The 115,343-nt window shown below is 39.4% G+C and carries 108 protein-coding genes, 1 pseudogene and 1 other annotated feature (1 of these 110 cut by a window edge); of the genes and pseudogenes, 93 read left to right on the top strand and 16 right to left on the bottom strand.

All coding sequences use genetic code 11. The features are described from left to right. Window positions 1-49 precede the first annotated feature (49 nt). Window positions 50-973 carry a heme A synthase gene (locus MHB51_RS07450; protein ID WP_082799092.1) on the bottom strand — a complete coding sequence of 308 codons (924 nt, stop codon included), beginning with the start codon at window positions 971-973 and terminating at the stop codon, window positions 50-52. 798 nt (window positions 974-1,771) lie between these two features. Between MHB51_RS07450 and coxB the strand changes: the two genes are divergently transcribed. The 5 genes from coxB (at window position 1,772) to ctaG (ending at window position 6,888) form a co-directional block, all read left to right on the top strand. Continuing rightward, window positions 1,772-2,839 (top strand): cytochrome c oxidase subunit II, encoded by a 1,068-nt coding sequence (gene coxB, locus MHB51_RS07445; RefSeq protein WP_066169657.1) that lies wholly within the window; start codon window positions 1,772-1,774, stop codon window positions 2,837-2,839. Between the two features lie 36 nt (window positions 2,840-2,875). Further along, window positions 2,876-4,816: a cytochrome c oxidase subunit I gene (locus MHB51_RS07440; protein ID WP_066169660.1), complete on the top strand. Its 1,941-nt coding sequence runs from the start codon at window positions 2,876-2,878 to the stop codon at window positions 4,814-4,816. Next, window positions 4,816-5,451 (top strand): cytochrome (ubi)quinol oxidase subunit III, encoded by a 636-nt coding sequence (locus MHB51_RS07435; RefSeq protein ID WP_066169663.1) that lies wholly within the window; start codon window positions 4,816-4,818, stop codon window positions 5,449-5,451. Before MHB51_RS07440 ends, MHB51_RS07435 begins: the two co-directional genes overlap by 1 nt. 1 nt (window position 5,452) lies before the next feature. Next, window positions 5,453-5,794: a cytochrome C oxidase subunit IV family protein gene (locus MHB51_RS07430; protein ID WP_066169666.1), complete on the top strand. Its 342-nt coding sequence runs from the start codon at window positions 5,453-5,455 to the stop codon at window positions 5,792-5,794. A gap of 179 nt (window positions 5,795-5,973) precedes the next feature. After that, window positions 5,974-6,888, top strand: coding sequence for a cytochrome c oxidase assembly factor CtaG (gene ctaG / locus MHB51_RS07425; RefSeq protein ID WP_066169671.1), 915 nt, complete (start codon window positions 5,974-5,976; stop codon window positions 6,886-6,888). 239 nt (window positions 6,889-7,127) lie between these two features. Here ctaG and MHB51_RS07420 read toward each other — a convergent pair whose 3' ends face one another. Next, a complete protein-coding gene (locus tag MHB51_RS07420) occupies window positions 7,128-7,607 on the bottom strand; it encodes an Lrp/AsnC family transcriptional regulator (protein ID WP_066169673.1) in 480 nt (159 codons plus the stop codon). A 227-nt stretch (window positions 7,608-7,834) separates the two neighbouring features. Between MHB51_RS07420 and MHB51_RS07415 the strand changes: the two genes are divergently transcribed. Next, a complete protein-coding gene (locus MHB51_RS07415; RefSeq protein WP_342559299.1) occupies window positions 7,835-8,758 on the top strand; it encodes a DMT family transporter in 924 nt (307 codons plus the stop codon). 140 nt (window positions 8,759-8,898) lie between these two features. On the opposite strand, the gene MHB51_RS07410 is transcribed toward MHB51_RS07415, so the two are convergent. Further along, a complete protein-coding gene (locus MHB51_RS07410; RefSeq protein WP_066169678.1) occupies window positions 8,899-9,255 on the bottom strand; it encodes a YugN family protein in 357 nt (118 codons plus the stop codon). A 380-nt stretch (window positions 9,256-9,635) separates the two neighbouring features. Between MHB51_RS07410 and MHB51_RS07405 the strand changes: the two genes are divergently transcribed. The 4 genes from MHB51_RS07405 to MHB51_RS07390 all read left to right on the top strand — a co-directional run bounded on the left by MHB51_RS07405 (window position 9,636) and on the right by MHB51_RS07390 (window position 13,913). Beyond that, on the top strand, window positions 9,636-10,712 hold the full coding sequence (locus MHB51_RS07405) for a CAP-associated domain-containing protein (RefSeq protein WP_342559298.1): 1,077 nt from the start codon (window positions 9,636-9,638) through the stop codon (window positions 10,710-10,712). Between the two features lie 26 nt (window positions 10,713-10,738). Then, on the top strand, window positions 10,739-12,217 hold the full coding sequence (locus MHB51_RS07400) for a UDP-N-acetylmuramoyl-L-alanyl-D-glutamate--2,6-diaminopimelate ligase (RefSeq protein ID WP_342559297.1): 1,479 nt from the start codon (window positions 10,739-10,741) through the stop codon (window positions 12,215-12,217). 210 nt (window positions 12,218-12,427) lie between these two features. Then, a complete protein-coding gene (locus tag MHB51_RS07395; RefSeq protein WP_107942227.1) occupies window positions 12,428-13,390 on the top strand; it encodes a D-glycerate dehydrogenase in 963 nt (320 codons plus the stop codon). Between the two features lie 76 nt (window positions 13,391-13,466). After that, on the top strand, window positions 13,467-13,913 hold the full coding sequence (locus tag MHB51_RS07390) for a YlbF family regulator (protein WP_066169689.1): 447 nt from the start codon (window positions 13,467-13,469) through the stop codon (window positions 13,911-13,913). 284 nt (window positions 13,914-14,197) lie between these two features. On the opposite strand, the gene MHB51_RS07385 is transcribed toward MHB51_RS07390, so the two are convergent. Continuing rightward, on the bottom strand, window positions 14,198-15,103 hold the full coding sequence (locus tag MHB51_RS07385) for a glycerophosphodiester phosphodiesterase family protein (protein WP_342559296.1): 906 nt from the start codon (window positions 15,101-15,103) through the stop codon (window positions 14,198-14,200). Window positions 15,104-15,490: 387 nt separating this feature from the next. Here MHB51_RS07385 and MHB51_RS07380 point away from each other — a divergent pair, with 387 nt between their 5' ends. Then, entirely contained in the window at window positions 15,491-15,763 is a 273-nt protein-coding gene (locus tag MHB51_RS07380) for a YlbG family protein (protein ID WP_066169696.1), read from the top strand. Here MHB51_RS07380 and MHB51_RS07375 read toward each other — a convergent pair. Continuing rightward, on the bottom strand, window positions 15,758-16,153 hold the full coding sequence (locus tag MHB51_RS07375) for a methylthioribose kinase (RefSeq protein WP_066169699.1): 396 nt from the start codon (window positions 16,151-16,153) through the stop codon (window positions 15,758-15,760). The two genes, MHB51_RS07380 and MHB51_RS07375, sit on opposite strands and share 6 nt — an antisense overlap. Before the next feature lie 55 nt (window positions 16,154-16,208). Between MHB51_RS07375 and MHB51_RS07370 the strand changes: the two genes are divergently transcribed. Genes MHB51_RS07370 through coaD form a run of 3 tightly spaced genes read left to right on the top strand, consistent with a single transcriptional unit; the run spans window position 16,209 to window position 18,750 of the window. Further along, window positions 16,209-17,636, top strand: a complete 1,428-nt coding sequence (locus MHB51_RS07370; protein WP_342559295.1) for an RNA polymerase II — start codon at window positions 16,209-16,211, stop codon at window positions 17,634-17,636. A 57-nt stretch (window positions 17,637-17,693) separates the two neighbouring features. Beyond that, window positions 17,694-18,269, top strand: a complete 576-nt coding sequence (rsmD, locus tag MHB51_RS07365) for a 16S rRNA (guanine(966)-N(2))-methyltransferase RsmD (protein ID WP_342559294.1) — start codon at window positions 17,694-17,696, stop codon at window positions 18,267-18,269. Beyond that, window positions 18,265-18,750, top strand: coding sequence for a pantetheine-phosphate adenylyltransferase (coaD, locus tag MHB51_RS07360; RefSeq protein WP_342559476.1), 486 nt, complete (start codon window positions 18,265-18,267; stop codon window positions 18,748-18,750). The genes rsmD and coaD overlap by 5 nt, the downstream gene beginning before the upstream one ends. Before the next feature lie 598 nt (window positions 18,751-19,348). Here coaD and MHB51_RS07355 read toward each other — a convergent pair. Continuing rightward, window positions 19,349-20,293 (bottom strand): hypothetical protein, encoded by a 945-nt coding sequence (locus MHB51_RS07355; protein WP_066169715.1) that lies wholly within the window; start codon window positions 20,291-20,293, stop codon window positions 19,349-19,351. A 42-nt stretch (window positions 20,294-20,335) separates the two neighbouring features. Between MHB51_RS07355 and MHB51_RS07350 the strand changes: the two genes are divergently transcribed. Continuing rightward, the gene (locus tag MHB51_RS07350; protein ID WP_342472905.1) at window positions 20,336-21,373 is read left to right on the top strand and encodes a SepM family pheromone-processing serine protease; all 1,038 of its coding nucleotides are present in this window, start codon (window positions 20,336-20,338) and stop codon (window positions 21,371-21,373) included. Between the two features lie 228 nt (window positions 21,374-21,601). Here the strand turns inward: MHB51_RS07350 and MHB51_RS07345 are convergent, their stop codons facing one another. Next, entirely contained in the window at window positions 21,602-22,801 is a 1,200-nt protein-coding gene (locus MHB51_RS07345; RefSeq protein WP_342559293.1) for a nucleotidyltransferase, read from the bottom strand. Window positions 22,802-23,008: 207 nt separating this feature from the next. Between MHB51_RS07345 and MHB51_RS07340 the strand changes: the two genes are divergently transcribed. From MHB51_RS07340 to MHB51_RS07170, 35 genes are all read left to right on the top strand, one after another. Beyond that, window positions 23,009-23,542, top strand: coding sequence for a YceD family protein (locus tag MHB51_RS07340; protein WP_107942233.1), 534 nt, complete (start codon window positions 23,009-23,011; stop codon window positions 23,540-23,542). A 23-nt stretch (window positions 23,543-23,565) separates the two neighbouring features. Beyond that, window positions 23,566-23,739: a 50S ribosomal protein L32 gene (gene rpmF, locus MHB51_RS07335; RefSeq protein WP_066169728.1), complete on the top strand. Its 174-nt coding sequence runs from the start codon at window positions 23,566-23,568 to the stop codon at window positions 23,737-23,739. A gap of 149 nt (window positions 23,740-23,888) precedes the next feature. Next, entirely contained in the window at window positions 23,889-24,653 is a 765-nt protein-coding gene (locus MHB51_RS07330) for an enoyl-CoA hydratase/isomerase family protein (RefSeq protein WP_066169731.1), read from the top strand. Window positions 24,654-25,124: 471 nt separating this feature from the next. Then, complete coding sequence (locus MHB51_RS07325; protein WP_066169734.1) at window positions 25,125-25,502, top strand: transcriptional regulator; 378 nt, start codon at window positions 25,125-25,127, stop codon at window positions 25,500-25,502. 250 nt (window positions 25,503-25,752) lie between these two features. Beyond that, the gene (locus MHB51_RS07320) at window positions 25,753-25,965 is read left to right on the top strand and encodes an acetyl-CoA carboxylase biotin carboxyl carrier protein subunit (protein WP_066169737.1); all 213 of its coding nucleotides are present in this window, start codon (window positions 25,753-25,755) and stop codon (window positions 25,963-25,965) included. A gap of 21 nt (window positions 25,966-25,986) precedes the next feature. Beyond that, window positions 25,987-27,522, top strand: coding sequence for an acyl-CoA carboxylase subunit beta (locus MHB51_RS07315; RefSeq protein WP_066169740.1), 1,536 nt, complete (start codon window positions 25,987-25,989; stop codon window positions 27,520-27,522). Between the two features lie 93 nt (window positions 27,523-27,615). Next, window positions 27,616-28,521, top strand: a complete 906-nt coding sequence (locus MHB51_RS07310; RefSeq protein WP_342559292.1) for a 2-dehydropantoate 2-reductase — start codon at window positions 27,616-27,618, stop codon at window positions 28,519-28,521. Beyond that, entirely contained in the window at window positions 28,518-28,907 is a 390-nt protein-coding gene (locus MHB51_RS07305; RefSeq protein ID WP_066169750.1) for a DUF3397 family protein, read from the top strand. Before MHB51_RS07310 ends, MHB51_RS07305 begins: the two co-directional genes overlap by 4 nt. 190 nt (window positions 28,908-29,097) lie before the next feature. Continuing rightward, window positions 29,098-30,714 (top strand): bacillithiol biosynthesis cysteine-adding enzyme BshC, encoded by a 1,617-nt coding sequence (gene bshC / locus MHB51_RS07300; protein WP_342559291.1) that lies wholly within the window; start codon window positions 29,098-29,100, stop codon window positions 30,712-30,714. Between the two features lie 176 nt (window positions 30,715-30,890). Then, window positions 30,891-31,322: a division/cell wall cluster transcriptional repressor MraZ gene (gene mraZ, locus MHB51_RS07295; protein WP_066169755.1), complete on the top strand. Its 432-nt coding sequence runs from the start codon at window positions 30,891-30,893 to the stop codon at window positions 31,320-31,322. A gap of 21 nt (window positions 31,323-31,343) precedes the next feature. Then, window positions 31,344-32,282, top strand: coding sequence for a 16S rRNA (cytosine(1402)-N(4))-methyltransferase RsmH (gene rsmH / locus MHB51_RS07290; protein WP_107942237.1), 939 nt, complete (start codon window positions 31,344-31,346; stop codon window positions 32,280-32,282). A 15-nt stretch (window positions 32,283-32,297) separates the two neighbouring features. Beyond that, entirely contained in the window at window positions 32,298-32,684 is a 387-nt protein-coding gene (gene ftsL, locus MHB51_RS07285) for a cell division protein FtsL (RefSeq protein WP_066169761.1), read from the top strand. After that, window positions 32,681-34,888, top strand: coding sequence for a penicillin-binding protein (locus MHB51_RS07280; protein ID WP_342559290.1), 2,208 nt, complete (start codon window positions 32,681-32,683; stop codon window positions 34,886-34,888). The genes ftsL and MHB51_RS07280 overlap by 4 nt, the downstream gene beginning before the upstream one ends. 85 nt (window positions 34,889-34,973) lie before the next feature. Further along, window positions 34,974-36,902, top strand: a complete 1,929-nt coding sequence (locus MHB51_RS07275) for a stage V sporulation protein D (RefSeq protein WP_066169766.1) — start codon at window positions 34,974-34,976, stop codon at window positions 36,900-36,902. A gap of 21 nt (window positions 36,903-36,923) precedes the next feature. Next, a complete protein-coding gene (gene mraY / locus MHB51_RS07270; protein WP_066169769.1) occupies window positions 36,924-37,898 on the top strand; it encodes a phospho-N-acetylmuramoyl-pentapeptide-transferase in 975 nt (324 codons plus the stop codon). Then, window positions 37,895-39,247 carry a UDP-N-acetylmuramoyl-L-alanine--D-glutamate ligase gene (gene murD / locus MHB51_RS07265; RefSeq protein ID WP_342559289.1) on the top strand — a complete coding sequence of 451 codons (1,353 nt, stop codon included), beginning with the start codon at window positions 37,895-37,897 and terminating at the stop codon, window positions 39,245-39,247. Before mraY ends, murD begins: the two co-directional genes overlap by 4 nt. 17 nt (window positions 39,248-39,264) lie before the next feature. Next, window positions 39,265-40,365 (top strand): putative lipid II flippase FtsW, encoded by a 1,101-nt coding sequence (gene ftsW / locus MHB51_RS07260; protein WP_066169777.1) that lies wholly within the window; start codon window positions 39,265-39,267, stop codon window positions 40,363-40,365. Then, window positions 40,362-41,183, top strand: a complete 822-nt coding sequence (locus tag MHB51_RS07255; protein WP_066169782.1) for an FtsQ-type POTRA domain-containing protein — start codon at window positions 40,362-40,364, stop codon at window positions 41,181-41,183. Before ftsW ends, MHB51_RS07255 begins: the two co-directional genes overlap by 4 nt. After that, the gene (locus MHB51_RS07250; protein WP_066169784.1) at window positions 41,161-41,889 is read left to right on the top strand and encodes a DUF881 domain-containing protein; all 729 of its coding nucleotides are present in this window, start codon (window positions 41,161-41,163) and stop codon (window positions 41,887-41,889) included. The genes MHB51_RS07255 and MHB51_RS07250 overlap by 23 nt, the downstream gene beginning before the upstream one ends. 12 nt (window positions 41,890-41,901) lie before the next feature. Next, window positions 41,902-42,621 carry a DUF881 domain-containing protein gene (locus tag MHB51_RS07245; protein WP_066169786.1) on the top strand — a complete coding sequence of 240 codons (720 nt, stop codon included), beginning with the start codon at window positions 41,902-41,904 and terminating at the stop codon, window positions 42,619-42,621. A gap of 3 nt (window positions 42,622-42,624) precedes the next feature. After that, window positions 42,625-43,002: a small basic family protein gene (locus tag MHB51_RS07240; RefSeq protein WP_066169788.1), complete on the top strand. Its 378-nt coding sequence runs from the start codon at window positions 42,625-42,627 to the stop codon at window positions 43,000-43,002. A gap of 89 nt (window positions 43,003-43,091) precedes the next feature. Then, entirely contained in the window at window positions 43,092-44,384 is a 1,293-nt protein-coding gene (gene ftsA, locus MHB51_RS07235) for a cell division protein FtsA (protein ID WP_066169791.1), read from the top strand. An 87-nt stretch (window positions 44,385-44,471) separates the two neighbouring features. After that, a complete protein-coding gene (gene ftsZ / locus MHB51_RS07230) occupies window positions 44,472-45,608 on the top strand; it encodes a cell division protein FtsZ (RefSeq protein WP_066169794.1) in 1,137 nt (378 codons plus the stop codon). Between the two features lie 484 nt (window positions 45,609-46,092). Next, window positions 46,093-46,917, top strand: coding sequence for a sigma-E processing peptidase SpoIIGA (locus MHB51_RS07225; RefSeq protein ID WP_342559288.1), 825 nt, complete (start codon window positions 46,093-46,095; stop codon window positions 46,915-46,917). A gap of 16 nt (window positions 46,918-46,933) precedes the next feature. Beyond that, on the top strand, window positions 46,934-47,638 hold the full coding sequence (gene sigE / locus MHB51_RS07220; protein ID WP_066170302.1) for an RNA polymerase sporulation sigma factor SigE: 705 nt from the start codon (window positions 46,934-46,936) through the stop codon (window positions 47,636-47,638). A 91-nt stretch (window positions 47,639-47,729) separates the two neighbouring features. Further along, window positions 47,730-48,506 carry an RNA polymerase sporulation sigma factor SigG gene (gene sigG / locus MHB51_RS07215; protein ID WP_066169800.1) on the top strand — a complete coding sequence of 259 codons (777 nt, stop codon included), beginning with the start codon at window positions 47,730-47,732 and terminating at the stop codon, window positions 48,504-48,506. 195 nt (window positions 48,507-48,701) lie between these two features. Continuing rightward, window positions 48,702-48,941, top strand: coding sequence for a sporulation protein (locus MHB51_RS07210; protein ID WP_066169803.1), 240 nt, complete (start codon window positions 48,702-48,704; stop codon window positions 48,939-48,941). Between the two features lie 308 nt (window positions 48,942-49,249). Then, on the top strand, window positions 49,250-49,918 hold the full coding sequence (locus MHB51_RS07205; RefSeq protein WP_066169806.1) for a YggS family pyridoxal phosphate-dependent enzyme: 669 nt from the start codon (window positions 49,250-49,252) through the stop codon (window positions 49,916-49,918). A gap of 16 nt (window positions 49,919-49,934) precedes the next feature. Then, window positions 49,935-50,429, top strand: a complete 495-nt coding sequence (locus MHB51_RS07200) for a cell division protein SepF (RefSeq protein ID WP_066169811.1) — start codon at window positions 49,935-49,937, stop codon at window positions 50,427-50,429. Window positions 50,430-50,448: 19 nt separating this feature from the next. Next, on the top strand, window positions 50,449-50,709 hold the full coding sequence (locus MHB51_RS07195; RefSeq protein ID WP_066169813.1) for a YggT family protein: 261 nt from the start codon (window positions 50,449-50,451) through the stop codon (window positions 50,707-50,709). A 416-nt stretch (window positions 50,710-51,125) separates the two neighbouring features. After that, entirely contained in the window at window positions 51,126-51,914 is a 789-nt protein-coding gene (locus MHB51_RS07190; RefSeq protein WP_066170305.1) for an RNA-binding protein, read from the top strand. Window positions 51,915-52,006: 92 nt separating this feature from the next. Beyond that, window positions 52,007-52,528, top strand: coding sequence for a DivIVA domain-containing protein (locus MHB51_RS07185; RefSeq protein WP_066169815.1), 522 nt, complete (start codon window positions 52,007-52,009; stop codon window positions 52,526-52,528). Between the two features lie 175 nt (window positions 52,529-52,703). Further along, window positions 52,704-52,928 (top strand) — a binding site (T-box leader). Between the two features lie 46 nt (window positions 52,929-52,974). Further along, window positions 52,975-55,734: an isoleucine--tRNA ligase gene (gene ileS, locus MHB51_RS07180; RefSeq protein ID WP_342559287.1), complete on the top strand. Its 2,760-nt coding sequence runs from the start codon at window positions 52,975-52,977 to the stop codon at window positions 55,732-55,734. 358 nt (window positions 55,735-56,092) lie between these two features. Continuing rightward, window positions 56,093-57,322, top strand: coding sequence for an HDOD domain-containing protein (locus MHB51_RS07175; protein ID WP_342559286.1), 1,230 nt, complete (start codon window positions 56,093-56,095; stop codon window positions 57,320-57,322). 367 nt (window positions 57,323-57,689) lie between these two features. Continuing rightward, on the top strand, window positions 57,690-58,919 hold the full coding sequence (locus MHB51_RS07170; RefSeq protein WP_066169824.1) for an HDOD domain-containing protein: 1,230 nt from the start codon (window positions 57,690-57,692) through the stop codon (window positions 58,917-58,919). A 173-nt stretch (window positions 58,920-59,092) separates the two neighbouring features. On the opposite strand, the gene MHB51_RS07165 is transcribed toward MHB51_RS07170, so the two are convergent. Then, window positions 59,093-59,620 (bottom strand): isoprenylcysteine carboxylmethyltransferase family protein, encoded by a 528-nt coding sequence (locus MHB51_RS07165; protein WP_342559475.1) that lies wholly within the window; start codon window positions 59,618-59,620, stop codon window positions 59,093-59,095. Then, on the bottom strand, window positions 59,617-60,699 hold the full coding sequence (locus tag MHB51_RS07160) for a 3-oxoacyl-[acyl-carrier-protein] synthase III C-terminal domain-containing protein (protein ID WP_342559285.1): 1,083 nt from the start codon (window positions 60,697-60,699) through the stop codon (window positions 59,617-59,619). The genes MHB51_RS07165 and MHB51_RS07160 overlap by 4 nt, the downstream gene beginning before the upstream one ends. Window positions 60,700-61,222: 523 nt before the next feature. Here MHB51_RS07160 and lspA point away from each other — a divergent pair. The 12 genes from lspA to pyrE all read left to right on the top strand — a co-directional run bounded on the left by lspA (window position 61,223) and on the right by pyrE (window position 74,280). Further along, window positions 61,223-61,702: a signal peptidase II gene (gene lspA, locus MHB51_RS07155; RefSeq protein ID WP_066169831.1), complete on the top strand. Its 480-nt coding sequence runs from the start codon at window positions 61,223-61,225 to the stop codon at window positions 61,700-61,702. Further along, complete coding sequence (locus MHB51_RS07150) at window positions 61,699-62,604, top strand: RluA family pseudouridine synthase (protein ID WP_066169833.1); 906 nt, start codon at window positions 61,699-61,701, stop codon at window positions 62,602-62,604. Before lspA ends, MHB51_RS07150 begins: the two co-directional genes overlap by 4 nt. 218 nt (window positions 62,605-62,822) lie before the next feature. Further along, window positions 62,823-63,365: a bifunctional pyr operon transcriptional regulator/uracil phosphoribosyltransferase PyrR gene (gene pyrR / locus MHB51_RS07145; protein ID WP_066169837.1), complete on the top strand. Its 543-nt coding sequence runs from the start codon at window positions 62,823-62,825 to the stop codon at window positions 63,363-63,365. Between the two features lie 19 nt (window positions 63,366-63,384). Next, window positions 63,385-64,719: a solute carrier family 23 protein gene (locus tag MHB51_RS07140; protein ID WP_342559284.1), complete on the top strand. Its 1,335-nt coding sequence runs from the start codon at window positions 63,385-63,387 to the stop codon at window positions 64,717-64,719. A gap of 100 nt (window positions 64,720-64,819) precedes the next feature. Beyond that, the gene (locus MHB51_RS07135; RefSeq protein WP_107942253.1) at window positions 64,820-65,698 is read left to right on the top strand and encodes an aspartate carbamoyltransferase catalytic subunit; all 879 of its coding nucleotides are present in this window, start codon (window positions 64,820-64,822) and stop codon (window positions 65,696-65,698) included. 1 nt (window position 65,699) lies between these two features. Continuing rightward, on the top strand, window positions 65,700-66,974 hold the full coding sequence (locus MHB51_RS07130) for a dihydroorotase (RefSeq protein ID WP_066169844.1): 1,275 nt from the start codon (window positions 65,700-65,702) through the stop codon (window positions 66,972-66,974). 2 nt (window positions 66,975-66,976) lie between these two features. Continuing rightward, window positions 66,977-68,071 carry a carbamoyl phosphate synthase small subunit gene (locus tag MHB51_RS07125; protein ID WP_342559283.1) on the top strand — a complete coding sequence of 365 codons (1,095 nt, stop codon included), beginning with the start codon at window positions 66,977-66,979 and terminating at the stop codon, window positions 68,069-68,071. After that, entirely contained in the window at window positions 68,064-71,258 is a 3,195-nt protein-coding gene (gene carB, locus MHB51_RS07120; RefSeq protein WP_107942256.1) for a carbamoyl-phosphate synthase large subunit, read from the top strand. The genes MHB51_RS07125 and carB overlap by 8 nt, the downstream gene beginning before the upstream one ends. Window positions 71,259-71,260: 2 nt before the next feature. After that, window positions 71,261-72,034 carry a dihydroorotate dehydrogenase electron transfer subunit gene (locus tag MHB51_RS07115; protein WP_342559282.1) on the top strand — a complete coding sequence of 258 codons (774 nt, stop codon included), beginning with the start codon at window positions 71,261-71,263 and terminating at the stop codon, window positions 72,032-72,034. Continuing rightward, on the top strand, window positions 72,031-72,942 hold the full coding sequence (locus MHB51_RS07110; RefSeq protein WP_342559281.1) for a dihydroorotate dehydrogenase: 912 nt from the start codon (window positions 72,031-72,033) through the stop codon (window positions 72,940-72,942). Before MHB51_RS07115 ends, MHB51_RS07110 begins: the two co-directional genes overlap by 4 nt. Continuing rightward, the gene (pyrF, locus tag MHB51_RS07105; RefSeq protein ID WP_342559280.1) at window positions 72,942-73,649 is read left to right on the top strand and encodes an orotidine-5'-phosphate decarboxylase; all 708 of its coding nucleotides are present in this window, start codon (window positions 72,942-72,944) and stop codon (window positions 73,647-73,649) included. Before MHB51_RS07110 ends, pyrF begins: the two co-directional genes overlap by 1 nt. 1 nt (window position 73,650) lies before the next feature. Then, on the top strand, window positions 73,651-74,280 hold the full coding sequence (gene pyrE / locus MHB51_RS07100; protein WP_066169862.1) for an orotate phosphoribosyltransferase: 630 nt from the start codon (window positions 73,651-73,653) through the stop codon (window positions 74,278-74,280). Window positions 74,281-75,010: 730 nt separating this feature from the next. Here pyrE and MHB51_RS07095 read toward each other — a convergent pair. Together MHB51_RS07095 and MHB51_RS07090 are read right to left on the bottom strand one after the other, a co-directional pair. Then, the gene (locus MHB51_RS07095) at window positions 75,011-75,151 is read right to left on the bottom strand and encodes a hypothetical protein (protein WP_161956376.1); all 141 of its coding nucleotides are present in this window, start codon (window positions 75,149-75,151) and stop codon (window positions 75,011-75,013) included. A gap of 268 nt (window positions 75,152-75,419) precedes the next feature. Further along, entirely contained in the window at window positions 75,420-77,093 is a 1,674-nt protein-coding gene (locus MHB51_RS07090; protein WP_342559279.1) for an NFACT RNA binding domain-containing protein, read from the bottom strand. Window positions 77,094-77,248: 155 nt separating this feature from the next. Between MHB51_RS07090 and MHB51_RS07085 the strand changes: the two genes are divergently transcribed. The 14 genes and pseudogenes from MHB51_RS07085 to MHB51_RS07020 all read left to right on the top strand — a co-directional run bounded on the left by MHB51_RS07085 (window position 77,249) and on the right by MHB51_RS07020 (window position 91,245). Then, window positions 77,249-78,124 carry a YicC/YloC family endoribonuclease gene (locus MHB51_RS07085; protein ID WP_066169871.1) on the top strand — a complete coding sequence of 292 codons (876 nt, stop codon included), beginning with the start codon at window positions 77,249-77,251 and terminating at the stop codon, window positions 78,122-78,124. Window positions 78,125-78,146: 22 nt separating this feature from the next. Further along, window positions 78,147-78,764, top strand: coding sequence for a guanylate kinase (gene gmk / locus MHB51_RS07080; protein ID WP_066169875.1), 618 nt, complete (start codon window positions 78,147-78,149; stop codon window positions 78,762-78,764). A gap of 3 nt (window positions 78,765-78,767) precedes the next feature. Beyond that, a complete protein-coding gene (gene rpoZ, locus MHB51_RS07075; protein ID WP_066169878.1) occupies window positions 78,768-78,992 on the top strand; it encodes a DNA-directed RNA polymerase subunit omega in 225 nt (74 codons plus the stop codon). A 76-nt stretch (window positions 78,993-79,068) separates the two neighbouring features. Next, window positions 79,069-79,605, top strand: a pseudogene (coaBC, locus tag MHB51_RS07070) (bifunctional phosphopantothenoylcysteine decarboxylase/phosphopantothenate--cysteine ligase CoaBC); the annotation flags it as partial. A gap of 26 nt (window positions 79,606-79,631) precedes the next feature. Next, the gene (priA, locus tag MHB51_RS07065; RefSeq protein ID WP_342559278.1) at window positions 79,632-82,046 is read left to right on the top strand and encodes a primosomal protein N'; all 2,415 of its coding nucleotides are present in this window, start codon (window positions 79,632-79,634) and stop codon (window positions 82,044-82,046) included. A 17-nt stretch (window positions 82,047-82,063) separates the two neighbouring features. Beyond that, on the top strand, window positions 82,064-82,558 hold the full coding sequence (def, locus tag MHB51_RS07060) for a peptide deformylase (RefSeq protein WP_066169884.1): 495 nt from the start codon (window positions 82,064-82,066) through the stop codon (window positions 82,556-82,558). Between the two features lies 1 nt (window position 82,559). Then, window positions 82,560-83,501, top strand: a complete 942-nt coding sequence (gene fmt, locus MHB51_RS07055) for a methionyl-tRNA formyltransferase (RefSeq protein WP_066169887.1) — start codon at window positions 82,560-82,562, stop codon at window positions 83,499-83,501. Then, window positions 83,498-84,856 carry a 16S rRNA (cytosine(967)-C(5))-methyltransferase RsmB gene (rsmB, locus tag MHB51_RS07050; protein WP_342559277.1) on the top strand — a complete coding sequence of 453 codons (1,359 nt, stop codon included), beginning with the start codon at window positions 83,498-83,500 and terminating at the stop codon, window positions 84,854-84,856. The genes fmt and rsmB overlap by 4 nt, the downstream gene beginning before the upstream one ends. A 5-nt stretch (window positions 84,857-84,861) precedes the next feature. Further along, window positions 84,862-86,001 carry a 23S rRNA (adenine(2503)-C(2))-methyltransferase RlmN gene (gene rlmN, locus MHB51_RS07045; protein WP_066169897.1) on the top strand — a complete coding sequence of 380 codons (1,140 nt, stop codon included), beginning with the start codon at window positions 84,862-84,864 and terminating at the stop codon, window positions 85,999-86,001. Between the two features lie 9 nt (window positions 86,002-86,010). Continuing rightward, entirely contained in the window at window positions 86,011-86,760 is a 750-nt protein-coding gene (locus MHB51_RS07040; RefSeq protein WP_066170309.1) for a Stp1/IreP family PP2C-type Ser/Thr phosphatase, read from the top strand. A 3-nt stretch (window positions 86,761-86,763) separates the two neighbouring features. After that, window positions 86,764-88,725 carry a Stk1 family PASTA domain-containing Ser/Thr kinase gene (gene pknB / locus MHB51_RS07035; protein ID WP_342559276.1) on the top strand — a complete coding sequence of 654 codons (1,962 nt, stop codon included), beginning with the start codon at window positions 86,764-86,766 and terminating at the stop codon, window positions 88,723-88,725. Window positions 88,726-89,048: 323 nt separating this feature from the next. Next, window positions 89,049-89,930, top strand: a complete 882-nt coding sequence (gene rsgA / locus MHB51_RS07030) for a ribosome small subunit-dependent GTPase A (protein ID WP_342559275.1) — start codon at window positions 89,049-89,051, stop codon at window positions 89,928-89,930. A gap of 2 nt (window positions 89,931-89,932) precedes the next feature. Then, complete coding sequence (gene rpe, locus MHB51_RS07025; RefSeq protein ID WP_342472877.1) at window positions 89,933-90,601, top strand: ribulose-phosphate 3-epimerase; 669 nt, start codon at window positions 89,933-89,935, stop codon at window positions 90,599-90,601. Further along, complete coding sequence (locus MHB51_RS07020) at window positions 90,598-91,245, top strand: thiamine diphosphokinase (protein WP_066169909.1); 648 nt, start codon at window positions 90,598-90,600, stop codon at window positions 91,243-91,245. The genes rpe and MHB51_RS07020 overlap by 4 nt, the downstream gene beginning before the upstream one ends. A 214-nt stretch (window positions 91,246-91,459) precedes the next feature. Here the strand turns inward: MHB51_RS07020 and rpmB are convergent, their stop codons facing one another. Next, window positions 91,460-91,648, bottom strand: a complete 189-nt coding sequence (gene rpmB / locus MHB51_RS07015) for a 50S ribosomal protein L28 (protein ID WP_004227417.1) — start codon at window positions 91,646-91,648, stop codon at window positions 91,460-91,462. A gap of 327 nt (window positions 91,649-91,975) precedes the next feature. On the opposite strand from rpmB, the gene MHB51_RS07010 reads away from it, so the two are divergent. Both MHB51_RS07010 and MHB51_RS07005 read left to right on the top strand, forming a co-directional pair. Continuing rightward, complete coding sequence (locus tag MHB51_RS07010) at window positions 91,976-92,338, top strand: Asp23/Gls24 family envelope stress response protein (RefSeq protein ID WP_066169912.1); 363 nt, start codon at window positions 91,976-91,978, stop codon at window positions 92,336-92,338. A gap of 18 nt (window positions 92,339-92,356) precedes the next feature. Further along, window positions 92,357-94,000 carry a DAK2 domain-containing protein gene (locus tag MHB51_RS07005; protein WP_342559274.1) on the top strand — a complete coding sequence of 548 codons (1,644 nt, stop codon included), beginning with the start codon at window positions 92,357-92,359 and terminating at the stop codon, window positions 93,998-94,000. A gap of 227 nt (window positions 94,001-94,227) precedes the next feature. Here the strand turns inward: MHB51_RS07005 and MHB51_RS07000 are convergent, their stop codons facing one another. From MHB51_RS07000 to istA, 3 genes are all read right to left on the bottom strand, one after another. Continuing rightward, the gene (locus MHB51_RS07000; protein WP_342559273.1) at window positions 94,228-95,076 is read right to left on the bottom strand and encodes a helix-turn-helix transcriptional regulator; all 849 of its coding nucleotides are present in this window, start codon (window positions 95,074-95,076) and stop codon (window positions 94,228-94,230) included. Window positions 95,077-95,376: 300 nt separating this feature from the next. Next, window positions 95,377-96,129: an IS21-like element helper ATPase IstB gene (gene istB / locus MHB51_RS06995; RefSeq protein ID WP_342558621.1), complete on the bottom strand. Its 753-nt coding sequence runs from the start codon at window positions 96,127-96,129 to the stop codon at window positions 95,377-95,379. Beyond that, on the bottom strand, window positions 96,122-97,651 hold the full coding sequence (istA, locus tag MHB51_RS06990; RefSeq protein ID WP_342559474.1) for an IS21 family transposase: 1,530 nt from the start codon (window positions 97,649-97,651) through the stop codon (window positions 96,122-96,124). The genes istB and istA overlap by 8 nt, the downstream gene beginning before the upstream one ends. 140 nt (window positions 97,652-97,791) lie before the next feature. On the opposite strand from istA, the gene MHB51_RS06985 reads away from it, so the two are divergent. From MHB51_RS06985 to sdaAA, 6 genes are all read left to right on the top strand, one after another. Further along, window positions 97,792-98,505: a M23 family metallopeptidase gene (locus MHB51_RS06985; protein WP_293921376.1), complete on the top strand. Its 714-nt coding sequence runs from the start codon at window positions 97,792-97,794 to the stop codon at window positions 98,503-98,505. A 178-nt stretch (window positions 98,506-98,683) separates the two neighbouring features. Then, window positions 98,684-99,880 carry an IS256 family transposase gene (locus MHB51_RS06980; RefSeq protein ID WP_342558243.1) on the top strand — a complete coding sequence of 399 codons (1,197 nt, stop codon included), beginning with the start codon at window positions 98,684-98,686 and terminating at the stop codon, window positions 99,878-99,880. Window positions 99,881-100,175: 295 nt separating this feature from the next. Further along, window positions 100,176-100,673: a sigma-70 family RNA polymerase sigma factor gene (locus tag MHB51_RS06975; RefSeq protein WP_107837928.1), complete on the top strand. Its 498-nt coding sequence runs from the start codon at window positions 100,176-100,178 to the stop codon at window positions 100,671-100,673. Beyond that, window positions 100,666-101,295, top strand: coding sequence for a hypothetical protein (locus tag MHB51_RS06970; protein ID WP_342559272.1), 630 nt, complete (start codon window positions 100,666-100,668; stop codon window positions 101,293-101,295). The genes MHB51_RS06975 and MHB51_RS06970 overlap by 8 nt, the downstream gene beginning before the upstream one ends. 238 nt (window positions 101,296-101,533) lie before the next feature. After that, window positions 101,534-102,196, top strand: coding sequence for an L-serine ammonia-lyase, iron-sulfur-dependent subunit beta (gene sdaAB / locus MHB51_RS06965; protein WP_293921374.1), 663 nt, complete (start codon window positions 101,534-101,536; stop codon window positions 102,194-102,196). A gap of 12 nt (window positions 102,197-102,208) precedes the next feature. Next, the gene (sdaAA, locus tag MHB51_RS06960) at window positions 102,209-103,105 is read left to right on the top strand and encodes an L-serine ammonia-lyase, iron-sulfur-dependent, subunit alpha (RefSeq protein WP_319836839.1); all 897 of its coding nucleotides are present in this window, start codon (window positions 102,209-102,211) and stop codon (window positions 103,103-103,105) included. A gap of 59 nt (window positions 103,106-103,164) precedes the next feature. Here the strand turns inward: sdaAA and MHB51_RS06955 are convergent, their stop codons facing one another. Further along, window positions 103,165-104,103, bottom strand: a complete 939-nt coding sequence (locus tag MHB51_RS06955; RefSeq protein ID WP_342559271.1) for a phosphotransferase — start codon at window positions 104,101-104,103, stop codon at window positions 103,165-103,167. Between the two features lie 438 nt (window positions 104,104-104,541). On the opposite strand from MHB51_RS06955, the gene recG reads away from it, so the two are divergent. The 9 genes from recG to ftsY form a co-directional block, all read left to right on the top strand. Continuing rightward, window positions 104,542-106,584, top strand: a complete 2,043-nt coding sequence (gene recG, locus MHB51_RS06950; protein ID WP_342559270.1) for an ATP-dependent DNA helicase RecG — start codon at window positions 104,542-104,544, stop codon at window positions 106,582-106,584. Between the two features lie 82 nt (window positions 106,585-106,666). Further along, entirely contained in the window at window positions 106,667-107,245 is a 579-nt protein-coding gene (gene fapR, locus MHB51_RS06945; protein ID WP_066169932.1) for a transcription factor FapR, read from the top strand. Continuing rightward, the gene (plsX, locus tag MHB51_RS06940; protein WP_107942273.1) at window positions 107,242-108,246 is read left to right on the top strand and encodes a phosphate acyltransferase PlsX; all 1,005 of its coding nucleotides are present in this window, start codon (window positions 107,242-107,244) and stop codon (window positions 108,244-108,246) included. The genes fapR and plsX overlap by 4 nt, the downstream gene beginning before the upstream one ends. After that, on the top strand, window positions 108,246-109,190 hold the full coding sequence (gene fabD, locus MHB51_RS06935) for an ACP S-malonyltransferase (protein WP_342559269.1): 945 nt from the start codon (window positions 108,246-108,248) through the stop codon (window positions 109,188-109,190). The genes plsX and fabD overlap by 1 nt, the downstream gene beginning before the upstream one ends. Further along, the gene (fabG, locus tag MHB51_RS06930; protein ID WP_107942275.1) at window positions 109,190-109,933 is read left to right on the top strand and encodes a 3-oxoacyl-[acyl-carrier-protein] reductase; all 744 of its coding nucleotides are present in this window, start codon (window positions 109,190-109,192) and stop codon (window positions 109,931-109,933) included. The genes fabD and fabG overlap by 1 nt, the downstream gene beginning before the upstream one ends. A 136-nt stretch (window positions 109,934-110,069) precedes the next feature. Then, entirely contained in the window at window positions 110,070-110,306 is a 237-nt protein-coding gene (acpP, locus tag MHB51_RS06925) for an acyl carrier protein (RefSeq protein WP_042471856.1), read from the top strand. Window positions 110,307-110,461: 155 nt separating this feature from the next. Then, entirely contained in the window at window positions 110,462-111,223 is a 762-nt protein-coding gene (rnc, locus tag MHB51_RS06920; RefSeq protein ID WP_066169944.1) for a ribonuclease III, read from the top strand. Between the two features lies 1 nt (window position 111,224). After that, the gene (gene smc / locus MHB51_RS06915; protein WP_342559268.1) at window positions 111,225-114,797 is read left to right on the top strand and encodes a chromosome segregation protein SMC; all 3,573 of its coding nucleotides are present in this window, start codon (window positions 111,225-111,227) and stop codon (window positions 114,795-114,797) included. Window positions 114,798-114,799: 2 nt separating this feature from the next. Then, window positions 114,800-115,343 carry the 5' end (the start) of a signal recognition particle-docking protein FtsY gene (gene ftsY / locus MHB51_RS06910; protein ID WP_066169950.1) on the top strand. 668 nt of this gene lie beyond the right edge of the window, so only the first 544 of its 1,212 coding nucleotides appear in the window; the start codon lies at window positions 114,800-114,802; the stop codon falls past the right edge of the window.

The raw sequence follows: 115,343 nt of genomic DNA, 5'->3' as shown, positions 1-115,343 counted from the left end.
CCGATTTCAAATAAAGCGTCGAGAAAGCTAGCTTTCTCGACGCCTCAAATCAATTTGTTTTTTGGTTAAAATTGCTGCGTAATACAAGTAAAATCATATAGCAAAACAGTCCGAACAATAAAGAAATAAATAGAGAGTGAAGCAATGACATAAATAAGTTAAGGTGTGTGAAAATAACGAGCATACCTGCTAAGGATTGTAAAATGACAAGGACAGATGCTAAAATCCAACCCCAATAGATTGTCTTTTGATTTTTATATTCTTTAATAACATGCCATGTAATGTATGCTATCCAAACTGCGATTGATACTGCGGCAACGCGATGCCCCATTTGTACCCATTCATACATATTGATTGGTAATGCGGCAGGATTATTGTTATTACAAAATGGCCAATCAGGACAAACGAGACTTGAGTTTGTATGTCGTACTAATGCACCTGTATATACTACAACGTATGAATAAATAGTAATCGCAATTGTATGTTTTTTTAGCTTACTGTTAATGCGGACTTTATCTGCATCAAATTTGCGGTCGACTTCAAAGACGATGAGTGCCAATAGTAAGACGGCTGCGAAAGAAATGAGGGAAATACCGAAATGCAACGCTAAAATAAAGTCACCTTGTCCCCAAAGTACTTGTGCTGCACCAATTAAGGCTTGTGCGACTAAGAAGAAAATAGCGAGTATACCTAAAAATTTAACTTCGCGTATATGGCCAAGTGAGCGCCATGTCCATACGACTAAAAGAACGATAAGAATTGATACTGAGCCAGTTACTGCACGATGTGAGAATTCAATTAATACTTCTGCTGTAATCTCTTTCGGAATAAGTGAACCGTTACAATCTGGCCAGTTTCGACCACAGCCTAAACCACTATCTGTTTTCGTAACGAGTGCACCGCCGAGTAAAATAAGGAGCATACCAACTGTTGCTGCTACTGCGAGCGCTTTTAAATATTTGCTATGTTTCAATTATAATACACCTACTTTTACATCATTATCGCCTTCAAAAAGCGTTTATCATTTTAGATAATAGCGGATTATATTATAAAAGACAACTTCAATCAGGATAAGTATTTTAATATAAAAAGCTCTTCACAAATTGTTCATAAATTCGTGCCAATCCTTTCACAAAACACATTGTAAAATAGCTTAGTATAGAATATGGTATTTCTATATTCCTAGTAGTTGTGGACCTTTCACGCATTCTTCATTGAAATTTCACCAAACGTCTAGAAATTAATCGGAAATTTCGCTATAGTTATATTAGCGGAATATGCTTACAAAAATGAAAGGCAGTTTTCAATTATGTTGCAATTGTAGATAAAAAACTTAAAACGTTTTCAATCGTTTCACGCATTTATTTAGACTGGTTCTTAGCGTTTAAATAAATAACTGCACAGCAAGAGAGAAAAATGTGATAGTCATTTATTATGAAAAGTTTTAAGGATATAACAAATGTAACATTATTAAAGTTGTTAATTCGATGTAAGCGAAATTTTGTAATTATAGCATTTAATAGTGCTGACATGTGATGGAATATGAGGATTAAGTTGATAGTCGTTCAGGTGCTATAGTTAAAGAATATTTTGACTTATACGAGTTGCGTATTTAGGGCACACTTGAAGAAGGTGTTTGTATAATTAAAATGTGCGATAAAGAGATGTTATCGTCACACTAAGCAACTAGCTAAGAATTCTTTTTCTATGGAGAATCGCAGTCCGAGTTACACATGGAAATACAATAAAGAAAGAGGGGTTTAATTAGGCTATGATAAAAGGGCTTAAAAAATGGCGTCTATTTTCACTTTTAGCAGTAATGACAGTATTCCTTGCCGCTTGTGGTGAAGAGCATCTTTCCACTTTGAGACCAGCTGGCTCTGTCGGAAGAGAACAATTCAATCTTTTAATGCTCACAACAATTATTATGACAATCGTAGTCGTTGTTGTGTCGATAATTTACTTACTTGCATTCTTCAGATTCCGTCGTTCAAGAGTCGGTGAAAATGTAATGCCGAAACAAGTAGAAGGTAGTCACACATTAGAAGTGATTTGGGCAGTTATTCCGATTATTTTATTAATCATTATCGCTATTCCTGTAATTTCTGCTACTTATAAATTTGCGGATGTTTCAGCAATGGAAGATGTAAATGAAAATGGTGAGAAAACAGCTTTAACTGTGAATGTTACAGCAAAGTTATATTGGTGGGAGTTTGAATATCCTAACCAAGGAATCGTAACAGCACAGGAGCTTGTAGTACCGACTGGCGAAAGAGTTTACTTTAACTTAATGGCGGCAGATGTAAAACACTCATTCTGGATTCCTGCTGTAGGTGGGAAAATGGATACGAACGTTGAGAACTTAAACAAATTCTATTTAGATTTTGAAAAGGAATCTAAGGACCTTGAAGAGGGTGTATTCTTCGGAAAATGTGCGGAGCTTTGCGGACCATCACATGCTTTAATGGACTTTAAAGTAAAAACTCTAAGCCCTGAGGCATTTGATGCATGGGTAGCTTCTATGAAGGCTACTGAGGGCAATACAGCTTCTGCTGAATCAACAGATTTAGGTGAAGCAACGTTTGCAAATAGCTGCCTAGGCTGTCACGCTGTTTCAGGTGTTGGTGTAGCAGGTGCATTCGGACCGAACTTAACAACATTTGGAGACCGTAACCGTGTAGCTGGCTTCATGGACCACACTGTTGAAAAAACAACAGATTGGATTATGGACCCAGAGTACTACAAGCCAGGTAACTTAATGACTGACAAGTATAGCGTTACAGAAGAAGAAGCTCAAGCTATCGCTGAGTATTTAATGACACTATCTGTAGAAAAATAATAACAAGAGATAGAAACTTTGAAGGAGGTTAAAGTTGTGAGCTCTGTTGCACAGAAAAAAAGCTTTGGCGCACAAGTATGGGACTTTTTAACGACAGTTGACCATAAAAAAATTGCCATTTTGTATTTAGCTGCCGGTACATTATTCTTTGCGATTGCCGGACTTGAAGCGTTATTTATGCGTTTCCAACTTATGTTCCCTGAAAGTACTTTCATGTCGGCGGGTACTTTTAACGAACTATTAACGATGCATGGTACAACGATGTTATTCTTAGCAGCAACACCGTTGCTATTTGCCTTTATGAATGCCATTGTACCTTTGCAAATAGGTGCGCGTGACGTAGCATTCCCATTTTTAAACTCATTAGGATTTTGGCTGTTCTTCTTAGGGGCAGTGTTTCTTCACCTATCATTCTTCTTAGGTGGGGCACCTGATGCAGGATGGACTTCTTACGCATCATTATCTTTATATTCACCAGGTCATGGTATTGATTTCTATATACTAGGCTTACAAATTTCTGGTGCTGGTACATTAATTTCAGGTATTAACTTTATCGTAACAATTATTACGATGCGTGCACCTGGTATGACATTTATGCGTATGCCACTATTTACGTGGACTACATTAGTATCAAGTACATTAATTTTATTCGCTTTCCCTCCACTTACTGTAAGTTTATTCTTATTATTAGTGGATCGTATGTTCGGAGCTAACTTCTTCGATCATTTGATGGGTGGTAATACAATTATTTGGGAGCATTTATTCTGGATTTTTGGTCACCCTGAAGTTTATATTTTAGTATTACCTGCGTTCGGATTATTCTCAGAAATTATTCCGGTATTTGCTCGTAAACGATTATTCGGATATTCTTCAATGGTATTCGCAACAATTTTAATCGGATTTTTAGGGTTCATGGTATGGGCTCACCACATGTTTACAGTAGGTCTTGGTGCAACAGCGAATGCGATTTTCGCCGTAGCAACAATGACAATTGCCGTACCAACTGGTATGAAAGTATTTAACTGGATTTTAACAATTTGGGGCGGTTCAATTAAAGTAACGGTTCCAATGCTTTATGCATTAGGCTTTATCCCGTCATTCGTAGCGGGTGGGGTAACAGGTGTTATGATGGCTGCTGCGCCACTTGATTACCAATTACATGATTCTTACTTTATCGTAGCCCACTTCCACTACGTAATCGTAGGTGGTATCGTAACGGCTTTATTCGGAGCGGCTCATTTCTACTGGCCAATTATGTTTAACCGTGTATTAAGTGAGAAACTAGGAGTTATAACATTCTGGATATTCTTTATTGGATTCCATTTAACATTCTTCTTACAGCATTTCTTAGGTTTAATGGGTATGCCACGTCGCGTATTTACATTTATGCCTAATCAAGGTTGGGATTTATTCAACTTAATCTCAACTATCGGTGCGATTATGATGGGTATCGGCGTTATTTTATTAGTGCTTAACGTTCTATTATCAATCAAGTCAGAGCCAGTAAACCGTCGTGACTATTGGGGCGATGGACGTTCTTTAGAATGGGCATTAGAAACACCACTACCATTCTATAACTTTAAACAAACGCCACTTGTACGTGGTTATGACCCATACTGGATTGAGAAACATGAAGGTAATAAAGAGGGGATGGTATATGCAGAGCCACTAGGCGATATTCATATGCCGAACAACTCAATTTTACCGTTAGTTATGTCAATCGGAATGTTTATTGCTGGATTTGGTGCATTGTATAGCCCTTGGGGTGACCAAGTAATTGCAGGCACAGCAAAGGGTATATCACCAGCATTATCTGTAGGTTTATTAATATTTGGTATTGGTATGACGGTTGTAGCAATGATTACACGTTCTGCAAAAGATGACCTAGGTTATTACGTAACAAAAGCAGAAGTTGAAGCAACAGAAAAAGATTTAGCACATTACCGTGCAACAGGTAAAAAAGGGGGTAATAAATAATGGATTTAAATACTAAATTCACTCCTCAAAACTGGCCTGCGCATGCTGAACAAGCAACGATGGAAGGGAAAAACAAAGTCGTAGGCTTCTGGATTTTCCTTGCCTGTGAAGTAGTTTTATTTGCAAGTCTTTTCGCAACATATTTGGCGTTGAAAAACTCTGGTCCTGCTAGCATGGATTTAGCAAAGTATTCAACACAAGCGTTGTATGAATTACCTTTAGCATTCGCAATGACAATGATTCTTTTAACATCTTCGTTAACATCGGTTTATGCGATGTACCATATGAAAAACTTTAATTTCAAGGGTGTACAAACGTGGATGGGAATTACCGTTATTTTAGGTTTAAGCTTCTTATGTCTAGAGATTTATGAGTTCTATCACTATGTACATCTGGGCTTTAGCTATTCACATTCAGCGTTCTCTTCTGCATTCTTTACGCTTGTAGGAACGCACGGTGTTCACGTAGTTATCGGATTACTTTGGATTTCAAGCTTAATTTTCCGTAATATGAAGCGTGGATTAAACTTATATAACGCACCAAAGTACTTTATAGCTTCTTTATACTGGCACTTTATTGACGTTGTATGGGTATTTATCTTTACAGTAGTTTACTTGATGGGAGTGTTAGGATAATATGGCACACGATACACATTTCGAAGCTCGTTCTCACGTTCAGCAAGAGTATTATCGTAAAGAAAATGCTGCGAAAATGCGTCAACAAGTAACGCAATTCGCAATAATGATTTTATTAACATTTGTAGCATTTGCTTCAGCAATAGCTGACTTTGCTCCAAACTTTGTTAAACCGGTTGTACTTTTACTTGCAGGTGTGCAAGTAGTACAACAACTATATTCATTCATGCATATGGAAGATAAAAATACTCACCATATTGGAATAGTTTCATTCTACATGTGGGGCGGTGCATTCATCGCATTTACATTCTTCCTTTGCTTCCTAACAATTATTTGGTGGTAATTAAGAAATTGTAAGTAAAATAAAACTCGAACAAGTTGCTATCTTTTCGGATAGCTCCGTTGTTCGAGTTTTTTATACATCTAATTAATAATTACTGTAATTGTCATAGTTCATCTATTGATGTAATAGCTAGCGACACTTTATAATAGAAGTATTGAAGCTAAAGGAGTGCGGTAGCTATGCCATTAAGTATTTTTGGATTTCAAGCATTATGGAGTCCTTATTTTATAGGTGTTTTAGTATTTTTAACGATTGTATATTTTTTAGTAACTGTCACATGGCGTAAGGATTTTAAGGTAAGTGAGCCTTTAAAAAAAAGCGAGGCTATTTATTTTATATTAGCGATGATTGTACTTTATATCATCAAAGGTTCACCGCTTGATTTGTTAGGGCATATTATGTTTACAGTGCATATGACACAAATGGCATTTTTACTACTATTGGCGCCAATATTACTAATTAAAGGTATTCCATGGTGGATATGGCGCGTCGTAGTGAATGCACCTGTTATTAAACCGATTGTAAAAGTAGTAACGAAACCTGTCGTTGCCATTTTCATTTTCATTGGGCTATTTTCGGTATATCATATTCCACTTGTTTTCGATGGAATTAAGCTTGATGAAACAACACACGGTTTATTTACATTTATTTTATTTTTAGCAGCTCTTTTTATGTATTGGCCAGTATTCAACAATGTAGAAGGGCAGCACCAGTTAAAACCGCTTTATAAAATTGCTTATATTATCGGTAACGCTATATTAATCACACCTGCCTGTGGGTTAATTATTTTTGCATCAGCACCGTTATATGCAACGTATACAGATGGTGAAGCGTGGTTGAGGGCGATGGAGTTATGTGTGCCGAAATCAACTTTATCAGGTTTATCATTATCAGGACCTGAGCTGTTTACATCAATGACACCTGTTGGCGATCAACAGCTTGGCGGTGTATTAATGAAAATTATCCAGGAAGTTATTTTTGCGTTTATTTTAGTGAGTGTTTTCCGAAAGTGGTGGAATAGTGAACGTAAAAATTCAGATGAAATTACAGCGAATGCTTTAAAAGAATTCCAACAAAAGGTGAAATATGAATAATAGAGGAATTTGTTTGGCATTGTTAGTATTTTAGCAGGTTTAACAGCAAGCATAAATTAATAAAATAAGTAAATCCCTTTAGCAAAATGTTAGTTAAAATTATGCTAGAGGGATTTTTTATTTTTATCCTACATTAACAGGCAGAAAGACCCCACTTCAAGAGTTGAGTGAAAATATGCTAAGGAGAAGTGGGAGATGAGGAAAAAATCCCTACTAATTAAAGTATCATTTTATAAAAATTAATTATTTCCTATTGGTAATATAGTTGAATTTTTAACTTCTCTTAATGATAAATTTGTTTGGATTCTTGATATACCGAGCTTATTTAATTTTCTTATGAAATAATCTAATTCTTTTCTATCACGAATGACGACCTTTAATAAATAATCATGTTCACCAGTTAAGCAGTGGCATTCCAATATTTCAGACATTGTGGCTAAAGCATTCTCGATTTTTTCCAATAGCTCTGATTGATGAATATTTGTGCTAATAAAAATATAGCAAAGTAAATCAAATCCGAGCTTTTCTTGATTTAAAATTGCCACTTGTCGTTCAATAAAGCCTTCGCTCTCTAGTCGCTTGATTCTTGCATGTGTAGCTGGTGATGATAAATTAACGCGCCTCGCTAATTCAGCATTACTAATTTGCGATTCTTTTTGAAGTAAGTCTAAAATTTCAATATCAATTGCATCTAATACTTTGCTGATAGCTGATTCCATCCTATTGCCCCCTTAATAATCGTTCGTAATATGCTATGTATCCAGTATATATTTTGAATGATATATCATCAATATCATATTTTGTTTAATTTTATTTTGTTTTTATTGATTATGAAAGAATGTTATTTTGTGTTATGTATAAATCAATTATAATAATTAGTGTCAACACTTGCCAGACCGATACAATATGATTATTTTCAGCGTTGAAAAGAAAGGGGCTAAATACTATGCCTAAACGCTATGTAGTGTTATTGCTCATTACAAGCTTATTTTGGGGAGGGAATTTTGTTGTTAGCAAATCACTTATAGCGCATGCTTCTCCGTTAACTTTGACAAGTTTAAGATGGCTAATTGCTGTTATATGTCTTCTTCCTATCGTCTGGTGGAAAGAAAAAAGGTTATTTCCTCCACGACAAGCATTATTGCCCTTATTTATAATGGGCATTACTGGTGTCGTGTTATTTAATATCTTTCAGTTTATAGCTTTAGAGCATACAACTTCAACAAATGTTGGGTTAATTTCTACATTGAATACGATATCAATTGCAATTTTTTCATTTCTCTTTTTAAAAGAAAGAATAAACTTTCTACAAATACTTTCCATCTTACTTTCGTTTTTCGGTGTTATTTTAGTGCTTTCGCAAGGGAAAATTGAACTGTTGCTCTCTCTCAATTTTAACTCGGGAGATTTGTGGATGATTGTTGCAGTATGTGTATGGGGCGTATACTCTATTTGTAGTAAATGGGCAATGCAAACAGCTTCGCCATTAATATGTACGCTGTATGCCGGTATTTTTGGGCTTATGATTTTATTGCCGTTTAATATTTCAAGTTTTTCTGTTACAAATATCAATATGTCTTTTATTCAGGCATTGCTTTATACAGGAATCGTTTCAACAGTTATTTGCATGCTGCTATGGAATATTGGTGTACAAAAACTAGGAGCTACAACTGCAGGCGTTTTTCTAAATTTTAACCCTATCTTTACGACTATTTTGGCTTTTCTATTTTTAGGTGAGCAATTAACATGGCTACAAGGAATCGGGGGGCTTCTCGTTATAGGAGGCTGCTATTTATTTTCTCGCTTTCAAAGCAAGATTTCTTTACAAAATAGTTGTCACTTTAAAAAGTTGCAGCCACACCATAAATGAGCATGGCTGTCAGAAAGGGGCTGTTTGAAGAGGTATACCTTTTCAAACAGCCCCTGTTTTTATGTTAGATATTTGTGTACCAAAAGCGAAGCGACTGGTACAGAAAGTAAGTGCTCCTGCGATTACTCACCGCAAAAAAATTAAATACCAAATTCAGCTAAATCTTTGCGCACGTCTGCTAAGATTTTTTCGCAATCCTTTACTAAATGAGCAGGGAATACTTCATCTGTGTATTCTACACCATGTGGGTAGTAATATTTACCAATTGCAGGTTTGTGTAATTTTAAAGTTGCATCGTATGCGCCTACATCGCCTGAAATAGCGCTGCAGAATAAACGTAAATAATAGCGTCCTTCACGTACATCAAAGCGACGATCGAAAGTCATGCGGTCATAATCCCAAGCACCGTGGCATTCTAAGCCGTGTTTTTCTAAAACTCTTGTCAACACTTGTTGATCAACTACTACGTCTTCAAGGTTTGTGTTTTCAAAATGCATTGTATAATCCTCCTCTAAAAAAATCGTACATACTTATATATGCTCCATTTTATAATAGAGCAAATTTAGCTTTGTTGCAATGACAACATTGTGTCAAGCTTGCTTTAACTTCTTTCAGCCAGTGTTTGGACATTCGCTGAAAAATAGGAATTTAGGCTAAAACATCGCATACTAAGATAACAACATCGTTTTGGCCTCCGGGGATGTCATAATTTTTGAAGAGAAATCCGTGTGATACAGGTTAGTTAACCGTTGTCTTAGAACGTGAAAGTTTTAGGCTGACTTCCGCCAAACAGCTCGAAAAAATCTGGACGAGAGTTAGTCGAGGCGTAATTGATTTGCTATAATGATGAATAAGAATTGAAGATGAGGAGGTAGAAATGGAAGCCCTTTTCCGTATTTTAATTATCATCGCTTTTTTAGGCATTATCTATTACTATGCAGGTCCTAATGCGAAGCAGCATGATCCACTTGAAGGGCCAAACATAGTGCAACAACCAATTTTAGAGGAAAATGCCATTGTAGATAACGGCGATGCTTTAACGCGTCCTATTGAAGGCTTATCGACACATATAGGCGAAACAAGTAAGACGATATTATCTACATACGGACGTCCTACGCGCATTGATAAAACACCGTTTCATTATAAATGGTGGATTTATAATAATAAAGATGGATTTAAAATGTTTGGTATAGCTGATGATAAAGTCGTACAAGTTTATACAAATAGTTTGAATATGAATGTTGCTCCTTATGAAATTGGACAAATGCTAGGAGATATTTATCGTATGACAATTATCGAGTCTGAAGTGACAGCAAATATTGGAGATAACACTTATATGTTTGCGATGAATGATTATGATTTGCACAGTCGGATATTAGTGAAGTTCGAGGATATTTTTTCCCAGCTATATATTGATACAAATACCGAAGAATTAATAGGTATTCGATTTTTAGACAAGGAAACGCTTGTTACACATAAGCCTTATGAAATGCAATTTATAGGGGAAATCATTCATATGCCAGCTCCTTCCTCCTATAATCAGCTGTATATTCATCAAGCAAATGCAGCACAGCTTGCGGATTTAACGAATGTTTTCAGGGAACGTTACGGCTTATTAACACTTGTTAATGACTCAGCGCTTAATAGTTTAGCTATGGAAAATAGCGAAAATTTATTTTTACAAAGTATGACTACACAGCAAACTGAGAATACAGATATTTCATTGAAGGACCGCTTGGGCGCTTTAGATATTCAATTTAAGTCAGCAAGTGAAATTATCGCTACAACTTATATCGACGTCATTGAGGTGATGCATGGTTGGTTAAACTCTAAGGAGCACCGAAAAGTATTGCTTGATGAGAGCTTTACACATATAGGAAGTGGCGCATATATGGACTATTACACGCAAATATTAATAACCAAAAATAGTCGAGATGTAACTGGCATGCAGTAGCATTTATAGCTTCTTTTCATACAGTAATGAAAAGGAGTGAACTAAGTGTGCAGCTAGCTGAATTGTTAAAAGATTGGCCATGTATCGTGAAAGGCTCAATTCGAGTGCAAGTAACAGGTATAGAGGATTATGCTCAAAATATTCAGCAAGGTTATATTTACGTGCTGCGAAAGGGAAAGAAATTTAATGGCAAGTCGTTTTTACAGCAAGCAATTAATAATGGGGCGAGTGCTGTCGTTGTTGAAGATGATACATTACTCGATTTAAAGCTTACTGTTCCGATTGTATGGGTACCAAATAGCTTGCAATTTTTATCGTTTGCAAGTGCGAAATTGCGGAATTTCCCAGCGGAAGCTTTAACTGTTATTGCGATTACTGGAACGAATGGCAAAACGACAGTGAGTCATTTTATTAGTCAAATGCTACAAATACAAGGGAAAAGCTGCATCGTCATTGGGACGAACGGGGTTTTTTTAAATGGCGAACGTTGGTTGACCTCCTATGAATCATTAACGACATTGCAAGCAAAGCAATTGCAGGAAATCTTTCAAATGGCGGTACGGCAAGGTGTGGGATATGCAATTTTAGAGGCATCCTCAATGGGGTTAGCACACCATCGATTAGATGATTGTGCGATTGATATCGGCATTTTTTTAAATTTATCAGCTGAGCATATTGAAGACCATGGCTCATTAGAAAATTATAAAAAAGCGAAGCAGCGACTTGCCGTTTTGGCGAAAAATGTCGTTTTAAATGGAGATGATCCATTCAGCCGCTCTGTTGGAATCAATTTAAAGAAAAAAACAATGCTATTCGGCTCAAAGGGACGAGTTGATATGCAATGGCAACTACTAACTGAAAGTGAAGGGCATAGCACATGCTGTCTACAATACAAAGGAGAGGAACATATACTAATATTACCCTTTGTAGGCGAATTTCAAATTCAAAATATAATGGCTGCATTTGCCGCATTGTATGTCTTAAATTTTGATATAGCCCAACTTATTCCGGGATGCCTACATTTGAGGCTACCGGAGGGACGCATGCAGGAAGTAGAGAATGACCAAGGTTTGCGCATTATCATTGATTATGCGCATACACCCGCAGCCTTAAAGGCGGTGCTTCAAGCATTAAAGCAAGAAAGGGTGCGCCTAGTCTTTAGCTGCGGTGGTGAAAGAGATAAGGATAAAAGGCGTAAAATGGGGACAATTGCCTCTACGTATGCCTATAAAATTTATTTGACGACAGATAATGCAAGAAGTGAGAAGCCAGCAGAAATCAATGCTCAAATAAAGGCGGGCTTTTATAGCGAGCAGTTGTATGAGGAAATAGAGGATAGGGCACAGGCAATTGAAAAGGCGATACGCGAGGCGAGGCAGGGAGATGTTGTGCTAATTGCAGGGAAGGGTCATGAGCAAACGCAAACCATTGGCTCTACAACCATTCCATTCTCAGATAAAGCGTGTGCAGAAAACGCCTTGCAAATCAAAGGCACTGCGGAATAATGAAAAAAAGTACAATTACTTCTTTTTGTAATTGATTATAGAAGCTAGGGCTGTCTGAAATAGGTATATCTTTTCGGGGAGCCCTTTCTGAATCTATTAAATAAAGAAAAGCAAAGGAAATATCTTATCGGGAAATATCTAAATATTCAGAGTATCTTTGCTTGTTTTTAATTTCTGCTCTAATATGTGCTTAATGGGGAGGTTTTTTATTTGAAAAAGAAATTATTAATTACGCGCAAATTACCCGCTCATATTGTTGAGCCGTTAGGCGTTTATTATGATATTGCCGAATGGCGTGAGGAGGAAGCTAGCATGCCGCGCCAAAAGCTATTGGCGTCTGTTAAGGATTGTGAGGCTTTGTGGGTGACATTAGCTGATAAAGTGGATGCAGAGCTTTTAGCACATGCACCGAATTTAAAAATAGTAAGCACATTATCAGTGGGCTTTAATAATATTGATATAAACGCGCTGCGCGGTCGAGGTATTATTGCAACTAATACACCAGATGTTCTAACGGAAACAACTGCTGATTTAGTGTTTGCTTTGCTGTTAGCAACTGCTAGAAGAATTCCAGAGGCAGAGCGTTATTTGCGGGAAGGACAGTGGGAAGGCTGGTATCCTTTACAGCTTGTTGGTAAAGATGTAGGAGGGGCGACGATTGGTATTATCGGCTTAGGACGCATCGGACAAGCTGTAGCGCAAAGAGCATTAGGCTTTAATATGAAAGTGTTATATTATAATCGCAGTCGAAAAATAGCTGTTGAAGAGCAATACGGTTTTCATTATAGGGTATTTGAGGATGTATTAAAGGAAGCTGATTTCATCGTGCTAATGACACCCTATAGCGAGGCAACAAAAGGGCTGATTGGGGAACGGGAGCTAGCATTAATGAAGGATGATGCTGTACTAATTAATGCGGCTCGTGGAGGCATTATTGATGAAGTAGCTCTTTATCATGCATTAAAAAATGGAAAGCTATGGGCAGCAGGTCTAGATGTTTTTGAACAAGAGCCAGTCGATTTACAGCATCCCCTGTTAACATTGCCGAATGTTGTGGCCTTACCGCATATCGGCAGTGCCTCCTTGCAAACGAGAACAGCAATGATGAACTTAAATGTTCAAGCGCTATGTGCATATGCACGGGGAGAACAGGTGTTGAATAGAATCAATTAATTCGGATTGAAAAATCATTCCAATTCCATACAATCTATATTTCTGTTATGATAATGACAGACTGGAGGAAAAAAGAATGTTAATGACTTCTGAATGGGCATTTATTTTAGATGAAGCGGATGAGCTAAGTGCAATGATTCTTTCCTCAGACCCAGTAAAAAGGCTGAAGGATGCATATACAGCCGTTTATACAGATGGCAAGCTAGCTAGTCAAATTCAAGCATTTGGGCGAATGAAGGAGCATTATGAGGATGTGCAGCGCTTCGGTAAGTATCACCCAGATTATCATACAATTATGAAGAAAATACGAGAACAAAAGCGTGCACTTGATCTTGATGATCGTATTGCGGCTTTAAAGCTTGCTGAAAATGATGTGCAGGATTTATTAGACGAAGTTAGTTTAATAATAGGACGCTCGGTTTCTGAAGCAGTGAAGGTGCCAGTTAGCAATCCGTTCTTTAATAGTGGTAGTAGCTGTGGCGCAGGCTGCGGCACGGGCGGAAGCTGCTCTTGCTCGGCATAAAACAACCTATCCGTGGGGGATTTTTCACCCTACGGTTTTTTTTATTTAATTTTTTAGTGTACTTGCTGTAACCATAGATTCAAAGAGGCTATTTCAAAAGTCGAACTTCTTCGTGGTGCAGTGAAAATGCAGCTTTACATTTTAATTTAAAAAAAGCTACTAAACCTAGTGTTTATCCCATTTTCTAAGAAATTACTTGCTATTTTATCTAGTGACTCCTTTGCTGAAACATTACCGAAAACGTCCCAAAAGCAGGCTATGCACGGTTTTTGGGACGCTTTTTTCTACTCTTTATATTTCAATAAAATCGGCTCTGCTAAATCTGGACGGTCCGTAACAATGCCTTGTGCACCTGTGCGTACTAGGCGGCTCATTGTAACTAAATCATTTACTTCCTTAAAGAAAATAGCAACATTTAGTCCGTTTAAAAATTGCATAAATCTTGTTGAATCAAACGGAATGAGTGCTGATTTTGTTGGGACAGTAAAAACATCCACCTTTGGGTTGAATAAATGTCCAAATTGGCTTGTAAAAGATGTATAAGCTTTTGTCGCTTCTCCTTCGCCCGCCCCTAAGACAATTTGGTTTTGCGCATACAAATTAAAGCGTTCAATTTGTTCATTATAGGCACTTGTTACGATAACTTGTGAAGCAAGGTCAAATTCTTCAATAATGCGCCATAGCTTTGAAGGAATTAAACTACCTTCATATGTGTCTGGGCTATCTTGAATATTTAAAATTAATTTTTTATCTTGATATTTTTCTAATACTTGCTGTAATGTCACAACTGAAATATGCTCATTAGCAAATCGCTTATGACCTTCTAAATCCTCAAATTTTTCGCCGAAATTAATTTCTTGAAGCTCAGCTAGTGTAAAATCTTTCACGAAGCCAATAGCAGTAGATGTGCGCTCTAATGTTTCGTCAGTAAAAACGATAATTTCCTCGTCCTTCGTCAAGCGCAAATCAATATAAAAGCCATCCACACCGAGTTCAGCAGCCCTATCGAATGCAGCTAATGAATGCTCTGGTGCTAAATGTGCGCCTCCGCGATGAGCAAAAATTAGTGGCCTTCCTTGTAATAAATCTTTCGTTTGACGTTTTCGTGGTTTTACAACTGCTTTAGAGCCAGCCCAAATTGCTGCGCTCGCTGCCGCAATTGCAATGGCAACTTTCGCTTTTTTCCCCATATGTCTTCTTCCTCCTCAGATTTTTACCTTAATCATTGTGAACTGAAAACAAATAAGCTGTATAGAAAATATTTTATCAAAATAAGCCTATTAATGCTTATTATAGCTGAAAATGCTACCTACTGTCTAAACTCTGTTGCTATCAAATAAGACATTTGGTATGCTTTTATCATGATTTAGCTTTTAAATGCTTACCTCTATAAGTGGTGGGATAAAAGCTTTATTGGTGCTTCATTCAGCGTATGTATAAACATTTGCTGATAGTGTAAAATAGCACACTGAATAACGACAGCGTGACCAAGACCAGACTTGCGGCGGATGTCACACACTTAAAAATCTAAGTTAAATTTTATCGCAGTATAATCGATAAAGAAAAGAGGGGAATTTATGAACGAAAGGCAAGGGCTCATTGTGTATGTTAATCAATTGAAGCATGCTAAATCTTTACGTAAATACGGTCATGTTCATTATATCTCTAGAAGATTAAAATATGTCGTGATGTATTGTCAGCGCGAGGATATTGAGCTAGTTAAAAATAAATTACAACGCCTTCCATTTGTGAAAGACGTTGTTGAATCCTTCCGTCCGTTTTTGAAAACGGAATTTGAAAATGCTAAGCCTGATAAAGCGAAGGAATATGATTATAAATCAGGTTTATAGTGCGTGCATTGCAGGAATGTAATGATTTAAGCGCAAAATACCAATTAAATATTGGTAAAATAAAGTTGTTTCGGTAAAGCTAGAAGAATGCTTTACTTCAAGATAGTGTATTTGCTGATTTGCTTGCGCGGAAGCCTGTTTAAAAATTTCTAGACGTTGCGCTAGCTTTTCTTCATTGTAAGGAATACCTTCGCGACATATATATATCGGCATGAATTTACTCTCTTGCGCTGGCTGTAATGCAACGGCAAGCGAGGCGTACATTTTCCCTTCCTTCTTTGAAGTAAATATAAATGTACGGTGGATACGTGCTTTATTTGTATTTAATAGCTCACAAAGCTCAAATACATCGCCATAGCCTTGTCCTAATTCGATAAATTGTTGAATCATTGTAAGTCACACCCTTTCCACACATAATAGTATCATGATGCAGGAGGATGAGCACATGAAATTTGCCATTGCTTTTTTTGTTGTTTTAGTAGGCACAATCAGTGCATTGCTTTTTATGCAATTCCAAGTTTATTCAGATCATCTTGATTTGGAGGAGCAAACATTTAGCTATTCACAGGAAATTGAAATTGTTTATCGCGGCGAAAGCTTAGATATTCGTCATCATTTTAAAAATTTACCGAATGAGGAAATAGCAATTAGCTGGCCGAGCAAGGCTGAAAATCCAAATTGTTTTATCGAAACAGAGTATAGCTGTGCGCGTTTAAGTGAAGATTTAACAGCTTTTCATAGCGGTGAAAATCGCACACAATCACTATCATACATAATCCCTTTAGCGGGGGGACTGAAATCTAATCACCTGATGGAGGACTTATTTATTAAATTGAAAAATGGGGCTGTTAAGTTTTCAACAGTACATATTTCAACTGATAGTGATATTGGTGGGCAGTGGGTAACTGGATTACCGTTAATCGGTCAACAATCATTATCACTTGTCAATTATTCCATGTTTAGTGGAGAGGGTGAAGTGCAGGACCTTTATTGGAAGGCAAATAATTTGGCATTACAGCATGTGACAGAGACGATTTCTGTTTACGCGAAAGATCCAACCTCTACAGCCTTTAATGACAATTTAGCAAAGTTAGAATTTTTAAATGATGAGCATATTGCCGTTGTAGAGGGGGAAAATAACTCAGATTCACAAGGCAAGCGCATTTTATTTTTGCCGCAGATAACAACGCAGCAAATTCAGCAGCATGTCATATTTGCACAATTAAATGCGATGTATGACTTTGTTGACACACCAAGGTGGCTGAAGGAAGTTATGGCAAGTTATTTAACAGGTAATACCTTTGGCGGCGAGCGCGCAACAACAATTGTTCAAACATTGACAAATCAAATGTCGGACGAGCAACTGAAAAATTGGTTGCATCAGTTGCAAGCATTGCAAGGTCAGCAAGTATCGCCAAATGTACTAGATGAAGCATTATCTACGGTATTTGGCATTCATACATCCTACTTCTCATTAAATGTGGATTCTAAGGAAATATTCCCATTTTTATTCAATGATAAGCGGGTTATTTATTTAGATGGAGAGCAATTAGACGCAGTGGATGTTATTTTTAAAGATGGGCTTGTATTATACTCAGCACAAAGCTTGCTGAACGGGCTAGGCTATAGTGCGGAAAAAGGTCAAAGAGGTTTTTATGTTGAAAGTGCAACACGCGCTTTCAGATTCCCAAATGAGCCAGGCTTCTACGTATTTAATGAGCGACGTTATAATACAGTTTCAGAGCCTATTGTACAGGTGGCTGGGCAATATTATATTGAGGAATCGTGGCTACAGCGCCTGTTTTTAGTAGAAATTCAGAAAACAGAGCAAAATATTAATTTGCTTTCTGTTGGGTTACAGTCGAGTGAATAAGTGATGTTCCAATTTAGGCACAATATCGTTAATAAGGAATAAAGGTTTGGTGAAAATATGCGCGTCGTAGCAGGACAACGAAAAGGGATGCCATTAAAGGCGATAGACGGTACAACAACAAGACCGACAACAGATAAAGTAAAGGAATCTATTTTTAATATAATCGGACCATATTTTAATGGTGGTATTGCGCTAGATTTATTTGCTGGTAGTGGGGGTCTAGGGATAGAGGCGCTTAGTCGAGGCGTAGACCAAGCCATTTTTGTTGAGAAAGATGGAAGAGCTTTTCAAGTATTACAGGAAAATATAAAAAAATGCCGCTACGAGAACAATACGGAGCTTTTTCGAACAGATGCGATACGCGCAGTAAAAGGCTTATTAAAGCGAGAGATTGTGCTCGATTATGTATTTGTAGATCCACCTTACCATAAAGATGTATATTATGATTTAGTGATGCAGCTTGTGGAAAACGGAAAGATAACAAAGTCAGGTATCATCGTCTGTGAGCATGCCAAAGAGGTAGCACTGCCTGAAAATTATGGCCCATTTCAATTAATAAGACAAGAAACATATGGGGCAGCGGTTGTATCAATTTATCGTTATGTGCAGGAAGAGGGAGAAACAATTGATTGAAAAAATTGCAGTAGTACCTGGTAGCTTTGACCCGATAACGAACGGGCACTTAGATATTATTAATCGGGCAGCAGATGTTTTTGATATCGTGTATGTAGGGGTGCTCAATAATTCATCAAAAAATCCGTTATTTACGATTGATGAGCGAATTCAGTTAATTAAGGAAATAACGAGGGAGCGACCCAATATTCGCGTGGAAAGCTCCTCAGGCTTATTGGTTGATTATGCGAAAGAAAAAGGGGCGCAGGCAATCGTACGAGGCTTGCGTGCGGTATCGGATTTTGAATATGAAATGCAAATTACATCGATGAACCGTGTGCTTGATGAAAATATCGAAACATTTTTTATTATGACAAAAAATCAATATTCCTTCTTAAGCTCAAGCATTGTGAAGGAAGTAGCGAAATACGGGGGCGATATTGGAGAGCTTGTGCCACCAATTGTCGAGCAGGCACTAAAAGAAAAATTTAGCGGAAAATAAATAAGGCTGTCCAAAAAGCTGTGCATAGCCGGCATTTTGGACAGTAGCGATAATATTTGGAAAAATGCTGACTTAACTAAACAGAGAAGGCATCTTTTAAAAGCAAAATGAACACTGGCTTTAACAGTGTTCACCCTCAGTAAAAGTGGAGCGCTGAAAACTTTTATTTTAATGTGCTGTCAAAACAAAATAGACTTTTCGGATATACCTAAAGCCAATGTTTATCAAACTTTCAAAGAAAGCCCCCTTATCCAATAGGCCACTGGAAAACTTATAAGTGAATATAATGTTAAAAAGGAGTTGATTCGTTAAAATTTGAACGAATCAACTCCTTTTTCAGTGGTATTTCTTACTCTGCTTCCTTCATTAAGGTTATAATTCTTTTGAGATTCACGGCGAATATGGTTGTTGCTCCTTGTATTTGCATACCAAATAGACCCGCGGAAAGCGTGCGCTCGGAACGGAAATCAACCGTTTTAGCGTAATACCGATTCATGGGGACTTTTTCAGTGGCCTATTATCCAAAGCCTTCATTTTATAAAAACACCAACACTAGCATCTAAAATGCGGGCACCCGCACGGCATTTTAGACGCCCCTTCACCATAAAAAAATCAACCAATACAATGCAGGAACAATGGCTATATAAAGAAGACGCATATATATATATGGACGAAAGGCAATCGCATTTGACTTAGCAATTACGAGTACTTGCATATGGATGCTTAAGCTTTGTGCGGTTAACCCTGTTACGAGTGCTAATAAAAGTAGTTTGCCTTGATAATTTTGCTGCATTAATTGCAAACCATTTGTCATTTCAAGTAAGGACGCAAAGAAAATTTGTAAATTGTTATTCAATGTGAATAAATGATTCATACTATGCAATAAAACAGCATAAATCGTTGTGAAAAAAACAATGGTTGCACAGACGACTAATACAGTTGGCACACTATCTTTAATACTGTGCGCAAAAGCATGACGCGCGGTAACGGAATGTGCTGATTGCCGATTTTTTTGATGTGGCAAAAAGAAATAAACGATGCAAAGTAGTATGAGTGAGAAAATATGTAGCACAATTAAATATTGCCATCCAATTGTGACGTCATGGATTAAATCTAAACTGACAAAGCCTATGACAAAGAGAGGGCTTGGACAGTGGCAAATACCGAGTAAAATAGCCGCCTCCTTTTGCGATAGCTCCTGTGATTTAGCGAGCTGAGCAATGGCTGCCGCACCTGTTGGAAAGCCGCCTAAAGCACTAATCACATATGTTTTTATATATAATAAAAAAGGGTGTGTTGTATATTTTCCTGTAATGCGTATAAGCCAGCTTGTTAAAATTAAATACGGTAATAAATATGGAAACAAAGCTTCCATAAATAAATGCACACCTAAATCTGCTCCTTCATGTGCGACACCAGGAAAAAGAAGGAGTAAAATAATTAATGTAAAACAAATAAAAATAGCAAAAAAATGTGTAATAACATCAACTCTTTTCAATATTTTGTGAAGTTTTGCCGCAAGTGTTACACTAACTATATGCATTTAGGCTATTTAATAGTCGTAGGTAAAAGGAGTCGGGGCGTCATGAAAAAGAGATTAGCCATTATTGTAGCGGCTTTTGTCGTGTTTAGTTTTTTAATGTTTTATAAGCTTGATTCATACATTATGAGCCCTGGAAGCGCATATGATGTCAGCGAATTTGTAAAAGTTCAAAACGGCGATACAGAGGATGAGGGAACGTTTAATTTAATGACTGTATCCATGATGAGGGCGACACCTATTTTGTATGCAATTGCTTTTTTTAAAGAGCATCAGGAAATTATGCAACTAAATACAGTACGCCAAAATGAGGAAGATGATGAAGAATATAATATTCGTCAATTGAAGCTAATGACGGATTCACAATTTAATGCGCTTTATGTAGCTTTTTCAAAAGCTGGACTAGACTATCAGATTACGTTGAAAGGGGTCTATGTATTAAATGTTTTAGCAGGGGGCGCTGCTGATGGCATTATAAAAGCAGGCGATGAAATTGTGGAAGTCGATGGTCAGCGTATTCAAAGACAATCTGAGCTAATAGAAATGATTAGCAAAGCACAAAAGGATGACCTTGTGGAGCTTGTGATTAATCGCAACAATGAATTACTAACAAAAAATGTACAATTAAAAGAGATTCCCGAATCGGAAGGTCGCATAGGGCTAGGAATTACGTTTACAGAAAGTAAATCAATCAAAACAGACCCGAAAGTGAATATCGATGCCGAAGATATTGGTGGACCATCTGCTGGTTTAATGTTTACATTAGAAATTTTAAATCAATTGCTGGATGAGGATTTGACAAAAGGCTATGCGGTTGCTGGCACAGGTGAGATGTATGAGGACGGCACTGTCGGGCGTATTGGTGGCATCGAGCGTAAAGTAGTTGCGGCTGACCGTGATGGTATGGAAATTTTCTTTGCGCCTGATGATGAGATTACGGAAGCAATGCTACAATATAATCCGAAAATCGAATCAAACTACGAAGCCGCAGTTAAAACAGCTAAGGATATTGGGACAAAAATGAAAATTGTCCCAGTAAAAACAATTGATGATGCATTAGCTTATTTACAAGCTTTGGAGTAGGGAGATGGCGTCCAAAAAACCGTGCAGTTGCCGGTGTTTTGGACGCTTTTGTTGGTGTTTTGGGAAAATGATTGATGATGAAAATAGAGTGCTTTCCTTGATTAGGAGAAAAACATGGGCTTTAACGGCGTTTCTCTTAAGTAAAAGAGGAGAGATGCAAATAATGCATTACTGAAATAATATGGGTCCCTTAAAGAGAATAGCGTTGGAAATGTGATAAGTCACGCTTTACAGTCGGATAGGCGGTATATTATAGTCATCGCCTATGCCCCGGCTTGTAAGGCCTTGCTGATAGATTGTCGTCGCTCGTATATCAAGCGTTAACATATCGTTTTGCATAGCGGCAACTCGGCTGACAAGAGGCAATATCATGTGCTTTTTATGCATGGATAAATAATGTTGACCACTTTCTGTCATACCAAGTAAACGGATATAGGATGGCTCTGTATAGGCATGTAGCTGTTGCTTCGTAATACCTGTATAAATATGCGTTAACATTCTTTGCAAACGTGTCCAAGTATAGCGTTTCGATTTTATTTTATTCATAAAATCGCTAAATGAGGCTGCGCCTTTTGCATGTTTAATTAGTGCATACTCAATTCCCTCGGACACATCTGCGAACGTAGTGAGCTGCTCTGGTGTGTAGCGTAAAATAGTGAAGCGCAATAAGGGCCAAAATGTACTCCAGCTAGCAAACGCCGCATATGTTTGCTGCCAATCCTCTAGCAATGTGTATGTAGAGGATGGGACAAATTGCTCGACATCCTGTAAAGCTCGCTTGTTAAATAATGCTTGCCGTATTCCTGTAGCACTGGCGATTTGGCTATGCTCATCAATCACATCATGATAGCCTGCGCCTATGCGTGTAATGGTAAAAGGTTGTATTTCATTTTTCAGTAGGCTCACCGCCTCAATATAGTGGAAGCCCAAAATGTTATTTGGTTTTGCTAAATCAATGTAAGTGCCGGGAAAGCGTTGCTGCAAAGTTGTATAAGCTTCCTGCAAAGCCTTTGGATAGCTAATGCCTGTCGAGATTAAATCTTTAATAAGCGCATCATAAAGCGCTTGATTTTGTTGAATAAGTGTAAAGCTATCAAGGAATGGTTGAAGCCTCCCATCCTCACTACCGAAAGCAAATGTTTGACAGCCTACTGCACGAAGTAAAGAAATCGCACCATAGGCAAATTGCTTTGCTGGTGCAGTACTGAAAACATAAGGAAGTTCAATAACAAGGTCAATGCCATTTGCGAGAGCCATTTTCGTACGAGCCCATTTATCAACAAGGGCAGGTTCTCCTCGTTGTAAAAACTGCCCACTCATTACAGCGACAACTATATCGGCTCCTGTTAGTTTTTTTGCTTGCTGAACATGATAGGCATGTCCATTATGAAAAGGGTTGTATTCCACAACAACACCTACAGCTTTCATATCCTTCCACCTCACAATCAATAGAATTTAGCTGCTAATTGTATAATATACACATTATAAGTGGTAAAATGAAATTGATAAAGTAAACCTTCAAATTAGGGCCTTTATTCAGTATTAATGGATTTTCATAGAGTGACAAGAAATTATCTTGACATCTAATTTAGAAATCTATATAATCAACATTGTTGTCTAAGAGGTGATTAATGAATGAAATGGTCAATTCATCAACTGTCGAAATATCGTCAAGACGGACTTCCGCTTGATGCCCAAATTCAATTGGACGAAGTGAAGACACGTAACAAAGATATTCGAGCAATCTCACCCGCACATGTAAAAGGGCTATGCACATTCGGTGCATCGCAAATGACTTGTCAATTTACATTAAGTGCGACATTAACTCTTCCTTGTGCAAGAACATGGGAAGATGTTGAATTTCCGATTGAAATTGATGCAGTTGAAGTATTTAGCTGGATTGATGAAGATAAGCGTGGCGATTTAGACGGAGATATACATTATATCGATGGTGAAGTAATCGACATGAAGCCAGTATTAGAGGAATTAATTCTTCTTGAAATACCGATGCAAGTATTTAAAGAAAATACCGAAGGACAAGTGCACGGTGGTAAAAGCTGGACTTATACAACGGATGAAGATGTAGCTCTTAGTCGTAAAGATGACGAACCAAAGGTGGATCCAAGACTGGCTGATTTAGCTAAGTATTTTGATCAAACAGATGAATAACTATCTGTAAGGAGGTGCCAATAATGGCTGTACCATTTAGAAGAACTTCTAAAACTGCAAAAAGAAAGCGTCGTACGCATTTCAAATTATCTGTACCTGGTATGGTAGCTTGCCCAAACTGTGGTGAACATAAATTAGCTCACCGTATTTGTAAAGCTTGCGGACACTATAAAGGTAAAGAAGTAGTAGCGAAATAATTCAGTATTCCGCTATATGAAGGCGAATGAAGAGGCCATGGCTCTTCATTCGCCTTTTTTCATTTGTTATCATCCGTTGTCAAATGAAGGAATATTCGCTACGATACAATTAATGGGTAAGATGTATAAGTAGACTGGGGGAAGGGATAATGTCATATTTATTTGAAAATAAAGACGGGATTGCAACATTTACAATCAATCGTGAAGAAAAAAGGAATGCTGTGAATGATGAGGTGATGGATGGCCTACAAGAAGCAATTACATATATAGAGCAAAGGAAGGATGTACGCTTTTTCGTTATTACTGGAGCTGGTGAAAAATCATTTTGCTCAGGTGGGGATTTATCCGTTTTTCATGCATTAGAAACGGAGGACGAGGCTTTCGGAATGCTTAGCAAAATGGCAAAAATATTGTATAAGCTTGCTACATTATCTGTGCCAACGATTGCCTTAATAAATGGAACAGCAGTAGGTGGCGGCTGTGAAATCGCTACAGCCTGTGATTTCCGTTTGATTGCTCGTCATGCAAAGGCGGGCTTTATTCAAGGGACACTTGCGATTACGAGTGGCTGGGGTGGCGGTACATATTTGTTTGAAAGAGGATTGCGCCATGACCGTGCGTTAAAAATGCTTGTCGATGCACAGGCCTACGAAGCACAAAAGCTCTATGAGATTGGCTGGGCTATGCGAGTTTTTGAAGGAACGAAGCAAGAGGCATTGGCAGATTTTATAGAAGATATGCGTAAAATTCATCCTGCCGTGCATCAAGCATATAAAGAAATTGAGCTACGTAAATGGCGAGAGCGCAATATGTATGAGCGTGTAATGGAAGAAGTACGCACTTGCGCGAAGCTATGGGAAAGCGAAGCACATCACCAAGCGGTAAATAGCTTCCTAACAAAATCGAAAAAGTAAATGAAGGAGTCGTCTACAAAGCTATTTTGAGACGGCTCTTTTTTTGACGGAGAGTATATGCAGGAGGCGATGGTTTTAGCGAATATTTAACTTCTTTCAGGAGTTGTCCGAAAAGTCCATTTTTTTGACACCGCATTGAAATCAATGTTTTCATCGCTTCCCCTTTACTAAAGGATAACGCTGCTAAAACTAATGTTCATCCCATTTTTAAAAGAGGCGTTTTCTGTTTAAATGAATCAACATTTTGTGAAAAATCATCGCTCCTGTCCAAAATGCCGGCTATGCACGGCTTTTTGGACTGCCCCGTCCTAAAAGAGTTAGCTAAGTTGTAATTAATAAGGTGCAAACGATAGGAAGGTATCGAGGAGTATGAAAATATGGAAAGGCTTGTCGTTTGATATTTTCGATAGAATTAAGATTCTATTTCCTCATCTGCTGCATATAGTAGTAAAAAAATAAGAGGTGATAGAGATGGAAGCAAAAAGAAGAAAAGACCAATGGACAATTGCTGATGATGAAAAATTAGCGGAAATTGTTATTCAATTTGTGCAAAATGGAAAAACACAGCTTGAGGCGTTTGAGGAAGCGGCAACCGTGTTAAATCGCACGAAGCAGGCATGTGGTTTTCGTTGGAATAAAACATTGCGAGCGCAATATGGGCAAATGCTTGGCAATGTAAAGAAGAGACCGAAGCAGTTAATGCGTAGTCATTTAAAGCTTGCTTTAACGAGCTTTGAGGAGCTTACCGAAGCTTATGGGCAGCTAGAATTAAAATATCATGAGTTACAAACAGAGCATGAGCGCCTTCTTAAATGGTTAAAACAAGGCGTGCAGTTTACTCAAAAATAACTGCTAGCACAGCCTGTTTTAATAGAAAATAGAGTGCTTGCTATCAATGAAGCTTATGCATGATAGCCTCGCAAAGCTTGCGCAAGAAAATCTCTGCAATCCACTACAAGTCTATTTTCATTTTATAAAAGCTTTAAGGTTATATGAAATGAATCTAAAGAAAAAATGAAAAATAGTTGGAATCAATTATACGAGTGGCGTACAATAAAGAGGAACAGCTTTGTTCAATTACACAAAGGGGGATTTTCAAATGACACAAGTAAAGGCACCAATGGCAGGTACAGTTTTCGAGGTAAGTGTAAAAGAAGGAGATGCTGTAACTGTTGGACAAACATTAATCATCTTAGAATCGATGAAAATGGAGATTCCATGTGAAGCAGAAGTTGCGGGTACTGTAAAGAAAATACTTGTAGCAGAGGGCGATTTTATTGATGAAGAGGCGGTCCTTGTAGAGCTAGAATAGTGCTGCGAAGAGGTGAAAAAAATGACAAAACAATATAATGAACAGCTACAGCAAAAAATTGATGCAATTTATGCTGGTGGCGCGCAAAAATATCACGATAAACTAGTGGAAACAAATAAATTATTTGTACGCGAGCGTTTGGCTTTGTTATTCGATGATGGGCAATATGAAGAAGATGGTCGCTTTGCCAATTGTGAAGCAGGGGACTTACCTGCGGACGGCGTTGTGTGCGCTATCGGGAAAATAAACAATGAAACAGTTTGCGTTATGGCGAATGACTCAACAATTAAAGCAGGCTCATGGGGCTCACGCACAGTTGAAAAAATTATTCGCATTCAGGAAACGGCGGAAAAACTACAAGTGCCGATGTTATATTTAGTCGATTCAGCAGGAGCACGTATTACCGACCAGCTTGAAATGTTCCCAGGACGACGTGGGGCAGGGAAAATATTCCACAATCAAGTGAAAATGAGCGGTTTTGTTCCGCAAATCTGTATTTTATTTGGTCCTTCCGCAGCAGGTGGCGCTTATATTCCGGCGTTTTGCGATATCGTCATTATGGTTGAAGGTAATGCCTCTATGTATTTAGGTTCACCACGTATGGCGGAAAAGGTTATTGGTGAGAAGGTAACATTAGAGGAAATGGGCGGAGCGCATATGCATTGCTCAGTAAGTGGCTGCGGGGATGTTTTAGCCACATCTGAACAAGAGGCAATCGGGCTAGCGAGACAGTATATTAGTTATTTCCCAAGTAATTTTGCGCAATTGCCACCTCTACAAGAGGCGATTCAGCCTGTTGCGGGACGAACATTGGAGGAAATTATTCCAGAAAACCAAAATGCGCCGTTTGATATGTATGAATGCATTGACCAATTAATTGATGAAAATAGCTTCTTTGAAATTAAAAAGCTGTTTGCACCTGAATTAATTACAGGCTTAGCAAGAATTGACGGGCAAGTCGTCGGCATTATTGCGAATCAGCCAAAAGTAAAAGGTGGCGTGCTATTTGTCGATTCGGCAGATAAAGCTGCGAAATTTATAACATTATGTGATGCGTTTTCGATTCCGCTACTGTTTTTAGCAGATGTACCAGGCTTTATGATTGGTACAAAAGTAGAGCGAGCGGGTATTATAAGACATGGGGCTAAGCTAATTTCAGCGATGAGCTCTGCAACAGTGCCTAAAATTTCTGTTATTGTGCGCAAAGCATATGGTGCAGGTCTTTATGCAATGTGTGGACCAGCATTCGAGCCGGATGTATGTATCGCACTTCCGACAGCACAAATTGCTGTAATGGGTCCTGAGGCAGCCGTAAATGCGGTATATTCAAATAAAATTGAAGCAATTGAAGACCCGAAAGAGCGTATGCAATTTGTAAAAGAAAAAATCGAAGAATACAAACGAGAAATCGATTTATATAAGCTGGCTTCGGAGCTTGTTATCGATGATATTATTGCGCCGGGGGATTTACGCGACACATTAGTGAAGCGCTTACATTATTACGGTTCAAAGCAAGTGTTACCACCGTACCGTAAGCATCCTGTTTATCCAGTTTAATAGTGCAATGTAAAGCTGCTCTGAAAGTAGGAGCAGCTTTTTAGGTGCCAGGCACGCAAACAATTCTGACAATTTGAGATGGAGGGTGAGTGGATGAGATGTGTTTATGTAATTGGTGCGGGTGCGGTGGGCTTGTTAATGGCAAGCTTTTTACGTAAGGCGGGTTATGCGGTAACGGTTGTGACAAGGCGGGAGGAGCAGGCGGCAGAAATTCGTACATATGGGGTTACGCTTTTTCAGATGGATGGGCAGCAGCGGAATTTTGAGGTTGATGCTGTGACGGAGCGACAGTTAGTTGTTGAGGAAGGAGCGATGGTTATTGTTGCGACTAAGTATGATGCTTTGCAGGCTCTTTTACCAACATTGACGACGTTACCGGATGTTCCGCTATTATTTATGCAAAATGGCTTGCTGCATTATGAGCAAGCGCTAGCGCTGAAGCAGCAGCATATAATGTTTGGGTCCGCACAATTTGGCGCGGAGAAAGTTGGTGAGACAACGGTTTATCATCGTGGGATAGGCGTTTTGAAATTAGCAGTTGGGCGAGGAAATGATGACTTTATTCGGATTTTTGAGGCTGCTTGTAATGAGGCATTTTTCATAGAACAATTGCAAGATGCTGAGCAAATGCTGTTAGAAAAAGCGCTGCTCAATTGTTTTGTAAATCCGTTAACGGCACTTTTGCAAGTGAGAAACGGGCAATTAATTCATAATGAGTATGCGTATCATCTATTGCAGCAATTGTATACGGAGTTAATGCAGGCATTTCCATATATGCAGCAGAAATTTCCGTTTCAGACCGTTTATCAACTATGTGAACGTACTGCAAATAATATATCGTCGATGCTAGCAGATAGACAAGCAGGACGCAAATCGGAAATTGAAACGATTGTTGGTGCCATTATGAAAAAAGCTGAGAAAATGGGTGCAGATGTGCCAACGCTTAGCGTGTTATACTATTTATTATTAGCGATAGAGGAGAGCGGTGAAAAAATGTGAAGTTTTTGGCTTTTTTAATAGCAATAATTATTATTTGCCCTTTAATTGCACTTATTATCACTTATTTTATATGTCGAAAGCTGCGTTTTAGCAATGTAAAAGCATTTGGTTTAGCTGCAGATATTGCTACATTATTGTTATTTTTCTCAGTTCCAATAGCTGTCGCAAGCATTTGGAGTGTTTCGATTGTTATTCCACTTATTATCATTGCTATTTTTATAGCAATTACCTTTACATACATTGATTGGCGAACGAAAAAAGAAATTGTCGTGCCGCAATTACTAAAAAAAATATGGCGTGTTTATTTTATACTGCTAAGTATAAGTTATTTTTTGGTGTTCATTGCTGGATTAACATTAAATATATTGGAGTATGTCGCTGTGTAAGCAAATTCTTTTTCGAAATGCCACAGAACGTATACAATGTAGTAAGTTATCTTATGCAAAAAATGCTTTTGCCGAAGATTGATACAGAAGAGGCCTGTCAATAGAGATGGTGAGATGAATATTTTGAATAGCTTTCATAGTAAGAGGCATATCATTTAGAAGTTAGTAAGGGATAGAGAGGGTTTTCATAATGAAGCTGGAACAAAACGTTTTACCAGTACAAAATAAAATATTAGCACAGTATTGGGATAAGCAATCTACTATACATAATTTTTTTGATTACGTATATAGTGATGATGCTTTTCACGCACGCGCGCAATATTTAACGACAAAAACATATGACACAGCACAATTAAGCAAAATCATTCAGCTATATATGACGCCGTTTGGTTTATCGGAGGCATGTGAACGTCATTTAAAAGAGTTGGCAGAAGGAGCCTATGTCATTGTAGGAGGACAGCAGGCAGGGGTATTAACAGGACCACTCTATTCAGTGCATAAAGCCATTTCAGTTATTCTGCTTGCAAGACAGCAACGTGAAAAGCTTGAGAAGAAGGTCATTCCACTATTTTGGATTGCTGGGGAGGACCATGATTTAGAGGAAATAAACCATACGTATACAACGGTGGATGCAACATTAAAGAAGCGTGTTTATAAAGAGCGCTCTAAGCGCAAAACAATGGCTTCTACAACAGCTATTAATAAAGAAGAGATGGAGTCATTTGTACGCACTGTTTTTGCAGACTTTGGAGAAAGTGAGTATACAAAAGATTTACTACATAATGTACTAACACATTTACACGCTAGCGATACGTTTACTGACTTTTTCACTGCATTGATGAATGAGCTGTTTGCAAAGTATGGCTTGCTTATGTTAGATGCAGCGTTTCCAGCATTCCGTCAATATGAGGCTGATTTTTTCGTAAGATTAATAGAGCATAATGAGGAAATTGCACAGGTCGTTGTAGCACAGGAAGAGGCGTTCAACCAAGCTGGTTATGGCAAGCCGATTGAGGCGGTGGCGAGCAATGCCAATTTATTTTTTGTACAGGGCGGCGAACGCTTTTTATTAGAAAGAAAAGACGGTTATTATACAAACGCACTTGGGTCTATTAAGCTGACAAAGGAGCAACTACTAGAAGTTGCGCGCCAAACACCTGAAAAATTAAGCAATAATGTTGTCACACGTCCTTTAATGCAGGAAATGACGATGCCAGTATTAGCTTTTGTTGGTGGACCGGGTGAACTAGCATATTGGGCGACATTAAAGCCAGCATTTTCTTTGCTGCATTTACAAATGCCTGTATTTGCTCCGCGACTGAATATTACTTTAGTGCCACGCACAGTCCAGCCATTATTAGCACAAAATGAGTTAACGGTGCTTGATGTAATGAAAGGGAAAGCAGAGCAACTAAAAAATCGTTTTATTGAAGAAGTGCAGGATGAAAATGCTAAAGAAAAGCTTGCTGAAATGCAGCGAAATTTGCTTGCTCAATATAATGAACTAGAGCAGCATTTACGAGAGCAGCAATTAGATTTAAACAATATTATCGAAAAAAATAAACAATATCATTGTAGACAATTTGATTATTTAGCAGCAAAAATTGGTCAAGAAATATTGGGTAAACATGATGTGAAAATAAAGCAGTTTAATCTGATGATAACAGAGCTTTTCCCTAACCAAAATTTACAGGAACGCTACTTTAATCCTTATCAATATTTGAACCTATATGGACCTACATTAGTAGGTAGTCTTATTGAACTAGATTTAGTTCCTTCTGACCAGCATAACTATATAACACTTTGATATAAAAAGGCTATTTCTATTGAGGAATAGCTTTTTTATATGCTTATATTATCAGTTCACCTCGTTGAAGTAAGGTCTATTTACGTAATTTCTTATTATAGGGGAAGAAATGCGAGGAATAGGTGGTGAAAAGTGGGGGCTTGTGGTACATTAATTAGTAAAGTGGGGTGAGTAGCATGTTCATGGGGGAATACGTGCATTCCGTTGATGTAAAGGGGCGTCTCATAGTGCCTTCGAAATTTCGAGAAGCGCTAGGTGAAACGTTTGTCATTACACGTGGATTGGACAACTGTATTTTTGGTTACCCTATGGATGAATGGCGAAAGCTTGAAGAAAAATTAAAAAACTTACCGATGACAAAAAAGGATGCACGTGCATTTGCGCGTTTCTTCTTTTCAGGTGCAACGGAGGTTGAGCTAGATAAGCAAGGTCGCATAAATATTCCAGCTACATTAATCCAATATGCAAATCTCGAAAAAGAGTGTGTTGTATTAGGTGTATCAAGCAGGATAGAGGTTTGGGCGAAGGAAGCTTGGGACACATACTATGATGAATCTGAAGCATCATTTAACGAAATAGCAGAAAATATGATAGGCTTTGATTTTTAAAGCGTTAAAGGAGTAAAGACTATGTTCAATCATACAACTGTATTATTGAAGGAGACGGTTGATGGGTTGAACATCAATCCTGATGGGGTATACGTGGATTGCACATTAGGGGGCGCTGGTCATAGCGAATACCTCGTACAGCAACTGTCTCCAAATGGAAAGCTTATTTGTTTTGATCAAGATATGACGGCAATTGAAAATGCAAAAGTGCGATTAGCAAAATATTTAGATCGTGTTACGTTTGTCCATGCAAATTTTAGATATGTAAAGGACGAGCTGTATGCACTAAATATTCAACAAGTAGATGGAATTTTATACGATTTAGGTGTATCTTCCCCACAACTCGATACACCAGAAAGAGGTTTTAGTTACCATCATGATGCGCCACTTGATATGCGCATGAATCAAAGTGCGGAATTAACAGCATTTCATGTAGTGAATGAATGGTCATACGAGGATTTAGTAAGAATCTTCTTCCGTTATGGCGAAGAGAAATTTTCAAAGCAAATTGCACGCAAAATCGAAGCAGCGCGAAAACTCTCTCCTATTGAAACAACAGGGCAATTAGTGGAACTAGTTAAAGAGGGTATACCAGCCGCGGCACGACGCACCGGAGGTCACCCTGCAAAGCGTGTATTCCAAGCAATTCGCATTGCTGTAAATGATGAACTTGGGGCAGCGGAGGATTCTCTCGTAGATGCGATTGATTTATTAACGATTGGTGGACGAATCAGTGTGATTACGTTCCATTCATTAGAGGACCGTCTTTGCAAGACAATCTTTAAAGAAGCTTCTTCATTACCAGAATTACCGCCTGGTTTACCAATCATACCAGAGGATATGAAACCAACACTAAAATTAATTACGAAAAAGCCGATTATACCTACGGATGAAGAGCTAGAAGCGAATAACCGTTCACGTTCAGCGAAGTTGCGCATCGCCGAAAAAATAAATAAATAAAGGAAGTGGATGACCATGGCAGTACGCGTAAGGCAACAACCGTATATTCAACAGCCAGTAATATCACCACAACCACAACAACCAGAAAAACAGCCTAGCAAAAAGACGAGCTACAAAAAACATAAAGGACTAATTTCTAAACGCGAAAAATTACTCTATATGTTATTCGTAATTATTGTAGCAATAATGGCAGTTGCAATCCTACATACACAAAGTAAAATCCAAACAACAAGTATGGAAATACAGCAAGTAGAAAAAGAAATCTCCGTAATTGCGAATGAAAATGTAGGCTTTAAAGTGCAGGTTAGTGAGTTGTCGGCTTATGAGCGAATTTTGAAAAAAGCACAAGAACTCGGTTTAACTCTTAACGAGAAAAATGTAAAGGTAGTGCCGGGAGAATGAAAAAGAGTACATTTCGTTTCCAAAAAGGAGCCTTCCTGATGTTTTTAATATACGGAGGGCTCTTTTTGTTATTATTTTGGCGCATTGTTCATTTGCAAACTGCCAATGAAGTTAATGGTTATTCATTGGAAGCTGAGGCGGCAGCTAAATATGCACGCGAAGTGCCGCTAGCAGCAAACCGGGGACGTATATTAGACCGCAATAATAATATTATCGCGGAAGATACATTGGCTTATAAGCTTGTCGCAGTCGTAAAAGAGTCTGTGACGACAAATCCTGACAATCCAAAGCATGTTGTTGACCCAGCAGAAACAGCGAAAGTGCTAGCCCAATATATTTCGATGGAAGAGCAAGATATTTATAAAATATTGACGAGAGATGGAGATCCGTATCAAGTTGAGTTTGGAGCAGCTGGGCGCAAAATTAGCTATGATACGAGAATGGCCATCGCAGAGCACAAGCTACCAGGTATTATTTTCATAGAGGATACGAAGCGCTATTATCCAAATGGTCCATTTGCATCTCATTTAATCGGCTTTGCTTTAGAAGAAAAGCAAGAGGATGATACCTTTAAAACAGTTGGTAAAATGGGGCTGGAGTATACGTATAATGAAGAGTTGACGGGGACACCGGGCTCCATTTCCTATGATAGCGATATTAAAGGCTATTTATTGCCGAACAGTGAAAAAATGATTCAGCCTGCAAAAAATGGGGCGGAAATTTATTTAACATTAGATAAAACAATTCAAAACTTTTTGGAAGAAGCGATGACACAGGTTGACCAGCAATACCAACCTGAATCGATGACAGCTATTGTGGCTAATCCAAAAACAGGTGAAATTTTAGCAATGTCACAGCGTCCAACTTTTGACCCTGCAGACCGTATTGGCTTAGAAAGCAATTGGTTGAATGAAACGATTGAAAATGTCATTGAACCGGGGTCAACGATGAAAATTTTTACATTAGCAGCAGCTATTGATTCAGGCAATTGGCATCCAAATGCAACGTTCCAATCAGGTCAATATACGGTGTTAGACCGTACAATTCGTGACCATAACAGAGTGGGCTGGGGGGAAATTACTTATTTACAGGGCTTCCAGCGTTCCTCTAACACAGGAATGGCTCATATGTTAACAATTATGGGAGCAGATACTTTTTATAATTATTTAGATCGCTTTGGCTTCGGTCAAAAAACAGGGATTGATTTACCGGGGGAAGCGACAGGTACATTACTATCTAGGTATCCAATTAATAAAGTAACGACAACCTACGGACAAGGATCTACTGTGACACCAATGCAGTTGATTCAAGCTATGACTGCTATCGCAAATGAAGGAAAAATGATGCAACCATATGTAATCGATAAAATCGTTGACCCGAGTTCAGGAGAAATCATCTTAGATGATGAGCCGATTGTAAAAGGTCAGCCTGTATCAGCAGAAACAGCGCAGCAAGTGCGGGACATTCTAGCATCGACGGTAACGAGCGAAATTGGTACAGCAAAACGCTTCGCATTGGATGGTTATGAGGTTGCTGGTAAAACAGGGACAGCGGAAATTGCTAAAGAAAGTGGTGGAGGTTATTATTTTGGGAAAAATAATTATCTTTATTCATTTTTAGGAATGGCTCCAGTCGATGACCCGCAACTTATTATGTATATAGCGGTCAAAAAGCCGAAGCTAGCTGAAACAGAGGGTGGCTCAGAGCCAACTTCTGCCGTATTTAAAATGGTTATGGAAAATAGCTTGAAATATTTCAATATTAATCCTGAAGAAGTTGCAGAAGTGCAAATGACAAAATTAGCTGATTATACGAAACAAACAGCTGAAAGTGCACAAGTAGAGCTAATTAATCAAGGGTTAACGCCAATCATCATTGGTGAAGGTGGACAAATTATTGAGCAATATCCAGTGCAAGGTTTGGAAGTAGCGAAAGGAAGCGTCATCTTTTTAAAGACAGATGGAACGATTACGCTTCCATCATTTATTGGTTGGTCATTACGCAATGTATTAATTTATAAAGCCTTATCTGGATTGTCAATTGAAATCGTTGGTGAGGGTTATGTAGATAGTCAAAGCGTTTCAGAAAATACACCGATTCAAGATGCAGCACCAATTGTTGTGAAGTTAAAGACACCTGAGGAATCCTTCGCTCCACAAGTAGAGGAGACGGATGAGGAGGGCGAGCAGCTACCGCAAGATTAAGTGCTAGTTAATAGAAACGTAATTGAGAGAAAGCTGAATAGAAGTCCACTTCTATACATACTTTGTTAAAAACGGAGAGTGTCGAATGAAGTGGATTTCACTGCCTTCCAAAAAACGTTTGAAGATTGTTATTTATGCATTTTTCTTATATGGACTGGCGATTATCGTCCGATTAATCTATGTACAAATTTTCCAACATGAACATTTAACAGAGCTAGCAAAGGCCAACTGGGATCGAGAAATTCCGTTCGTGACAGAGCGTGGAAGTATTGTAGATCGTGAAAATGAAATTATTGTAACGAATAAACTAGCACCGACCCTTTATTTTATTCCAAAGCAAAGCGATGATATTGCACTCGCTGCTAAGCAATTAGCATCTATTTTAAAGGCGGATGAAGCGGAATTGCTTGAGAAAATGCAAAAGCCTGTCTACTTAGTGAAGCTTGCGCCAGAAGGTAAAAACATTACGGAGGAGCAGGTGGAAGCAATACAAGCCTTGCACATTAAAGGTGTTTATAGTGGAGTAGACTATATAAGACATTATCCATACGGCTCTTTGTTATCAAGATTTTTAGGTTTTACAGGCTATGATAATCAAGGTTTGGCTGGCGTTGAATATGAATATAATGAAATGCTAACAGGTAATAATGCTGCGATTCGCTTATTTACGGATGCTAAAAATGTTGAAATGGCACATGTCGATGATGAGTGGAAAGAGGGGACGGCAGGAGCAACGGTACAGCTAACGATTGATTTAACGATACAGCAAGTGATGGAACGAGAATTATTACAGGCGATGCAGCGCTATGATGCAGACCAAGCAATTGGTATTGCGATGAATCCGAATACGGGTGAGATTTTAGCGCTTTCCTCTTTCCCAACATATGACCCAGCAGATTTTAAAAATGTTGATTCAACGATTTACAATCGTAATTTGCCTGTTTTTATGACTTATGAGCCAGGTTCTACATTTAAAATTATTACGCTGAGTGCTGCGCTAGAAGAAGGTGTTGTTGACCTTGAAAATGACCATTTTTATGACCCGGGCTACACCATGGTAGAAGGTGCACGTTTACGCTGCTGGAAACGGGAGGGGCATAAGGATGAGACTTTTTTAGAAGTTGTTGAAAACTCCTGTAACCCGGGCTTTATCGAGCTAGGACAACGTGTTGGTGCACAAAAGCTACTGCAATATATTAAAGATTTCGGCTTCGGGCAAAAAACAGGCTCTAATATAGCTGGTGAGGCGAGCGGCATCTTATTTTCGAAAGAGGCATTTGGGCCTGTTGAGCATGCGACTACATCCTTTGGTCAAGGTATCTCTGTGACACCAATTCAGCAAATGCAAGCTGTTGCAGCCGCAATAAATGGTGGTACCCTTTATACGCCATATGTTGTTTCAAGCATAGTCGCAGATGATGGAGAAGTGATTGTAGAAAATAAACCGGAGGCCAAACGCCAAGTAATAAGTGAACAAACATCCGCACAAGTGCGTCATGCATTAGAGTCTGTTGTAGCAAAGGGCTCTGGTAAGCAAGCATTTCGCGAAGGCTTGCGCATAGGTGGAAAAACGGGAACAGCACAAAAGGTAGAAAATGGACGATATAAAGAAGGGGATTATATTGTATCATTTATTGGCTTTGCCCCAGCAGATAACCCAGAAATTATCGTCTATGTAGCAATTGATAATCCGAAAAACCATTTGCAATTCGGCGGTCTGATTGCCGCACCGATTGTTGGGCAAATTATAGAAGATGTAGCACCGATTGTTGGCATTGAAAAATCACAAGAACAAATTGAAAAAGTAACGGTTTGGACAGATCCTATTATGGTAGAGGTAGCTGATTTTGTCGGGAAAACTGTGGATGAAGTAGTGCAGCAACACTATCCATTGACGATTGAGTGGCACGGTGAGGGAACGATTGTCTCCGAACAATTGCCTGCTGCGGGAAGTAAGCTTGAGCAGCAAGGAACATTGCATTTATATTTAACAGATGAAAAAAATGAAGATTGATGAATTTAAAGGAGATTTAACATGAAACTTGCAACAACATTGACCATTCTAGTAACAGCATTCATATTAACCGTTATTTTAGCACCCATTGCTATTCCACTTTTACGACGATTAAAATTTGGTCAAAGTATTCGAGAAGAAGGACCAGAGTCTCATCTTAAAAAAGCAGGTACACCAACGATGGGTGGCATTATTTTCTTGCTGGCAATTATTGCTACTACATTGGTTACAGGAAATATGTTTAACTTATTTACGACACAAACAGTCGTGCTATTACTTGTATTAGTCGGTTTTGGTGTGATTGGCTTTTTAGATGATGGGATTAAAGTGATTTTTAAACGTAATTTAGGCTTGACATCACTGCAAAAGCTAATTGGGCAAATTATTATTTCCATCGCTGCATTTATGTTATTACGATTAGGAACTTTTAATACGGCTGTTGAAATTCCGTTTACAGATTACACGATTGATTTCGGCTTATTTTATGTTGGCTTTTTAATCTTTTGGCTTGTAGGCTTCTCGAATGCGGTCAATTTAACGGATGGAGTAGATGGTCTTGTAGCAGGAACGGCCTCGATTGCCTTTGCTGCCTTCGGTGTCATTGCTTTATTTAATGAACAGGCGGATATTGCTTTAGTTGCCTTTGCTATTACAGGCGCTCTGTTAGGATTTTTGATTTTTAATGCCAATCCTGCAAAGGTTTTTATGGGTGATACAGGCTCGTTAGCATTGGGTGGCGCGCTTGCTATGATTTCAGTTTTAGTGAAGGCAGAGCTTTTACTACTGTTGATTGGTCTAGTGTTTGTAATTGAAACATTGTCTGTTATTTTGCAAGTGGGTAGTTTTAAATTACGTAAAAAACGTATTTTTAAAATGAGCCCTATCCATCATCATTTTGAATTGTCTGGTTGGTCAGAATGGAAGGTTGTTTTAGTGTTTTGGTCTACAGGGTTAGCTGTTGCATTAATCGCAGTAATGATGGAGGCGTTTTTATGATTCAATATACAGGTTTGCAATATAAAAAAATACTTGTATTAGGCCTAGCAAAAAGTGGTGTTGCTGCAGCGGAGCTGTTGCATGAGCTTGGCGCATTTGTCACAGTGAATGATGCCAAGCCATTCGATGCAAATCCAGAGGCGCAAAGTCTTTTATCGAAGGGAATTACAGTTATTTGTGGACGTCATCCAGAGGACTTACTTGATGAGGGCTTTGAATTAATCGTCAAAAACCCGGGCATCCCGTACAGCAACCCGATTGTAGCTGATGCAATTAATCGGGAATTACCAGTCATTACTGAAATGGAGCTAGCATATTTAGTAAGTGAGGCTCCTTTTATTGGAATTACAGGCTCTAATGGTAAAACAACAACGACAACCTTATTGTTTAAAATACTTGAGCATGGTCAAAAACAACCGTTAATTGCCGGCAATATTGGAACCGTTGCATGTAGTGTTGCAGCTACAGCAACGAAAGAGCAGGTGCTTGTAACGGAGTTATCTAGCTTTCAATTAATGGGAACACGCACATTTAAACCGCATATTGCTATTTTAACGAATATTTATGAGGCTCATTTAGATTATCATAGCTCGTTTGAAGAATATGCAAATGCAAAATTTGCCGTTACACGTAATCAAAATGAGCAAGATTATTTCATTTACAATGCAGACCAGCCACTTGTACAACAATATGCAGCACAGTCTAGAGCACAAAAAATACCTTTTACGACAAATGGAAAGGCAGCTACAGGAATTAGTGCTGATAGGACAGCTATTTATTGGCAGGGTGAGCATTTATTGGATCGTTCTGGCATCGTCTTGCCGGGAGAGCATAACTTACAAAATATTTTATGTGCTGTTGCTGCTGCTTTGTTAATGGACTGCCCTATTGCTGCGATAAAAGCTACTTTAGCTACATTTACAGGTGTAAAGCATCGCACACAATTTGTTCGTAATTGGCAAGGTGTGCAAATTTACAATGATTCAAAGGCGACGAATTGCCTTGCAACGAAAAGTGCACTTGCGGCATTTACGCAGCCGATTGTCTTGTTAGCAGGCGGCTTAGACCGCGGCCATTCCTTTGAAGAGCTACGCGATGTAATAGACAATGTGAAGGCAGTTGTTGCCTTTGGTGAAACAGGTGCACGTTTTATCGATTTTGCTAAATCATGTGGTATTGAACAAACTGTTGCTGCAACGAATGTGGAGGATGCTGTAATGTATGCCGCCAAGCTTGTGACAGCAGGTGACGTTATGCTGCTTTCCCCTGCTTGTGCAAGCTGGGATCAATATGCAAGCTTTGAAATCCGAGGCGACGTATTTATTGATGCTGTAATGAAGCTTACTTAAAAGTTCTATAAGAAAGGATGCCCTTACTGACGCACCATTACCAAAAGCTATTTGTTTTTTGTGCATTGATGTTGACACTTATAGGGATTGTGTTTGTGTACTCTGCCAGTACATATTGGAGCTCCGTTCATTATGAAGGACAAACGCCTTTTTATATAAAGCAAATTATTTATTTTGTTCTAGCGTGTATTGTTTTTTTTAGCATTATAAAAGGGCCAGAGCTAACAGAAAAAAAGCTTTTCATGCTCTATTTATTTTCTTTAGCGCTGTTAATTATCGTATTAATACCCGGCATCGGTATTTGGCGTAATGGCTCTAGGAGCTGGATTGGAATTGGTCCTTTAACGATTCAACCAGCAGAGCTTGTAAAAATCACGACATTATTATATTTAAGTGTCCGTTTAGCGAAGGTTAAATCCTTTGAAAGAGTCGTTAAGCTAGAGCATTTTGTTATTTTATTTTTACCAGCTCTCCTAATAATGCTTCAGCCTGATTTTGGCTCTGTATTTATTTTAGTTGTCGCGGCCTTTATTTTGCTTTTTATCGCAAAATATCCGATTAAGCTTTATATATTTTTAATGCTTGCAGGTGTTGCAGGTTTAGCAGGGCTTATCATCTCTGCGCCATATCGTTTAAAGCGAATTCAATCCTTTTTAGATCCGTGGTCTGATTCGCTAGGAAGTGGCTTTCAGGCGGTGCAATCTTTAATGGCCATCGGTCCCGCCGGCTTATTTGGACATGGTTTTTTGCAAAGTCGTCAAAAGTATTTATATTTACCAGAGCCACAAAATGATTTTATTTTCTCAATTATATTGGAGGAAATGGGGTTTGTCGGGGGAGCAGTCATTTTAGCTTTATTTGCCACTTTATTTTATTGTGGCTATGCGCTATCTGTCAGGGCATATAGCTTAGAGCAGTTTTATATGATTAGCGCCTTAACGACGATGCTTGTTTTACAAACTTGCTTAAATATCGGAGTAGTTATCGGCTTACTGCCAGTGACGGGTGTTACTTTACCATTTATTAGCTACGGTGGAACGTCATTAATCGTCATTTGGTTAACGGTCGCTCTTATCATTAAAATCACGAATACAACAGGAAGGAGGAGTAAAAATTGAAAAAAGTAATCGATATAGAAGAACGCATCCCTACACTTCGCGCGAAACGCCGGCGTCGCTCGAATATTAAATTTATTTTACTGACCACAGTTTTCGGTGTTATTTTGTTTTTACTCCTTTATTTCCAATCACCTTATAGTGATATTAAAACAATTGATGTGACCGGGGGAAGCATTGAAGATACGACATTTTATAAGGAGCAATCAGGCTTAAATATAGGTGACTCGATGTGGGGCTTTCGGGAAGGAGATATCGAGGCGCAAATATTGAAGTTAGATTGGGTAAAGGCTGTTACCGTCAAACGAAAATGGCTTACGACCGTTTCCATCTCGATAGAGGAATGGAGCAAAGTGGCTTATATTGCGAAGGACAATGACTTTTACCCGATGTTGGAAAATGGCATAATTTTACCTTTACAAGGTCAGCTATTACCGATTGATGCACCAATATTCCTTCAATTTGACGATGAGAAAATACGAAAGCGTTTATTAAAGGAACTAGCGAAGCTCGATAAAGAAGTGCTGTCGATGATTTCGCAAATTAAAGCAACACCAACAAGCACAGACCCTTACGCTGTAACATTATTTATGAATGATGGCTATGAAGTGCGCGCAGAAATCACAACACTTGCCAGTAAGCTTAACTATTATCCATCGTTTGTTGCATGGATTGAAAATACAGAGGGCTATGAAAAGGGTGTTATTGATATTGAAGTAGGCTCATATTATCGCTCTTATTTGGAGGAGTATAAAAAGATAGAGGAAGCAGAGGACGAGCAGCAAGGAGCGGAGCAAAATGAAGAACAATCAGAAGAATAACAGACCATCCTTGTTTCAACGTAAATACTTTATTATGCTCATCGTCTCCATCATGATTGGTTTTATTATCGGTATTTCTTATAATTTGACGAAGGATAATAAAAAACTAAGTTCAAGTTCACCGATTTATTTTCAGCAACAGGAAACGTATCGTGAAGAGCTCATTACACAGCAGGAACGTAATAAAGAGCTGACGGACGAGCTAAATTATTTGCAACAAACGATTCGCAACTATGAAAAGCAGTTAACATCAAGTGCAGAGCAGCATGAGGATTTAGTCGCTGAGGCGGAGCGTTTACGGCTTTTACTTGGTGACATTGCTGGACAGGGACAAGGTATCCGTCTAACACTAGCTGATGGTGAATATGATCCAAATTCAACAAACCCAAACGATTATATTGTACATGAAAGCCATATTTTCAAAGTACTAACGGAGCTGAAGATTGCGGGGGCAGAAGCCATTGCCATTAATGGTCAACGCCTAAAAACAAACTCTTATATAAGCTGTAACGGTCCTGTAATTACAATTGATGGAAAACAATCACCTGCCCCCTTTGTTATTGAGGCGATTGGAGAGCCGGATACATTAATTGCATCTTTAGAAATTTCAGGGGGAGTTTTTGATCAATTACTAAATGAACGAATTAGTGTTACTTTTGAAAAAAGCAGTATCATTTCTATGCCTTCCAATACGGCAGAAAGTTGAGGGGGGAGGTAAATGAAAAATAATAAAAACCTGCATATTACACTTATTTCCTTTGTCATTGGTTTTATGCTAGCAGTGCAATATAATACGATGCAAAATCCGAAAGAGCGAGATACAAGAGATATTTGGGAAATACGGCAAGCACTATCAGAGGAGAAAAAGCGACATTCTGAGCTATTGACGAATATTCAAGCATTGAATGAAGTCGTTCGGAAATATGAGGATGTTGAATCAAGCGACCCGGAGCTAGTGTTGCGAGAAACAGTAACTGATTTGCATCGTCAAATAGGCTTACTGCCTGTTACAGGGCCAGGTTTAACATTGAAGATAAAGCCTGCTAAAGAATTAATTGAGTATGGCTATCAGATTGAAGCCATCTCTCCAGAGCTACTCTTTCGATTAGTCAATGATATTTACCGTAATGGTGGTCAATATGTCGAAATTGACAAACAAAGGCTGCTACATACCTCGGCTATTCGGGAGATTAACGGCGTCACGACAATAAATAGCGTACCAATCAGTAAAACTGATGTAGAAATTAAAATAATTATGCCATCTGAAGAACTAGCGCAAAGATTGTACAATTATTTACTATCATCCTCATTGATGGACGAGTTTTACATTGATAACTTAGAGCTCGTTGTAAATGAGGTAGAAAGCTCTATTTCAATTAAAAATATAGCAACTCAAATAACAAGCAGCTATTTGAGTGAGACGAATAAAGGGGATTAGAATATGTGGCTGCCACTTTTAGGACTGATTTTAGGTATTGCGCTAGGTTTGCTAACGGATATTCAAATTCCGGCGGTATATGAAAATTATTTATCTATTGCTGTATTAGCTGCCCTTGATACAATGTTTGGTGGTATACGGGCAAAGTTGCAGGAAGTATACGATGATAAAGTGTTTATCTCAGGTTTTTTCTTTAATATAGCCCTTGCGGCAGGGCTTGCCTTTTTAGGTGTCCATATCGGGGTTGATTTATATTTAGCGGCAATTTTTGCATTCGGCGTTCGACTTTTTCAAAATATAGCAGTCATTCGACGGATTGTATTAACGAAGCTTGATGAGCGAAAAGCAAAAAAGCAAGAGAAAATATATGAATCTCATTAAAATTTCGTTACAAAAGCGAATAAGCTTAGACAACAGCGAAAAATTGCAATAGAATGAACATTAGGAGTATTAGAAGGAGGTGCAGCGAGTTGAGTCAACAAGATATATATATTTCGCTGGATATCGGATCATCCTCTATTAAAGTGCTAATAGGTGAAATGAGCGAGCAACAATTACATGTAATTGGTGTCGGTCACGTAAAATCGACTGGAATTCGTAAAGGCGCCATTGTTGATATTGATGCGACAGTACAATCAATTAAAAAAGCAGTTGAGCAGGCTGAAAGAATGACGGGCATTAAAATACACGATGTTATACTAGGAGTACCAGCAAATCAAACATTTTTACAACCGGTAAAGGGTGTTGTTGCTGTAAACAGTGAAAATCGTGAAATTGGCGATGATGATTTAGAGCGCGTCATCGAATCTGCACAAGTAATGTCTATCCCACCAGAACGTGAATTAGTGAACTTAATACCTAAGCAATTTATTGTGGATAATCTTGATGAAATTAAAGATCCGCGCGGTATGATAGGCATTCGTTTAGAAATGGATGCAACGATGATTACGACTTCGAAAACTTTGTTACATAACGTGCTGCGTTGTGTAGAACGAGCTGGATTACAAATTCGAGAAATTTATTTACAGCCTTTAGCGGCAGGTTATTTTGCTTTAACAGAAGATGAAAAGAATCAAGGTACAGCTTACATCGATTTAGGTGGAGGTTCAACAACAATCGCTGTTTTTGAGGAGGGCTTATTAAAGCATACAGGGGTTATCCCAGTAGGCGGAGAGCATATTACAAAAGATTTATCAATTGTCTTAAAAACACCGACAGAACAAGCTGAAAAAATAAAAAGACAGTTTGGACATGCCTTCTATGACGATGCTTCAGATGACGAATTATTTGAAGTTCCTGTAGTAGGAACAGATACAACAGATCAATATAACCAGCGTTATATTGCCGAAATTATCGGTGTGCGTTTAGAAGAAATGTTTGAGCTAGTGCTAGATGAATTAGCGCGCTTAGGTGTGCGTGATTTGCCAGGAGGTATTGTTATTACTGGTGGCGTAGCACAGCTAGAAGGAATTGCACAGCTTGCACGAGAAGTGATGCAGACGCGTGTGCGCGTGTTTGTGCCAGATTACATTGGCGTGCGCGATCCAGCGTTTACAACATCGGTAGGGTTAATTCGTTATGCATATGCGGATGATAAGTTCTACGGAAGAAGTCCAATAACAGATGCATCACCATATATTGCGGCAACGACACAATCGACTCCTGCTAAAAAGCAATCTCAGCAAGTAGAATATACAGATAATAGTAATAAAGTAAGCGTGATTGATAGAGCAAAAAATATTTTTAATAAATTTTTTGAATAGTTGACTTACGATAATTGTGGAACTTCAATTAGTAGAAGTAGCGTAAGTAATTCGGGCTAAAAGTCGAGCGAAGTGGGAGGAGAAATAATGTTAGAATTTGATACAAGTAGTGATCAGCTTGCTGTCATCAAAGTAATTGGAGTAGGTGGTGGCGGTAATAACGCTGTTAATCGTATGATTGAACATGGTGTACAAGGTGTAGATTTTATTGCAGTAAATACAGATGCTCAAGCTTTAAATCTATCAAAAGCTGAACATAAATTACAGATTGGTGGAAAGCTCACACGTGGATTAGGCGCAGGGGCAAATCCAGAAGTCGGTAAAAAAGCAGCCGAAGAAAGCCGAGAGCAAATTGAAGAAGTATTACGCGGTGCAGATATGGTATTCGTTACTGCTGGTATGGGTGGCGGAACTGGTACTGGTGCAGCGCCAGTAATTGCTCAAATTGCACGTGATTTAGGTGCATTAACAGTAGGTGTTGTTACACGTCCGTTTTCATTTGAGGGACGCAAGCGTCAAACACAGGCGGTTGGCGGTATCGGCGCAATGAAAGAAGCTGTCGACACACTGATTGTTATCCCTAATGATAAGCTATTGCAAATTGTTGATAAATCAACGCCTATGCTAGAGGCATTCCGTGAAGCAGACAATGTATTGCGTCAGGGTGTACAAGGCATTTCAGATTTAATTGCAACACCTGGTTTAATTAACTTAGACTTTGCCGATGTTAAGACAATTATGTCTGACAAAGGCTCTGCGTTAATGGGGATTGGTATTGCTTCCGGCGAAAACCGTGCGACAGAAGCTGCGAAAAAAGCTATTTCAAGTCCGCTACTTGAAACATCAATTGATGGTGCAAAAGGCGTGATAATGAATATTACAGGTGGTACAAATCTAAGCTTATTTGAAGTACAGGAAGCAGCTGATATTGTAGCTTCGGCATCAGATGAAGAGGTAAATATGATTTTTGGTTCGGTTATTAATGATAGCCTTGACGATGAAATTATTGTAACTGTTATTGCAACAGGCTTCTCGGATGATATACTAACGCAGCGTCAAAATGTGCGACCAAGTATGGGAGCACGTCAACAAGCTCCTGCACAGCAACAGCCATCACGTCAAGAGGCCGTTCAGCAAGAAGCACCGCGCCAAACACAAAACTATCAGCAAGAAGATACGTTAGACATTCCAACATTTTTACGCAATCGTAGAAATCGCGGATAAATAAGATTACTTTTTGTATCCTTATGAATGGCTTATAAATCAAATTTAGCACATACGTTCTGTTTTGGCAATGGTTTTAGCTTATTAAAATTATTGCTGCTCAAGCAGCGCACTAAAAAATCGATTTACTCTATTATTTTCAAGGTAAATCGATTTTTTTGTCTTTTAGATAGCTAGAAAATCAAGCGACAGTTAGTTCGAAAAACTATAGTTGCCTAGAGATTGTGAATAAAATGGAGCGGGGCATGGGCGCAAATATATTTAGGAAATCGCAAATAAAATTAAAAAGCTGCAAATATTCCATGAACAACTGCAAACTAACTAGCGGCGCAGCTACTGTAAATTAAAAAATCGGTGAAATGTTTTGTCATTTCATCGATTTTTTTGCGTTTTCTTGTCTAAATTTTTTGTTAGTTGAATACAATGAAGTGACAATTTCTAACATAGTGTTAATGGTAAGCTTCTAATCAGGAGGAAGCGATACATGGTTGGCGAATGGCTTGTATTGATAAATACACTATTTAATTATTTACTGGTCTTGTTTATTAGCAAAATAACAAATGTGTATGTGACGAAAAAGCGAGCGCTTGTTGCTGCTTTTATAAGTGGTACATTTAGTGCTATTTTTACACCATCATTATTCATAGGTGTCATAAGTGCTCTTTTATTAGCAGGCACTGCTTTTTCATTCCGATATCGCATTTTACTGAAACAAATAGCGGTACTTGTTGTGGCAACTATATTTCTAGGAGGCTTATTAACAGCGGTACAACCTTTTTTGGCAGGTCGTTCATTGCTTTTTTATATCACGCTTTGTAGCTTACTTGCTATTTTTAGTTCAAAGTGGGCAGAAATAAAGTGGAGAGACTTTTGGCAGCAAAAAATACAGGCAAGCTATGTAGTGACATGCAAATTGCATTTAGGTGATACAGAATTGCAGCTACGTGGTTTTATAGATACCGGAAATATGTGTACGGAGCCTATTAGTCAGCAGCCGGTGCATTTTATTTCCTATCGCATGATTAAGGATAAGCTACCTGCAACCATTAATGATGCCATTAATTCATGGGACGCAGCAGCACCTTATAATTTATCCATGTTTCCACGTGAATGGTTGACATCTATTCGCCTTATTCCACTGACAACTGTACAGCATAAGGCGATTGTACCTGCATTTCGTTTAACAGAATGGACGATTAATGAAGAAAAGGTGACCGGACACTATGTCGTACTAACCAAAAATGATGCCAATTTTCCGCAGCAAGCCGATATGATGCTTCATGTTTTAGCGCTTTCCAATCAACAATAAAGGAGGAGAATGATTGATTCAAAAACTAGTAGCGTATTTGCAAAATATTTGGAGTAAGTTCTTTCGCAAAGGAACATACTATATAGGAGGACATGATTCATTGCCAGTACCATTGACTAGAGAAGAAGAATTAACTGTCGTTGAAGCCTTTATGAATGGAGATTTATCTGCAAGAGATACATTAATTGAGCGAAATTTGCGTCTTGTTGTTTATATTGCGCGACGCTTTGATAATACAGGTACACCGATTGAGGATTTAATTAGTATCGGTTCAATTGGCTTAATTAAAGCAATTGAGACATTTAATAAAGAAAAGAATATAAAGCTTGCAACATACGCTTCACGTTGCATTGAGAATGAAATTTTAATGCATTTACGCAAAACAAGCCGTATGAAGGGTGAAGTATCATTTGATGAGCCGTTAAATTCAGATGCAGATGGCAATGAATTATTATTATCTGATATTTTAGGAACAGAAGTACACATTATTACAAATGATGTCGAGCGTAAAATTGAACGTCAACATATGTTCAGCGCTATTAATTGTCTAAACCCACGCGAAAAATACATTATGGAATGTCGCTTTGGATTGAATGGCAAGGAAGAAATGACACAAAAGGAAGTAGCAGATCATTTAGGCATTTCGCAATCATATATTTCAAGATTAGAGAAAAAAATAATACTGGAATTAAGAGAGTATCTAAATGCGCCAATTGCATAACTTGGATGAATTTGCCGCCAATTTTTACGCATAGCCTACATCGCAAGAGGACAAACTGAACGAAAGATAATCGTTCGGAGGGGAATAGTTGATGCGAACAAAAGTAGAGCTATGCGGTGTGGATACATCGAAGCTTCCAGTTTTAAAGCATGAGGAAATGCGTGAGTTATTCATACAATTACAGGCAGGAAATGTAGCTGTACGTGAGGAGCTAGTTATTTGTAATTTACGTTTAGTATTGAGTATTGTTGGACGTTTTTCATATCGTGGTGAGCAGGCAGACGATTTATTTCAAGTAGGTTGCATCGGTTTATTAAAAGCGATTGATCATTTTGATTTAAAGCATAATGTCCGATTTTCGACATATGCTGTACCGATGATTATTGGTGAAATTCGTAGACATTTACGCGACCATCATGCACTTCGGGTGTCACGTTCGTTAAGAGATATTGCTTATAAAGCGATGCAGGCGAAAGAAAGATTTGTTACTGAAAATTTATATGAGCCAACGATTGAGCAATTGGCAGCTGCAATTGAAATGAAGCCTGAAGATGTTTTATTCGCACTTGATGCAATTCAAGACCCGGTTTCATTGCAGGAGCCTATTTATTCAGATAGCGGCGATGCAATGTATTTAATGGACCAGTTAAAGGGAGAGGTATCGGAAGAACAGTGGGTAGATTATGTTTCAGTGAAGGAGAGTCTACAAAAATTAGACGAAAGGCAGCAGTTAATTGTAGCAAAGCGCTTTTACTACGGTGAAACACAAACAGAAATTGCAAAATCACTAGGGATATCGCAAGCGCAAATTTCTCGCTTAGAAAAAAGCGCCATTGAACTCATGCAATCAGATTATTTACAGCAGTGAGTAAGCTAACCGGAAAGCAGGCTGGCGCACCTCTTTTCAGTTAGTTATTATACAGCTAGTAGTTAAATGACTTTTTGAAAATAAAATTAGAATGAGCCTAATCCACTTAGACGCACTCGTTGTAAGTGGATTTTTGTTGTTTCACAAAAAGGTGCCAGGCACAGACACAATTGTCTACAATTCAGGAGGGATGTTATGCGTTTTTCTGTTGCGCAGCAAAAGGAAATTATTGAGGCAGGAAGCGGGCGCTTTATCGGCTATATTGTCGATGCTGAAATTTGCGAAAAAAGTGGGATGATTACGGGCTTTCTTGTTGCAGAGCCGAAAAAAATATTGCATATTTTTCAGGCGGAAGAAGCAACGCGAAAAATCGCTATTCAGGATATTTTAACTATCGGGAAGGATGTTATTTTAGTCAAAGGAATAATGTCATAACATGCGCTAGGACAATGGACATAAGTTGAATCAATGGAACTTTAATGTTATTACCTTCATTTAGGATTTTAGCACTTTTTACACAAATTAATTGAAAATAATATTGCTTGTTAATGCGGGATAGAGCAAGCTATTCATTGATAAATCACAATAGGCTTGTTACAATGAAATAAAATAGATTGTAAGCAATCTCCGTATTAATCATTACAAAAAACATGAAGTTTTTTAAAAAGAATTAATTGTACTGTTCAAGGTAGGTTTCGGATATTCAAGGTAAAATAAATTATTGTTGTAAAGTTGGGAGTAAATTGACAAAAATTATTGAAAATTTAGAGCAAATTCAAAAGAATATAAAACAAGCGCAAGAGCGAAGTGGTGCGCAGCAGCAAGTGCATATTGTCGCAGTGACAAAAGAGGTTGACGTAGAGCGCACAAATGAAGCAATTGCAGCAGGCCTGTTACATTTAGGGGAAAATCGCCCAGAAGGATTGCTTGCGAAAAGAGAAGCTATACAACAAGCAGCAAGCTGGCATTATATTGGTTCGTTGCAGACGCGCAAAGTGAAGCAAGTAATAAACGAAATTGATTACTTACATTCATTGGATCGCTTAAGCTTAGCAGAGGAAATCGAAAAGCGAGCAGAGCAAGTTGTTAAATGCTTCGTTCAAGTAAATGTATCAGGAGAAGAATCGAAGCATGGCTTGACAGCTGAAGAAGCAATCGCCTTTCTCCATAGCTTAAGTGAAATGACAAAAATTGAAGTTGTTGGCTTAATGACAATGGCACCGTATTCAGCTGATGAGCAGCTTCTCCGTTCAGTGTTTCGCAATTTGAAAAAATTACAGCAGGAAGTTGTGGCACTAAAGCTGCCGTACGCACCTTGTACAGAACTTTCGATGGGGATGTCAAACGATTATGAGATTGCCGTTGAGGAAGGTGCGACATTTGTAAGAATTGGCACAGCTCTTGTTGGCTAGAAGGAAGGGATAAAAAATGAGTATGAAAAATAAAATAAAAAACTTCTTTTACTTAGATGAAGAAGAAGAGATGGAAACAGTTCAAACAACGCCGAAAACTTCATACGAGCCACCGAAGCAACAAGACCAGCCAAGGCCTGTCGTTAATAATCGTGTAAAAAAAGAACGTAAAATTTCAATACATGAAGAGCCTGTACCACCACAAACGGTCAATAATGTAGTTAGTTTACAAGCTGCTGCGTCGTCGAAAGGCTCAAAAGTGATACTTATTGAGCCACGTGTTTATGCGGAAGCGCAGGATATTGCAGAGCATTTAAAAAATAAACGTGCGACAATTGTTAACTTACAGCGCATCGACATTGACCAAGGTAGACGTATCATTGATTTTCTAAGCGGCACAGTCTATGCATTAGGTGGGGACATTCAACGAGTGGGTGTTGATATTTTCTTATGCACACCAGATAATGTAGAAGTGTCGGGCGAAATCTCAAGTTACTTAGAAGATATTTAGAATTAGTGAGGATATATATATGATTATTTATCAAATTATTGGCCAAGTGTTTACAATATATACATTTATGATAATTGGCTATATTTTAATGTCTTGGATACCAGCAGCACAAGATTCAGCAGTAGGGCGTTTTTTAGCAACGCTTTGTGAGCCATATCTAGGCTTTTTTAGAAAATTCATTCCACCGCTTGGCATGATTGATATTTCACCGATTATTGCATTGTTCGCATTACGCTTTATTCAGCAAGGTGTTTTCATCGTCATTAGTTATATAATTTAAGTAGGGAGCGTCCAAAAAGCGTGCTAAGGCACTGCCTTTTGGACGTTTCGTAAAGTAATAACACTAGATTAGGGACTTTTTCCTAAGATTAAAATGAATTAAGTTTTTATTGCATTTAACGTCTTTCAGCAATGTTTTTTGTACCCCATCTCTATAGGTGGCGGGATACTTGCTGATAAAGATGAACTCAGTCTAAGACTACCGCATCCTGCGGCAACGGCTGAGTGACCAACATCGCGTTGGTCTAAAGCCTCTGGCGGATGTCACAGATTTTGAAGGGAGGCCTGCGTGATGCAGGTCAGTTAACCGTTATTACAGAACGTGACGGTTTCTGCAATTACGCCAAGCTATAATTGATAGAAGGGGGCTGTCTTTGGGACAGCTCTTTTATTATATTGGAAAATGGAGATAAAAAAATGGAGCGTTTAGTTCAGCATTTTAGGAAGGATGAGCAGCCATTTATTGAACAAGTTGTGGGCTGGCAACGAGAAGTAGAGGATCGTTATGCACCGAAACTAACTGATTTTTTAGACCCGCGAGAACGTTTTATCGTATTTTCTATTATCGGACAGACGGACGATTTACAAGTAAAGACAGAGGGCAAATTTGATGCAGCAGAGCGCGAACGCCTAATCATTGCACCAAGCTATTTTGCAGCAACAACTGAGGAGTTTCAAATTACTATTTTCCGCGTTCAATATCCCGCAAAATTTGTGCAATTAAAGCATCCTGATGTGCTTGGCGCACTATTATCACTAGGGATAGATAGAAGCAAGTTTGGGGATATTCGAGTAGCGGAGAGCACGATTCAATTTGCAGTTGCAGGTGAAGTTGCTGATTACGTAAGAGCTAATTTGACGAGCATTGGAAAAGTAAAGGTTCATCTAGAGGAAGTAGAGGAGCAAATACCGCTTATTCAATTAGAAGAGCAATGGGTAGAGCAGCTTGTTTTAATACCTTCGATGCGACTAGATGTTGTGATTGCAACGATTTTAAATATGTCACGTCAAAAGTCACAAAACTTAGTATCATCAGGCAGAGTGAAGGTCAATTGGACGGTGCGCGAGAATGCAAGCTTTGAATTGCAAGAGGGTGATATCGTTTCTGTCAGGGGTTTTGGACGCTTCAAGGTACTTATGACGGAAGGACGAACAAAAAAGGATAAAATTCGTTTACAAATAGGTCGTTTAGAGCAAAAATCATAAAAATGGCTTGTTTTTTATGAATTACCATATTCATAATTGCATAAAAGCTTTATAATAGACGAAAAGACGAATAGATAAAGGAGTGTCATGTAATGCCGTTATCACCGCTTGATATACATAATAAGGAGTTTACGAGAGGCTTTCGCGGCTATGCGGAGGACGAAGTAAATGAATTTTTAAACCAAATTATTAAAGATTATGAAATTATTTTGCGCGACAAAAAAGAGCTTGAAGAGAAAGTGAAAATGATGTCACAGCAAATTAATCATTTTAATACGCTTGAAGATACATTGCAAAAATCCATCGTTGTAGCACAGGATGCTGCTGAGGAGCTTCGTCGTAATTCACAAAAGGAAGCGAAGCTCATTGTCAAAGAGGCTGAAAAAAATGCTGATCGCATTGTTAACGATGCTTTGACAAAAGCACGTAAAATTACAATTGAAATTGATGAGCTGAAAAAGCAATCAAAGGTTTTCCGCAATCGCTTCAAAATGCTCGTTGAAGCACAGCTAGATTTATTAAATACCGATGACTGGGAGCATTTGCTTGAATACGATGTGGACTTAACTGATATTCAAGAGCAAGTAAAAGTAGGCGAAAACGACGAAAACTAAAGGCTTCTTGTCATATCCATTACGTCTTAGCTGACACGAATCTAGACTTTAATAGGGCTGTCTAAAAAGCAGTGCTTTGCACGCATTTTGGACGCCCACATTAAAATTTCTAAATCGATTAGCTTATAGAACTTGACGTTTTTTTCTGTTTTTCATATACTGTGGATACATATGAATAATAGCATTTAAGGAAGACAGTATGTTTTAATTGCTGATTAGCGATTTGGGGATAGTGGGAGCTCAGACGAAACAATTAAAACGGAACATCACTTCTTAGCTAAATTACTGAAAACGACTTCTAGTAGGTAATTTCGTTTAACGCTATGTTACAGCGTTCTAAGAGACACAATTTTTGTGTAAATTAGGGTGGTACCACGAGTTATAGCTTCTCGTCCCTTTTTCGAGGGATGAGAGGCTTTTTTATTTATTAAGGAGGGTTTTAACAAATGGTAGAGTATAAAGAAACGTTATTAATGCCGAAAACGGATTTCCCGATGCGCGGAAATTTACCAGCAAACGAGCCTAAAATTCAAGAAAGATGGAACGAGCAAAATATTTATCAGTTAGTAGAGGAGCGCACGAAAGGTCGACCGCATTATGTATTACATGATGGACCACCATATGCAAATGGTGATATCCATATCGGTCACGCTTTAAATAAAGTGTTAAAGGATATGATTGTGCGCCATCGTTCGATGACTGGCTACAATGCACCATATGTGCCGGGCTGGGACACACATGGCTTACCGATCGAGCAGGCATTGACAAATAAAGGTGTTAAGCGTAAAGAAATGTCAGTTGCAGAATTCCGTAAGCTTTGTGAAGAGTATGCATATGAGCAAATCGATAATCAGCGTGAGCAATTTAAACGCCTAGGTGTGCGCGGTGATTGGGAAAACCCATATATTACATTAAAGCCAGAGTTTGAAGCACGCCAAATTGAAGTGTTCGGTAAAATGGCAGAGAAGGGCTATATTTATAAAGGCTTGAAGCCGGTTTATTGGTCACCTTCTTCAGAGTCAGCGTTAGCAGAAGCAGAAATTGAGTATAAAGATGTGAAATCACCATCTATTTATGTAAGCTTTACGATTAAAGATACAAAGGGTGCTGTACCAGCGGATGCAAAATTTATTATTTGGACGACAACGCCTTGGACATTACCTGCCAACCTTGGGATTACAGTAAACCCTGAATTAACATATGTAGTAGTAGCAATTGCTGATAACAAATTTATCATTGCGAAAGATTTATTAGAGACAATTGCAACAGAATTACAATGGGAAAACTATGAAATTGTACAGGAATTAAAAGGAGAGGCATTAGACCGCGTTGTCGCAGCGCATCCGTTTTATGACCGTGATTCATTAGTAATGCTAGGTGACCATGTAACAGCAGATGCTGGTACGGGCTGTGTGCATACTGCACCAGGGCACGGGGAAGACGACTTTAATGTTGGGAAACTATATGGACTTCCTGTGTTATCGCCTGTTGATAATCGTGGATGCTATACGAATGAAGCACCTGGCTTTGAGGGTATGTTCTATGACGAGGCGAATAAAGCGATTACCGAAAAGCTAAAAGAAGTAGGCGCATTAGAAAAGCTCAACTTCTTCACACACTCTTATCCACATGACTGGCGTACGAAAAAGCCTGTTATTTATCGTGCAACACCACAATGGTTTGCATCTGTAGAGATGTTCCGTGACGAATTATTAAGCGCGGTAACTGCAACAGCCTTTACACCAGCATGGGGGGAAACGCGACTTTATAATATGATTCGTGACCGTGGCGATTGGGTTATTTCACGTCAGCGTGCATGGGGTGTACCGATTCCAATTTTCTATGGAGAAAATGGTGAAGCAATTATTACACCTGAAACGATTGCGCATGTGGCAGCATTATTCCGTCAACACGGCTCAAATATTTGGTTCCAAAAAGAGGCAAAGGAATTATTACCAGAAGGCTTCACGCATCCAAGTAGTCCGAACGGTGAATTTACGAAAGAAAACGATATTATGGATGTTTGGTTCGACTCGGGTTCATCACATCAGGGTGTGCTTGTAGAGCGAGGAATGCAGTATCCAGCAGACCTTTACTTAGAAGGCTCTGACCAACACCGTGGCTGGTTTAACTCATCATTAATCACATCTGTAGCTATTAATGGTCATGCACCATATAAAGGTCTATTAACACATGGATTCGTATTAGACGGTGAAGGGCGCAAAATGAGTAAATCATTAGGAAATGTCATTATCCCGCAAAAAGTAATGGACCAATACGGTGCCGATATTTTACGTTTATGGGTGGCATCTGTCGACTACACAGGTGATGTACGTATTTCAATGGATATGTTAAAGCAGGTTTCAGAAGTATACCGTAAAATTCGTAATACACTGCGTTTCCTACATGGTAACGTTTCTGACTTCAATCCAGCGTCAGACCGTGTTACCTATAGTGAGCTACGTGAAATGGACCAATATATGTATATGCGTTTACAGGAGGTTTTAAAAACTGTACGTGCAGCATATGACCGCTATGAATTCTCAACAGTTTATACGGTTGTTAATAATTTTGTGGCAATTGAGCTATCTTCATTCTATTTAGATATTGCAAAAGATGTTGTTTATATTGAGGGGGCAGACCAACAAGACCGCCGTGCAATGCAAACAGTTATGTATGATACGTTAATGACATTATTAAAAGTGCTAACGCCAATTTTACCGCATACGACAGACGAGCTATGGTCTTACTTAGGGCAAGAGGAAGCTTCAGTTCAATTAACAGATTTCCCAGAGGTAGATGAGCAAGCAAACTTTGCAGACTTACGCACAAAGTGGACGAAAGTAATTGCGGTACGTGATGAGGTGTTAAAAGCGTTAGAAGAAGCGCGTAATGCTAAAACAATCGGTAAATCATTAGAGGCCAAATTAACAGTTTATGCAGATGAAGAAGTAGCGGTACTCTTACAAGATGCTAATGTTAATTTTGCCCAATTATCAATCGTTTCAGCGTTCGAAGTGGCTGGTGCGAAGGCAGATGCACCAAATCATGCATTAGTATTGGATAAAACAGCGATTGTTGTTGAAAAAGCACAGGGTGAAAAATGTGAGCGTTGCTGGACAATTTCACAAAATGTTGGCACAAATGCAAATCACCCTACATTATGTACACGTTGCGCGGATGTTGTAGAGAAATATTATGTTTAATAATTTAGAATAAGGAGTTGCCTGAAAAGTGATGCGTTTGCATGCTTTTCAGGCAATTTTTGTTTTATTAAATTGTTCAAAAATGTATACATTTATTTAAAGGTTGAAAATACGAAACTTGAAGCCTCTTTTTCATAAATATATAGTATTTTCAATTATAACAGCATAAACATAGATTATTTGTGAGAGAAAGGGATGAAATTAGCTAGAAAGGCATTGCTTGTGTAGTTTATAATTACTCTATTTTTCTTCTTTTTAATAGGAATTTTTTTGGGTCTTTTTAACCTATTTTTAATATAAGTTTGATATAATCATCTAGTGGGTGAAAAATATGTAAATACAAGGGGGTGAAATAATAGTGGAAGTGTTTGTAGGAAGGCAGCCAATTTTTAATGCGAATAAACAAATTATCGCATACGAATTATTGTATCGTAATAAAAATCTGACTGCATTTCCAATGATTAATGAAGATGTAGCGACAATTAAAGTACTGATTAATTCATTTTTGCATATAGGAGCAGAAAAAATTACTCAAGGGAAACCTGTCTTTATAAATTTCACAGAAAATTTATTGGAAAGCTCCATCGACCAGCTTTTAAAATCATCACAAGTAGTTATTGAAATTTTAGAAAACGTACAGATTACGCCAAAACTCATTCAACGAGTACGTGAGTTAAAAGAAAAAGGTTTTAAAGTAGCTCTCGATGATTTTGTTTTGGATAAGCAAGTGGAAAGCTATAATGAGTTGTTTCAATATATCGATTATATTAAAATCGACTTTTTGGCAACAACGCTTGAAGAGCGCAAAAAAATTGAAAGAAAAGTACAAGAGAAATTTCCACATATTCAACTGCTAGCTGAAAAGGTGGAGGAGTATGATCAATTTAAGACAGCGAAGGCCTCGAATTATCAGTTATTCCAAGGCTATTTTTTTGAAAAGCCGCAAATTGTCAAAGGCAATAGCATCCCACCAAATACGATTCCGTATTTAAACATTTTGCTATTATTAAGTGAGGAAAATCCAAATGTACAATTAATTGCTCAAAACATTGAAAAGGATTTATCACTAGCATATAAATTGCTGCAAATGATTAATAATGCAACTGGGCATGTAAAGGTAAGAATTTATTCAATTAGACAGGCAATTATGATGATTGGTATACCGAATTTAAGAAAATGGATTTATTTCGTCGCAATGGGTGAGCGCCAAATTGATGACGAGGAGGATTTTTTTGAGGAAATTATGCGTGCCTCTTTATTTCGCGCAAAGGTTTGTGAAATATTAGCAAAGCGTAACAGGAAGAAAAATCATCCAGAATATTTTTTAGTCGGCATGTTTTCTTTAATTGATATATTATTAAAGAGCACATTAGAAGAAATTGTCCAAAAGTTACCTTTATCTAATCGTGTTATTGATACAATTCTGGGTCAGCAAACAGAAATGACACCATACTTACAATTTAGCATGGCACTCGACAAATTAGAGTGGGACAAGCTTCAAGCATTAGGAGAAAATATAGGATTAAATATACATGAGATGGATGAGCTATATAGCGAGGCGTTAGCTTGGGCGGAAAAATCATTGTAAAGAAGTTCGAATTTTCAGTTTAATAGAATGAAGCTATGTTAAAAAATATCTCGTCTATTCTAATCCCGCTTTTAAAGTATTGCAATGCATTTCCCACAAAACGTAGGCGTAATCAATAAAATAGGTAGGCTCCTTATTAAGTAGATGAAAAATATCCTATTTAATTAGGGGCCTTTTTAAATTGTTAGTTGAAAATTTATGTAGAAATTTACGGTTAACTTTCCCTTATATAGCCTAGATAATTTATTCTATCCATTGTTATTGTTCAGTAATTGTTTAGAGCTATAGCTTATATTGAATAGTGCGTCTGTTAAAAATTAAATTGGGTTAATTATACAATAGGTTATGTAAAAAGAAGGGGTATTGAATGGATATTTTTGTTGGAAGACAGCCGATTTTTAATGCTAAGAAGGAAGTTATAGCTTATGAATTATTATATAGAAGTAAAAATTTAAACGAATTTCCCAATATAGATTCCGACACAGCAACCGTAAAAGTGTTGGTAAATAGCCTTTTACATATTGGTGCAGAACGAGTGATGAAGGACAAGCCTATCTTTGTAAACTTTACTGAAAATTTATTGTATAGCTCTATTTTTGATTGGCTAGATCCAGCTCAAGTAGTAATAGAAATACTTGAGGATATACCTATTACAAAGATGCTTATTAAAAGAGTGTATGCATTAAAAGAAAAAGGTTTTAAAATTGCGCTAGATGATTTTATTTTAAATGAACAAATAGAAGAATATGATGAGCTCTTTCGACATGTAGATTTTATTAAAATTGACTTTCTATTATCCGACATGGAGGAACGGCTTAAAATTGAAAGAAAAGTAAAAATGAATTTTCCACATATTCAGTTACTTGCAGAAAAGGTTGAAACATATGGAGAGTTTAATAGTGCTTTTACGTTAGGCTATAAATTATTCCAAGGCTATTTTTTCGAGAAGCCACAAATTTTGGCTGGTGTAAGTATTCCCCCCAATACGATTCAATATTTAAATACATTGTTATTGTTAAATGAAGAAGAACCAAATGTTCAGTTAATCGCGGAAAATATTGAGCGTGATTTGTCTTTAACATATAAACTTTTACAAACAATCAATATCGCAACAGGGCAATTTAAATCGAGAATTCAATCAATAAGACAAGCGATTATGATGATAGGTATACCAAATTTAAGAAAATGGATTTATTTTATAGCGATGAGTGAAATACAAATAGAAAATAGCGAGGATTTTCGTGAAGAAATTATGCGTACATCTCTTTTTCGAGCGAAGGTTTGCGAAATAGTAGCAAAACGTAATAAGAAGCAAAATCCCTCTGAATATTTTTTAGTTGGTATGTTTTCGTTAATTGATACATTGTTAAGAAGAAATTTGGAGGAAATAGTACAAAATCTTCCCCTATCTGATAATGTAGTTCATACACTTTTAGGTCAACAAACAGATATGACGCCGTTTTTACAATTTAGCATTGCGTTAAGCAAGTTAGAGTGGGACCAACTCGAGGGATTTGGAGAAAAATTAGGGGTGAATGTCTATGAGATGGATGAGTTGTATAGCGAGGCATTGATTTGGGCGGAAAAATCATTGTAAGCAGAAATTATATGGGGTTGTCTGAAAGGTGTGTTCCTCGATTACTCGTCGTAGTATATATTGCGAATGCACTGCTTTTCAGACAACCTCATGCTTTTTTGCTTAGATGATAGTCACTTTAGAAAGAAGAATGTTCTTTATAATTAGTTAATTAATACATATAGCTTTATTATTTATTTAAACGCTTCATTATAGTTTGTTGCTTGTCGTAATGCCCGTTCCTCAATGGGAATGCGTACAGATAGTATGACGGCATTTAATACGGTAAAAATAAATGCGCTGAAATAGGCCTGAAACATAAAGGGCAATAACAGAATTTCAAGGCTGACGACAAAATAATTAGGATGGCGCATAAAGCGATAAGGTCCTTTTCGTATGACTGGTGCATGTGGCAAAATGAAAATTTTGGTATTCCAAAATCGACCTAATGAATAGATACACCATACGCGCAAACCTTGTACAACGACAAATAATAGAAGTAATATAGGAAATAAAGGGGATAGTGATGGTTTTTTCAATGTTATTTCTAAAAGTAGGACGATAAAAAAGCTGCTATGCAATGCAAGCATATGTGGGTAATGATTTGTGCCGACTTCATATGCCCCTTGTGCACGTAGCCAACGTTCATTATGACGTGCAATTATAAGCTCAACAAAGCGCTGTAAAATAATAATCAATATAAATAAATAAATCACCCTTATTCACCCCATTTCACTAATACAGCCTCACCACAAAAGCCTGGACCTAGCGCAACAAGCATACCAAATTCGTCAGATTTTTTATTTTCTAACATAAATTGTTCCAGTACATAGAGCACAGTGGGGGAAGACATATTACCGTATTGCTGCAAAATCATGCGGGCAGTTGCCGTTTGTTCAGTTGTTAAAAATAATGCTTGCTCATAAGCTTTAAGCACCTTTTTGCCACCTGGATGTGCGATAAAATAAGCAACATCACGCTCTGTTAAGTATTGTTCCTCTAAAAATTCTGCTATAAATGGACGGAGCCAGCGATTGATTATAGAAGGAATGCTTTTTTGAAAAATAACATGCAAGCCGCTATTTTGTATATCCCAGCCCATTACTTGCTCGGAATGTGGCCATAGTTTCGAGCCGCTATGAACAATATGTGGTACAGCACATTGCAGTGCAATCTCCGCTTCATCCCCACAGACGAGAACCGCAGCAGCTCCGTCAGCAAATAACGATGCACCAATGATATTGCTTTTGCGTATATCCTCAGTTTGGAATGTTAAGCTACATAGCTCTACGCAAACGACGAGCACCTTTGCAGTCGGATAAGCTTTGCAAAAATCAAAGGCTCGACTAATGCCTGCTGCGCCACCAGCACAACCAAGGCCCCACAGCGGAATGCGTCGCAAGCGCTCTGAAAAGGGTAATATATTCATAATGCGTGCATCAATACTCGGTGTTGCTAGCCCTGTTGTGCTGACAAAAATAATAGCATCCACGCTGTCAGGAGTGATAGGTGAGGCAAGAAAATCTTCATTTTTTAAACATTGTTGAATGACTTCAACGCTATACTGTGTTGCTAGCTCCACATATAATTGATTGCGCTCTGCAAAGGAGCGTGGCGTGCGATGCCATTCTGGCGATATGCAGAGCTGACGCTTGTCAATTCCGCCGTTGTGAAAAACTTGTAATAATCTTTCTAGTCGTGGCATGTGCTGCTGAAAAAGGTCCGCTGTTAATTGCTTTGCCTCCTGCTGTGTTAGTGTGTATGGCATTTGGTATGTACTAACTGAGCAAATTTTTGGCATAGAAAAACTCCTCTCCAATCGAAGTATGATGTAATGTATGCAAGGAGGAAGGAAGAACATACCTTTCGAACATTGAATAAAGTTTTGAAAAATATTATCTTTTACATCACCTAAAAGATAATATTATTCGTCTTAGACGGACTGTGGTAAAATGGATAACATATTGTGTAAAGTGAACCTTCAATCAGTGGAATCTTTCACTGATTGATAATTTCACAAATCGGATTTTTACAAGCTGTTGATTTCCCACTCAAACAATTTAATCTGATCCAACAAGAGATGAATGCAAAAAAAGCATTTCAAATCAAAGGGAGCTCAGTCTAAGAGCGCCGCTATACGTGTGACGACTGAGTGACCAGCATAAGCCTCGGCAGATGGCGCAGGACGTGACGATTTTAGGTTAACTTCCACTGGTTAGCTCGAAAAAATCTGGACGTATGCCGAGGTGTAACTGATTTTCAATTCTAGTTTTGAAGTGGGGATTCTACAGCCTGTTAATACGGGGTAAACGGAGGCGGCATCTGTGAAGAAGTATTATGGAATAGCGATACTTGCTATTTTATTGGATCAAATAACAAAATGGATGGTTGTTAAAAATATGGAAATAGGTGAGCGGATTGCCCTTTGGGACCCTTGGCTTGGCCTGTTATCACATCGCAATAAAGGAGCGGCATGGGGAATGCTGCAAGGACAAATGTGGTTATTTACTATTGTAACGATTGGTGTCATTATTGCTATTCTTTATTTTTTCTATACCGAGGCAAAGGGCAAGCCGCTATTGCAAGCAAGCTTAATGCTACTGTTTGGTGGGGCTGTAGGGAATTTTATCGATCGTTTATTCAGAGGAGAAGTAGTCGATTTTGTCGATGTACTTATACCGATTATCAATTACGAATTCCCGATTTTTAATGTGGCGGATGCTGCCCTATCAATTGCAGTTGTCATGTTATTAATTGCAATTATTTTAGATGATCAACAACAAAAGAAAAAGGTGAAACAATGACAGTAGTCAAATATACAATTGAAGCTGAGCGGGCAGGTGAGCGCATAGATAAAGCGCTCGCACATATACAAACAGAATGGTCGCGTACACAAATTAGCAATTGGCTAACAGATGGCGTAATAAAAGTAAATGGTGCGGAAGTTAAAGCAAAGTATAAGGTGAGGGAGGGCGATATTATTGAAGTCGATGTTCCGGAGCCTGAGCAATTAGAAGTCGTTGCTGAAAATTTAGCACTAGACATCGTTTATGAGGATGCAGATGTAGTCGTTGTTAACAAGCCAAAAGGGATGGTTGTGCACCCTGCACCGGGGCATATGAGCGGTACACTTGTCAATGGATTAATGCATCATTGCAAAGATTTATCAGGAATTAATGGTGTATTGCGACCTGGTATTGTCCATCGCATCGACAAAGATACATCGGGTTTATTGATGGTGGCTAAAAATGATACGGCGCATGAATCATTAGTAAACCAGCTCGTAGCAAAATCAGTGACACGCAAATATACAGCATTGGTACACGGTCATATCGCGCATGATAAAGGGACAATTGATGCACCAATTGGACGCGATACAAAGGATCGTCAAAAGCAGGCTGTTGTTGATAATGGCAAGCATGCTGTTACCCATTTCCAAGTGATAGAACGCCTAGGGGATTATACTTTAGTGGAATGCCGTTTGGAAACAGGGCGTACGCATCAAATTCGCGTCCATATGCAATATATTGGATTTCCACTAGTAGGTGACCCGAAATATGGACCGAAGAAAACAATTGATTTCAATGGACAAGTGCTACATGCGGGTGTATTAGGCTTTGTCCACCCTGCAACAGGCGGGTATTTAGAATTTTCAGCAGCGCTACCAAAGGATTTTGAACAATTGCTTGCGGAGTTGCGCGAGTAGTTATTGACATCAACTAACGATAGTATTATACTGAGTAACAGTAAAAGCGAATATTGCACCTTTAATGGCAGTCCAGAGAGGCTGAGAAGGGAACTTGTGAAGTGTAGGGGATTTTTGTGCGCAAAATTCTTGCTACACGTTATTTCAACATGGAATTTTCAGCCTCTCAAGCAACTGCTTGAGAGGCTTTTTTGCATAATTTAGAAAGGGGATACCGTATGTCAAATATAAATGTTTTGCTTGATAGCGCCTCAATGAATCGCGCCTTAACACGTATCGCGCATGAAATAATTGAGCGTAACAAAGGAATTGAAGAGTGTATTTTAGTAGGGATTAAAACGCGGGGGGCCTATTTAGCGAGGCGGCTAGCAGAGCGCATTGAAGCTATCGAAGGGCAACCGATTCGCACAGGGGAGCTAGATATTACATTATACCGCGACGACTTGACAGAAAATCAAGAGGAAGCACAAGTACAGCAAGTAGCGATTGATTATCAAGTGAGCGAACAAAAAATCGTCTTAATCGATGATGTGCTATATACAGGACGTACAGTACGTGCCGCGCTCGATGCGGTAATGGATTTGGGTCGACCAGCACAAATTCAACTCGCTGTTTTAGTTGACCGAGGACATCGTGAATTGCCAATTCGTGCGGACTATGTAGGGAAAAACATACCGACATCTGGACAAGAACGCATCGTCGTTAGCTTAGTTGAAGTAGACGGATTAGACCAAGTAAGCATTCATAAAAATAATGAGTAGTAAAATTAGGAGGAACAATATGTCAAAGCCACTGTTAGATATTCGTGAAAGACCATCAACTATTCAATTAATAACATTAAGTTTCCAGCATATGTTCGCAATGTTTGGTGCGACAATTTTAGTGCCAAAGCTAGTAGGGCTAAGCCCTGCAATGGCCCTCTTAACGAGCGGGATTGCAACAATTGTATTTTTATTAATTACTCAATTTAAAGTACCTGCATACTTAGGTTCCTCCTTCGCCTTTATTGCGCCGATTTTGGTTGCCTCAGGCGGGCTAGAGAATGGCCAAAATATGAACCCTGGAAACGCGATGATTGGGGCGATGCTAGTCGGTGTTACATATGGAATTGTTGCATTAATTATATGGAAAACAGGCTATAAATGGTTAATGAATATTTTACCGCCAATCGTTGTCGCACCTGTTATTATGGTCATCGGTTTGGCACTAGCAGGAACAGCCGTCGATATGGCGATGAACATAACGGTAGAAACGCTCGATGAGGCAACAGGAGAAACGGTGCTAGCAAGCGTTTATAGCTTTAAGCATTTCACAGTGGCATTAGTCACATTATTTGCAGCGATTATTTTCACGGTCTATTTCAAAAACATTTTAAGTGCAATGCCGATTTTACTCGGCATAGTTATCGGCTATATCTATGCGGTACTTATCGGAATTGTTGATTTCACAGCAGTGAAAGAAGCGAGCTGGCTCGCAATGCCAGACTTTTTAATACCAGGCGTGCATTATGAATTTGCTATTACGTCAACAATCTTTTGGGCGATGGTTCCAATTGTCATCGTCACATTATCAGAGCATATCGGACATCAGCTTGTATTAGGAAAGGTTGTTAATCGCAATTATATTAAGGACCCTGGCTTGCATCGTTCGATTTTAGGGGATGGGCTTGGCACATTTTTAAGTGCTTTAATCGGTGGTCCGCCAAAAACAACATATGGTGAAAATATCGGTGTACTAGCCATCACGCGTGTTTATTCGGTTTATGTCATTCTAGGCGCAGCCGTACTTGCGATTATCTTCTCCTTCATTGGGAAAGCAATGGCATTAATTCAAACGATTCCAACAGCAGTGCTCGGTGGTATTTCCATTTTGCTATTCGGGATTATCGCTTCAAGCGGTCTACGTATGCTTGTAGAAAATAATATTGACTTCGGCAACAATCGTAATTTAGTTATTTCATCCGTTATTTTAGTCATCGGTATAGGCGGTGCAGCCTTCCACTTCACAAGCGCATTTAAAGTAGAAGGAATGGCGCTCGCAGCAATTGTCGGTGTCTTATTAAACTTATTATTACCTGGTCGCGAAAAAGAGGTTAACAGCTTCGAGGAAAAGTAATGGGACAATAAAAGCCTATTGAAGCGAATATTTTCGAGAATTTTAGACTTCAAGAAGCGTTGTAATGAGAATTTAGCACATTGTAAATGGAGGCAGTCAAATGAAAAATTTATTATCCATGGAGCATTTAACAAATGAAGAAATTTTACACATTTTAGAGCGAGCGAAAGCTTTTGAAAATGGGGAGCCGTCAAAGTTATTGCGCTCCTACAATGTCGCTAATTTATTTTTTGAGCCTAGCACGAGAACGAAAACAAGCTTTGAAATGGCTGAGCGCCGTATAGGCTGTACAGTCATTCCATTCGATGCCGAATTTTCAAGTGCACTAAAGGGTGAAACGATGTACGATACGGTAAAGACACTTGAAATGATTGGACTAGATGCAGTCATCATTCGTGCAAAGGAAGATGAATATTACAATGAGCTTTTAGAGGGAATTAATTGCGCTGTAATCAATGCAGGGGATGGAGCAGGGCAGCATCCATCGCAAAGTCTGCTTGATTTATACACGATTCAAAAAGAGTTTGGCACATTTGAAAACTTAAATATTACGATTGTGGGGGATATATCTCATAGTCGTGTGGCAAAGTCGAATGCAGCTGCATTGACAAGGCTAGGTGCGAATGTACGCTTTCTATGTCCGGCAGAATGGGCGGGTCACTTTGAAGCACATCATTCATGGGATGATTTGATTCAAGATAGTGATGTCATTATGCTACTACGCATTCAGCATGAGCGTCATTCAGTAAGTAAGAGCTTTTCTAAAGAAAGCTATCATGAGCAATATGGTTTAACGGTAGCGCGTGAGGCACAAATGAAGAAGGGGGCCATTATTATGCATCCTGCCCCAGTAAATCGCGATGTTGAAATTGCCGACCAACTTGTAGAATGTGAGCGTTCACGTATTTTCCAGCAAGTGCGAAACGGCGTCTATGCACGTATGGCTATTTTAGAAACAATTCTGAAGGAGAGAGAATAACATGACAACTTTTATCCATAACGTAAAAATGGTGAATGAAGCAAGTGAGCTAGTAACGACAAGCATTACAATTGAAGAAGGTAAAATTACAGCAATTGGTGGCGAACAACCAGCCTCCGCACAAGTCATTGATGGTCAAGGGAATTTAGTAGCACCGGGCTTTGTCGATGTTCATACACATTTACGTGAACCGGGCTTTGAGCATAAAGAAACGATTGCTACTGGTACAGCATCAGCAGCAAAAGGTGGCTTTACAACAATTTGTGCCATGCCAAATACGAAGCCAGTACCAGATTCAGTTGAAAATATGCAATTAATTCAAGGCTTGATTAAAGAAAGTGCAGTTATTCGCGTATTGCCTTATGGCTCGCTAACGAAAGATATCTCCGGTGAAGTGCGTACAAATATGGAAGAACTTAAAGCTCATGGTGCAGTAGCCTTTTCAGATGATGGTGTAGGTATTCAGCTAGCAGCAACGATGTATGAGCAAATGAAGGAAGCAGCTCGCCTTGATGCAATCGTTGTCGCACACTGTGAAGATAACTCTTTAATTTACGAAGGTGTGATGCATGAGGGCAAACGTAATAAAGAGCTTGGCTTACCGGGTATTCCTTCGATTTGTGAATCGGTGCAAATTGCACGTGACGTCTTATTAGCGGAAGCAGCAGGCGCACGCTACCATGTTTGTCATGTCTCAACGAAGGAGTCTGTACGTGCAGTACGTGATGCAAAGGCAGCAGGCATTCGTGTAACGGCTGAGGTATGCCCACATCATTTATTGCTAGAGGAAATGGACATTCCTTCAGATGATGCGAATTGGAAAATGAATCCACCACTACGTGCAGCAGATGATAAAGATTCTTTACATGCAGCATTATTAGATGGCACGATTGATTGCATCGCAACAGACCATGCGCCACATACAGTAGAGGAAAAGTGCTGCGGTATGGTAGGCGCACCATTCGGCATCGTAGGCTTTGAAACAGCCTTCCCATTGTTATATACAAGCTTTGTTGAAACAGGGAAATGGACATTAAAGCAATTAATTGACTGGATGACAGTGAAGCCTTCTCAAATTTTTGATTTGCCATATGGCACATTAACAGTAGGTGCATCGGCGGATTTAACAATTATTGATTTAACGAAAGAGCAAACAGTCGATGCAGAAGGATTTGTAACAAAAGGTCGTAATACACCATTTAATGGTTGGGTCGCTAAGGGCTGGCCAATATTAACGATGGTTGAAGGCAAAATCGCATACGAGGAGGCACAATAATAATGAAAAAGCGCTCATTAATTTTAGAAGACGGTACAGTATTCAACGGTATCGCATTTGGTAGTGATAGAGCTTCACAAGGGGAGGTCGTATTTACAACAGGTATGACTGGCTATCAGGAAACATTATCAGACCCATCCTTTTATGGACAAATCGTAACGTTAACATATCCTTTAATCGGGAATTACGGTATTAACCGAGATGATTTTGAAGGAATTACGCCAACAATTCGTGGCTTTGTAGTGCGTGAGCTAGAGGAGTATCCATCAAACTTCCGCTGTGACATGACATTAAATGATTATTTGAAAAGCCAAGATATCCCGGGAATTGAGGGCATCGATACACGTAAACTAACGCGCATTATTCGCTCAAAAGGTGTAGTACGCGCCATTTTAACTGCTGCGGATGAGGAAGTGAATGTAGAAGAAATCGTCGCACATTTACAAGCGACGCCACTTATTACACACCATGTAAGAGAGGTATCACCTAAAGCAGCTTATCCATCACCGGGGCGTGGCAAGCGCGTTGTTGTCATGAATTTCGGCATGAAGCACGGTATTTTGCGAGAGCTGAATAAACGTGATTGTGATGTACTTGTCGTACCTTACAATACATCAGCAGAGCAAATTTTAGCGTGGCATCCAGATGGCATTATGCTATCAAACGGTCCGGGCAATCCAGCAGATGTAACAGAGGGTATCGAAACAATTAAAAATTTAATTGGGAAAGTGCCGATGTTCGGTATTTGCTTAGGTCACCAGCTCTTTGCATTAGCAAGCGGCGCAACAAGCTTTAAATTACCATTCGGACATCGCGGGGCTAATCACCCAGTGAAAGATTTGCGCACAGGACGTACTGAATTAACATCTCAAAACCATGGCTATGCAGTGGATGCAGAGTCATTAGCAAATACTGATTTAGAAATTACACATATTGCATTAAATGATGGAACAGTTGAAGGATTACGTCATAAAACATACCCAATCTTTACTGTGCAATATCACCCTGAAGCATCACCAGGCCCGGAAGATTCAAATCACTTATTCGACGAATTCATTGACATGATGGAAGCAGAAAAGGAGAAAAAACATGCCTAAACGTACAGATATAAATTCAATTTTAGTTATCGGATCAGGTCCAATCGTTATCGGTCAAGCTGCAGAGTTTGACTATGCTGGTACACAAGCTTGTTTATCATTAAAAGAAGAGGGCTACCGCGTCATTTTAATTAACTCAAATCCTGCGACAATTATGACGGATACAGAAATTGCAGATAAAGTGTACATCGAGCCGATTTCATTAGAATTTGTTTCACGTATTTTACGTAAAGAACGCCCAGATGCTCTTTTACCAACATTAGGTGGACAAACAGGCTTAAACATGGCGATTGAATTACATGAATCGGGCATTTTAGATGAGCTGGGCATTGAAATTTTAGGAACGAAGCTTGATGCGATTCATAAAGCAGAGGACCGTGATTTATTCCGTAATTTAATGTATGAATTAGGTGCACCTGTACCAGAGTCAGATATTATCCACAATTTAGAAGAGGCAAAACGCTTTGTTGAAAAAATCGGTTTCCCAGTTATTGTACGCCCTGCCTTCACTTTAGGCGGTACAGGTGGTGGTATTTGTCATAACGACCAGGAGCTAGAAGAAATTGTAACGTCAGGTTTAAAATATTCACCAGTAACACAATGCTTACTTGAAAAATCAATTGCGGGCTTTAAAGAGATTGAGTATGAAGTAATGCGTGATGCTGCTGATAATGCAATCGTTGTATGTAGCATGGAAAACTTTGACCCTGTAGGTATTCATACAGGTGATTCAATCGTAGTTGCACCAGTTCAAACATTATCTGACCGTGAATATCAAATGCTGCGTAATATTTCTTTAGACATTATTCGGGCATTGAAAATTGAAGGTGGTTGTAATGTCCAATTGGCACTAGACCCAAATAGCTTCCAATACTATGTAATTGAAGTTAACCCACGTGTTTCGCGTTCATCTGCACTAGCATCGAAGGCAACAGGCTATCCTATTGCAAAGCTAGCAGCAAAAATCGCAGTCGGCTTAACTTTAGATGAAATTAAAAACCCTGTTACAGGCTCAACATTTGCATGCTTTGAGCCGTCAATTGACTATATCGTAGCAAAAATTCCACGCTGGCCATTTGATAAATTCGAATCAGCAAAGCGTAATTTAGGTACGCAAATGAAGGCAACTGGTGAGGTAATGGCACTTGGTCGCACATTTGAAGAAGCGTTATTAAAGGCTGTTCGCTCACTTGAAACAGGTCATGTTCATATTGAAATGAAGCATCCTGAAGAACTGACAGATACGTGGATAGAAAAGCGTATCCGTAAAGCAGGAGATGAGCGTTTATTCTTTATCGGTGAGGCGTTACGCCGTGGTGTAACAATCGAGCAAATTCATGAATGGTCAGCAATCGACTTATGGTTCCTGAAAAAATTAGAAAAAATTGTTGCAATGGAAAGCACATTAGCTACTAATAAAAATAATCAGGACGTATTGCGTTCAGCAAAACGCTTAGGCTTCGCGGATAAAAAGATTGCAGAGCTTTGGGAAACAACGCCAGAAGCTGTTTATGACTTCCGTAAAGAGCATGGCATTATCCCTGTTTACAAAATGGTTGATACTTGTGCAGCGGAATTTGAATCACAAACACCGTATTTCTACGGCACATACGAAGAAGAAAATGAATCCGTACGCACGGATAAGCCGTCTGTTGTTGTATTAGGTTCAGGTCCAATTCGCATCGGTCAAGGTGTAGAGTTCGACTATGCAACAGTACACTCTGTATGGGCGATTCAAGAGGCAGGCTATGAGGCGATTATTATTAACTCAAATCCTGAAACTGTATCAACAGACTTCTCAATTTCAGATAAGCTGTATTTCGAGCCATTAACGATTGAGGATGTTATGCACATTATCGACTTAGAACAACCAATCGGCGTTGTTGTGCAATTCGGTGGGCAAACAGCGATTAATTTAGCGGACAAACTAGAAGCAAACGGTGTGAAAATTTTAGGTACGTCATTGGAAGATATTGACCGCGCGGAAAACCGTGATAAATTTGAACATGCCTTAAAAGAATTGAATATTCCACAGCCCCCTGGCGATACAGCTACTTCAGCAGAAGGTGCAATGGCAATTGCTGAAAAGCTTGGCTTCCCAGTATTAGTACGTCCGTCGTATGTACTTGGCGGTCGCGCAATGGAAATCGTTTATAACATGGAAGAATTAGCTCATTATATGGAGCATGCGGTTGAGGCTTCTCCAGACCATCCGGTGCTCGTTGACCGCTATTTAACGGGGCAGGAAATTGAAGTTGATGCGATTTGCGACGGTGAAAATGTATTGATTCCGGGCATTATGGAGCATATTGAGCGCGCAGGCGTACACTCTGGTGACTCGATTTCTGTGTATCCACCACAAAAGCTAACAGATGCGCAAAAGGAAACGTTAGTTGATTATACGACACGTCTAGCAAGGGGCCTAGGGATCGTTGGTTTAATGAATATTCAATATGTTATGAGCGAAGGAGAAATTTATGTAATCGAAGTAAATCCTCGTTCATCGCGTACAGTACCATTTTTAAGTAAAATTACGAACATCCCAATGGCAAATATCGCAACAAAAGCTATTTTAGGACAAGCAATTCCAGCGCAAGGCTATCCAACTGGTTTAGCTCCTGAGCAATCAGGCGTATTTGTTAAAGTGCCAGTATTTTCATTCGCGAAGCTGCGTCGCGTAGACATTACATTAGGCCCTGAAATGAAATCAACAGGCGAAGTAATGGGCAAAGACGCTACATTAGAAAAGGCACTTTACAAAGGTTTAGTAGCTGCTGGAACTGAGATTAAAACATACGGTACAGTATTATTCACTGTGTCTGATAAAGATAAGGAAGAAGCGATTGCTATCGCAAAACGCTTCTCAAAGGTCGGTTACCGCATTATGGCAACAGAAGGTACAGCAAGAAGCTTCGAAGCCGCTGGTATACGCACAGATGTTGTTGAAAAAATCGGTGCAAAAGGCAAAACACTAATCGATGTGATTCAAAATGGTGAGGCACAGTTAGTTATCAACACATTAACAAAAGGTAAACAGCCTGCACGCGATGGCTTCCGCATTCGTCGTGAATCTGTAGAAAATGGTGTGCCATGTTTAACATCGCTAGATACAGCGGAGGCGATGCTGCGCGTTATTGAATCAATGACATTTACAGCAGAAGAAATGCCAAAAGCGGAGGTTAAGTAATCATGATTCGAAGTGAGCGTATGACAGTCGTTCGCCAAGTAAAAATCGCTCATAATATTTTTGAGCTTGTACTACAAGGAGAGCTTGTCCAGGATATGAGTCCTGGGCAGTTCGTTCATGTCAAAGTATCGGATACATTTGAGCCGCTATTGCGTCGACCAATTAGTATTGCTGATGTCAACAAGGAAAATCAACAATTTACAATGATCTATCGCGCGGAAGGTCGAGGAACAACTGTGCTATCATTAGCAGTTGCCGGTCAAGAAATTGACGTGCTCGGTCCACTTGGTCATGGTTTTCCTGTTGAAGCAGCCCCTGTTGATGGAACAGCGCTTTTAGTAGGTGGGGGAATTGGTGTACCACCACTCCATGAGTTGTCAAAGCAGCTTAATGCGCGTGGTGTACGCACAATTCACGTTCTTGGCTTCCAATCCGATAACGTGACATTTTATGAGCAACAGTTTAACAAGCTAGGCGACACATATTATGTAACGGTAGATGGAACAAAAGGGACGAAAGGTTTTGTCACGACATTGTTAGACGACTTAAAGCCAGAATTTGATGTGTTTTATTGTTGTGGTCCATTGCCGATGTTAAAAGCAATGGAAAATACTTATCCACATAAAGAGGGCTATTTATCATTTGAGGAGCGCATGGGCTGCGGTATCGGCGCTTGCTTCGCCTGCGTTTGCCAAACGACAGAGCAGGTGGAGAAAGATTATGTAAAGGTGTGCTCAGATGGGCCGGTATTCCCGAAAGGAGTTGTCCAATTATGAGCCGTATCAATTTAGAGTTACCCGGATTATCGTTAAAAAACCCGATTATGCCAGCATCTGGCTGCTTTGGCTTCGGACGTGAATATGCGCAGCTTTATGATTTATCAAAGCTAGGCGCTATAATGATTAAGGCTACAACGCTAGAAACTCGCGCGGGCAATCCAACACCACGTGTAGCCGAAACAGCAGCGGGCATGTTAAACGCAATCGGGCTACAAAACCCTGGTCTTGAAAAAGTAATGAACGAAGAATTGAAGTTTTTAGAAGGCTATGATGTGCCGATTATCGCCAATGTAGCAGGCACAGAGGTGGCTGACTATGTAGAGGTGGCACGCCAAATTTCGACCGCGGCAAATGTTAAAGCACTAGAGCTCAATATTTCTTGTCCGAATGTTAAATGTGGCGGTATCCAGTTTGGAACAGACCCTGCAACAGCACAGGAATTAACCGCGGCGGTGAAGGCTGTATCAAGCGTTCCAGTTTATGTAAAGCTATCACCGAATGTTACGAGTGTTGTAGATATCGCAAAGGCAGTAGAAGCGGGCGGTGCAGACGGTATTACGATGATTAATACATTAGTCGGCATGCGTCTACACGAAAAAACAGGAAAGCCTGTAATCGCTAATGGAACAGGGGGGCTATCTGGCCCTGCGGTAAAGCCTGTTGCGATTCGCATGGTTTACGAAGTATATAAGGCAGTTACTATTCCAATTATCGGCATGGGTGGCGTTACGAACGTACAGGACGTTATTGATTTTATGTCGGCAGGTGCTTCAGCGGTAGCGGTTGGTACAGCAAACTTCGTCGACCATTTCGTTTGTCCAAATATTATCGAGGCATTGCCAGCAAAGCTAGATGAGCTAGGTGTAGGTCATATTTCAGAAATTATCGGAAGGAGTCACCGTTAATGAACAACAAACCGATTATTGCGCTTGACTTTCCAAGCGAGAAAGAAGTGTTTCACTTTTTACAGCAATTTAATGAGCCATTGTTCGTAAAAGTCGGCATGGAGCTTTATATGCAGGAAGGTCCAAGCATTGTGAATAAAATAAAAGAGCAGGGGCACGCAATCTTTTTAGATTTAAAACTCCATGATATTCCGAACACAGTGCGATCTGCAATGAAAGGTTTAGCACGCTTAGGCATTGATTTAATCAATGTCCATGCAGCAGGTGGCAAACCGATGATGGAGGGCGCTTTAGAAGGTCTAGAGGCAGGAACAGCGGCAGGTAACAAGCGCCCAATATTAATCGCTGTCACACAATTAACATCGACAACAGAAGAGCAAATGCAAGCGGAGCAAAAAATCGCATTATCCTTGCAGGAATCTGTTTTGCATTATGCAAAATTAACGAAAGAGGCAGGTTTAAACGGTGTCGTTTGCTCTGTGCACGAGGCAAAGGCAATTGCTGAAGCATGTGGAGAAGATTTTTTACGTGTAACACCGGGTATTCGCATGTTAGGCGGAGATGCACATGACCAAAAACGTATTGCTACGCCAGATGGCGCAAAACGTGACGGCTCAACGCATATCGTTGTTGGACGTGCGATTACAGGTGCAGCAAATCCAGTACAGGCATACAAAGAAGTTTGTCAATTATGGGAGGCAAAATAACATGGCATTACAAAAAGAAATCGCTCATGCAATGTTGCAAGTAGGAGCAGTAGAATTAAATCCAACAAATTTATTCACATGGGCATCAGGCATTAAATCACCAATTTACTGTGATACACGCCTAACAATTTCAGACCCAGCCATCCGCAAGCAAATTGCAAACGGCTTAGCAGCAAATATTAAAGAATTTTTCCCAGAGACAGAAGTTGTAGCAGGCACAGCAACAGCCGGCATCCCTCACGCTGCATGGGTAGCGGATATTTTACAGTTACCAATGGTCTACGTGCGCTCGAAAGCAAAGGAACACGGCCGCGGCAACCAAATCGAAGGTAAATACGCAGCTGGACAAAAAGTAGTCGTAGTAGAAGACATCGTCTCAACAGGTGGCTCATCTATCACAGCAGTAGAAGCTTTACGCGCAGCAGGCTGTGAAGTCGTAGGCGTTGTATGTGTCTACACATACAACCTACCAAAAGCAGAAAAAGCCTTTGATGAAATCGGCGTACACTATGTATCACTAACAAACTTCGATTACTTAGTAGAAGCAGCCTCGGAATCAGGCACAATCTCAGAAGAACAGATACCATTTTTAAAGGAGTGGCATGTAAAACTTAAAGCCGGAGAGCTTTAAGTTTTACATGCGACGAGGATGGCAGAGCCACCGCAGGAGCACAACGGATAGAAAGCTTGGCAGATAGCTGAACTTTCTTTAAAGATGTAAGAGGCTGGGACAAAAAGAAAAAATGTTAGACCGTAATCTAATGGGTCTAACATTTTTTTGATTTAAGACGGAATATTTAACTCCATAAAGCGGAAAAATTTTTATCTATTTTCGTCATTTTTCAAAATAATAAAGTTATGCCCTAACCTCTCTTTTTTAGCTTTAAAAATAGAAAACGTGGAATAAACCTCTAAAAACGTGGAATAAAAGCTAAAAAACGTGGAATAAAAGCTAAAAAACGTGGAATAAAAATTGCGCAATAGTCTAAACGTGGAGTAAACACGTAAAAAACATATGCTTCTGCGGTTATTCGTCGCAAAAATTATGTGCTCCTGCGGTTACTCGTCGCAAAAATTATTGCTGAAAAAAGTTAAATTACTGCTTTCACAATGTAGCGAGAGTGTGTAATGGGCAAACTCTTTTCTGTGGCATGTTGTTCAAAAATCGTTGTGATTTCATCTAAGTTTTGTTGTTTTAAAATCTTGTAAAAGCCAATTAGGAAAAGATGTTGGATTAAGTAGTGTCATAAGTCGTTGCTCCTTCGTTTTGTAAATGATGTTTACTTACACTAAAAAATGTATGGCATCGTTCACCATACATTTTCTAAATATCACTAATTGTCATAACGAGTACCCCTCTGTTAGAAATCATTGTCGCCAAAATGGTCGAACGTGTCCTCACAACGTTCCTCGTGTAAGTAAGAATCATTATTTTCGCAAGAATCCTCATATGTGTAAGGATACTTACTTTGTACTTGGTCTAAATAGGATTGATATGGCATATGTAGCACCTCCGAATAGAATATTTTCTCATTATACAATATTCAGAATATTTTTGAAATAGAAAAGTGAAAAAAGTTTGCTAAAATACTTCGCCATAAGGATTGTCCAAAAAAGTTAAGTTTTTTCCAAAGCAGTGAAAAATTTATTTTATTTTAACTTCAACAGAAAATCATAAAACTCTTGTGTTTTTAATGAGCGACGATTTTATTGAAACATCAGCGCCCAACAAGCTAGCAACTGCACAGCTTGTTGGGTGCCACCTAACTATTATTTTTTCTTCAGGCGTAGTACCAATTCCTCATCTGGTGTTACGTACAATGTTTTTTGCTCAAAATAAATGACGAAGCCGGGCTTTGCGCCATTTGGCTTTTTGACTTGACGGATTTCTGTGTAGTCAACTGGTACGGATGAAGATTCTCGTGCTTTACTGAAATAGGCGCTGAGCACTGCGGCTTCATGTAATGTCGTTTCGTCAGGTGTTTCGCTATGAATAACAACGTGCGAGCCTGGGATATCTTTTGTGTGTAGCCAAATATCATTTTTCTTTGCGAGCTTAAATGTTAAAAAATCATTTTGTTTATTATTTTTACCGACGGAAATAGTTATACCTGTTGAAGATAAAAAGGCTTCAGGCATAGGCTTTGTCGGCTTTTTCTTTTTTTTCGAGGCACGCAGACGTAAAAAGCCTTGCTCAGCTAGTTCCTCGCGAATTTCCTCAATATCGCTCGGTGCAGCTTGTGCCACCTGCTGTGCGAGCATTTCGAAATAGTCGATATCTGCATGCGTTTTTTCTAGCTGCTTCTCAATCATAACAAGTGCATTTTTCGCTTTATTATAGCGCTGATAATAATGCTGGGCATTGTCAATTGGCGTTTTGCGCGGGTTAATGGCAATTGTCACTGATTCACCAGTATAGTAATTTTCAACAGTTACATTTTCTTGCCCTTTTTCAAATTGATAAATATTAGCCATTAACAGCTCGCCGTAAAGCTGTAATTGGTCTAGCTTAGAGGCTTGCTCGTAATCCTTTTCAAGCTTTTTCGTTTTCAGCTTGAGCTTATCTACCTCATTGCTAAGCCAGCGCTCTAAATCACCAGCTTGTTGTTTGACACGGTCACGCTCTGCACGTGCAAAAAAGACACGGTCCAAAAGTGCGCCTAGCGTTGGGTATGTAGCAGCTTGCCCAGTTAAATGCGTTAATGAGCATGGTGAAAAAACAGCTTTGCCATCCCTATCAATATAAGTAGGGCTCATGGCATTCGTCAATTCCTGTAAAAATAGCTGAAATGCTGCGACTCCATGTGCTAAACGTGCTAATAATTCCTCCGCATGTAGCGGTGAGAAGCCAGCAAAATGTGCGACTACTTCCTTAGCGCTTTTGGGCTCTGCAAAAAAGTCCTTTATCTCTTCCTCTGTAACTGTATATGGATTTACCTTATGCTGCGCAGGTGGTGCGATATAAGGCTGCCCCGGTAAAACAGTACGGTAGCTATTTAAGGAAGGCGGTAAATACTTTAAGCTATCGAGAATTTTATCATTTACCGCATCAACTAATAGACAGTTGCTATGTCTGCCCATAATTTCGATAATAAGCTTGCGCATAATTTTGTCGCCAACCTCATTTTTGCTCTCCACGACCATATGCAATATGCGCTCTGTGCCATCCTGCGTAATGGCATGAATAAAGCCCCCTTCCAAATGCTTGCGCAGCAGCATGCAAAACATTGGCGGCTCGGGTGGGTTATCAATCGTCTGCTCTGTTAAATGTATGCGTGCGTAGGAAGGATGAATTGAAATAATTAATTTATGATTTGTGCCGTTTGCCCGAATATGAAGCATTACTTCCATGGCATTTGGCTGGTGAATTTTTGTAATACGTCCTGATACTAATTGTTGAAGCTCCTGCGCAATTGCGCGTGTAAATAATCCATCAAAAGCCATATTCATTCCTCTTTCGTTCAATACTTGATTCACTTAATCATAGCATTTTTTACCGATAATACTCTAGTTGAATGTTTTTCTTTAAAATGTAGGAAAAAATATACCATCCTATGTTATAATGGTGTGCAGTATTTTAAAGGAAGGTGTGACGGACCTTGGTGCGTAGTATGACAGGCTTTGGCAGGGGTGTCACAACGACAAAATCGTATCAATTAACGGTTGAAGTTCGTGCTGTGAATCATCGATTTTTAGAAATAAGCACAAAATTTCCGAAAGAATGGATGGAAGCAGAGGTTTTAGCAAAAAAAATGCTTTCCACCGCTATTTCACGCGGAAAGTTAGATGTATTAATTGTTATGAAAGAACTTCAGGCAGAAGAGCAGCATGTACAAATAAATTGGCCTTTACTCGAAGCATACATAAATGCGAAAGAAGAATTATCACAAAAAATCGTTATGCAGGAAAAGTGGTCGATGCAGGAAATTGCGATGCTTGACCAAGTGCTTGTCGTAGAAAAACGGGAGGCAGTACAGGATGGTCTACTTGCTTCTGTAGAGCGAGCGATGCAGGAAGCGATTGAAAATTTAGTGCAGATGCGTGAGCGTGAAGGACAAGAGTTGAAGCTAGTTATGTTACAATATAAAGAACAATTGCAGCAGCAAATAGCAAAGATTCGTGCCACATCTTCTGATGCGGTAATGAAATACCGTGAGCGCTTAAAAACACGAATTGAAGAAATTGCTAGTGGGCAGCTACTAGAAGAACGGTTGTTAATGGAAGTGGCATTATTCGCAGAGCGTGTAGATATTACAGAGGAGCTAGATCGTCTTGATAGTCATTTTGGTCAGCTTGAGGAAACGTTGGAGGAGCAAGGGGCTATTGGTCGTAAGCTCGATTTTTTAATGCAGGAAATGCATCGAGAAATCAATACAATTGGTTCGAAAAATCAGTCCTCCGAGAGCTCGATTGCAGTCGTGCAAGCGAAGGCCATTTTAGAGAAAATGCGTGAGCAAGTTCAAAATATTGAATAGCTAAAGGGAGATTTAATAATCAATGAAAAAACAACGCGGCTTATTAATCGTATTGTCCGGCCCTTCTGGTGTCGGAAAAGGAACGGTTCGTAAAGAGCTATTTTCACAAGCGAATACAAATTATGAATATTCGATTTCAATGACGACACGTCAGCCTCGCGAAGGAGAAGTAGACGGTGTAGACTATTTTTTTAAAACGCGCGAGGAGTTCGAAGCGTTGATTGAACAGGGGGGGTTACTAGAGCATGCTGAGTTTGTCGGCAATTACTACGGCACGCCACTTACTTACGTAAATGATACGCTCGCTGCGGGGCGAGATGTATTTTTAGAAATTGAGGTGCAAGGAGCAGCGCAAATTCGCACGAAAGCTCCCGATGCGTTATTTATTTTTTTAGCGCCGCCAAGTCTTTCAGAATTAAAGGAGCGACTAGTTGGACGAGGAACAGAAACTGAGGATATTATTGCCAAGCGTATTGCCACAGCGCGAGAAGAGCTGGAAATGATGAGCCTTTATGATTATGTTGTAGAAAATGATGAAGTTCAAAATGCATGTGATAAAATTAATGCTATTATTAAAGCAGAGCATTGTAGACGTGAGCGCGTCGAAAAAATATACTTGTCAATGTTGAGAGGAGAATAATTTATGTTATACCCATCAGTAGATGCGTTAAAAAAAGAAATCGATTCAAAATATTCGCTTGTGAGCTTAGCTTCAAAGCGAGCACGCCAAATGCAAGAGCAAGGTGGCGAGAAGCTTGGTAAATACGTATCGTATAAGCCAGTAGGACGTGCATTAGAAGAAGTAGCAGCAGGTGTTTTACGCAAAGAGGCACAGGATGCTTCAACTGTTTACGAGGATGAAATCTAAAACTACTTAAAAACTACTATTTAGCTCCCGAGGAAATGTTCTTTGGGAGCTTATCGTTTGAAAGGGTGGGAAATCAATGAGCAAAAAAAATATTTTACTATGTGTGACAGGTGGAATTGCTGTTTATAAGGCGGTTGCTCTCGTAAGTAAGCTAGCGCAGGCAGGAATGAATGTAAAAGTTATTATGACTGCGTCGGCAAGGCAATTTGTCAATCCGTTAAGCTTCCAAGTAATGTCTAAAAATGATGTTTTTTTTGATACATTTGATGAAAAGGATTCGAGTGTTATTGCCCATATTGATTTGGCTGATTGGGCTGACCTTGTGCTTGTCGCGCCTGCAACAGCCAATGTTATTGGAAAGCTAGCAAACGGTATCGCAGATGATATGGTTACAACAACTTTGCTAGCGACAACAGCTTCTGTGTGGATTGCGCCCGCAATGAATGTCCATATGTACGACCATCCAGCGGTTAAACGTAATATCCAGCAACTTCACGAAGATGGCTATCAGTTTATTGAACCTTCGGAAGGATTTTTAGCGTGCGGCTATATCGGTAAAGGACGTTTGGAGGAGCCAGAAAAAATTACAGCGCTTGTGCTTGCGCATTTTGCCGGGCAAAGTGAAAGAGAAGAGCAGTAATGACACGTATTGCGAAAGTAATTGTAGATGTGGCAGCATACCCTGTCGACCGTCCATTCGATTATATCGTGCCGGCTGATTGGTACGATTTAATCGAATGTGGCTGTCGTGTCAAAGTACCATTTGGACCGCGCAATGTGCTCGGCTTTGTTGTTGAGCTTGGAAGTGAGACAGATGTACCGTTAGATAAAATCAAGCCAGTGGCGCAAGTATTAGATATGGAGCCTGTGCTAACAGAAGAAATGCTAGCATTGGCAAAGTGGTTAAAAAAAGAAACAATTTGCTATGAAATTGACGCATTGCAAGTGATGCTGCCGTCGGCTTTAAGAGCGAAATATGAAAAAATGGTTCATTTACAAGCGCCGCTTGAAGCGCTATCTCCTTTCATAGCAGCCCTTTTCCAAAAGTCATCAAAAGTGAATTTTAAGCAATTTGACAAGCAAGGGCTGCTAAAAGAGTTGAAGCAGGCGATAAAACAGCAACAGGTGCGCCTTGAAAATGAAGTAAGGCAACAAGGAAATATTAAAGAAATTCGCAAAGTGCAAATTCATGCTGATGTTGCTTATTTAACAAAAATTGAACAGCAATTATCAAAGCGAGCAAAGAAGCAAATCCAATTAGTACAGTGGATGCAGGCACATTGTGGTGAAGTGTTTTCCCCTGATGCAATTTATGAGCAGGTCGGTGTAACAGCAAGTGTTTTACAGGCACTTATCGAAAGTGGTGCTGCACAATATATTCAAGAAGAGGTGTATCGCGACCCCTTTACAAAGGATGTAGAGCAGACGACCGCCTTACAGTTAACAGATGAACAACAGAAAGCATTAAATCAGATTACAGCAGCTATGGAAAGACGTCATAATGAAACCTTTCTATTACACGGTATAACAGGTAGTGGGAAAACTGAGGTGTATTTGCAGGCGATTTGGCAGGCGTTACAGGATGGCAAAGAGGCGATTATGCTCGTGCCTGAAATTTCACTAACGCCACAGATGACAGAACGCTTTCGCTCGCGCTTCGGTGAGCTAGTTGCTGTACTACATAGCGGGCTATCTGTCGGGGAGAAATACGATGAATGGCGCAAAATTCAACAAGGTAAAGTGAAGGTTGTTGTAGGTGCACGCTCGGCAATTTTTGCCCCCTTTCAAAATGTTGGGCTTATTATTTTAGACGAGGAGCATGAATCAACGTACAAGCAGGAGGATGCCCCTCGCTATCATGCACGTGATGTGGCAATTTGGCGCAGCAAATTTCATCACTGCCCTGTTATTTTAGGCAGTGCTACACCAGCGCTTGAATCGTTCGCAAGGGCGAAAAAAGGCGTCTATACATTGCTAACGTTGCGACAGCGAGCAAAGCAGCAGGCCTTGCCGAGTGTGGAAGTTGTCGATATGCGTGAGGAATTGAAGCAAGGCAATCGCTCGATGTTTTCAACGAGCCTAATCGAAGCGATGCGTGATAGATTAATACGGCAAGAGCAAATTGTTTTATTTTTAAATCGTCGTGGTTATTCAAGCTTTGTGCTATGCAGAGATTGCGGCACAGTTGTGCAATGTCCAAACTGCGATATTTCATTAACGTATCATCGCTATAATGAAAAATTAAAATGTCATTATTGTGGCTATGATGAGTATGTACCGCAAAGCTGCCCACAATGTCAAAGTAAGCATATTCGTTTTTTCGGAACAGGGACGCAAAAAGTCGAGGAGGAAATTTATAAGCTCTTTCCAGAGGCAAAAATTGTGCGCATGGATGTCGATACAACATCGCATAAAGGAGCACATGAGCAGCTGTTGGACGTTTTTGCGAGCGGGCAGGCAAATATTCTACTTGGTACGCAAATGATTGCCAAAGGACTTGATTTTCCTAATATAACGCTTGTTGGGGTGTTAAGTGCCGATACGTCCTTGCATTTACCTGATTACCGCGCAAGTGAGCGCACATTCCAACTTTTAACACAGGTAAGTGGTCGAGCGGGGCGTCATGATTTACCAGGCGAAGTAATTATCCAAACGTATACACCTGAGCATTATGCAATTGAACTAGCGAAAGAGCAACAGTACGAGCCGTTTTATACGCGAGAAATGCATGCGCGTCATCAAGCGGGCTATCCACCGTATTATTATTTAGCGCTCGTCCAAGTGTCGCATGAGGATGTCATGTTGGCGGCTGAATATGCTGGGCGAGTAGCGGATTATTTGCGTTCAAATTTATCTTTTGGTGTTGCTATTATCGGTCCAACAACCGCTAGCATTAGCCGTATCAACAATAGATATCGCTATCAATGTTTGATAAAATACAAAATAGAACCGAATTTAATTGATACATTATTGCAATTGATCAAAATATATCGAACAGACTGGAGCAAGAAGGGCATACAGCTTATCGTAGACCTTGATCCAGTCGTCATTTAAGAAAGAAGGAACGAAATATGGCTATTAAAGAGGTAGTAAAAAGCCCCTCAGCAATTTTAACGACGCCTACGAAGGAAGTCGATGTGATTAATGAAGAAATCATCCAGCTATTAGATGATTTATATGACACAATGGTGGAATATGACGGTGTTGGTATTGCAGCACCGCAAATTAATGTTGGTTTACGTGTGGCAATCGTGGAATTAGGTGAAGACATTTTAGAAATGATTAACCCGATTGTTTTAGAAACGAAAGGGCAGGAGGAAGATGTGGAAGGTTGCCTAAGTTTTCCCGATTTATTCGCAATGGTCAACAGACCTACGTATGTGAAAATCGAAGCCGCTGACCGTGAAGGACGTATTTATGAACTGGAGGCAGAGGATTTTGAGGCGCGTGCTATTTTACATGAAATAGACCATTTAGATGGTATTTTATTTGATTCAAAAATAACGCGTGTGCTAACGGCGGAAGAAATAGAAGAAATGTATGCGGAAGAGGATGAGGAGGAATAATATGACATCGATTGTTTTTATGGGAACACCTGCCTTCTCCGTGCCGATATTACGCATGCTCCATGAGGAGGGCTATCATGTGCTAGCCGTTGTTACACAGCCAGATCGCCCAGTTGGTCGTAAAAAGGTATTAACACCACCACCAGTGAAAGAAGAGGCGCTGCGCCTAGGCTTGCCGGTTATTCAGCCTGAAAAGCTACGTGCCTCACAGGAGCTAGAGCAAATTTTAGCACTAGCACCAGACTTAGTTATCACTGCAGCATTTGGGCAAATTTTACCAAAAGCGCTGCTTGATGCACCGCGCCTTGGCTGTGTTAATGTGCATGCTTCATTGCTACCTGCATATAGGGGAGGAGCACCAATCCATCAAGCTATTATCGACGGACAAAAAGAAGCAGGTGTAACGATTATGTATATGGCTGAAAAGCTGGATGCAGGCGATATGATTAGCCAACAGGCAATTGCTATTGAGGAAACTGACCATACAGGAAGCATGTTTGACAAGCTAAGCATCGTTGGACGTGATTTATTAAAGCAAACATTACCTTCTCTTGTTGATGGTACAAATAATCGTATAGTACAAGATGAAACAAAGGTAACCTACGCGCATAATATTAACCGAGAGCAGGAGCGCATTGATTGGCAGCAAAATGCACGTACGATATACAATCAAGTGCGTGGTCTACACCCATGGCCAGTTGCCTACACAACCCTTGAAGAGAGCAATGTGAAAATTTGGTGGGCGCAAATTGGTACTCGGAAGCACCAAGCTGCACCGGGTGAGGTTGTGCATATCGCTAAGGATTATTTTGAAATTGCGACTGGTGAAGGCGGGTCAATTGCTGTTTATGATTTGCAACCGGCGGGGAAAAAACGTTTAAGTGCAGAGGAGTATTTGCGCGGCACAGGGGCAAAATTGCAGATTGGAGACCGTTTTGAATGACGAAGAAAAAGCAGCAAATTTGGAATGGTAATGTACGTGATGCAGCTTTAAGTATTTTATTAGCGGTCGATAAAAACCAAGCATACAGCAATCTATTATTACACCAAACAATTGAGAAATATAAAATAGAGGCGAAGGACCGTGCGTTATTAACTGAAATTACGTATGGTACACTACAGCATAAATTAACATTGGACTATTATTTAGCCCCATTTGTGCGTGGTAAAGTGGAAGTATGGGTACAATGGTTACTACGCCTATCGCTATTCCAAATGCATTATTTAACACGTATTCCGCCACATGCCGTAGTGAATGAGGCTGTGGAAATTGCTAAAAGACGTGGGCATAAAGGTATTGCTTCAATGGTCAATGGCGTGCTACGCTCGATTATACGTCAAGGCGTGCGTTCAACGCAGGAAATAGCGGACGAGGTAGAGCGTCTTGCGATTGCAACAAGCCATCCGCAGTGGCTAGTAGAGCGTTATATTGCAGCATATGGTATAGAACGAACAACAGCTATGCTTACGCATAATAATTTACCCGCAAAGCAGACAGTGCGTGTCAACACAATAAAGGCAACACCTGAAAAAGCGATTGCTGCTTTAGAGCAAGAAGGGCTGACTGTTTTGCAAAGCGCATTTTTACCTGAATGTTTAACAATTACAGGTGGGCAAGCGGCGCGTACAACTGCTTTTAAACAAGGGCTTATTACGATTCAAGATGAAAGCTCTATGTTACCAGCAAATGTGCTAAATCCACAGCCAGGTATGCGCGTTTTAGATATGTGTGCAGCACCTGGTGGCAAAACGACGCATTTAGCGGAAAAAATGCATAATGAAGGGGCGATTCTTGCCTTAGATTTGCATCCGCATAAGCTTGAATTAATTGATGAAAATACAGCACGCTTAAGTATTGATATTGTGCAAACGGCACCGTTAGATGGGCGCAAAGCGGCAAATACTTTACAAAAGGGTAGCTTCGATGCAATTTTAGTCGATGCACCATGCTCTGGGCTAGGGGTTATGCGTCGTAAACCAGATATTAAATATACGAAGAAAATAGAAGATTTTGCTAATTTACAAGCAATTCAACTTGCGATTTTAGCAAATGCTGTAGAGTTGTTGAAGCTAGAAGGTCGCTTAGTTTATAGTACATGTACAATTAATCAAGAAGAAAATGAAGGAACGGTACAAGCCTTTTTAAAAGAGCATCCGAATATGGAGGCTATTGTATTGGAAAATTTACCGCAGCAGCTTGTTCACGAGCAGCGGGAAGGAATGCTTCAGGTATTCCCACAACATATGGATAGTGACGGCTTTTTCGTCGCTGCCTTCGTAAAAAAGGAGACAAAATAAATTTTATGGACCAAAACAAATTCGATGAGCGCATTTTAGACTTAGTCGAGGAAGCAGAAGAAAAACCCACACGCCGTGAGAAAAAAGAAAAGCCACAATTAAAGGAATCGATTTATTCATTGCGTCCTGAACAGTTGCAAGAGTGGTTGGTTAATAATGGAGAAAAAGCATTTCGCGCAGGGCAAATTTATGATTGGTTATATCATAAGCGTGTAAAAACATTTGAGGAAATGTCGAATTTGTCAAAGATATTGCGTGAGAAATTAGACGCACAGTTTGCCTTGACGACTTTGGAAACAATTATTCAACAGGAATCAAAAGATGGAACAATCAAATTTTTATTCCAGCTACAAGATGGCTATTCAATTGAAACGGTATTAATGCGCCATGATTATGGTAATTCCGTTTGTGTAACGACACAAGTGGGCTGTCGCATCGGCTGTACGTTTTGTGCTTCTACTTTAGGCGGTTTAAAGCGCCATTTACTTGCGGGCGAAATTGTGGAGCAAGTGGTGAAAGTACAGCAGGCTTTGGATGAAGTAGACGAGCGTGTTAGTCATATCGTAATTATGGGGATTGGGGAACCATTTGATAATTACGAGGCGATGATGAACTTCTTAAAAGTAATTAATGATGAAAAAGGATTGAATATCGGTGCGCGCCATATTACTGTATCGACATCAGGTATTGTGCCGAAAATTTATGATTTTGCAAACGAGCAGCTACAAATTAATTTTGCACTTTCACTACATGCACCGAACCAAGAATTACGTCAAAAGCTCATGCCAATTGCGCGTGCCTATAAGCTGGAACAATTAATGGAGTCAATTCGTTATTATACGAAGAAAACAGGGCGTCGTGTCAGCTTCGAGTATGGTTTATTCGGTGGAGAAAATGATTCTATTGAGCATGCAGAGGAGTTAGCGAAGTTAATTAAAGGGATAAAATGTCATGTCAACTTAATCCCTGTTAACTATGTTCCTGAGCGCAATTATGTAAGAACACCACGCAATCAAATTTTTGATTTTGAAAAAACATTAAAGAAGCACGGAATTAACGTGACAATTCGTCGCGAACATGGCTCGGATATTGATGCAGCCTGCGGACAGCTGCGTGCAAAGGAGCGAGCACAAGAAACAAAGTAGGTGGAAAATGTGAACTTTACAGTTGAAAGTGATGTTGGCTTAAAGCGTTCGGAAAATGAGGATCGAGTAGCTTTTTGTGAACGTCTAGATCAGTATAAGCTAGCGGTTTTAGCTGACGGTATGGGCGGACATAATGCAGGTGATGTAGCTAGTGAAATGGCAATTACCGCATTACAGCGTGTATTTTTACAGGTGGAAGCTGCTGAATTAGCGACAGAAGAGGCGAGGCAGCAATGGTTAAATAACGTAATATCACAAATAAACGAAGACATTTATCATTATTCATTATCACATGAAGGCTGTAAAGGGATGGGGACAACACTTATCGCCGTTGTGATTGATGGTGCTCACTGCACAATTGCTCATATCGGTGATAGTCGCGTCTACCATTTTACGACGGAGGATGGCGAGCTCATTACACGTGACCATTCCTATGTCAATGTATTAGTAGATAATGGTGAGATTAGCGAGGAAGAAGCACAGCACCATCCGCAAAAAAACTTTATTTTAAGAGCTTTAGGTACAGAGCTAACAATTCAAGCTGATTTTTATAGCATGGAGCTGCAGCAGGATTCCTATTTACTTATTTGCTCAGATGGTTTAAGTGATAAGCTTAGCCTACATGAAATGGCAGCATTAATTACGTTGCCGCTCGTCTTACAGGAAAAGGGGAAAAAGCTTGTACAGCTTGCAAATGAGCTAGGCGGCGAGGATAATATTTCACTTATTTTGTTGACGCTAGAGGATAGGGAGGTGTAAGGGATGATTATCGGCAAAAGAATTAGTGATCGTTATAAAATTATAGAACTAATTGGCGGTGGTGGGATGTCCAATGTTTATTTGGCCCACGATATGATTTTAAACCGCGATGTAGCGATTAAAATTTTGCGTTATGATTTTACAAATGAAGAAGAATTACATCGCCGATTTCAGCGTGAAGCACTTTCGGCAACAAGCCTTACACACTCCAATATTGTTAGCATTTATGATGTTGGCGAAGATGGCGATATGCATTATATTGTCATGGAATATATTAAGGGCAAAACGCTAAAGCAATACATACAGGAGTTTTCGCCTTTATCGCCTGCACGAAGCGTTCATATTATGAAGCAGCTTACATCAGCGATTGCACATGCACATGAAAATGGCATTATTCATCGCGATATTAAGCCGCAAAATATTTTGATGGATTTAGATGGAAATGTAAAAATTACAGATTTCGGAATTGCGACAACCTTAAGTGCAACGAGCTACACGCAGACGAATTCAGTGATTGGAACGGTACATTATTTATCCCCAGAACAGGCGCGTGGCGGTATAGCAACAGAAAAATCCGATATTTATGCACTCGGTATTGTATTTTACGAGCTATTAACAGGGGAATTACCGTTTTCAGGTGAATCAGCGGTAGCTATTGCCTTGAAGCATTTGCAGGCGGAAACACCTTCTGTTCGTGCATTTGATGGTTCGATTCCACAAAGCGTGGAAAATATTGTGTTAAAGGCTACGGCAAAGGATTCAAATCATCGCTATGCGAATGCTGAGGAAATGGAGCAGGATTTAGAAACATGTCTATCAGCAGAGCGCATTCATGAACCTAAATTTATTTTACCTTTTGATAATGATGCAACGAAAATTTTACCGATTATTAAAGATGAAAAAATGCCGGTGCATGATATTGCAGAAACGAAGCAGATGAAGACCGTGAAAAAATCACCTCCTTTAGAGCAGCAATCGCCGCCAAAAAAGAGGAAGAAGTGGCCGCTAATTGCAGCTAGCATTGCCCTGTTAGCTATAATAGCAGTTGCTGCAATTTATTTCATGAAGCCGAAAAAAGTTGAAATTCCGAAAGAGATAATTGGTATGACAGTTGAGGAAGCAACGCAAGAGCTTGAAAATTTAGGCTTCGTCGTTGGTGAAATCGAAGAGCGAAATCATGAGGAAATCGAAAAAGATACAATTATTGAAACAAATCCAAGAACGGGTACTTTGAAAGTAAAAGGTACGGAAATAAAGCTAATCGTTAGCCAAGGAGCAGAAACTTCCAAAATGGCCAACTACGTAGATCAAAAGCTTTCGCAAGTAACTACATTGCTTGAAAATTTTAAGGATTACAAATTGGAATATGAAAATAGTGATGTCGAGGCAGGGACGATTATTCGTCAGGAGCCACAAGCTGGCGAGGAAATTATTGTAGGAGAAACAACGGTTACACTTGTTATTAGCGAAGGGAAAAAAATGATTAGCATAGACAATCTTGCTACCTTCTCACGTGCGGCACTTGAAGAATATACAAAGCGCCATAATATACAATGGCGTGTCGTTAGAGAGGAAACGTCTGAAACGATTCCGGCTGGTAGTGTAATCTCCCATACCCCGAAAGAGGGAGAGGAGATAGTGGAAGGTGGAACACTAGAGGTCGTTCTATCAAAAGGACCACCTGCTAAAAAGGAAAAATTCTTTACGGAATCCATAAATATCCCATATGAGCCGACATTCAATGAAGAGGGCGAGGAGGAGCGAACGGAGCAAATCGTCCATATTTATATTCAAGACAAAAATAATTCGATGTCCGAGCTGTACGACACATTAACGATTACGGAGTCGACGAGCTATCGGATTGAGCTAACGATTGAGGAAGGAAGCTCTGCTGCTTACCGCATAGATCGTGATTCATTCAAAATTGCCGAAAGAACGATACCATACGATAGTTTACCAAACTAATCTAGCTTTTAGATTAAATGGTATTGTCTTATCTTCAGCGCAAGGAGCCGACTTTTCAGATGGTAGCTACTTGAAGCTGAAAAAGGTATGCTTCTTCTACTCTCACAAGAGAATATTGACTGAAAATGAATTTTTATCCCGCATTGATGTGCAGTAAGACGCCCATTTCAAGGCTTAAGTGAAAATCGTCTTAAGGATAAGTTGAAGATGAACTGCCCGTAAAAGCCCGATTGGTTCAACTCACAATCAGTGGGGTGAGGAAAACCCTCACTGATTGAAGTTTCAGTTTATAGGCTATTACTACGGAATAAAGGAGGTATTTGATGGCGCAAGGCCAAATTCGTAAAGCATTAAGTGGCTATTACTATGTTTATCAAGATGAAGAGTTAATTCAATGTCGTGGGCGCGGCGTGTTTCGCAATCGCGGCGAATCTCCGCTCGTCGGAGATATTGTTGATTATACAAAGGAGGGTGAATCAGACGGCTATATTATGAAAATTCACCCTCGAAAAAATGAGCTTGTGCGACCGCCAATTGCTAATATCGACCAAGCAATCTTAGTTTTTTCTGTCAAGGAGCCTGATTTTAATACATTATTATTAGACCGTTTCTTAGTTGTGTTAGAATCATTTTCCGTTCAGCCTGTTATTTGCTTAACGAAAACAGATTTGCTAGCAGGAGATGAAGCGGAGCAGCTTCAACTATTAATTGCTGACTATGAAGCGATTGGCTATACTGTTTTAACGACGTATCAAAATGACGGTTCGCTCATGGAAAGATTGTATCCGTTGTTAGAAGAAAAAGTAAGCGTTTTAGCAGGACAATCCGGTGTTGGCAAGTCGACGTTATTAAATACATTGCTGCCTGAATTACAACTAAAAACGAACGAAATTTCACAAAGCTTAGGGCGGGGGAAGCATACAACACGTCATGTCGAATTAATTGAAGTTGGGAATGGCTTGCTTGCGGATACCCCTGGATTTAGCTCCTTTGATTTTGACATGATTGACAAAGAGGAATTAACAGCATGCTTCCCTGAATTTTTACGATTAAGTGAGCAGTGTAAATTCCGTGGCTGCTTACATATGAAAGAGCCAAAATGTGCAATTAAGAAAGCACTTGAAACAGGAGAAATTCGCCCATATCGCTATGAGCACTATGAACAATTTTTACAAGAAATTATGGAACGAAAGCCGAGGTATTAAAGATGATTAAAATTGCACCATCTATTTTAGCTGCGAATTTCGCGAAATTAGGACAAGAGGTAAAGGAAGTGGAGGCTGCTGGCGCAGAGCTTATTCATATTGATGTAATGGATGGCCACTTTGTTCCGAATATTTCATTTGGCTCTATCGTACTTGATGCGATTCGCCCTTTGACATCATTACCGCTCGATGTTCATTTAATGATTGAAAACCCAGACCAATATATCGAACAGTTTGCGAAAGCGGGCGCAGATTATATTACGGTCCATGTAGAAGCGTGTCGCCATTTGCATCGCACAATTCAGCTAATCCGTTCATATGGTGTGAAGCCCGGGGTTGTATTAAACCCACATACGCCAATCGAATCAATTCAACACGTTTTAGAGGATATTGATATGGTATTGTTTATGACAGTTAATCCAGGCTTTGGCGGACAAAAGTTTATTTCATCTGTTGTACCTAAAATTGCAGCGCTATCAAAAATTATTAAGGAGCGCGGCTTAACAATCGATATCGAAATCGACGGTGGTATAACAGCAGAAACAATCGTTCCGTGTGCTGAGGCTGGTGCCAATATTTTTGTAGCAGGCTCTGCTATTTATAATCAAGAGGACCGCGCAGCTGCATTACAACAAATTAAAGCAGCCGGTGAAGCGGCATACGTGCGATGATTGCCGTAATTTGCTCAGGTGGACCAAGCGAGGAGCTTTGTTCATTTGAGCCTTTTATGGATGAAGAGGACACTATTTTTATTGGTGCTGACCGCGGAGCTTATCGTTTATTAGAACGAGGGATTCAGCCAGCCGTAATTGTCGGAGATTTAGACTCTATCACAGTAAGCGAGCGTCAAAAACTGACACAGGCAGGCGTGCCAATTGAAATATACGCTGCCGAAAAGGATGAAACAGATACGGATTTAGCCTTGCTAAAAGCTATTACCTATAAGCCAGAAAAAATCGTACTAACAGGTGTCACAGGGGGGCGTCTAGATCATTACGAGGCGGTGCTAAGGACGGTGTGTAGGCTTCAGCAGACATACCCGCATATTGTTTTTGAGATTCATAATCTTCATAATCAGCTACGCTTTTTGGTGCCAGGCACACACACAATTCAAGACAATTTAGATTATCCTTATTTATCTTTTTTTGCCTATGGCGAAGCTGTGCAAAATGTAACATTGCGCGGTGTGAAATATGAAACAACGAATGAAGAAATTAGCTTATGGTCATCGCGCTTTACAAGCAATGAGATTATAGGCGAGGCGCATATTACCTTTACCTCTGGCATATGTTTAATGATAAGAAGTGCCGATTAAGGGGGAGCGAGTGTGAAGGTATATACATTTCAGTTACCGAAGTTTATTAGCTCAATGACACGTGCGTGTATAAAGTTATTTAAGAGAGAGAAGAAAAATTAAAGGGCTATAGGGAAAGCAGGTGCAAGTCTGTCTTTCCCTATAGCCCTTTTGCATTTTTGTATGTATAACAAAAAACATCGACCACTTTTGTAGTCGATGTTTTTTATCGCGATTACACGCGCTCAATTTTACCTGATTTTAATGCACGAGCAGAAACCCATACGCGCTTTGGCTTACCGTCAACTAAGATACGAACCTTTTGAAGGTTAGCACCCCAAGTACGTTTGTTAGCGTTCATTGCGTGTGAACGGTTGTTGCCTGTACGAGCTTTACGGCCAGTAATAACACATTGTTTTGGCATGTAAATTCCCTCCCTACAGTTGAATCTGAAAGCAATTTATTTCAGTTCGATATTTCACATACCATATTAATTTAACATAGACTCTATGCGAGTGCAACAATTTTTCAACAACCTTTCAAGAAAAAAACCTTTACACCTGAAAATTTGTTTGTAGATAAGTTTACATTTGTATTCATAGCTGGTAAAATGCCGATTTTCTAACTATTAGATTTACTTTTTGAAGCACTTTATATAAAGCACACTAGACGAATCACTGCGTTTTCTTTTATAATTATTGTTTATGTAGTACAATAAAGAGTAGTCTAAAAGTGCTTAGGGGGCGTATTTATGTCAATAGAAATCCACAATGAATTCGGACAAATCGATATTGCGAACGATGTGATTGCACAAATCGCAGGTGGAGCAGCGGTAGAATGCTATGGAATCGTTGGGATGGCAAGCAAGCATCAAATTCGAGATGGATTAACAGATATTTTACGTAAAGAGAACTTTACAAAAGGTGTGATAGTTCGTCAAGAAGGCGAAGATTTACATATTGATATGTATATTATCGTAAGCTACGGTACAAAAATTTCTGAAATTGCTTACCAAGTTCAGTCAACAGTCAAATATACAGTAAATAAAACATTGGGTATGAGCGTGAAGTCGGTTAATATTTTCGTGCAAGGCGTTCGCGTGATGAATGTGTAAGAGGAGGAAATCAATCTAATGAAGTCTTTAGGCGGAATAAAATTCGCAGAAATGGTACAATTGGGTGCGCATCATTTATACCAAAATGCGGCTTATGTAGATTCGTTAAATGTATTCCCAGTGCCAGATGGCGATACAGGAACGAACATGAATTTATCTATGTCATCAGGTGCGAAGGAAACAGAAGCACAAGCGCAGGCGCATATCGGAAAAACAGCGCAAGGGTTAGCAAAAGGTTTATTAATGGGAGCACGCGGTAACTCAGGTGTTATTTTATCGCAATTATTCCGCGGCTTTAGCAAAGCAATTGAAAATGAGCAGGAAATTGATGCAATCAATTTTGCTGATGCTTTCCAAGCGGGTGTAGATACAGCGTATAAGGCCGTAATGAAGCCTGTTGAGGGGACGATTTTAACGGTAGCTCGTGAAGCGGCAGCAAAAGCTGTTGAAGTAGCGCAGGATGAAGATGATATCATTATTGTAATGGAAGCGCTTGTAGCAGAAGCGAAGGCTTCTCTTGCACGTACGCCGGAGCTGCTTCCTGTATTGAAGGAAGTAGGTGTTGTGGATAGCGGTGGACAAGGCTTGCTATTCGTTTACGAAGGTTTCCTTGCATCTCTCAAAGGCGAGCCACTACCACAAAAAAATGAATCTTCTTTAGATGACTTAATTAATGCGGAGCATCATCGTGTGCAGGACTTTATGAATACAGAAGATATCGAATTCGGCTATTGTACGGAAATTATGGTGCGCTTTGAAGGGGATAAAGAGCCATTTAATGAGGAGCAATTCCGTCAAGAGCTAAATCCAATGGGAGACTCCTTGCTTGTCATTTCTGATGACGAAATTGCGAAGGTGCATATTCACTCAGAAACCCCGGGTGCGGTTCTCGCGGCAGGTCAAAAATATGGTAGCTTAATTAAAATTAAAGTTGATAATATGCGGGAGCAACATTCTGCAATTGTAGGTGAGGCGCCGGTTGCGACAGCGCCAAAAGCCCAGCAGCATCCTTACGCTGTTGTAACGATTGCAATGGGGGAAGGTGTAGCTAATTTACTGCGTTCAATCGGCGCTTCCTATGTTATTGAAGGCGGGCAAACAATGAATCCTTCGACAGAGGATATCGTTAAAGCAGTGAAGGAAATCGGTGCAGAGCGTGTTGTCATTTTACCTAATAACAAAAACATCATTATGGCTGCTGAGCAAGCGGTAGAGCTGTTAGATATTGAAGCGGCAGTCGTACCAACAAAAACAATTCCACAGGGAATGGCGGCTATTTTAGCGTTCAATCCAGAGGTATCCGTGGAGGAAAATCAAGCAAGCATGGTAGATAGCTTTGCACATGTTAAAACAGGTCAAGTCACATTTGCGGTGCGCGACACATCAATTGACGGTGTAGAAATTCGCAAAGACGATTTTATGGCATTGGCGGAAGGCAAAATTGTTTTATCGACACCAACACTAATGGAAGCGGCACAAACTGTTGTCACATCACTTGTTGACGAAGATGCAGAAATTGTCACAGTTATTTACGGTGAAGATGCAACAGCAGATGAAGCCGCACAGCTAGCTGCATTTATCGAAGAAAATTATCCTGATGCAGAAGTAGAAGTTGTTGAAGGAAAGCAAGCGTTATATCCGTTTATTTTATCAGTGGAATAAAATTGAATTGAAAATTATGTAGGAAAACTCCCCTCCCCAAAATATGGGTGTAGGGAGTTTTTTGTTAAGAAAGTTAAAAACAATTCATTCTAAAGAGATTTATTTACCTATTTGCTTATCTTTACTGAAGAGATTAGCCTTATTTATAGCTTTTAAAACAGATATACAATAATGGAGTGTATGACAACTCTAAGTTACAGTAAATCTTTTTGCTCCTTTTATCATAATCATTTGTAGCGTAGCACTTCATTACTCATAAGCTGTGCGAGAGACTTTTGTTCAAGTACATTCAATATATTTTGGCCTTTTTCAATCCATTCATCACCACCTTTATTTAATTTTGATAAACAAATCCCCTTTCTAATATAAAATACAGATAGATGTATATACATTTGTTCTTCTTGACAGAGCACAATCGCTTTTTCTGCTTCTTCAAGTGCTATATTAAATTGGTTATCTTTCATTAACAGTAACATTGAATTTATTGATAGATTTATTTTCAAACGATGAATGTTCTGAAACGTTTTATACTTATTAATATTTCGTTCAGCAAATTTTCTAATATCAAGTGCTGTTTCTAATGGGAAGAAAAATAAAATAGAACTTAAAATAAATAAGTCTATGAAATATAATGTGTTACGTTTTTGTAGTTGGGTCCATATTGGTGCCACTTTTCGGGCTGCTTTTTTAAAATCATGAGTTTCAGATAATATAATTAAACTTTCTAATATAATCAATATATTCCCTAGTAAGATGTCATCGTTCTTATCTAAAAATATTTTATAGTCTTTGTGTATTTTTTTTAAACTTAATTTATCATTGTAAGTTAGATTAATAAATTGTTGTAACAAATCATCTTTTTTTCTGTAATGATAATCATGCGTTATAAAAAAAAATTCTTCAAAAGTTACATCTAGCTGATTAAGTATAAACTCCATATTTCTTAAACTGATATCAGATAAACCATTCTCGAATTTTGAAAATCCCCCTTGAGTTAAATGGTTTTTAATAACATATTTTTGAGTATATCCCTTTCCGTTACGAATATCTTTTACAACTAATCCGTAGTTCTTCATATAAAATTATCACCTCATAAAATATTATAATAGGAATATTTTAATATAAAATATTACAATATTGCTATTATACTGTTAGTTTTATAGTTTTAGGAGGTGGTGGGAATGCTAGATGTATTGATATCAATTTTAGAAGTGTGGTTTATTGGGACGGGAGGTCAATAAGATATTCAAATCATATCTTTAAAAGCAAATTAGTATATAAAAAATAGTCTATCATCAAAGGTAAAAAAATATAAATCGGAGGTGTAACCGTCAACCCCAATTGAACATTTTTTGCTCATTTACGATGAACACTTTTTACTCATCAAAAATATTTTGCTGATGCTTCATTCGATGACTTTCGTTGTTCATATGAATTACTTCTACTCGGTGTAACAGGCGATCTAAAATCGCTGTCATCATCCCTTGATTTCCCACTAACTCCGTCCATTCTTCTGGACTACGATTCGATGTTAGAATGAGGGAACTTTGCTCATACAGCTGATGCACGAGCTGGAAAAATAACGTAGCCTCTCGCTGATCTAAAGCCATGTACATGACATCATCAATAATGACCATATCAGAAGCCCTTAGGCGTTTTAATTGAATTTGAGAGCGATGCGTAAATTCCTCTGTTTTTAATAATTGGATTAATTCACCCATTGTCACAAAGTACACTTGGAATCCTTTTTGAATAGCTTCAATACCTAGACCTACGGCCAATAAAGTTTTACCAGCACCAGGTGGTCCTAATAAGATTAAATTGTAGCTTTGTTCTAGCCACTGAAATTCACGTAATTGCTTCATCTGACGTTCCGTAATCGCTGTCTGTTCATCTAAATGAAACATATGCAACGGTCTATGATAAGGGAAGCCCGCCCACGTTAATCGTTTTTCAATGCTTTTTTCTTCACGTCTTCTTAACTCTAATGTTGTCAGTTGCTCTATGAATTCTAAGTAAGTCCATGAGACTTGTTCTGCTTGGCGAAGAAGCTCTGGAAGCCCCTCCGCCGTTTCAGCTAACCTTAATTGTTTAAATGCTTGCTGAATATCTGCCACACTTTTACTCATTTTCTTTTCCTCCCATACGATGAATGTATTCTTGTAAGTCCCTTGTTTGCACTGCGATTGTCACGGGGTGTTTAAGTGTTACTTCAACGGTTGTTTCAATTTCAGGCTCTTTTTTCGTACGCTTCAAATAGTCGACAACATCGCGAAATTCATTGGCACTATTCAATTTTTCTTGAATACATTTTTCAAGCGCTAAAGAAATCCATTCAGGGCTTTCTTTCGCAACTTTTTGGAAAAGTAATAACTGGTCACGTCGATAACGACCATATGTATGACAGACATCCTGTATATATTGTGCTGCTCCTTCATAAGGAAATAGGATGAGCACCTGTTGTTGTAACTGATCGAGCGACTTAGAACGATCACGTCCATGATTTACGTTTTTGATCAGTTTCCCTTTTTCTAAACTAACTATATGATCCGCAAGGATTTCTCCAGTATGTGGTTCCACAACCCTTAATGTTTTCTCATTTACAATCAAATGTAGTTGTGGGTACTTCGTATACGTCCCTAAAGGAACCGAATATCGATTAGACGCATAGCGAACTGTATTGTCCTTGTTCACAATTCTTGTTATAATTTCTGTAGGGTTGCTTTCTGATATGGAAAGCAGTGAGGAGACTTTTTTTAAGTGTTGCTTTTCCAGGAGAAACACTTCAAAAGGTCTCTTTTTTGTCGTGTGATGGACTTTATAATTGCCTGTTCGATCCAACCATTTCAAAGCCCTTTCATTCCAATCCCCAAGCGTTGAATAAACACGGTTTTTCGCAAAGTTATTTTTCACGTACTTCACGACGTTTTCAATTTTCCCTTTGGACTCAGGATCTGCTTTACGGCAGAGATAAACTTTAAATTTGCGGTCTTTTACATACTGCTGAAATTCCTTTGTTAAAATAAGATCTCCTGCATTTTCACTCACTGCGATTAAATTATCTTGATCATAGACGATTTCTTCTGTTACACCACCATAATACTGAAACGCTTTTTCATGACATCGAATTGTATCTTTCGTAGTAAATGGGCAATCTTGCCATACCATATATTTCTGACGAGAATGGGCCAAGACAAAAGCGATAAAATACAATTTCACCTCTTTACCATTCGCCATTTTTTGAATCGTTTGTCCCCAGTCAACCTGTATTTGTTTACCTGGTGGCTGTTCCTCTACCGCTTCATATTCTCTCGGCTCATCTTTCTTTTCAATTTGATAAATCTCACGCATTTCATTTACATATCGTCTAACAGTACTTTCTCCCACATCAATCTTTGGGAAATGCTCCAGTAGCCAATCGTATACTTGCGCACCACTTAAGCTTGGAAATTCACGTAACCAATTCACAATCCAATCCTGATAAGGATCTAACTTTTTCTTTCGCTGCGTATGACCAAATTCGTTTACCGCTTCTTCAAATGACATTTCTAAATATTTGTACACGGTATTACGTGAAATTTTTAATCGTTTTGCGATTTGTGCAATTCGGAATCTCCGTTCACGCAATTGATGTATTTCAATATATAACACAAGCTTTTCCTCCATTAGTACAGCCTCCTGTAAACTGATATTTTCAGTTTACTAGAAACTATTAATTTAGCGAAAAAGTGTTCAATTGAAATGAGCAAAAACTGTTAATTCTATTTTAGCGTTTACAGGAGGTCACTAATATGAAAAGAAAATCTATTTTTATTGCTGTAATACTACTTATATCTGTTTCATTTTTTAATTTTAATAAAGCTTCAGCAGCTCCTTTAATGTCATGGCCAACAGAATCGCAAAGAATTACTTCAGATTATGGTATGCGTACTATTAATGGTGTAACAGCGTTTCATTATGGAATAGATATTGGAGGAAAAACTGCAGGTGTCTCTGGAGATAAAGTTATGGCAGCGCAAAGTGGAGTTGTGCAAAGTGCATACTATCACTCGTCAGTTGGGGGATATGGCTGGGTAATTTTTATTAACCATACAGGAAGTTATCGTATTTCTTCTTCAGATGTGCAAACAAGATATGCACATTTAAAATCTAATATAGCAGTTTCTCCTGGTCAAATTGTAAGTAGAGGTACTAAAATTGGTGAAATGGGAAATTCAGGGAATCCGGGAGCTAATGGTTCGTATGGTGTCCATCTTCATTTTGAAACTAGATATTGTTCAACTTCGACTTGCAGTTCAAGCAGTGCAACAAACCCTTTGTCATTTTTAAATGATTATGGTGGTGGTCCTCAACCATTATTTTATAATGTTATAAATTTTGAGGATACATCTAGTAATTTGGATGTAGAAGGAGAAAATTGGTTCACTTATAATGAAATTAAGAATATGACACCAGAAGAAAGAATTGAAATTGGGTACCCAGATCCATATCAAATTTTTGAATAGAAGTATCATAAAAGGTATTTTGTGATTATAATTATTTTTGTATATAGAGTATGTTCTTGTTATGACTTGTCGAGAGTATAAAATATTTTGTGTAAATGAAAAATTCCATGTAAAAAGGAAGACCTTTTCTTGGTAGAATTAAGTCACCACAACCAATCCTAGAAAAGAGGTCTTCCCTATGAATCAGTTTACAACAGAAATTATCGATGCACTAGTAAAAAAACAAGATATTACCGAGGTTTTTCGTTCGCACTTGGAAATGGCGATCAACTCGCTACTTGTGACAGAGTTAACGGAATTTCTAGATTATGAAAAATATGACCGTATGGGCTTTAATTCAGGCAACTCACGCAATGGGTCTTATTCGCGTACGCTTCACACAGAGTACGGCGATTTAGCCATTCAAATTCCACGTGATCGCAATGGTGAGTTCAAACAACAGACCGTGGCTCCGTATAAGCGTTCGAATGATACGCTTGAAGATACGGTGATTCACCTGTTTAAAAAAGGCATTACGATGGCTGAAATTGCCCAGTTAATCGAAAAAATGTATGGCCATCACTATACGCCTCAAACGATTTCGAATATGACAAAAGCGGTTTCAGAAACAGTCGATGCATTTAACAACCGTTCGTTGCATAATCGTTACGTATGCGTGTATTTAGATGCGACGTATATTGCCGTACGTCGTGATACGGTGTCTAAAGAAGCCGTCTATATCGCTGTTGGTATTCGCGAAGACGGCTCTAAAGAGGTACTCGCTTACACGATTGCCCCAACCGAGTCTGCTTACAACTGGCAAGAGCTACTAGAAGAGCTGAAAGACCGTGGTGTAGAAGACGTCTTATTATTCGTATCAGACGGCTTAAAAGGCATGGCTGACGCTGTTTTCAATGTGTTTCCAAAGGCAAAATATCAAGTCTGTTTAGTTCATGTCGGTCGCAATATCATGCATAAAGTACGCGTAGAGGATCGCAAGGAAGTCTGCGAAGATTTTAAAACGATTCACCAGGCCAAGGACGCCGAAGCAGCTGCGCTAGCACTTGGGCAGTTCTGCGAGAAATGGAGCAAATCGTATAAAAAAGTTACACAGAGCTTACTTGATAATCCGTATTTACTCACGTTTTATCAGTTTCCAAAAGCAATTTGGCGAAGCATCTACTCGACCAATTTAATTGAGTCGTTCAATAAGCAAATCAAAAAATATACAAAGCGCAAGGAACAGTTCCCGAATGAAGAATCACTGGAACGCTTTTTAGTGACGCAGTTCGAGGACTACAATCAACGTTTCGCCACACGCTGCCACATCGGCTTTAATCAGGCCCGTGCCAAGCTAGAAGAAATGTTTGAACAGCTGCATGAACCGACAAACTAACCGGGACGTGCCAGCGCGAAATTTGGGTGTCTAGGAAAGGGCTAGCCCTTTCCTAGACACCCAAATCCAAACTTCGAACAAATCTATTTGAATACGAAGGTGATCATCTACCTTGAGAAGTTGAAAAGTCATTTACACAATAATATTGACAGTACCGACTTGTCATCTAGAATGTACTCTTTTTACATTACATAAAAAATTGAATTATAGATTTTTTGTTTTTTATTATTTTGAACCTTGAAATGTTTGACATCCGTCTAATAAATAGAGAAGAATAATGGGAAAGGAGAACTTAATGAACTTTAATCAGTTAGCAACAGAGTATGTGGATGTATTGTTTCGCGTTGCCTATACCTATGTGAAAAATGAACAGCTTGCTGAAGATATTGTACAGGATGTGTTTTTGAAAGCATTTGAACGGCAAGAACAGTTTCGAGGTGAAGCGAATTACAAAACTTATTTAATTAAAATGACAATTAATCGTAGTCATGATATGCTACGAAGCTGGTCATATCGCCATATTGTCGTAAGTGATGTGATTACAAATCTCTTCCGCTTTGGTAAATCCGCCGAAGATGTCGTTATTTTAGCTAATGACAATGCCGAATTAGCTAAGATTATTTTAACATTAAAGCCGAAGTATAGAGAAGTTATATTTCTTTATTATTATCATGATTATGATGTCAATGAAATAGCTAATTTATTACAATTGTCAGTCAATACAATTAAAACGAGGTTAATAAGGGCTAGAAATCAGCTGAAAAATAAGACGGAGGTGTTTCGTGATGAATGATTTGATAAAAAATAGTTTTAATGTGCTTTTTGAACAGTTACCTACACCAGTAATGAGGGAACGTATGCTCCAATTTGAAAAAAAACAGCATAAGAAAAAAATTTATTTAATTCCCGCAATTATAACAATCTTTTTATTTATTGGTACAGGACTATTTTTGTTGCAAGAAATGTCATTTCAATCTCATAATTCTGAAACATTCTTTCAAATGAAAAATGATCAATATTATCTTTATGATATAACAATTTTTGATTTAAAATCACAAGTTATAGAAAAATTAGGAGAAAATTATATAGAAGATAATACTCCCGAAGTATATGGGGAAAAATTAAAAGATGCATCAATATTAACATATAAAGATTTGAATCTTACTCTCCAATTAAGTGAAGGTCGAGTAGTATCAATCACGATGAATTATGTAGATAAAGATGCTTTGGAGGCACTTTTAAATTCATATAGTGGGGATAAATTTATTAATGAAGATGGTACGACGCATTTGTATGTGAAAGACACTTTGCAAATGCTGACAATAAAATATGACGCTAATCAGAATTTATGGCTATCGCTTCATTTAGCTTCACCTGAATTTATTCAAAATTTGGAGAATGGTATTTATGAGTAAATCGTTTTTTAAAATTTGATAGACAGTAGACAAGTGGAAAATAACCATTTTACTTGAAATTTTCATAAGAATATTGCTACATTAAAGGGCAATACCTCTAAAATATAAAGAGCTGCATGAAAGATAGGATAAATATGCCACTTTCTATGCAGCTTTTTATATAAGTAAATTTTGTGTCCAAGCGACAATTCTGATACACTAAGTAGTAAATAAGAGATTTTTTTTAGGAGGAACGGGTATGAAGTTTACTTCCGTTTTTGATATTATTGGTCCTGTAATGATTGGACCTTCATCTTCACATACAGCAGGTGCGGCAAGAATTGGACGTGTAGCGCGTGATTTATTTGGTCGTCAGCCGAAGTGGGCAAAAATTCATTTATATGGCTCGTTTGCAGAAACGTATCGCGGACATGGCACAGATGTGGCGATTGTAGGCGGCTTATTAGATTATGACACGTATGATGAGCGCATTAAAACGGCATTTGAGGATGCTGAAAAAGCAGGCTTATCTTTCGAGTTTATTCCAGAAGAGGCGCATAAGGAGCATCCAAATACAACGCGTATCGTCATGGGTGATGATGAAGGTGAAATGAGCGTCGAAGGTGTTTCAATTGGTGGAGGGAAAATTGAAATTAGTGAAGTAAACGGTTTCAAACTTCGCTTAACAGGTGGAATGCCAGCGATTTTAGTGGTGCACGATGACCGTGCAGGCTGTATTGCGAATGTAGCAAATTGTTTGGCGATGCACGATGTCAATATTGGACATATGGAAGTGTCGCGTATTGAGCGTGGGTTAACAGCATTAATGGTTATTGAAGTTGATCAAAATATAGAGGAACGTGTGCTACAGCAAATTTCCTATATACCACATATTACGAAAGTATCGAAAATTAACAACTAAGGAGTGAGCATAATGGACGTATTATTTCAAAATGTACGAGAATTAGTAGAGCGTGCAGAGCAAGAAGGAAAGCTCATTTCTGAAATTATGATTGAGCAGGAAATGCAAATGACGGGACGTTCGCGTGAGGATATTATGGCGCAAATGGATCGTAATTTAACAGTAATGGAGGAAGCGGTAGAGCGCGGCATCAAAGGTGTACATTCTGTTACTGGCTTAACAGGTGGCGATGCAGTATTATTGCAAAAATATATTGCTTCAGGCAAGTCGCTAGCTGGCGATTTATTGTTGGATGCTGTTAGTAAAGCCGTAGCAACAAATGAAGTAAATGCAGCGATGGGTACAATTTGTGCAACACCAACAGCGGGCTCAGCGGGCGTTGTACCAGGAACGCTGTTTGCGATTCAGCATAAATTAAATCCAACACGTGAGCAAATGATTAACTTTCTATTCACATCAGGTGCATTTGGCTTTGTTGTAGCAAATAATGCATCAATTTCTGGTGCGGCAGGTGGATGTCAAGCAGAAGTCGGCTCAGCGGCTGGTATGGCGGCGGCGGCTATTGTGGAAATGGCTGGGGGCACGCCACAGCAATGTGCAGAAGGCTTTGCGATTACATTGAAAAATATGCTAGGGCTTGTTTGTGACCCTGTTGCAGGCTTAGTAGAAGTGCCATGTGTGAAACGTAATGCGATGGGTGCAGCAAATGCGATTGTTGCAGCAGATATGGCGTTAGCAGGAGTAACGAGCCGCATTCCTTGTGATGAGGTTATCGGTGCTATGTATCGCATTGGTGAATCAATGAATCCAGACTTAAAAGAAACGGCACGTGGTGGACTAGCTGCAACACCAACAGGTAAGGCATTAGCTGCCAAAATCTTTGGTGGTGCAGTTGTACAAGGGCAGTAAAAAAGCTTTCGAGAAATGTGGATAGTAGTCCAATTTCTCGAGAGCTTTATTTTTTACTATCAATTACGCAAAATCTCCAATGTCTCATTCAAAAATACCCCTTTTGCTTCACTATTTTTAATTCCATTCTCTACACGGTCATAGCGGAACGCACGAATAATAGCGAATAACGCAGGAAACATCTTTTTCTCCAATACATTCAAAGTTCTTTGCTTTTCATATGCTTGCATAAATTGCTGAAATCGTTGTGTAGAAGACAGCTCACCCTGATAATCTACATGCCAGCATAAGTAAACACCTACTGCTACACATTCATTTAGTAAAACTTCATCACCTGCTAAATTAAAATCAAAAATACCACTAATTTGTTGTTGCTCATCAAAAAGCATATTGTAATAGCAAAAATCGCCTTGTGTTGCCGCTATTGGTAGCTCTCTCCACACGTCTTCTAATTGCTTACGATACCCTGTATAAAGCGAAGCGATGTCCTGCATATGTGGCTCTTGTGCAAATGCGGTTGCAAAATCACGAAAGCTTAGCTCGTTTTCATCATAATCACCAAGTGCATCGCTCACATTGCCACCAAACATCGCCCAAGAGGTTGCTTGATTTAATAAAATGCTATGTTCCAGTGAGAAACGATGCATTTTGCCTAATGCAGTGCCGATTTCTTCAATATGTATATTTGTCAAACAGTTAATCGCGGTACCTGAAACCATATGTTCAAGCGTATAGACAATATTTTGCTCTGTTACTGTATAGCCACCATCACCTATTTTTAAATAAGTGGTGACAGGCAAAATTGCAGAAAGCTTATTTGCAAATGCGCAGATTTGCTGCATCTTATCGCTATTATACTGCTCGCCTTTTAACATATAGCGCGTGCCATCCATTGCGGTAATGACAGCGAGCTTTTTAGCGCTATCACGGATTACGTCGCACGATGCCATCTCAATACCCCAAAAGGTTGCTACAATTCGTTGGAAAGTGTCGTTCATTGGAATCTCCTCCTTTATCAATGTAATATAATAATTATACATGAAGAGAAGATGAACACGTATGAAAGGTGTCCGTTTTGAAATTCTGAATAGCTATGGCAAGCATTTATATACTATTTTTGTAGATTTGATTGATGAAACATGGCTTGACAATTTAGTGGATGCGAATGCTATAGCATAGAAGATTGTATGTTAGAGGTGAACCTTTTTCCAGACGAAACAGTGTTTATTGGATAAGATTTTTTGGGAGAAAATTTCTGTACAAGACTATTACATAATATTTGCCGATTTAAAGGCTTTGGGAATATTATTGAAATTCGCAATCGTATGGACTTTTTATAAAGTAATCCAGCTTGTAGAACGAGTACAAATACGCAGCTATCAAAATATTCAATGTACGATGAATAACAACGACACATGTAAAAGGAGGGATATAATATGACAAGCTGTACAGAACCTGTAACGACATTGAAGGGAATTGGCAAGGAAACAGCAGAGCATCTACAATCATTACATATTGAAACAATTGGCGATTTAATTTGGACATTTCCTTATCGTCATGAGGATTTTCGATTGAAGGATTTAGCTGAAACGCCACATAATGAGCGCGTTACAATTGAGGCGACGGTTGAATCGATACCCTCCGTCATTTTTTTAGGGAAAAATAAACAGCGTTTAACGGTAGCTGTGCGCGCAGGGCGCCATTTAGTAAAAGCGGTATTTTTTAATCAAGGCTATTTGCGACAACGGCTGTTGCCAGGCACGCTTGTCACAGTAACAGGAAAATGGGACCGAGGGCGTCAAGTGATTGTTGGGTCCTCCGTCACATTTGGTCCGAAAACAGAGCAAGTAGATTTTGAGCCAGTTTATAGTTTGCGTGGCTTAATTCAACAAAAGCGCTTCCGTAAATATATGCGACAGGCACTTGATATAGTGGGGGATGTAGAGGATATTTTACCACCACAATTACGTTTAGACTATCAGCTAGTTGATATTCAAGAAGCGTTAGAGGGCGTGCATTTTCCAAAGGATGCCACGCATGCAAAGCAAGCTCGTCGCCGCTTTGTTTACGAGGAGCTGCTTGAATTTCAATTGCGCATTCAAGCATTGCGCAAAAGTCGTAAGGAGGCGGAGCAAGGGCTTGAAATTGCTTATGATATTGACAAACTGCGTGCCTTTATTCAAACATTGCCATATGAGCTAACAGCTGCGCAAAAGCGTGTCGTTAATGAAATATGTAAAGACTTGAAATTGCCACAGCGGATGAATCGCCTTCTACAGGGAGATGTTGGTTCAGGGAAAACGGTCGTTGCGGCAATCGGCTTATATGCAGCGGTCACAGCAGGCTATCAAGGAGCATTGATGGCGCCAACTGAAATTTTAGCAGAGCAACATGTGGAGTCATTGAAGGGCTGGTTTGAGCCAATTGGTGTGCGTGTTGCGATTTTATCAGGTTCAACAAAAACGAAAGAGCGTCGCCTTTTATTGGAGCAATTAGCTGCGGGAGAGATTGATATTTTAATTGGTACACATGCATTAATACAGCCCGATGTGACATTCCATAAGCTTGGCTTTGTTATTACGGATGAGCAACATCGCTTTGGCGTAGAACAGCGCCGCATTTTGCGTGATAAAGGAGAGCATCCAGATGTGCTCTTTATGACAGCGACACCAATCCCTAGAACGTTAGCCATTACCGCATTTGGTGAAATGGATGTATCAATTATTGATGAGCTACCAGCAGGGCGTAAGGAAATCGAAACGCACTGGATGAAGGAGGAGCAGCTTGGTGCCGTGCTTTCTAAAATGCAGACAGAGCTTGCCAAGGGAAGACAAGCATATGTCATTTGTCCATTGATTGAGGAATCTGACAAGCTAGATGTACAAAATGCAGTCGATGCCTATAATCATTTAACAGCATATTTTGCAGGGAGCTTTACAGTCGGCCTCATGCATGGACGTCTGCATCCGACCGAAAAAGATGAAATTATGCGTGCATTCAGTAACGGTGAGGTACATGTGCTCGTGTCAACGACTGTTGTAGAGGTTGGGGTGAACGTACCGAATGCAACATTTATGACGATCTATGATGCGGAGCGCTTCGGTTTAGCACAGCTCCATCAGCTAAGGGGACGCGTAGGACGTGGGGAACATCAATCGTATTGTGTATTAATTGCCGACCCTAAATCGGATGAAGGGCAGGAGCGCATGCGGTCGATGACGGAAACGAATGACGGTTTTAAATTGGCTGAAAAGGATTTAGAACTACGTGGTCCTGGTGATTTCTTTGGTAAAAAGCAAAGCGGCCTACCTGAATTTAAAATGGCGGATCTTGTGCATGATTATCGTGCATTAGATGTGGCAAGACGCGATGCAGAGCGTCTTGTGCATAGTGAGTCATTTTGGAAGGAAGAGGCATACGCACCGCTTCGTCATCGCCTTGAAGCATCAGGTGTACTACAAGGGGAGCGCATTGATTAAAAATGGTTGCGTTCTTATTTTTGAAAATGTATACTGGTATTAGTACCAAGTTCTAATACTAATGGGTAGGTGACAAGTGACGATGAAAAGAACGAAAAAGGAACGCCAACAATTATTAGTCGAAACAATTGCAGATAACCCATTCGTCACAGATGATCAGTTAGCTGCTAAGTTTAGTGTTAGTGTACAAACGATTCGTTTAGATCGCATGGAGTTGGCAATTCCAGAGCTGCGAGAGCGCATTAAAGATGTAGCAGCTAAAAACTATGAAAATGAAGTGAAATCTTTACCATTAGACGAAGTCATTGGGGAAATTATAGATATAGAATTAGATAAACGCGCACTTTCCATTTTCGATGTGAAGGAGGAGCACGTTTTTCAGCGCAACGGCATCGCACGAGGACATCATTTGTTTGCACAGGCAAATTCATTAGCAGTAGCTGTTATTAATGATGAATTGGCACTTACTGTTAAATCGAATGTTGCGTTTGTTAAACCTGTAAAAGCGGGTGACCGTGTTGTGACGAAGGCAACCGTACGTGCTGAGGATAAGGTGAAAAATCGTACATATGTCGATGTGCAGTCGACAGTAGAAAATGAAATTGTATTTCTAGGTGAGTTTGAAATGTACCGTACGAAAGGTGTAGGTGAAACAACATGAAATTAGCAATAGATGGTATGGGTGGCGACAATGCTCCACAGTCAATTATTGATGGGGTATTTCTTGCATTAGAGGACTTCCCAACAATTGAAATTCAATTATATGGTCAAAAAGAAAAGATGGCACCCTATTTAAAAGAGCACCCACGTCTTAAAGTAATTCATTGCTCAGAAGTAGTGGAGGGAGATGACGACCCAGCGCGTGCTGTTCGTCGTAAAAAAGATTCCTCTATGGCGAAAATTCTTGATGCTGTTGTAACGAACGAGGCAGATGCTTGTCTATCAGCAGGAAATACAGGTGCATTAATGGCTGGTGGCTTATATAAGGTGGGACGCATAGAGGGAGTTGCTCGTCCCGCTTTAGCGACAACATTGCCAACAGTTGATGGCAATGGTTTTTTAATGCTAGATTTAGGAGCCAATGCAGAGGCCAAGCCTGAGCACTTGCAGCAGTACGCGATTATGGGCGATATTTATGTCAAAAAAGTACGCTCACAAAAAGCACCGCGTGTTGGCTTATTGAATATAGGAACAGAAGATAATAAAGGAAATGATTTAACAAAGGCGGCTTTCACTCTATTAAAAGAAACAGAGTTAAACTTTGAAGGCAATGTGGAGGCGCGTGAGTTATTGAATGGTGTAGCTGATGTTGTCGTAACGGACGGCTTTACTGGTAATATGGTTTTGAAATCATTGGAAGGAACAGCAGGCACAATCTTTTCAATGCTCAAGGAAGCGCTTATGGCGACAACGAAATCAAAATTTGCAGCAATGCTCGTGAAAAATGATTTAAAGTCACTAAAGGATAAAATGGATTATACAGAATATGGTGGTGCCGCGCTTTTTGGTTTACAGGCACCTGTCATAAAGGCACATGGCTCATCAAATGCGAAAGCGATTTATAGCGCAATTCGACAAGCCCATATGATGGTGGAACATGATGTTTGTGCAACAATTAAGGACGCAATTGCAAAACAGCAACAAGTAAAGGAGAACGACTAATGACAAAAATCGCTTTTATTTTTCCTGGACAAGGCTCGCAGCAAGTAGGGATGGGGGCAGAATTTGTTGAAACGACAGCAGCGAGTAAGGCGCTTTATGAGCGTGCGGATGAGGTACTCGGTTTTTCTTTGACAAATTTAATGTTAAATGGTCCACAGGAGGAGCTAACATTAACATATCATGCACAGCCTGCATTATTGACAACAGGTGTGATGGTTGCTAATAAAATTATGGAAGCAGGCATTCGCCCAGACTATACAGCAGGGCACTCATTAGGAGAATATAGCGCATTTGTTGCTTCTGGTGTAATAACGTTTGATGAGGCAGTGGCGACAGTACATAAGCGCGGTCTTTTTATGGATGAAGCAGTACCGGCTGGACAAGGCGCGATGGCGGCGATTTTAGGCTTGGATGCTCCAGCCTTAAAAACGGTATGTGAAGCTGTATCAGCAGCAGGAGATGCAGTACAATTAGCGAACTTAAATTGTCCTGGCCAAATTGTTATTTCAGGTACTAAAGAAGGTGTTGAAAAAGCCTGTGCTGCGGCAAAGGAGGCTGGGGCAAAGCGTGTAATCCCTCTTGTCGTGAGCGGACCATTCCATTCAAGCTTAATGCAGCCAGCAGCGGATAAGCTAGCACAAACAGTTGAGCAGCTTACGATTCAACAGCCAGCAATTCCTGTAGTTAGCAATGTAACATCGGCACTTTTAACGGAGGAGGCAGCAATTCGCCGCGAAATGGTTGAGCAAGTTGTGAGCCCAGTTCTATGGGAACAAAATGTGCGTACACTATTAGAGCAAGGCGTTACTGTTTTTGTAGAATGCGGACCCGGCAAAGTGTTATCAGGCTTAGTTAAGAAAATTGACCGCGCAGCAGAGGTACATTGTGTATATGATGAACAATCATTACAAGCGTTATTAGATGCGGCAAAGGGGTGGGCATAATGACATTACAAAATAAAACGGCTGTTGTGACAGGCGCGTCACGCGGTATCGGTCAAGCAATTGCGCTAGAGCTAGCAAAGCAAGGTGCAAAGGTAGTAGTCAATTATAGTGGTAGTGAAGCGCGTGCACTACAAGTAGTAGAGCAAATTCAAGCAGCTGGCGGCGAGGCGATTGCAGTACAGGCAAATGTAGCGGATGCAGAATCAGTCACTCAATTAATGAATAAAACATTGGAAACATTCGGCTCAATTGATATATTAGTAAATAACGCAGGAATTACGCGTGACAATTTGCTAATGCGTATGAAAGAAGACGAATGGGATGATGTGATGAACACGAATTTAAAAGGCGTCTTTTTATGTACGAAAGCTGTAACACGTCAAATGATGAAACAGCGTAGTGGACGCATTATTAATATTTCATCTATCGTAGGCGTAGCTGGCAACGCAGGACAAGCAAATTATGTTGCAGCAAAAGCAGGTGTTATAGGCTTAACGAAAACGACGGCGAAGGAGTTAGCAAGCCGTAATATTTTAGTGAATGCCATTGCACCGGGCTTTATCACGACGGAAATGACAGATGAGCTGCCAGAAGAATTAAAAGCAGCGATGCTTGCACAAATTCCTTTAGCGAAGCTTGGGCAGCCAGAGGACATTGCAAAGGCTGTTGTATTTTTCGCTTCAGATGCGGCGAGTTATATTACAGGACAAACATTGCATATTGATGGTGGCATGGTAATGTAGTGGAAAATAAACAATTTTTTATCTGGATTCAGCAATATTTATTGCGCCGAGTAACCGCAGAAGCACATTTTTTTATGCTGAGAGCGGAACGGTCGAGTAAGGGGTTGCTGCATATCTTTGAGGGGAGGTGACCGATGTGTCTACAGTTTTAGAGCGTGTAACAAAAGTAGTAGTTGATCGTTTAGGCGTTGAAGAGAGCGAAGTAAAATTAGAAGCTTCTTTCCGCGACGATTTAGGCGCAGATTCATTAGATGTAGTTGAGCTTGTAATGGAATTAGAAGATGAGTTCGACATGGAAATTTCTGATGAAGATGCTGAAAAAATCGCAACAGTTGGTGATGCGATCAGCTATATTGAGAGCAAAGTTAACTAATGAATATAGAGGTGTGTTTGTCGCATAAATAGGCGATAAACACAGCCTCTTTTTCTTTTTGAAGGCTGAATAAAATAATTACGGCTACACCTTTGAAAAAACCGCTATTCCATTGTACACTTAAAGTTAGAAACTACTAGGAAGGCAGAATGTGCATGACGATTAGAAAAAAAGGAAGCCAGCACAAGGCAGGCATATTTTCAGAAAAAGTAAAAAATCAATTTCAGGCTTTACAGCAGCAGTTAAGTATTTCATTTCACAACACAGCATTATTGTACCAAGCATTTACCCATTCATCCTATGTGAATGAACATCGACGCAAGCTATACACAGACAACGAACGCTTAGAATTTTTAGGAGATGCCGTATTAGAGCTTTCCGTATCTAAATATTTATTCGAAAAATACCCTCAAATGAGTGAGGGAGAACTAACAAAGCTTCGTGCCTCAATAGTATGTGAGCCGTCACTGGTTGTTTTCGCGAATGAACTGCAATTTGGTCAGTTTGTTTTATTAGGTAAAGGTGAGGAGCTAACAGGAGGGCGGGAGCGTCCAGCATTATTAGCAGACGTTTTTGAGTCATTCGTTGGCGCTCTTTATTTAGACCAAGGCTTAGACAATGTTGTCGCATTTTTAGAGCGTGTCGTATTTCCTAAAATAGAAGTCGGTGCTTTTTCGCATGTGATGGATTTTAAAAGTCAGCTTCAGGAAATGGTTCAGCAAACAAACAATGGACCACTCCACTATGAAATTGTTGATGAAAAGGGGCCAGCCCATAATCGTACTTTCATTTCTCGCGTGCTATTGAATGATCAGGAGCTTGGGATTGGACGCGGGAAATCGAAAAAAGAGGCGGAACAGCAAGCTGCGCAAAGTGCCATGAATGCATTTAAACAGCTAGAGCAGGAGGATGCATAAAGTGTTTCTGAAGCGACTTGAAGTAATTGGTTTTAAATCTTTTGCTGAGCGTATAGGCGTTGATTTTGTACCAGGTGTAACGGCTGTCGTTGGTCCAAATGGAAGCGGCAAAAGTAATGTGACAGATGCTATTCGCTGGGTGCTAGGTGAGCAATCTGCAAAGTCGCTGCGCGGCGCAAAAATGGAGGATGTCATTTTCTCGGGAAGTGATTCAAGAAAACCATTGAATTTTGCGGAAGTAACATTAGTTTTGGACAATCAAGACGAGCGAATTGCTGTACCGTATACAGAAATAAGTGTAACGAGACGTGTGTATCGTTCAGGTGAGAGTGAATATTTGCTTAATAACCAGCAGTGTCGCCTGAAGGATATTACGGACTTGTTTATGGACTCTGGGCTAGGAAAAGAAGCATTTTCTATTATTTCGCAAGGACGAGTAGACGAAATTTTAAATAGTCGACCAGAGGACCGTCGCCTCATTTTCGAAGAAGCGGCAGGTGTATTAAAGTACAAGCTACGCAAAAAAAAGGCAGAATTTAAACTTGTTGAAACAGATGAAAACTTACACAGAGTATTAGATATTTTACATGAGCTAAATAGTCGCTTAGAGCCGTTGCAAATGCAAGCCTCGGCTGCTAAGGATTATTTGCGCATGACCGCAGAATTAAAGGATGCAGATATCGCGCTGATTGCTCATGATTTAACGGAATGCTACCGTTCATTGCAGGTAGCAGATATTGAATATACAAAATTAGCACAAACCGAGCAGCAGCATGCAGGTGAAATGGCAGAAAAAAATAAGCAATTGCGAGATATACGCACGCAATTAAAGCTAATTGATGAGGCGCTTGACCAGTCGCAGGAGCAATTGATTGAGGCAAGTACGGAAGTAGAACGCTGGGAAGGGCGTAAGGCACTTGTCAATGAAAAGCGCCAAAATGCGGAGAAGCACTTACAGCAATTGCAATTATCTTTGGTACAGACTAATGAGGAAGAGCAACAGCTCATACAGCAGGAATCAGCTAATAAAGAGCAATTCATTTTAAAGCAAAAGCAGGTTCAACAGCTCAAACAAGCCATTAAACAGCTAGAGCAATCATTAACGAAATCTGTAGCAGAAATAGAGGCGGATATTGAGCAGGCGAAAAATCATTATATTGATTTGTTAAATGAAGAGGCAACGACTAAAAACGAATTAAAGCATCTTGAGCAGCAATTAACACAGCATCAAGAAACGGCCTTACGTATGACAGGGCGTTCAGAGGAAGCTGAAAAAGAGCTTCAGCAAGTGCAGGCATTGAAGCAGAACGAAATTGAGCAATTAACACAATTAGATGCTAAATATAATGGGCAAATGACACAGCTCGAAGCGCTAGAAATGGAAATCAGCTCAGCGACGAATCAGCTTGATGAGAAGCAAGCATTGCTTTACAAAGCGTACCAGCACCATCAGCAATTAAAGGCACGTAAGGAAACGTTAGCGGAGCTAGAAGCTGATTTCTCAGGCTTCTTCCAGGGAGTTAAAGAAATTTTATTGGCACGTGAGCGTGGGCAGTTAACTGGCATTGTCGGTGCAGTTGCTGAATTACTCCAAATTGAAGGGCAATACACTGCCGCAATTGAAACGGCATTAGGGGCAGCATCTCAGCATATCGTGACAGAAAACGAGCAGCACGCACAGCAAGCGATTAGCTGGCTCAAGCAGCGCAGAGCTGGGCGAGCAACGTTTTTACCAAAAACCGTTATGAGGTCACGTAAAATTTATGCAGAGCAATTGCCACAAGTGGCGGAGCACCCAGCATTTATTTCCTTTGCAGATGAATTAGTGCAATATAACATTTCGAACCAAATAATTATCCAAAACTTACTAGGTAACGTTATTGTAGCAAAGCATTTACAAGGTGCTAGTCAAATTGCGCGACTATGCAATTATAAATACCGAGTAGTTACTTTAGAGGGCGACATCGTCAATGCAGGTGGCTCGTTAACAGGTGGAGCAATGAAGCAGCAATCATCTGTATTTTCTCGTAAGTTAGAACTCGATACACTTGTCGAAAAGCTTTCAGAGCTTGAAAAAAATATTGTAACAGCAGAGCAAACGGTTGCTAAATTGAAAGCGCAAGTGACGACATTAGCTGAGCAGGCAGATGCTATTAAGCTAACTCAAAACAGCTTGCAAAGTGCTTTGCAGCAACATAAAACAAAAATTGTAGAGCTCGAAGTACAAGAGAAAAATTTACAACAAACAGTTGCCTTGTCTTCCTCGGAGCACAGTTCAGCAGCAACACGTAAAGAGCAGCTAGCTCAACAACAGCATCAAGCACAGGAGCGCTTGCAGCAAATTACAATAGAACTTGCAAAGATTAATGAGCAGGTAGAGCAGTTGACAGAGGCGAAGGTTTATAGTGATACACAAAAGGACGCTTTGCGGGAGCAATCAGCACAAAAACGTTCAGAGCTAGCAGTAGCTGTCGAACAGCTAACACAATTGCAAGCAACAGCAGCTGACATTGCGTTAAAGCGTTCGAAAATACAGCAACAATGCGAAAATATTTCCCAAGAAATAAAATGGCTACAATCCGAAGAGGGAGCTGGCCCAACAATAGAGGAAATTGAACAGGCAGTCATTGATTGGACTGTGAAGAAGCAAGAATTAACAAATGTTATTCAAACAGAGCGTGAGGCAAGGACTGCTTATCAACAGCAATCGACAATCCTTGAGCAAAGCTTACAAGAACTGTCAAGAATTCATAAAGGCTTTGTTGATGCGTTGCGCACATTGGAATTAAAACGCAACCGTACACAATACGAGTTAGAGACGCTCGAACAGCAATTAGAGGAGCAATACGAGTTAAGCTATGAAGAGGCACAAGAGGCTGCGATAGCGATTGATGATATTGAGCAGATGCGTCGAACAGTGCGTTTATTAAAGCTGTCAATCGAGGAGCTCGGACCGGTGAATATAGCGGCTATTGAGGAGTATGAGCGAGTGCAGGAGCGCCATTCATTTTTAACAGAGCAACGCAATGACTTAGTGGAAGCACAAGAAACATTGCAGGAAGCGATTAAGGAAATGGATGAAGAAATGAAGATGCGCTTCGCGAGCACATTTACAGCGATTCGTGCGCAATTTAAAATTGTTTTCCGCGAATTATTCGGTGGCGGGCAAGCAGACTTAATATTATTTGATGAAAATAATATACTTGAAACAGGTATTGATATTGTTGCACAGCCACCAGGGAAAAAATTGCAAACTTTAAGCCTTTTATCTGGGGGAGAACGTGCACTCACAGCAATTGCTCTACTATTCGCCATTTTAAAAACGCGCCCTGTGCCGTTTTGTATTTTAGATGAAGTGGAGGCAGCTCTTGATGAATCGAACGTGATGCGCTATAGTCAATATTTAAAAAAATTTAGCGAGCAAACGCAATTTATCGTGATTACCCACCGAAAAGGCACAATGGAAGGTGCAGACGTATTGTACGGTATTACGATGCAGGAATCGGGTGTTTCGAAACTTGTGTCGGTGAAGCTAGAAGAGGTTGAATTAGTAGAACAAAGGAGCGGGACATAAAGATGAGTTTTTTTAAACGATTAAAGGAAAAATTAATAGGCGGCGCTGAGGAAGAACAGCTAAAGGAACGACAGCAGCTAGAAGAGCAAAGCGAAGAGCAGGCTGTTGCCGAGGTTATAGAAAATGAACAACCATCTGAAGTAATGGAAACGGTAGAACAAACAGCTGTGGAGCCTGAAATAATCGTGGAACAGCCACTGGCGATTGTGGAGGACGCAGAAGAACAGCCTGTCGAAGAGGAAAAACCATCAGCATGGTCAATTACACAAAAATTTAAAGCAGGCCTTGAAAAAACACGTAATTCCTTTACTTCAAAAGTAAATGATTTGGTAGCACGCTACCGTAAAGTAGACGAGGACTTCTTCGAGGAATTAGAGGATGTGCTGTTACAGGCAGATGTTGGCTTTGAAACAGTGATGGAATTGATGGATAAGCTACGCTTTGAAGTACAGCGTAAAAACATTAAAGATACAGCGGGCATTCAAGCGGTAATTTCTGAGAAGCTTGTAGAAATTTATGAAGCGGGTGAAGAGAATTTAACGACGA

It is taken from the genome of Metasolibacillus sp. FSL K6-0083 (genome assembly GCF_038630865.1).
In the GTDB taxonomy this organism is placed as follows: domain Bacteria; phylum Bacillota; class Bacilli; order Bacillales_A; family Planococcaceae; genus Metasolibacillus; species Metasolibacillus fluoroglycofenilyticus.
This window is presented reverse-complemented; position numbering and strand designations above follow the sequence as displayed.

Coding starts and splice junctions, on each gene's coding strand:
- coxB (WP_066169657.1), top strand. CDS start 1,772: ATGATAAAAGGGCTTAAAAAATGGCGTCTATTTTCACTTTTAGCAGTA.
- MHB51_RS07435 (WP_066169663.1), top strand. CDS start 4,816: ATGGATTTAAATACTAAATTCACTCCTCAAAACTGGCCTGCGCATGCT.
- MHB51_RS07430 (WP_066169666.1), top strand. CDS start 5,453: ATGGCACACGATACACATTTCGAAGCTCGTTCTCACGTTCAGCAAGAG.
- ctaG (WP_066169671.1), top strand. CDS start 5,974: ATGCCATTAAGTATTTTTGGATTTCAAGCATTATGGAGTCCTTATTTT.
- MHB51_RS07420 (WP_066169673.1), bottom strand. CDS start 7,607: ATGGAATCAGCTATCAGCAAAGTATTAGATGCAATTGATATTGAAATT.
- MHB51_RS07415 (WP_342559299.1), top strand. CDS start 7,835: ATGCCTAAACGCTATGTAGTGTTATTGCTCATTACAAGCTTATTTTGG.
- MHB51_RS07410 (WP_066169678.1), bottom strand. CDS start 9,255: ATGCATTTTGAAAACACAAACCTTGAAGACGTAGTAGTTGATCAACAA.
- MHB51_RS07405 (WP_342559298.1), top strand. CDS start 9,636: ATGGAAGCCCTTTTCCGTATTTTAATTATCATCGCTTTTTTAGGCATT.
- MHB51_RS07400 (WP_342559297.1), top strand. CDS start 10,739: ATGAAAAGGAGTGAACTAAGTGTGCAGCTAGCTGAATTGTTAAAAGAT.
- MHB51_RS07390 (WP_066169689.1), top strand. CDS start 13,467: ATGTTAATGACTTCTGAATGGGCATTTATTTTAGATGAAGCGGATGAG.
- MHB51_RS07385 (WP_342559296.1), bottom strand. CDS start 15,103: ATGGGGAAAAAAGCGAAAGTTGCCATTGCAATTGCGGCAGCGAGCGCA.
- MHB51_RS07380 (WP_066169696.1), top strand. CDS start 15,491: ATGAACGAAAGGCAAGGGCTCATTGTGTATGTTAATCAATTGAAGCAT.
- MHB51_RS07375 (WP_066169699.1), bottom strand. CDS start 16,153: ATGATTCAACAATTTATCGAATTAGGACAAGGCTATGGCGATGTATTT.
- MHB51_RS07370 (WP_342559295.1), top strand. CDS start 16,209: ATGAAATTTGCCATTGCTTTTTTTGTTGTTTTAGTAGGCACAATCAGT.
- rsmD (WP_342559294.1), top strand. CDS start 17,694: ATGCGCGTCGTAGCAGGACAACGAAAAGGGATGCCATTAAAGGCGATA.
- MHB51_RS07355 (WP_066169715.1), bottom strand. CDS start 20,293: ATGCATATAGTTAGTGTAACACTTGCGGCAAAACTTCACAAAATATTG.
- MHB51_RS07350 (WP_342472905.1), top strand. CDS start 20,336: ATGAAAAAGAGATTAGCCATTATTGTAGCGGCTTTTGTCGTGTTTAGT.
- MHB51_RS07345 (WP_342559293.1), bottom strand. CDS start 22,801: ATGAAAGCTGTAGGTGTTGTTGTGGAATACAACCCTTTTCATAATGGA.
- MHB51_RS07340 (WP_107942233.1), top strand. CDS start 23,009: ATGAAATGGTCAATTCATCAACTGTCGAAATATCGTCAAGACGGACTT.
- rpmF (WP_066169728.1), top strand. CDS start 23,566: ATGGCTGTACCATTTAGAAGAACTTCTAAAACTGCAAAAAGAAAGCGT.
- MHB51_RS07330 (WP_066169731.1), top strand. CDS start 23,889: ATGTCATATTTATTTGAAAATAAAGACGGGATTGCAACATTTACAATC.
- MHB51_RS07325 (WP_066169734.1), top strand. CDS start 25,125: ATGGAAGCAAAAAGAAGAAAAGACCAATGGACAATTGCTGATGATGAA.
- MHB51_RS07320 (WP_066169737.1), top strand. CDS start 25,753: ATGACACAAGTAAAGGCACCAATGGCAGGTACAGTTTTCGAGGTAAGT.
- MHB51_RS07315 (WP_066169740.1), top strand. CDS start 25,987: ATGACAAAACAATATAATGAACAGCTACAGCAAAAAATTGATGCAATT.
- MHB51_RS07310 (WP_342559292.1), top strand. CDS start 27,616: ATGAGATGTGTTTATGTAATTGGTGCGGGTGCGGTGGGCTTGTTAATG.
- bshC (WP_342559291.1), top strand. CDS start 29,098: ATGAAGCTGGAACAAAACGTTTTACCAGTACAAAATAAAATATTAGCA.
- mraZ (WP_066169755.1), top strand. CDS start 30,891: ATGTTCATGGGGGAATACGTGCATTCCGTTGATGTAAAGGGGCGTCTC.
- rsmH (WP_107942237.1), top strand. CDS start 31,344: ATGTTCAATCATACAACTGTATTATTGAAGGAGACGGTTGATGGGTTG.
- ftsL (WP_066169761.1), top strand. CDS start 32,298: ATGGCAGTACGCGTAAGGCAACAACCGTATATTCAACAGCCAGTAATA.
- MHB51_RS07280 (WP_342559290.1), top strand. CDS start 32,681: ATGAAAAAGAGTACATTTCGTTTCCAAAAAGGAGCCTTCCTGATGTTT.
- MHB51_RS07275 (WP_066169766.1), top strand. CDS start 34,974: ATGAAGTGGATTTCACTGCCTTCCAAAAAACGTTTGAAGATTGTTATT.
- mraY (WP_066169769.1), top strand. CDS start 36,924: ATGAAACTTGCAACAACATTGACCATTCTAGTAACAGCATTCATATTA.
- murD (WP_342559289.1), top strand. CDS start 37,895: ATGATTCAATATACAGGTTTGCAATATAAAAAAATACTTGTATTAGGC.
- ftsW (WP_066169777.1), top strand. CDS start 39,265: ATGCCCTTACTGACGCACCATTACCAAAAGCTATTTGTTTTTTGTGCA.
- MHB51_RS07250 (WP_066169784.1), top strand. CDS start 41,161: ATGAAGAACAATCAGAAGAATAACAGACCATCCTTGTTTCAACGTAAA.
- MHB51_RS07245 (WP_066169786.1), top strand. CDS start 41,902: ATGAAAAATAATAAAAACCTGCATATTACACTTATTTCCTTTGTCATT.
- MHB51_RS07240 (WP_066169788.1), top strand. CDS start 42,625: ATGTGGCTGCCACTTTTAGGACTGATTTTAGGTATTGCGCTAGGTTTG.
- ftsZ (WP_066169794.1), top strand. CDS start 44,472: ATGTTAGAATTTGATACAAGTAGTGATCAGCTTGCTGTCATCAAAGTA.
- MHB51_RS07225 (WP_342559288.1), top strand. CDS start 46,093: ATGGTTGGCGAATGGCTTGTATTGATAAATACACTATTTAATTATTTA.
- sigG (WP_066169800.1), top strand. CDS start 47,730: ATGCGAACAAAAGTAGAGCTATGCGGTGTGGATACATCGAAGCTTCCA.
- MHB51_RS07210 (WP_066169803.1), top strand. CDS start 48,702: ATGCGTTTTTCTGTTGCGCAGCAAAAGGAAATTATTGAGGCAGGAAGC.
- MHB51_RS07200 (WP_066169811.1), top strand. CDS start 49,935: ATGAGTATGAAAAATAAAATAAAAAACTTCTTTTACTTAGATGAAGAA.
- MHB51_RS07195 (WP_066169813.1), top strand. CDS start 50,449: ATGATTATTTATCAAATTATTGGCCAAGTGTTTACAATATATACATTT.
- MHB51_RS07190 (WP_066170305.1), top strand. CDS start 51,126: ATGGAGCGTTTAGTTCAGCATTTTAGGAAGGATGAGCAGCCATTTATT.
- MHB51_RS07185 (WP_066169815.1), top strand. CDS start 52,007: ATGCCGTTATCACCGCTTGATATACATAATAAGGAGTTTACGAGAGGC.
- ileS (WP_342559287.1), top strand. CDS start 52,975: ATGGTAGAGTATAAAGAAACGTTATTAATGCCGAAAACGGATTTCCCG.
- MHB51_RS07170 (WP_066169824.1), top strand. CDS start 57,690: ATGGATATTTTTGTTGGAAGACAGCCGATTTTTAATGCTAAGAAGGAA.
- MHB51_RS07160 (WP_342559285.1), bottom strand. CDS start 60,699: ATGCCAAAAATTTGCTCAGTTAGTACATACCAAATGCCATACACACTA.
- MHB51_RS07150 (WP_066169833.1), top strand. CDS start 61,699: ATGACAGTAGTCAAATATACAATTGAAGCTGAGCGGGCAGGTGAGCGC.
- pyrR (WP_066169837.1), top strand. CDS start 62,823: ATGTCAAATATAAATGTTTTGCTTGATAGCGCCTCAATGAATCGCGCC.
- MHB51_RS07140 (WP_342559284.1), top strand. CDS start 63,385: ATGTCAAAGCCACTGTTAGATATTCGTGAAAGACCATCAACTATTCAA.
- MHB51_RS07135 (WP_107942253.1), top strand. CDS start 64,820: ATGAAAAATTTATTATCCATGGAGCATTTAACAAATGAAGAAATTTTA.
- MHB51_RS07130 (WP_066169844.1), top strand. CDS start 65,700: ATGACAACTTTTATCCATAACGTAAAAATGGTGAATGAAGCAAGTGAG.
- MHB51_RS07125 (WP_342559283.1), top strand. CDS start 66,977: ATGAAAAAGCGCTCATTAATTTTAGAAGACGGTACAGTATTCAACGGT.
- carB (WP_107942256.1), top strand. CDS start 68,064: ATGCCTAAACGTACAGATATAAATTCAATTTTAGTTATCGGATCAGGT.
- MHB51_RS07115 (WP_342559282.1), top strand. CDS start 71,261: ATGATTCGAAGTGAGCGTATGACAGTCGTTCGCCAAGTAAAAATCGCT.
- MHB51_RS07110 (WP_342559281.1), top strand. CDS start 72,031: ATGAGCCGTATCAATTTAGAGTTACCCGGATTATCGTTAAAAAACCCG.
- pyrF (WP_342559280.1), top strand. CDS start 72,942: ATGAACAACAAACCGATTATTGCGCTTGACTTTCCAAGCGAGAAAGAA.
- pyrE (WP_066169862.1), top strand. CDS start 73,651: ATGGCATTACAAAAAGAAATCGCTCATGCAATGTTGCAAGTAGGAGCA.
- MHB51_RS07095 (WP_161956376.1), bottom strand. CDS start 75,151: ATGCCATATCAATCCTATTTAGACCAAGTACAAAGTAAGTATCCTTAC.
- MHB51_RS07090 (WP_342559279.1), bottom strand. CDS start 77,093: ATGGCTTTTGATGGATTATTTACACGCGCAATTGCGCAGGAGCTTCAA.
- gmk (WP_066169875.1), top strand. CDS start 78,147: ATGAAAAAACAACGCGGCTTATTAATCGTATTGTCCGGCCCTTCTGGT.
- rpoZ (WP_066169878.1), top strand. CDS start 78,768: ATGTTATACCCATCAGTAGATGCGTTAAAAAAAGAAATCGATTCAAAA.
- priA (WP_342559278.1), top strand. CDS start 79,632: ATGACACGTATTGCGAAAGTAATTGTAGATGTGGCAGCATACCCTGTC.
- def (WP_066169884.1), top strand. CDS start 82,064: ATGGCTATTAAAGAGGTAGTAAAAAGCCCCTCAGCAATTTTAACGACG.
- fmt (WP_066169887.1), top strand. CDS start 82,560: ATGACATCGATTGTTTTTATGGGAACACCTGCCTTCTCCGTGCCGATA.
- rsmB (WP_342559277.1), top strand. CDS start 83,498: ATGACGAAGAAAAAGCAGCAAATTTGGAATGGTAATGTACGTGATGCA.
- rlmN (WP_066169897.1), top strand. CDS start 84,862: ATGGACCAAAACAAATTCGATGAGCGCATTTTAGACTTAGTCGAGGAA.
- pknB (WP_342559276.1), top strand. CDS start 86,764: ATGATTATCGGCAAAAGAATTAGTGATCGTTATAAAATTATAGAACTA.
- rsgA (WP_342559275.1), top strand. CDS start 89,049: ATGGCGCAAGGCCAAATTCGTAAAGCATTAAGTGGCTATTACTATGTT.
- rpe (WP_342472877.1), top strand. CDS start 89,933: ATGATTAAAATTGCACCATCTATTTTAGCTGCGAATTTCGCGAAATTA.
- MHB51_RS07020 (WP_066169909.1), top strand. CDS start 90,598: ATGATTGCCGTAATTTGCTCAGGTGGACCAAGCGAGGAGCTTTGTTCA.
- rpmB (WP_004227417.1), bottom strand. CDS start 91,648: ATGCCAAAACAATGTGTTATTACTGGCCGTAAAGCTCGTACAGGCAAC.
- MHB51_RS07010 (WP_066169912.1), top strand. CDS start 91,976: ATGTCAATAGAAATCCACAATGAATTCGGACAAATCGATATTGCGAAC.
- MHB51_RS07005 (WP_342559274.1), top strand. CDS start 92,357: ATGAAGTCTTTAGGCGGAATAAAATTCGCAGAAATGGTACAATTGGGT.
- MHB51_RS07000 (WP_342559273.1), bottom strand. CDS start 95,076: ATGAAGAACTACGGATTAGTTGTAAAAGATATTCGTAACGGAAAGGGA.
- istB (WP_342558621.1), bottom strand. CDS start 96,129: ATGAGTAAAAGTGTGGCAGATATTCAGCAAGCATTTAAACAATTAAGG.
- MHB51_RS06985 (WP_293921376.1), top strand. CDS start 97,792: ATGAAAAGAAAATCTATTTTTATTGCTGTAATACTACTTATATCTGTT.
- MHB51_RS06980 (WP_342558243.1), top strand. CDS start 98,684: ATGAATCAGTTTACAACAGAAATTATCGATGCACTAGTAAAAAAACAA.
- MHB51_RS06975 (WP_107837928.1), top strand. CDS start 100,176: ATGAACTTTAATCAGTTAGCAACAGAGTATGTGGATGTATTGTTTCGC.
- MHB51_RS06970 (WP_342559272.1), top strand. CDS start 100,666: ATGAATGATTTGATAAAAAATAGTTTTAATGTGCTTTTTGAACAGTTA.
- sdaAB (WP_293921374.1), top strand. CDS start 101,534: ATGAAGTTTACTTCCGTTTTTGATATTATTGGTCCTGTAATGATTGGA.
- sdaAA (WP_319836839.1), top strand. CDS start 102,209: ATGGACGTATTATTTCAAAATGTACGAGAATTAGTAGAGCGTGCAGAG.
- MHB51_RS06955 (WP_342559271.1), bottom strand. CDS start 104,103: ATGAACGACACTTTCCAACGAATTGTAGCAACCTTTTGGGGTATTGAG.
- recG (WP_342559270.1), top strand. CDS start 104,542: ATGACAAGCTGTACAGAACCTGTAACGACATTGAAGGGAATTGGCAAG.
- fapR (WP_066169932.1), top strand. CDS start 106,667: ATGAAAAGAACGAAAAAGGAACGCCAACAATTATTAGTCGAAACAATT.
- plsX (WP_107942273.1), top strand. CDS start 107,242: ATGAAATTAGCAATAGATGGTATGGGTGGCGACAATGCTCCACAGTCA.
- fabD (WP_342559269.1), top strand. CDS start 108,246: ATGACAAAAATCGCTTTTATTTTTCCTGGACAAGGCTCGCAGCAAGTA.
- fabG (WP_107942275.1), top strand. CDS start 109,190: ATGACATTACAAAATAAAACGGCTGTTGTGACAGGCGCGTCACGCGGT.
- rnc (WP_066169944.1), top strand. CDS start 110,462: ATGACGATTAGAAAAAAAGGAAGCCAGCACAAGGCAGGCATATTTTCA.